General features: G+C 42.1%; 80 protein-coding genes and 3 pseudogenes. 53 read left to right on the forward strand and 30 right to left on the reverse strand.

What is annotated here, in order from left to right; all coding sequences use genetic code 11:
* Positions 1-133: 133 nt before the first annotated feature.
* The 11 genes from OKW21_RS07670 (at position 134) to OKW21_RS07720 (ending at position 9275) form a co-directional block, all read left to right on the forward strand.
* A complete protein-coding gene (locus tag OKW21_RS07670) occupies positions 134-598 on the forward strand; it encodes an SMI1/KNR4 family protein (RefSeq protein WP_277478831.1) in 465 nt (154 codons plus the stop codon).
* A 166-nt stretch (positions 599-764) separates the two neighbouring features.
* Positions 765-1196: a hypothetical protein gene (locus tag OKW21_RS07675; protein ID WP_277478832.1), complete on the forward strand. Its 432-nt coding sequence runs from the start codon at positions 765-767 to the stop codon at positions 1194-1196.
* A 77-nt stretch (positions 1197-1273) separates the two neighbouring features.
* The gene (locus OKW21_RS07680) at positions 1274-1981 is read left to right on the forward strand and encodes a hypothetical protein (RefSeq protein WP_277478833.1); all 708 of its coding nucleotides are present in this window, start codon (positions 1274-1276) and stop codon (positions 1979-1981) included.
* A gap of 508 nt (positions 1982-2489) precedes the next feature.
* Positions 2490-3146, forward strand: a complete 657-nt coding sequence (locus tag OKW21_RS07685; RefSeq protein WP_277478834.1) for a DUF7003 family protein — start codon at positions 2490-2492, stop codon at positions 3144-3146.
* An 85-nt stretch (positions 3147-3231) separates the two neighbouring features.
* Positions 3232-3849: a hypothetical protein gene (locus tag OKW21_RS07690; RefSeq protein WP_277478835.1), complete on the forward strand. Its 618-nt coding sequence runs from the start codon at positions 3232-3234 to the stop codon at positions 3847-3849.
* Positions 3850-3945: 96 nt separating this feature from the next.
* Positions 3946-5085: a hypothetical protein gene (locus OKW21_RS07695; protein ID WP_277478836.1), complete on the forward strand. Its 1140-nt coding sequence runs from the start codon at positions 3946-3948 to the stop codon at positions 5083-5085.
* A 47-nt stretch (positions 5086-5132) separates the two neighbouring features.
* A complete protein-coding gene (locus OKW21_RS07700) occupies positions 5133-5675 on the forward strand; it encodes a hypothetical protein (RefSeq protein WP_277478837.1) in 543 nt (180 codons plus the stop codon).
* Between the two features lie 160 nt (positions 5676-5835).
* A complete protein-coding gene (locus OKW21_RS07705) occupies positions 5836-6336 on the forward strand; it encodes an ankyrin repeat domain-containing protein (RefSeq protein WP_277478838.1) in 501 nt (166 codons plus the stop codon).
* 79 nt (positions 6337-6415) lie between these two features.
* The gene (locus OKW21_RS07710) at positions 6416-7033 is read left to right on the forward strand and encodes a hypothetical protein (protein ID WP_277478835.1); all 618 of its coding nucleotides are present in this window, start codon (positions 6416-6418) and stop codon (positions 7031-7033) included.
* A gap of 320 nt (positions 7034-7353) precedes the next feature.
* Entirely contained in the window at positions 7354-8712 is a 1359-nt protein-coding gene (locus tag OKW21_RS07715; protein ID WP_277478839.1) for an IS110 family RNA-guided transposase, read from the forward strand.
* A gap of 38 nt (positions 8713-8750) precedes the next feature.
* The gene (locus tag OKW21_RS07720; protein WP_277478840.1) at positions 8751-9275 is read left to right on the forward strand and encodes a hypothetical protein; all 525 of its coding nucleotides are present in this window, start codon (positions 8751-8753) and stop codon (positions 9273-9275) included.
* A gap of 14 nt (positions 9276-9289) precedes the next feature.
* On the opposite strand, the gene ltrA is transcribed toward OKW21_RS07720, so the two are convergent.
* Positions 9290-10636 carry a group II intron reverse transcriptase/maturase gene (gene ltrA / locus OKW21_RS07725; RefSeq protein ID WP_420870135.1) on the reverse strand — a complete coding sequence of 449 codons (1347 nt, stop codon included), beginning with the start codon at positions 10634-10636 and terminating at the stop codon, positions 9290-9292.
* 756 nt (positions 10637-11392) lie between these two features.
* Between ltrA and OKW21_RS07730 the strand changes: the two genes are divergently transcribed.
* The 4 genes from OKW21_RS07730 (at position 11393) to OKW21_RS07745 (ending at position 15250) form a co-directional block, all read left to right on the forward strand.
* Positions 11393-12109 (forward strand): hypothetical protein, encoded by a 717-nt coding sequence (locus OKW21_RS07730; RefSeq protein WP_277478842.1) that lies wholly within the window; start codon positions 11393-11395, stop codon positions 12107-12109.
* 130 nt (positions 12110-12239) lie between these two features.
* Positions 12240-12905 (forward strand): DUF4919 domain-containing protein, encoded by a 666-nt coding sequence (locus OKW21_RS07735; protein ID WP_277478843.1) that lies wholly within the window; start codon positions 12240-12242, stop codon positions 12903-12905.
* Positions 12906-13890: 985 nt separating this feature from the next.
* Positions 13891-14622, forward strand: coding sequence for a PH domain-containing protein (locus OKW21_RS07740; protein WP_277478844.1), 732 nt, complete (start codon positions 13891-13893; stop codon positions 14620-14622).
* 121 nt (positions 14623-14743) lie between these two features.
* Complete coding sequence (locus OKW21_RS07745) at positions 14744-15250, forward strand: hypothetical protein (protein WP_277478845.1); 507 nt, start codon at positions 14744-14746, stop codon at positions 15248-15250.
* A gap of 64 nt (positions 15251-15314) precedes the next feature.
* Here the strand turns inward: OKW21_RS07745 and OKW21_RS07750 are convergent, their stop codons facing one another.
* Positions 15315-15572, reverse strand: a complete 258-nt coding sequence (locus OKW21_RS07750) for a WGR domain-containing protein (RefSeq protein ID WP_277478846.1) — start codon at positions 15570-15572, stop codon at positions 15315-15317.
* Entirely contained in the window at positions 15569-16156 is a 588-nt protein-coding gene (locus tag OKW21_RS07755; RefSeq protein WP_277478847.1) for a recombinase family protein, read from the reverse strand. Before OKW21_RS07755 ends, OKW21_RS07750 begins: the two co-directional genes overlap by 4 nt.
* A gap of 346 nt (positions 16157-16502) precedes the next feature.
* Between OKW21_RS07755 and OKW21_RS07760 the strand changes: the two genes are divergently transcribed.
* From OKW21_RS07760 to OKW21_RS07795, 8 genes are all read left to right on the forward strand, one after another.
* A complete protein-coding gene (locus OKW21_RS07760; RefSeq protein ID WP_277478848.1) occupies positions 16503-17111 on the forward strand; it encodes an RNA polymerase sigma factor in 609 nt (202 codons plus the stop codon).
* A gap of 126 nt (positions 17112-17237) precedes the next feature.
* A complete protein-coding gene (locus tag OKW21_RS07765) occupies positions 17238-18221 on the forward strand; it encodes a FecR family protein (protein ID WP_277478849.1) in 984 nt (327 codons plus the stop codon).
* An 84-nt stretch (positions 18222-18305) separates the two neighbouring features.
* Positions 18306-21749 (forward strand): SusC/RagA family TonB-linked outer membrane protein, encoded by a 3444-nt coding sequence (locus tag OKW21_RS07770; RefSeq protein WP_277478850.1) that lies wholly within the window; start codon positions 18306-18308, stop codon positions 21747-21749.
* 19 nt (positions 21750-21768) lie between these two features.
* A complete protein-coding gene (locus tag OKW21_RS07775) occupies positions 21769-23385 on the forward strand; it encodes a RagB/SusD family nutrient uptake outer membrane protein (protein ID WP_277478851.1) in 1617 nt (538 codons plus the stop codon).
* A 50-nt stretch (positions 23386-23435) separates the two neighbouring features.
* A complete protein-coding gene (locus tag OKW21_RS07780) occupies positions 23436-24866 on the forward strand; it encodes a mandelate racemase/muconate lactonizing enzyme family protein (protein WP_277478852.1) in 1431 nt (476 codons plus the stop codon).
* Positions 24867-24897: 31 nt separating this feature from the next.
* Positions 24898-26232, forward strand: coding sequence for a mandelate racemase/muconate lactonizing enzyme family protein (locus OKW21_RS07785; protein WP_277478853.1), 1335 nt, complete (start codon positions 24898-24900; stop codon positions 26230-26232).
* 36 nt (positions 26233-26268) lie between these two features.
* Positions 26269-27198 carry an RraA family protein gene (locus tag OKW21_RS07790; protein WP_277478854.1) on the forward strand — a complete coding sequence of 310 codons (930 nt, stop codon included), beginning with the start codon at positions 26269-26271 and terminating at the stop codon, positions 27196-27198.
* A 717-nt stretch (positions 27199-27915) separates the two neighbouring features.
* The gene (locus tag OKW21_RS07795; protein WP_277478855.1) at positions 27916-29853 is read left to right on the forward strand and encodes a DUF8034 domain-containing protein; all 1938 of its coding nucleotides are present in this window, start codon (positions 27916-27918) and stop codon (positions 29851-29853) included.
* Between the two features lie 68 nt (positions 29854-29921).
* Here OKW21_RS07795 and OKW21_RS07800 read toward each other — a convergent pair whose 3' ends face one another.
* Positions 29922-30866, reverse strand: coding sequence for an amidohydrolase family protein (locus OKW21_RS07800; RefSeq protein ID WP_277478856.1), 945 nt, complete (start codon positions 30864-30866; stop codon positions 29922-29924).
* A gap of 163 nt (positions 30867-31029) precedes the next feature.
* Between OKW21_RS07800 and OKW21_RS07805 the strand changes: the two genes are divergently transcribed.
* Positions 31030-32097, forward strand: a complete 1068-nt coding sequence (locus OKW21_RS07805; RefSeq protein WP_277478857.1) for a PKD domain-containing protein — start codon at positions 31030-31032, stop codon at positions 32095-32097.
* Positions 32098-32104: 7 nt separating this feature from the next.
* Positions 32105-35227 carry a PQQ-dependent sugar dehydrogenase gene (locus tag OKW21_RS07810; RefSeq protein ID WP_277478858.1) on the forward strand — a complete coding sequence of 1041 codons (3123 nt, stop codon included), beginning with the start codon at positions 32105-32107 and terminating at the stop codon, positions 35225-35227.
* A 381-nt stretch (positions 35228-35608) separates the two neighbouring features.
* On the opposite strand, the gene OKW21_RS07815 is transcribed toward OKW21_RS07810, so the two are convergent.
* Both OKW21_RS07815 and OKW21_RS07820 read right to left on the reverse strand, forming a co-directional pair.
* A complete protein-coding gene (locus OKW21_RS07815) occupies positions 35609-37594 on the reverse strand; it encodes a DUF8034 domain-containing protein (protein WP_277478859.1) in 1986 nt (661 codons plus the stop codon).
* Between the two features lie 57 nt (positions 37595-37651).
* On the reverse strand, positions 37652-38704 hold the full coding sequence (locus OKW21_RS07820; RefSeq protein WP_277478860.1) for an FG-GAP repeat domain-containing protein: 1053 nt from the start codon (positions 38702-38704) through the stop codon (positions 37652-37654).
* A gap of 276 nt (positions 38705-38980) precedes the next feature.
* Between OKW21_RS07820 and OKW21_RS07825 the strand changes: the two genes are divergently transcribed.
* From OKW21_RS07825 to OKW21_RS32850, 4 genes are read left to right on the forward strand one after another with little or no spacing between them, the layout of a single operon-like run.
* Positions 38981-39358: a hypothetical protein gene (locus OKW21_RS07825; protein WP_277478861.1), complete on the forward strand. Its 378-nt coding sequence runs from the start codon at positions 38981-38983 to the stop codon at positions 39356-39358.
* Positions 39328-39912 carry a twin-arginine translocation signal domain-containing protein gene (locus OKW21_RS07830; RefSeq protein ID WP_277478862.1) on the forward strand — a complete coding sequence of 195 codons (585 nt, stop codon included), beginning with the start codon at positions 39328-39330 and terminating at the stop codon, positions 39910-39912. The genes OKW21_RS07825 and OKW21_RS07830 overlap by 31 nt, the downstream gene beginning before the upstream one ends.
* Positions 39905-40339 carry an enolase C-terminal domain-like protein gene (locus tag OKW21_RS32845; RefSeq protein ID WP_477099972.1) on the forward strand — a complete coding sequence of 145 codons (435 nt, stop codon included), beginning with the start codon at positions 39905-39907 and terminating at the stop codon, positions 40337-40339. The genes OKW21_RS07830 and OKW21_RS32845 overlap by 8 nt, the downstream gene beginning before the upstream one ends.
* Positions 40327-40620, forward strand: a complete 294-nt coding sequence (locus OKW21_RS32850) for an enolase C-terminal domain-like protein (protein WP_477099973.1) — start codon at positions 40327-40329, stop codon at positions 40618-40620. The genes OKW21_RS32845 and OKW21_RS32850 overlap by 13 nt, the downstream gene beginning before the upstream one ends.
* 2 nt (positions 40621-40622) lie before the next feature.
* Here OKW21_RS32850 and OKW21_RS07840 read toward each other — a convergent pair whose 3' ends face one another.
* From OKW21_RS07840 to OKW21_RS07855, 4 genes are all read right to left on the reverse strand, one after another.
* A complete protein-coding gene (locus tag OKW21_RS07840; protein WP_277478863.1) occupies positions 40623-43976 on the reverse strand; it encodes a VCBS repeat-containing protein in 3354 nt (1117 codons plus the stop codon).
* A gap of 10 nt (positions 43977-43986) precedes the next feature.
* Positions 43987-45459, reverse strand: a complete 1473-nt coding sequence (locus OKW21_RS07845; protein WP_277478864.1) for a RagB/SusD family nutrient uptake outer membrane protein — start codon at positions 45457-45459, stop codon at positions 43987-43989.
* Between the two features lie 18 nt (positions 45460-45477).
* On the reverse strand, positions 45478-48561 hold the full coding sequence (locus OKW21_RS07850) for a SusC/RagA family TonB-linked outer membrane protein (RefSeq protein ID WP_277478865.1): 3084 nt from the start codon (positions 48559-48561) through the stop codon (positions 45478-45480).
* 215 nt (positions 48562-48776) lie between these two features.
* Positions 48777-49772, reverse strand: coding sequence for a mandelate racemase/muconate lactonizing enzyme family protein (locus OKW21_RS07855; protein ID WP_277478866.1), 996 nt, complete (start codon positions 49770-49772; stop codon positions 48777-48779).
* A gap of 24 nt (positions 49773-49796) precedes the next feature.
* Between OKW21_RS07855 and OKW21_RS07860 the strand changes: the two genes are divergently transcribed.
* From OKW21_RS07860 to OKW21_RS07875, 4 genes are all read left to right on the forward strand, one after another.
* The gene (locus OKW21_RS07860; protein WP_277476848.1) at positions 49797-51170 is read left to right on the forward strand and encodes an IS4 family transposase; all 1374 of its coding nucleotides are present in this window, start codon (positions 49797-49799) and stop codon (positions 51168-51170) included.
* A gap of 441 nt (positions 51171-51611) precedes the next feature.
* A complete protein-coding gene (locus OKW21_RS07865) occupies positions 51612-52544 on the forward strand; it encodes an RraA family protein (RefSeq protein WP_277478867.1) in 933 nt (310 codons plus the stop codon).
* 625 nt (positions 52545-53169) lie between these two features.
* Positions 53170-53826, forward strand: coding sequence for an IS110 family transposase (locus tag OKW21_RS07870; RefSeq protein WP_277478868.1), 657 nt, complete (start codon positions 53170-53172; stop codon positions 53824-53826).
* A 3-nt stretch (positions 53827-53829) separates the two neighbouring features.
* On the forward strand, positions 53830-54174 hold the full coding sequence (locus OKW21_RS07875) for an IS110 family transposase (protein WP_277478869.1): 345 nt from the start codon (positions 53830-53832) through the stop codon (positions 54172-54174).
* Here the strand turns inward: OKW21_RS07875 and OKW21_RS07880 are convergent.
* Positions 54171-54683 (reverse strand): IS1 family transposase, encoded by a 513-nt coding sequence (locus OKW21_RS07880; RefSeq protein ID WP_420870136.1) that lies wholly within the window; start codon positions 54681-54683, stop codon positions 54171-54173. The genes OKW21_RS07875 and OKW21_RS07880 overlap by 4 nt on opposite strands.
* Positions 54666-54746, reverse strand: a pseudogene (locus tag OKW21_RS32700) (transposase-like zinc-binding domain-containing protein); the annotation flags it as partial. The gene OKW21_RS07880 and the pseudogene OKW21_RS32700, both read right to left, overlap by 18 nt.
* Positions 54747-55168: 422 nt before the next feature.
* Between OKW21_RS32700 and OKW21_RS07885 the strand changes: the two are divergent.
* The 10 genes from OKW21_RS07885 (at position 55169) to OKW21_RS07930 (ending at position 70858) form a co-directional block, all read left to right on the forward strand.
* Positions 55169-55792 (forward strand): RNA polymerase sigma factor, encoded by a 624-nt coding sequence (locus tag OKW21_RS07885; protein ID WP_277478870.1) that lies wholly within the window; start codon positions 55169-55171, stop codon positions 55790-55792.
* Positions 55793-55902: 110 nt separating this feature from the next.
* A complete protein-coding gene (locus tag OKW21_RS07890; RefSeq protein ID WP_277478871.1) occupies positions 55903-57036 on the forward strand; it encodes a FecR family protein in 1134 nt (377 codons plus the stop codon).
* 201 nt (positions 57037-57237) lie between these two features.
* The gene (locus OKW21_RS07895) at positions 57238-60645 is read left to right on the forward strand and encodes a SusC/RagA family TonB-linked outer membrane protein (protein ID WP_277478872.1); all 3408 of its coding nucleotides are present in this window, start codon (positions 57238-57240) and stop codon (positions 60643-60645) included.
* A 3-nt stretch (positions 60646-60648) separates the two neighbouring features.
* The gene (locus tag OKW21_RS07900) at positions 60649-62424 is read left to right on the forward strand and encodes a RagB/SusD family nutrient uptake outer membrane protein (RefSeq protein WP_277478873.1); all 1776 of its coding nucleotides are present in this window, start codon (positions 60649-60651) and stop codon (positions 62422-62424) included.
* A gap of 157 nt (positions 62425-62581) precedes the next feature.
* A complete protein-coding gene (locus tag OKW21_RS07905) occupies positions 62582-63931 on the forward strand; it encodes an enolase C-terminal domain-like protein (protein ID WP_277478874.1) in 1350 nt (449 codons plus the stop codon).
* Between the two features lie 201 nt (positions 63932-64132).
* On the forward strand, positions 64133-66361 hold the full coding sequence (locus tag OKW21_RS07910) for an outer membrane protein assembly factor BamB family protein (RefSeq protein WP_277478875.1): 2229 nt from the start codon (positions 64133-64135) through the stop codon (positions 66359-66361).
* Positions 66362-66588: 227 nt separating this feature from the next.
* Positions 66589-68463, forward strand: a complete 1875-nt coding sequence (locus OKW21_RS07915; RefSeq protein ID WP_277478876.1) for an SGNH/GDSL hydrolase family protein — start codon at positions 66589-66591, stop codon at positions 68461-68463.
* Positions 68464-68467: 4 nt separating this feature from the next.
* Entirely contained in the window at positions 68468-68887 is a 420-nt protein-coding gene (locus OKW21_RS07920; RefSeq protein WP_277478877.1) for a hypothetical protein, read from the forward strand.
* 12 nt (positions 68888-68899) lie between these two features.
* Positions 68900-69049: a DUF5989 family protein gene (locus OKW21_RS07925; protein ID WP_277478878.1), complete on the forward strand. Its 150-nt coding sequence runs from the start codon at positions 68900-68902 to the stop codon at positions 69047-69049.
* Complete coding sequence (locus OKW21_RS07930; RefSeq protein ID WP_277478879.1) at positions 69050-70858, forward strand: carbamoyltransferase family protein; 1809 nt, start codon at positions 69050-69052, stop codon at positions 70856-70858.
* A gap of 141 nt (positions 70859-70999) precedes the next feature.
* Here OKW21_RS07930 and OKW21_RS07935 read toward each other — a convergent pair whose 3' ends face one another.
* The 7 genes and pseudogenes from OKW21_RS07935 to OKW21_RS07965 all read right to left on the reverse strand — a co-directional run bounded on the left by OKW21_RS07935 (position 71000) and on the right by OKW21_RS07965 (position 79314).
* Positions 71000-72394, reverse strand: a complete 1395-nt coding sequence (locus OKW21_RS07935; protein WP_277478880.1) for a sulfatase-like hydrolase/transferase — start codon at positions 72392-72394, stop codon at positions 71000-71002.
* 83 nt (positions 72395-72477) lie between these two features.
* Positions 72478-73986, reverse strand: coding sequence for a RagB/SusD family nutrient uptake outer membrane protein (locus OKW21_RS07940; protein WP_277478881.1), 1509 nt, complete (start codon positions 73984-73986; stop codon positions 72478-72480).
* A gap of 20 nt (positions 73987-74006) precedes the next feature.
* Positions 74007-77387 (reverse strand): SusC/RagA family TonB-linked outer membrane protein, encoded by a 3381-nt coding sequence (locus OKW21_RS07945; protein ID WP_277478882.1) that lies wholly within the window; start codon positions 77385-77387, stop codon positions 74007-74009.
* A 137-nt stretch (positions 77388-77524) separates the two neighbouring features.
* Positions 77525-77890 carry a FecR family protein gene (locus OKW21_RS07950; RefSeq protein ID WP_338130114.1) on the reverse strand — a complete coding sequence of 122 codons (366 nt, stop codon included), beginning with the start codon at positions 77888-77890 and terminating at the stop codon, positions 77525-77527.
* Positions 77879-77971: pseudogene (locus OKW21_RS07955) on the reverse strand (hypothetical protein); the annotation flags it as partial. The pseudogene OKW21_RS07955 and the gene OKW21_RS07950, both read right to left, overlap by 12 nt.
* Before the next feature lie 28 nt (positions 77972-77999).
* On the reverse strand, positions 78000-78512 hold the full coding sequence (locus OKW21_RS07960; RefSeq protein WP_277478883.1) for a FecR domain-containing protein: 513 nt from the start codon (positions 78510-78512) through the stop codon (positions 78000-78002).
* 163 nt (positions 78513-78675) lie between these two features.
* On the reverse strand, positions 78676-79314 hold the full coding sequence (locus tag OKW21_RS07965; RefSeq protein WP_277478884.1) for an RNA polymerase sigma factor: 639 nt from the start codon (positions 79312-79314) through the stop codon (positions 78676-78678).
* A 221-nt stretch (positions 79315-79535) separates the two neighbouring features.
* On the opposite strand from OKW21_RS07965, the pseudogene OKW21_RS07970 reads away from it, so the two are divergent.
* The 8 genes and pseudogenes from OKW21_RS07970 to OKW21_RS08005 all read left to right on the forward strand — a co-directional run bounded on the left by OKW21_RS07970 (position 79536) and on the right by OKW21_RS08005 (position 90266).
* Positions 79536-80063, forward strand: a pseudogene (locus OKW21_RS07970) (replication initiation protein).
* A 74-nt stretch (positions 80064-80137) separates the two neighbouring features.
* On the forward strand, positions 80138-80530 hold the full coding sequence (locus OKW21_RS07975) for a hypothetical protein (RefSeq protein ID WP_277478885.1): 393 nt from the start codon (positions 80138-80140) through the stop codon (positions 80528-80530).
* Positions 80531-80716: 186 nt separating this feature from the next.
* A complete protein-coding gene (locus OKW21_RS07980; RefSeq protein ID WP_338130034.1) occupies positions 80717-81847 on the forward strand; it encodes an ATP-binding protein in 1131 nt (376 codons plus the stop codon).
* 854 nt (positions 81848-82701) lie between these two features.
* Entirely contained in the window at positions 82702-83418 is a 717-nt protein-coding gene (gene gntA / locus OKW21_RS07985; RefSeq protein WP_277478887.1) for a guanitoxin biosynthesis heme-dependent pre-guanitoxin N-hydroxylase GntA, read from the forward strand.
* A 26-nt stretch (positions 83419-83444) separates the two neighbouring features.
* On the forward strand, positions 83445-84056 hold the full coding sequence (locus OKW21_RS07990) for an FMN-binding negative transcriptional regulator (RefSeq protein ID WP_277478888.1): 612 nt from the start codon (positions 83445-83447) through the stop codon (positions 84054-84056).
* Positions 84049-84636 carry an urea carboxylase-associated family protein gene (locus OKW21_RS07995; RefSeq protein WP_277478889.1) on the forward strand — a complete coding sequence of 196 codons (588 nt, stop codon included), beginning with the start codon at positions 84049-84051 and terminating at the stop codon, positions 84634-84636. The genes OKW21_RS07990 and OKW21_RS07995 overlap by 8 nt, the downstream gene beginning before the upstream one ends.
* A 741-nt stretch (positions 84637-85377) precedes the next feature.
* A complete protein-coding gene (locus OKW21_RS08000) occupies positions 85378-89514 on the forward strand; it encodes a hybrid sensor histidine kinase/response regulator transcription factor (protein WP_277478890.1) in 4137 nt (1378 codons plus the stop codon).
* 236 nt (positions 89515-89750) lie between these two features.
* A complete protein-coding gene (locus tag OKW21_RS08005; protein WP_277478891.1) occupies positions 89751-90266 on the forward strand; it encodes a YybH family protein in 516 nt (171 codons plus the stop codon).
* A 442-nt stretch (positions 90267-90708) separates the two neighbouring features.
* Here OKW21_RS08005 and OKW21_RS08010 read toward each other — a convergent pair whose 3' ends face one another.
* Positions 90709-91332, reverse strand: a complete 624-nt coding sequence (locus tag OKW21_RS08010) for an SMP-30/gluconolactonase/LRE family protein (RefSeq protein WP_277478892.1) — start codon at positions 91330-91332, stop codon at positions 90709-90711.
* Between the two features lie 242 nt (positions 91333-91574).
* Between OKW21_RS08010 and OKW21_RS08015 the strand changes: the two genes are divergently transcribed.
* Positions 91575-93881, forward strand: a complete 2307-nt coding sequence (locus tag OKW21_RS08015) for an acyl-CoA dehydrogenase family protein (RefSeq protein ID WP_277478893.1) — start codon at positions 91575-91577, stop codon at positions 93879-93881.
* A gap of 209 nt (positions 93882-94090) precedes the next feature.
* Here OKW21_RS08015 and OKW21_RS08020 read toward each other — a convergent pair whose 3' ends face one another.
* From OKW21_RS08020 to OKW21_RS08065, 10 genes are all read right to left on the reverse strand, one after another.
* Positions 94091-95353, reverse strand: coding sequence for an amidohydrolase/deacetylase family metallohydrolase (locus tag OKW21_RS08020; RefSeq protein WP_277478894.1), 1263 nt, complete (start codon positions 95351-95353; stop codon positions 94091-94093).
* A 118-nt stretch (positions 95354-95471) separates the two neighbouring features.
* A complete protein-coding gene (locus OKW21_RS08025) occupies positions 95472-96698 on the reverse strand; it encodes a DegT/DnrJ/EryC1/StrS family aminotransferase (RefSeq protein WP_277478895.1) in 1227 nt (408 codons plus the stop codon).
* A gap of 6 nt (positions 96699-96704) precedes the next feature.
* On the reverse strand, positions 96705-98255 hold the full coding sequence (locus tag OKW21_RS08030) for a SusD/RagB family nutrient-binding outer membrane lipoprotein (RefSeq protein ID WP_277478896.1): 1551 nt from the start codon (positions 98253-98255) through the stop codon (positions 96705-96707).
* 19 nt (positions 98256-98274) lie between these two features.
* Entirely contained in the window at positions 98275-101751 is a 3477-nt protein-coding gene (locus OKW21_RS08035; RefSeq protein WP_277478897.1) for a SusC/RagA family TonB-linked outer membrane protein, read from the reverse strand.
* 96 nt (positions 101752-101847) lie between these two features.
* Positions 101848-102939, reverse strand: a complete 1092-nt coding sequence (locus OKW21_RS08040) for a FecR family protein (protein ID WP_277478898.1) — start codon at positions 102937-102939, stop codon at positions 101848-101850.
* A 126-nt stretch (positions 102940-103065) separates the two neighbouring features.
* Positions 103066-103644 (reverse strand): RNA polymerase sigma factor, encoded by a 579-nt coding sequence (locus OKW21_RS08045; protein ID WP_277478899.1) that lies wholly within the window; start codon positions 103642-103644, stop codon positions 103066-103068.
* 514 nt (positions 103645-104158) lie between these two features.
* Positions 104159-107755 carry a VCBS repeat-containing protein gene (locus OKW21_RS08050; RefSeq protein ID WP_277478900.1) on the reverse strand — a complete coding sequence of 1199 codons (3597 nt, stop codon included), beginning with the start codon at positions 107753-107755 and terminating at the stop codon, positions 104159-104161.
* 132 nt (positions 107756-107887) lie between these two features.
* Positions 107888-109465, reverse strand: coding sequence for a RagB/SusD family nutrient uptake outer membrane protein (locus OKW21_RS08055; RefSeq protein WP_277478901.1), 1578 nt, complete (start codon positions 109463-109465; stop codon positions 107888-107890).
* 12 nt (positions 109466-109477) lie between these two features.
* Positions 109478-112480, reverse strand: a complete 3003-nt coding sequence (locus OKW21_RS08060; RefSeq protein WP_277478902.1) for a SusC/RagA family TonB-linked outer membrane protein — start codon at positions 112478-112480, stop codon at positions 109478-109480.
* A gap of 486 nt (positions 112481-112966) precedes the next feature.
* Complete coding sequence (locus tag OKW21_RS08065; RefSeq protein WP_277478903.1) at positions 112967-113854, reverse strand: AraC family transcriptional regulator; 888 nt, start codon at positions 113852-113854, stop codon at positions 112967-112969.
* 70 nt (positions 113855-113924) lie between these two features.
* Here OKW21_RS08065 and OKW21_RS08070 point away from each other — a divergent pair, with 70 nt between their 5' ends.
* Positions 113925-115334, forward strand: coding sequence for a sugar porter family MFS transporter (locus OKW21_RS08070; protein ID WP_277478904.1), 1410 nt, complete (start codon positions 113925-113927; stop codon positions 115332-115334).
* The last annotated feature ends 9 nt before the right edge of the window (positions 115335-115343 follow it).

Raw genomic sequence — 115343 nt, forward strand, 5'->3', positions numbered from 1 at the left:
ATTTGAGCAAAAAACAGGGTGGTAGGTATAGTGGATATAACCGCCATATGGCGTATCCACATTCGTTGGCAGAGATAGAAAATAGAAAAACTTAGTTCTTGAAATGGAGATAGAAAAGCTGATAAAGTCAATCATGAAAGACTCAGATTGCTTTGTGAGGCAACCAAATTTTGGTATTCGAACACCCAATCAGATTCCTGATGATCTTAAGCAATTTTATGATTTGACTGATGGTATTTTGTTATTTGGAAACGAGTTTTACTCAATTGAAATAATTGGAAGAGAAGAATTCATTCCTATAAATGAAGTCTTTTTTTCAGTAGATGAAAGGAGCGATATAGATGATATAAGCAACAACTGGTTCTTAATCGGAAAAGAAGATAATTTAGGTCAATATATAAGCATTGACTTATCAGAAGGAAAAAGGGGCCAATGTTATGATAGTTTTCATGAAACTCATGGATTAGTTGGAAATTCGCCAATAATAGCAAAGAGCTTTTCTGATTTGTTAAGATTGCTTTATCAAAATAAGGGACAGTACTGGTATTGGTTAGAGGAGGGATTTGAAAAACTAGGAGATGCTTATGATGAAAATTAAATTAAGATTGTATACCTCTGCCAACAAATTGCATCAGTCAGCCCTATTTGAAACGCATACGAAAGCTAATCGCTCCAATTATGAAAATTGATAATTGAAAAAACAACGCAAACTACGCCGGGCCGACTGCTGCATTTGGCGTTAGGCTCAATGCAAAGGGAAAAAGATGAAATTGATACTTAGCTTCATAATATTGACACTATCGGCTGAAAGCAATGATCTTGAGCAATGCGAGTGTAACATAAAGAATTTAGTAACTGTAAATCAGCATTTAGAAAAGTTATCAGAGACAGATATCCAACTACTACTTTGTACATTTGATGAAAGCTGTAAGAATAATTCTGAATTTTCTTCATTCAGCAATGAGACGCTATTTGAAGTTTTAAGTAGAAACCCAGAATTGGTAATTAAGGAATTGTCGGTCAATAATGGCAAATACAATCTAAATCTTATCGCTTCAGAACTAGAAAAACCGATACATGATGGATTTGATCTAGAAGTGATAGTTGAAAAAGTAAAAGCACTGCATCAGGCCGATGAAATTAAATCATTAATACTCAGTTCGCTGGAAAATGCGGTTGAAAAAGGAAAGCAATGAGCCTAACAAAGCCATAGCCACTATGCTTCGGCCGATGGCCTCGCCAGCGTCTATGGTAATCGTTATATGCCACCAAAATGAATAAAAAGATATTAACCGGAATATGCATCGGACTATCGATAGCCTGTCAATCAGAAGAACAAATTCCTGTTCAGGTGGGAAAGTTGACTTCAGTTTCTAATAATTCATCATACCTGGAGATAGAAAAAATTTCTACTGTAGGAGACTTCAACTTGATTTATCAAGAAAAATCTCGGGATGACGGTAGCTTTCAGCTTATTTTACCCTATGACTTTGATAAAAAAGAAATTGAAACTCACGATAGAGCAAAAACAGGTATTTCGATCATAGGTATTCCATTCGAATGTTTGATTAATTGTTGTTTATATTCCGATGTATCAATAGAGGTAGCTCCGAACCAAACGCATCAAATAGAGTCTGAACCTTTAAATAAAACATCTTTAAAGAAATGGATAAGCTTACAAATCCTTAACAACGGACAAGATCCTACGCTTTCAGATAGTCCTCAAGATGCCGTTTTTAGATTAGCTTTTGATAAAGAGCAACCTTTGTCTGATGCTAATCTTTTACTTTATCAAATAGTAGAAGCGTATGAGGAATTCCTCGAAGAAAGGGAATCTGTAGAACAATTGGATATCAAGCAACTGAAAGAGAAATATCCTTTAAACTTAAGATTTGCTGTGAAAGACACTCCTGTCCCCATTCTACCAACTGATTGTGGAGAAGAGATTTTTGAGGAAATAATCCTAGATTTAAATGAATGAGAAGGTGGCATATAACACCGTGCAGGCGACAAGCCTAGTACTATTGAGCATGAAATTCAGATGCTCCAAGTGACAAAATGATATACGAGAAAAAAAACGCGAACAAGTCCGGCCTGACGCCTGCACTTGTCCGTTGTGCTCCATGCGAAAGTTGATACCATCATTGAGCACGAGAGAAAGGGGCAAAGAAGAGCGCGAGCTGTGAGGGAAAGATGATCGCTGGAGGAAGGGAACATCAAAGCGCAAGGATGGTGAAGAAAGTTGAATAGCATTGTGAAGAGAAAACCGGACTGGCCAGCACCACAGGATGTCCAGCCGCACGCCGGTGAAGAAGCAAGAGAGCACAACAACGTTCAAGCGCCATCCTGGTTTAAAGTGAACCAGAACATAAGAAGCTCCAAGCACGAAAATTGATACACTGAAGAAAAAAGCAAACAAACCCGGATAGCGCCTGCACGCGCCCCGTTGGCATGCATTGAATAGAATATGACTGATCGTAATGTAGAATATGTATGATACTGCAACAATATTAGCTACAATTGCTGGTGAATTTCCAGTCGGATTTCCCGACTTTACAAATGTCTATTGTGAATATGCAGGTGCCAGACTTCATTGTTTCAGAAGCGAGAAAAAATGGGTAATTACTACCGAAGTGATTTGTGATAATTTTAAGATGGCAGATGCTACCAATGAAGTGTATTATGTAGGAAATGGACTAAAAAATTTCCTTGTTCAAGGTGATTCTTTTCCCATAATTGACAATATTGATGAGACTTTTACATGGATCGGTAACAAAATGTATCTTACTGAGAATATAGAGGAGATAGTAGTCAAAGGAAGAGCTATTAACATTAGCGAATTAGTGAATTCCTCACGTAACGGCGAAAAGCTTCGGCTTATAGATGTCTTACGTTTCTTAGTAGATAACCACAGAGAAATTCTTTTTTTAGATCAAAGAGATGTAAAAAGTAATATACAAGAAGAATTACAACTGATATTGACTTTAGAGGAATGGTACCATCCACAACCAGATGAGGAACTGACTGAACTGGAAAGTATTAGAATGATAGCTAAGGTTTTGCAAAGTGGCAAGGTGGAAGAGTACTTCCCTAGAATAGCCTCGAATACACATTGGAGCAATTGGACAAAATACTTTGATGAATAATTGAATTAAAAACGCATGCCAACAAAATGCAAGCCCGACCTCGCTACGCTGCGGCCAGGGCCTGCATCGGTCGTTGTAAGCAAGCATGGTAAAACAATTTATTTATATCTCATTAGTAGTGATATTGATTTCCTGTAAGCAGGAAGCTCAATATGAGACAGATTTTCATGTACAAAACTCATTGAGAACAGAATTAGGTTTGCAACCAATAAATGACTCATGGGAAATTGATACAATAGAATACTACATAGAATACCATAGTGGGAAACGAAAATATTTGCCACAAAAAGTTGATACTGCTGAAGGTAAATATGTGACCATGAGAAAAACATTAATAAATAATGTAAGTGATAGCTTAATGATTGTAAAAAGTATTATAACCTCTTCTAAAGAGTCAGGTATAATTTCAGAATCGGATTCCTATTACAGAAAAATTCCTTCAAACTTACAATCGTTTTTGATGCTGGAATATAATTTTCAGGGTCAAAATTATTTGGCAGAAATTGACACAATAGCTACTGAGGAGAAGTACTTAACAAATAAGATAAAATTAGATAGTATGCTGCAATATGCTGAGGAAAATGATTTGTACATATGTGGAACAGGAGTAAGTGAAATTTTATCAGAGGGGATACCTTTATCTCCATCAGTAGAAATTTCTAAGAATGAAGCAATTGTATTGATCCGTAATTTGATGGAATAAAAGAAGCCTGCTTACAACAGCGCTCAGCCACCATACTTCGGCTAAAGCCTTCGTCGGCGGCTGCGCAAACGTTAGGGAGCATAAAAAAATCAACTGATGAAACCTAAATATGATAAGGAAAGGATAAAAGAGATCGCTTCTTACATAGACAATGATGAAGAAAAATTCTCAGAATTATTTCTTACTTTTTTGAAGGATCAAGAAGAAATAAGGAATAAATACTATCAAGAAAACCCTATTAATGCTCCAAATCTTGTTTTAAATCATGCTATTGTAGAAGGAATTGCTTTTAATAATGATGAAGTCTTGAGTAAAGGAGATTTTATTCACTTATTAGATATTGGTCATGAAAAATTTTATACATGGACATATGCAGATGATACTGAATCTTTATTAATAGTTGAAGTTTCACCAGAAGTAAAGGAAAATGATTTATGGAAAACTGCAACTTCAATTCTTGAGATAGCTTTCACAATAAGTAGTCAACTTGAACACTCCCATCGATTTGGATATGATTGGATTTACCGTTTTAACAACCAAAAAGACAAAGAAAAACAGCACTATTTAAAAGACAGATTCTATTCAATGAATAGCATGTGTATCCAGAGCATAAACGACTTTAAAGGAATTCTAAATCTAATAGAATTACTTTTTAGTGATGACAAATACTATGTTGCTACGCAAAATATTATTGCAGCAAAAGAGAATCATGAGTTCTGTCAAATATGTGCATTAACTCCTCAGCATTATAGAAAACATCTTGATAACGAACCAGAAATATGGGAACGTGCTGCTATGATTCCCAAAATGGAAGCGGCAATTGTTCAAGCAACACGTTCAGTCGAAGCTATTCTTGGAAAACCAGGTGACAGAAACACTCCAGCTAAAATCAAAAAAGTAAAAGATAGATGGAGAAGTAATATAAATTTGGAACCTGATGAACAATTCAAGATGGTTGGGAAATCCTATTTGGATTATTACTATGACTTATTTGCTCTGCGGGGAACCTCTGCACATAGTTTTGGTAAATTATCATTTAATATGTCGAGAAGTCTTACGATTGAGGCCCAAAGTTTTGCATGGATAGTAATAGTCGAATATTTTAAAAAGAATTGCGTAACCAATGAAAAAGCCTCACAACTACTGAATGTAAATACAGAGTTGATAAATAGAATTCCTGAGAATTACTCGACAAATAAAACGAAAAGACATAACACGCTCCCTAACAATGTGTAAAATGCATTAAAACGCATTTTACACTAAACGTTGTAGTGCATTATGTTATGAAAAAAGAAATCAGAATTTGTGATGAGTGTTACAGTGAATATTATGCAGATACATCGAGAATGGGAAAGCTTTGTCCAAACTGCTCCCATTTTCTTTATGGATATGACAATTGTCAGCATGTTTTCAGAAATGGAAGATGTGAAAAGTGCTACTGGAATGGAGAAACTACGAAGTTCATTGAAAGTCTAAAATGTAAAAAAATGACCTTCTCAGAGACGATTGAGTGGCTGACGGATAAATCAATTGAATACAAAATACTGTTCAATAAGCTAATGTTGTTTAATTTAACCATCATGAATAGAACAATTTTGGACGACAATACAATTACCGACAAAACAAAAATGGATTGTTTAATTCAGTCGAATGAACTAGCCCATAATATATGGAAGCTCATTTTCAAGTTAGAAAAAGGTAAAGATGATCAATCTGCAAAAAGGCTAGTGGGACTCATCAAATTTTATCAAAAAAAGTCAAAAGAACTAGAGGAAAACATAACCACAACTTTTAAGACTACAATCGGAGATTTCATTTTTTACTAAATGAAGTAAAACGCACTACAACAATGCATATAGCTTATGGTGGGTAAAAAGCTTAATTCAAAGGGTGTTGTACAAAACAAATTTTGGTTCCAGCAGGCAGAAGAGTGCATTTAAAACCGCCTCAAGCCATATGCTGAACGTTGTATGCTAGCTAATTAAAATGGGAAAAGGAGGAAGACCATTTAAAGTACATGAAGATCTGGTTCAGATAAGTTCAGCAGTAGAACTTGAAGATCTCAATACAATCAAATCATTGGTTAAAAATCATGGAATAGATGCTTACGATCCAGATAAAAGAACATTGCTGATTTGGGCTGCATTTTATAACAAGCTTGCATTACTGAATTGGCTCATTGAACATAAGGCTCATGTCAATCAACAAGATAAAAGCGGATATACTGGATTGCATTTTGCTACTCAGGAAAAAAATGAAGAAGTAATCAGACTATTGTTGACAAATCATGCTGATCCAAACCTGATAGATTCACATGGGAATTCGCCTCTTTGGACAGCAATTTTCAATGCCAAAGGTGACTTTGAAATAGTAAAATTATTAATGAGCAGTGGAGCTGATCCGCAGCATAAAAACAAATATGATAGAAGCCCAGATGATATGGCGAAAAGCATCTATGGGAAAGAGATCAATGAATTAATAAAATAAAAGCCAGCATACAACAACGCTCAGCGGGCAGCTTCGGCTGAAGCCTTCGCCGTCCGCTGCGCCAACGTTGTAAGCAAGCATGGTAAAACAATTTATTTATATCTCATTAGTAGTGATATTGATTTCCTGTAAGCAGGAAGCTCAATATGAGACAGATTTTCATGTACAAAACTCATTGAGAACAGAATTAGGTTTGCAACCAATAAATGACTCATGGGAAATTGATACAATAGAATACTACATAGAATACCATAGTGGGAAACGAAAATATTTGCCACAAAAAGTTGATACTGCTGAAGGTAAATATGTGACCATGAGAAAAACATTAATAAATAATGTAAGTGATAGCTTAATGATTGTAAAAAGTATTATAACCTCTTCTAAAGAGTCAGGTATAATTTCAGAATCGGATTCCTATTACAGAAAAATTCCTTCAAACTTACAATCGTTTTTGATGCTGGAATATAATTTTCAGGGTCAAAATTATTTGGCAGAAATTGACACAATAGCTACTGAGGAGAAGTACTTAACAAATAAGATAAAATTAGATAGTATGCTGCAATATGCTGAGGAAAATGATTTGTACATATGTGGAACAGGAGTAAGTGAAATTTTATCAGAGGGGATACCTTTATCTCCATCAGTAGAAATTTCTAAGAATGAAGCAATTGTATTGATCCGTAATTTGATGGAATAAAAGAAGCCTGCTTACAACAGCGCTCAGCCACCATACTTCGGCTAAAGCCTTCGTCGGCGGCTGCGCAAACGTTACCTGCTATCCCCCATATATTGAAACATTTACTTCTAAAGCTAACGAGTACGCTATCCAACTTTTTCTTAAATTGGTAAAGCTCTTTGTAAGGCCGATTTTTAAACTGTTGCTCCACTTGAAAGCACGAGCGCAATCCTGGCTGAGATGTTTGCGATTACTTCAGTGGCGGTGCTGGCTACAGCAACCCCGTTCAGAATATTTACTTGCCAAAAGCACATCTCCTTAGAGCTTAAAAATTATGTGTCATGGAACAGGAATCTATCTCTATGGAAGTCGTCAATCCTTATGCAGCAGGGATTGATGTAGGTAGTCGCTCTCACTGGGTGGCTGTTGGTCAATCCGAACAGGATGTTCGTGAATTTGGGGTCTATAATCAGGACCTTTTCGCTATGGCAGAGTGGTTAAAAGGGAATCGCATCAAAACTATTACAATGGAAAGCACGGGCACATATTGGCAAAACTTGTATGCAGTTCTAATTTCAAAGGGATTCCATGTCATCCTCTGTAACGGGAAGTTCACCAAGAATATTAAAGGTAAAAAGAGTGACGTTATGGATTGTCAGTGGATACAGAAGCTACATACCCTTGGTCTACTCACTAGTAGTTTTTTACCCGATAGTCAGACTGAGGAACTCAGAACTTATTGTCGTCATCGTGCCAACTTGCTTCATTCAGCGGCTTCTACCTCTAAGAAGATGCAGAAATACCTAAGGCTGCTTAATCTTAGACTTGATGTAGTGGTGAAGGACATCTGCGGTCTTACAGGTCTGCTGATTATCCGCTCTGTCTGTGCTGGAGAAACAAATCCTAAAAATCTTGCCTCCCTACGCCATGGAAATTGCAGAAAGAGTGAAGAGGAAATTGCCAGGGCTTTGCAGTCCAATGGCAGGAAGGATTATCTTTTTGCCCTTCAGCAGGAACTGGAAATGTATGACCATCTTCAACTCAAGATTGAGGAATGTGATAAAATGATAGCAGCAAAGTTAGATGAGATCATAGGCAGTGATGACCATAAAAGAGAGCATCATATTGAACCCAAACCTCATAAAAGAATAAATAAGAATACCCCGAAAGACATTGACCTGAATCTAAAATCCTACCAGATGTTTGAGGGCACAGATTTACTGGCTATTGAAGGCATGAGTTATTCTACTGTACTGTCACTGATGAGCGAAGTAGGATTGGAAGGGATCAAAAAGTTTCCCACAGCTAAGCATTTCGCCAGTTGGTTGAGGCTAGCCCCGAACAATAAAGTGAGTGGGGGAAAGTTGCTATCCAGCAAAGTTCCTAAAGGAAGTAACAGACTGAAAATAGCCCTGCGGAATGCAGCTAATGCCATAGGAAATCTCAAGGACTCTACACCATTAAGAGACTTTTTTCAGCGCATTAACTTCAGAAAAGGAAGAGTATCAGCTATTAGTGCCACAGCCAGGAAACTGGCGGTAATTATCTGGAATATGGTGGTGAAAGGAGCGCCTTATGTCAATCCGGAAGGATACCTTTACTTGGATCAGAAAAGAAAGCTGGGCTTGGTCAAAAGGATCAGAAAGCAAATTGATAAATTTGGATTAACTAATGAAGAATTAGGAATAGTAACTACTTGATAATCAACACTAAATTTTACGTTAGTCAGAACCACAAGATGAAAAAAGGATTGTATATACTTCTTCTTTGCTTGATCAGCGCATGCAATGATGGTAATGATGATGAAAGAGCTATTTTAGAAAGTGCAATCCTTGAATCTATTAAATACAATCAGGAAGAGATTACCAAAAGCAAAAATATCTTATTGATACAGAAGACGAAGATCAATACAAATTTAGCTGAGGAAATACAGGATTATAATCTTGAGCATGCAGACCAAACTGAGTGGAAAGAACTGATACATGAATTAATTCAGGAAAGCAGTATTAAAGCTGATTCGGTAGTATATCCTGAAATCAAAATTGATAATGTAAATATTAAATTTGAGTATCATCTTCTTGATTCTACAAATATCTTTGGTGGAATTGAATTTTCAAGAATTGCATTCAACGAAGATAAAGATATGGCTGTGATTTTTGTAAATTATGGATGTGGAGTAGAATGTGGGTTTAGAAGTCTATTCCTATTTAAGAAAGAGGATGAGTGGGATTATAAAGGAGAAATTGGTTTTGGTATAAGTTAAAAAATGGTATGCCTCTAATTGAGTAGACGGCTGACAGTCAATTGACTGCCAGTGCGCCTCTCACACCACTCAGCGTACGGGTCTCGTACTGAGCGCTCCACGCCGGACGGTTCGTTAAACTTCTGGGTAATTTTCAGATAGTAATCCAGCATTGGTTCAAAGCCTCTTTTCCTGAGTCTAGCCTTAGTGACTGTGTTTTTCAGGATTGGGCTTAGTGCCACTGCCCAACCACCCATTCTTGTTCTGCTCCAGGCGTATGCCTGACCGTACCGGATACCCAATCGGATAAGATTCTTCCTTTTCCTCTCGGGTTTCTTCCAATCGTGCCAGATACAGTACCTGATTCTGCTTCTTAGCCAGTTGTCCAAGTCTTTGAGTCTGCTATGTATATTGCCTAATCGGAAATAGTTAAGCCAGCCTCTGTGGACCTCTTTAATCTTGACTAAGCGCTCAGTTAGAGAACTAGGTATGGTTTTCTTGGTGATAGTCTTCAGCTCTCTTTTCAAGGACTTCCAACTCTTATCGCTTACCGTAAGCTGATATTGTCCTTTCACTCCCTTCTCGAATACCGGTACATATTTGTAGCCGAGTATCTCAAAGTTCACAGGTCTGCGTATACCGCTTTTCTGTCGGTTGATAGGCAGCTTAAGCTTATTCCTGAGGAACAGGAAAATGCTGTTTCCTACTTGCCGAGCTTCAGACTGACTTTTTGTATAGATACTAAAGTCATCTGCGTAGCGGACATACTTGAGCCCTCTTTTCTCCATTTCCTTGTCCAGTTCATGAAGCATGATGTTGGATAAGATTGGGGAAAGTGGACTACCCTGAGGAACGCCTTTTCTGCGCTTGACTAGCCTTCCATTGATTTGAATGGGAGCCCTTAGCCACTTGCGGATTAGGCGTATAGTGAGCGGGCATTTTACCTTGCGGTAAACAAGCTGTAGGAGTAAACAATGATCCACTTCGTCGAAGAAGCTTTTCAGGTCTATGTCAACGATATGTTGGTGGCCTGCATTGATGTACTTCTGCGATTGCTTTACTGCCTGTAAAGCATTGCGATTAGGTCTGAATCCGTAACTGTGTTCTTTGAACTCAAGCTCGAACTTTGGGCCTATCACCTGGCTGACCGCCTGCTGTAACACACGATCAACGACAGTGAGTACGCCTAATAGACGTTTATTGCCGTTACTTTTGGGGATTTCAACTCCCAGGATGGGTTGAGGAAGATATTTACCGTTACATATGGCTGTAGCGATCTTATCCTGTTGCCCCTTTAGGAACTTAGGCAGATCATCCACGGTCATACCATCCACGCCTGCGGAGCCCTTATTGGCTCTGACTTGGAGATATGCTTTCCGTATGTTCTTTCGGCGGCAGCCGCGCTGTTAATAACCTTTTCAATCATCCTTTACTACTTCTAACTTCCTGTCCCGCCTGTCCCCGGGCTGGCAGACTCTTAATCTGTGAACCTCCCGATTACATTTAGGACGAATTTAACGTTCGGCCCTTCATCACCTTGTGAGACCTCTGCCTTTATCCATTCGGTGACAGCTCGTTTCCAGTAACTACTATGACCTCTGCTGACTTCTCAAGCCTAAGCTTGAGATCTCCCTTGGTAAGGTAAATACCCTTGTGTTTATCGCTGCTACATCTACTATTTTGACACTATCCTCTATTTAAGAGGTTTTGGACTTCGGTATGATGTGCTACCTTATCCGGTCTCATAGCCTCGGTATGTAGTTTCTGTTCGTCAGTACAAACACCGCAGTCTGGCTTACTTCAGTTCCAGAGTCACCTCTAACAACCTTGCCACTTGCTTAGCTTGGGGTAACGACTCCCCCGCCTACGGGACTATTTCCTGGTGAACATTACACCAGAACTTTCACCCTTTGGGACATCCTTTTAAAGAACTATATTTACCATTCAAGGCACACACAAAGTGCACCAGCCAGCCCTGTTTGAAACGTACTTGGAAGTTTAAATCTCCAAGCAGTAAAATTGATAACTGAAAGATAAACGCAAACAAAGCCGGGCCGGCTACTCGCACCGGCCGTTAGGTGCAACCAGAACAAAACATGTCCATATGTAGGATATTTAACATATAAGCTCTAAAAATCATGAATGAGGATAAAAGGACTTTAACATTCGGATTTTACACAGCCATATCATTGGTTATAATAACAATTATTACATGGATATTTGCAATGAAAGCTGTCCCTCCGGCAGGACCATACTGCCCAGGTGATTGTATGAATTATCCATTTAAGGATATTCTCTCATATTATCCAAGGGATTACAATTGGATGTATTTCGCAATTTTTCAAGTATTTGCTTATGTAATATTTATTGTATCTAATCACTTTACGACTCAGAATAGTAATAAATTATTTAGTCTTTTAAGTATTGCTTTTGCTATTATTACCTCCACAGTTTTATTGATTGCGTACTTCGTTCAATTTTCAGTTGTCCCCATGAGTATGATGAAAGGAGAGACAGAAGGAATTGCTTTGCTCACACAATATAATGGACATGGAACATTCATAGCGATGGAAGATTTGGGCTACATCACAATGAGTATATCGTTTTTATTTCTGTCTTTTATTTTTACAAATAAAACTCGAATAGAGAATATTATTCGATTGATTCTTATAGTTGGATTCATATTAATGGTTTTCTCATTTGTCTTTTACTCAATTAAATATGGACTAGATAGAAGTTATAGATTCGAAGTTGCTGCAATCTCTATAAATTGGATAACTACAATTACTATAGGAATTCTAGTAAGCATTCTTATTGGTAAAAGATTGAAAAAACATAATAATGGCAGCACCTAACACGCGGTCATAAAACATTGGGCGGAAGTTATTTGAACGAAACAACATTTAATCAACGGCTTAGAGGACTGATGGTTTGTGTTTCAACGTTTCATACCGTCAACCGTTACCCTCTACCAAGAAATATAGGATGAATAGACTTCTGACTTTATTATTCTCAATATTCTCACTTTCTGCAATTGGCCAAAACTTCGATTATAACAAACACTTTGCCCCCCTTTTAGAAGTCACAAAAGATTCTACTTCAGAGTATTTTTATCAATCACTTCTAGAAAAATTTGAAAAGGCAGACACTTCAATGACAGATGTAGAAGTTTTGATAATGATGATTGGATATACATCTCAGCCAAATTATAAGCCCTACAGCAAACTAGACCTAGAAAGAAATATTTTACAGTTGGTTGCAGATAAGAAATATAACATAGCACTAGATAGTTGTAATATGTTACTCCAAACTAATCCATTGAATTTTACAGCCCTTACAGAAAAAGGGTATTGTACATGGAAATTGAATTTAGAAACTGCTGAATTAGATCGCACCAAGGTTCTTAAGATTATAAGTGCAATAAAATATAGTGGGAAGGGAACAGTTGAAGATCCTTATTTTGTGCTTGGACCCAGCGATGGGCAAGTGTTGATAAAATATTTTTGGGGAGGAAAAATCGGGCAAATGGGATCTGGAGAATGCGAAGGAGCAAACTTTTGCGATATTTTAGAATGCATTTCAGATGATGGAACTTCAACAAGTTTATACTTTAACATTGAACATGCATCTCAGACAATGTTTGATAAGTAGAATGGCAAAGGGTAACAGTATGCAGCGCCCAGCCCTATTAAAAAACAATTGAAAGTCAGATGCACCAAGCACGAAAATTGATATTTGAAAGATAAATGCAAACTAGGCCGGGCCGTGCTCTGCATCGGTCGTTAGTGCGCCACGAAGTGGTGCCATTCCAGTGGGTGAAAATCCCCCAAGGTAATTGACTGTTCACCTTGAAGAAAAACAAACAGTCATGCCCGTGAGGGTATTGCTGAAGCTTTGTTCTTTCAAATAATCAAGCTGTAATGCGCAAGCGTGGGGGCGGCCCCCCGCAACCCATAGTAGCTTCGAGAGGTGTACCCGTAGTTTGGGGAGAGTGTTAACGGTGTCTGCGAGACCCGCTTGAACCCTGCCATACTAAGAGGATTAACAGTCACAAGAATCTTAGTAAACTGCCGGAGTCCTAGGGATAGCGTGATTATAGATGGAATGGGATTAAACGTGGGAGATCTGATTTTCTGTAAGATAGCCACTTACAACTCTCTGCTATAAGTATAACGAAGTGCAGAAGGGGGAAGGTCAGAAGTCGGAGGGGCACATAGTACTGTAGATGACAGAGACAACAAAACTCTGTTGGAGGGAAGGTGCCCTACTTTGAAAGCGCTCATATAATTCATTGATAGTTGATACTGGCTTAGTCCTATACGGTTAACCTTCTTGCTTGTCAAGTCGAATGTGTCAGATGAGATTAAAAGGAGCTATAGTTTGAGCCAAATATGGGGATACAAGTTGAGGGGTGTTATAGCTAAATACCAAAACCGAAACTTGAAGACATGTATGCACGCTTAAACCTGAATTTCATCGGTAAGCCGGGGCGGCCCCGCCGGATGAGGGAAAACTTCAAGTCCGGTTTGGTGAAGGTCGCCATGAAATGGGGTCACTGATAGTCTACAGAATTTGCTATCTTTTAGTAAGTTTAACGGTGGGCTATCAGGGCCTACTCTACGTAGCAATTTAAATTTTGAAGAAATCTTACCAAATATCAAAAGAAGGAATTTATCAATCTCTTAAATACTTGAGAATACACTTTTATGTTCTTCCAGCAACTATGTTAATAGCAATTCCATTTGCTCACTACATCAAAGGGAAGGACTGGGAATTTTCTATCACATTTGGTCCACCGATAATGATTGGAGTGTTTTTGTTGATTGATGTGATACCAACGGCAATTGTGCACTTGTCCCATTTTCTAGCAAATAGGAATTTAAAGGTCACAGTCAATAACGACAATAAGGTTGTCGCTTTTCAATTTCTTAAAAGTCATCAAGAGTTTAATTACCGCTTTGATCAGTTAAGAGTAATTCGATATTTGACACTTTATCAACAAAATAAGAATAGACTTTCAACTGGGTGGTCAAACTATTCTTATCTTCGGTTCATCACTGAGGATAACAAAGAATTTAATATCAGCTCAACGGTTATGACCTCCGACCAAATTTCAATTGAAGCAACTCAAACAAGGTATATTTTTTGGCCATCAATGAATGCTAGCTATAGAGATAATTATCCGGATATAGGAAAACAAGAACAAGATAGACAACTGCAATTAGATAACTGGAAGAAAAAGTTCTCCGATCTAACATATGAGCAAATTAAGTCCCGTCTAGAAGATCCTGATAAATTTGATAAGTTACCCAGAATGGCTCTTGAAGAACTGTTGGAAGAAAAAAATGCTACTAACAGTGTGCAGTAACCAACCCTGTTTGAAAAGTGCTTGAGAGCTCTAGCACCAAGCACGAAAATTGCAATTTGGAAAATAAAAGCAAACAAAGCCGGGCCGTCGGCTCGCAATGGTCGTTAGGCACTAGCAGAAGATGAATGATTGGATAAAATCAGATAGATTGAAATTTAAAATTTGGTCGCTAGAGTGGCTTAATTATTACGGTTTTTCTACCTTCTTGATAGGAATTGGAATTGTAACATGCTTCATTTTGATCATTGATATCAATGGACCAAAGAGCGAAGTATTGGTTATCTTACCAATTTCAGCATTAATGCTTGGAACAGGTATCTACATTCTCCAGTCAAAAGCATTAAAATTTAAATCAATAAGTATATCTGAAGATAAGTGTATCGTGCGAAGCAGAATAAAAGCAATTTTGGCAGAAGATGAATGGGAAATCAATTATGATAATCAAAAGTTTTTGCAAGCAACATGTAAAGGTTTTGGTGCACCAGATATGATTACAATTAGATTTAAGAAATCTGAGATCTGTTGGAATTTGATTCATGATCCTTGGGATAAAAATTCATTTGCATTTTTATTACCCACTGGTGAAAAAGGAAAGCGTTTAATTGAAAAAATAAAGGCCAGTGCCTAACAAAATGTAGCAGCTATCGCTTCGGCTAAAGCCTTCGCCAGCCGCTACATTTATCGTTGGCAGTTTAGCCTCTCAATTTCAGCTGATACCCTTTTCTGCACTTCTGAAGTTTAAGCTTCTCCGCAGCCTGATGGGCCTGATCTTCTTGATCAAACCAATCTTCTTTGCGCTGCCCTCGTTTGCCAAAGCTAGGTTTGTTGCTGCATCTGCCCCATTCTCTAATGAGGGCATAGTCACCAAACAAGGTTGGGCTGTGGGAAAGACGATAGAAGCGGTGCATGTTCTTTTCGTCATTATGTCGTTCCAGGTAAGCGATAATCATGGGGCTTTCTTTTGCGGTGGATTTTCATGGCCGGCATTCCGGCGAACGATCTTGTAAAGGGTAGACTTGGAGATATGGAACATCTCCAGGATCTCAGTAATGCTGTGATCTTTATCATGATAGAGCTTAACCAATAACTTCTGTTTCTTTTTATCCAGGGAAGGAGGGCGGCCACCCATTCTGCCTCTGGCTCTAGCAGACAATAAGCCAGCCTGAGTTCTTTCCCGGATCAGATTACGCTCAAACTCCGCTAAAGCTCCGAACATATGGAAAATCAATTTTCCTCCAGAAGTAGTGGTATCAATAGATTCCTGCAAACTCTTAAAAGAAACACCTTCACTCTCTAACCAGGTGACCCATTCAATCAGATTCCGAAGTGTTCTTCCTAATCTGTCCAGTCTCCAAACCACCAAAGTGTCTCCAGCTCTGAGCTGCTCCCGAAGTTTGTCAAGACCTGGCCGCTCGGCTCTGGCTCCGGAGATGGTATCTTCAAAGATGCGGTCGCACCCCGCTTTTTCTAAAGCATCTTTTTGCAAGTTGAGATTCTGATCAATAGTAGAGACTCTAGCATATCCAATAAGCATAGGGTAATAGTATCTGGTTTAGTTATTCTTTTCACTAGTGATGGCAAGATACAAAGAAGAGATCTGAAAAGTATGAAAAGCCTGTTCTATATCTAGCTTTCCGTACTTTGATTAACAAGCTGAGTTGTTGCACAATGGGCTAAAAAAAAATCTGCGTTTCCAGCATTATTTTGCTGTTTTGAAAAACTGCTTAAAAGGGGAGGAGGGGAGTGCAGAAAAGGGAGGTTTGTAAATGAGTACCTTCAATGAAAATTTAAAATGAAGAGTATATTTCTTTTAAAAGTTAAATATTTTTAAAATAATGATTTATTTTTAATACAATTGTAATAATGAACAAAGCTTGCCTATGTCAATACCCATAAAAAACATTGATCAGCCTCTCATTAAGCAGTTGATAGAAGGGGATGAAAATGCTTTTAAAAAGGTATATGACTTATACTACAACAAACTTTATTTTTATTGTCTTCAATTTGTCAAATCTGAAGATCTTGCCCGAGAGTTATTACAGGATGTTTTTGTGAAATTTTGGACTCGGAGAGAAAATATTAACCCTGAGTTTTCTTTGAGTGCCTATCTCTATACCATCACTAGAAATCATACGCTGGATTTTTTAAAGAAAGCTGCCCGGGATCAACAGCTGAAAGAGGAGATCATGTATTCTGTAGCCACAATTCATAACCAAGTAGAAGATCATATGAGTTATGTCGAGTATATCACTTTAGCTGATCAGGCTATTCAAAAACTTCCGTCACAAAGGAAGCTCATCTTCCAGTTAAGTCGGCACGATGGGAAGAGTTATGAAGAAATTGCCACTTCTTTAAGTATTTCCAAAAATACAGTAAAAGTACAGATGTCACGAGCCTTGAATGCCATTCGCAAATATCTTAAAATACATACTGACCTCACTATTGAGATTGTGATCTGCCTTTCTTACTTATTCCGCACTTTACTCTGATTAAATCGTCTTCGTTTGTTATTCCATCTTTTTCTTGTTCAAAAAAAACAAATTTTTTTTGTGGGCACTGTAATACCACCCTGCTGTATTGCAGTACTATAAGTACAAAAGCAAAAATTAACTAGCGTGGATCCTAAGAAAGCTTTATTTCAGAAATTCATCAAGGGTGAATGCAGTCCTGAAGAAGTAGAACAACTTCTGGTGCAAATACAACACCAAAAAGAGGACAGTTACTATCAGGATATAATGGATGAAGTGTGGGCTAAACTAGAATCCTATCCTTCCATCGGAGAGAAAGAAAAGGACAGGCAGTTTAGTGTGATCCTTGAACGCAGCAGCAAAGCACGAAAGACTAAAGAAAATCATCCTCTTAGCAAATACGGAGTAAAAATAGCTGCTGTTTTTATTGGTTTTCTTATGATTAGCAGTCTGCTTTACCTGTTGTATCAACAGAGCCTGGCAGTAACTTATCAGACTGGATATGGTGAAACGCTGGAAATTACCTTGCCGGATGGTTCTGAAGTACTAATGAATAATAATTCTACTCTAAGCTATGATTCGGATTGGGGAGAGGCGGGAGCCAGGGTAGTAAACCTTAAGGGAGAAGCTTTTTTTTCAGTAGTACATACTCTGGATCACCAGAAATTTACAGTAAATACTTCAGACGAAGTAGATATAGAAGTACTCGGTACCCGCTTCAACGTGAATAATCGCCGCAACACGACCGAGGTAGTGTTGAATGAAGGTAAGGTAAAAGTAAATTTCAAAGCAGAGCAGGAAAAGCAGGAAATATTGATGGAACCTGGAGAATTGGTGGCTTATTCTAGCACTACCCAGCAGTACCAGAAGAAATTGATTGATACCAAAACTCGTACTTCCTGGAAGGATAAGTTGCTCACTTTTGATAGTCAATCATTAAAACAAATAGCACAAATTCTGGAGGACAATTACGGTTATACTATTCAGTTTGCCAACGAAGAGATTAGCACCTATGAATTTACAGGTACCATACCAACGGATAAAGTAGAAGCCCTTTTCACGATGTTAAACAAAGCTTTTAACCTGGAAATAGAAAAAGAAGGAAAACAAATATGGATTAAACCTAAATAAAAAAGATTGCCAGTGGCCTGACTGTTGGAACCGGAAAGGCAAGCTGACAATCTAATACTCTATCAAAATACAAATTTACTATTTATGAGATACTTTGTACGTCATTTTAGAAAAATACTACTGTTGATAGTAGTCACTTGTGTGCAACTGTCAGTATCGGCTCAAGAGATAGTTGCGCTCAAAAGTAGTGTAGATGAAAAGACACCAACCAATTTGTTAGAAAGTCGACAAGACTCAAAATCATTGGCTTCCATGTTAAATGAGTTGGAAATCAAGTATAAAGTCCATTTTAATTATGCCAGTGAGCTGGTGAGTAACAGGTTAGTAAATCCCACAAATAAGGTAAATGAACCCACTAACCTTGATGAACTACTTGATCTTTTGCTCACTCCTTTAGGGCTTCAGTATGAAAAAATAGAAAAGGATTTGTACCTGATCTTTGAAGAAAAAAATGAAGTGCCTTCCAAGTTACAAAACAAGACAGCACGAGATGATGAGCAAAATCTTTCTTTGTTAAAGCTCATGGATAAGCTGGTAAGCTCAAGATATGTTTCACTGTTATCACTGGAACAAACCATTACCGGAAAAGTAACGGATGGAGAAAATGGAGACGCCTTACCTGGTGTAAATGTACTAGCTAAAGGTACAACTAACGGGACCGTAACGGATATAGACGGTAGCTATAGGTTAACGGTGGCGGATGAAGTCAGCACTTTACTTTTTTCCTCCATTGGTTATGTGACTGAGGAGATAGAAATCAATGGACAAAATGTGATTAACCTGGCATTGATGCCGGATGTTCAGTCATTGGAAGAAATTGTGGTAGTAGGTTACGGGGTGGAAAAGGAAGCGAATTTGACTGGAGCTGTGTCAACAGTAAATATTAAAAATTTGAATTCAAGGCCGGCGACCAGTACAGCTTCCTTATTACAGGGACAGATGCCAGGTGTCACGGTTACACAATCATCTGGTCAACCAGGGCGAGAAGGAATGAGCATTTTAATCAGAGGCATAGGGACTATGGGTAATGCCCAGCCTATGGTGATTGTTGACGGAATGGAATCCTCTATGGCTAATATTAACCCTAATGATATTCAAAATATTAGTGTTTTAAAAGATGCTTCCTCAGCTGCGATATATGGAACACGAGCTGCCAATGGGGTAATATTGATTACCACAAAACGTGGTAAGGCAGGTTCACCTGAAATAATATACAATACTTATGTGGGCAGGCAGCAAGCTACCCGTCTTCCCGAATATTTATCCTCTGCGGGTTATGCCAGATTATTAAATGAAGGGCATATTAATGCAGGGCAAAATCCAAGATATACTGAAGAAGAGATTAGGAAATTTGAAACAGGAGAAGACCCTTATAACTATCCAAATACAGATTGGTATGATTTATTATTGCAAGGTTCTGGTTTTACCCAAAACCATAATTTGAGATTTTCCGGAGGCGATTCTACTTCTAGATACAATGTTTCATTTGGATACAATGAGCAGCTAGGTCTTATAGAAAACACAAATAGTGAACGTTATAATGTACGTGTTAACCTAGATAGTAAGATCAATAATTGGTTTGATATCGGTTTAAATGCGGGATTATCGCGTAAAAACATTGTAAGTCCTTTACAAGGCGCTGAAGCCCAGTCTGGAGGAATGACTCGTTTTTTTGATGCAGTCAATAAAATACCCCCTACTTTTCTTAATAAATATGAAGATGGTCAGTGGGCGGGAGAGCATCCCAGTGGGAATCCAAATGCATGGATTGAGGCAGGTAACAAGACTACTGCGAATATTTCTCAGGCAGTAGGAATGGTGTTTATGGAAGCCAAATTACTAAAGGGACTTTCTTTGAGAGGTCAGGCTGGCGTAGATTATATTTTTGATGAAAGTAAAGATCATGTAGCTTCCTTCACCTATGGCAGCGGGAGATATTCAGGGCCCAATTCAGTTTCAGAAAGCCTAATCCGCAATTCAGTGACTGATCTGACCACGCTACTGAGATATGCAAACAGACTTGGGCGCCATGAAATAAGAGGGCTGTTAGGTATTTCTCGCAGATCCGAACTCTTCAGGTCTACTGGTGCGTACCGAAGAGAGTTTCCTTCAAATCAACTCACTGTCATTGATGCAGGATCTCCTGTTGGTATGTCAAATAGTGGAACCGATAGTGAATCAACACTGGGTTCTTATTTTGGAAGAATAAATTATAATTACGACAATAAATATCTTCTTGAAGCAAATTTACGCAGGGATGGTTCTTCCAAGTTTGCCAGTGGCAAGCGGTGGGGATGGTTTCCTTCATTCTCTGCGGGTTGGATCATGACAGAAGAGCCATTTTTGGCTGATATAGGATGGCTGGATTTTCTTAAGTTGAGGGTATCATGGGGTACACTTGGTAACCATAGGATCAATAATTTTATCTATTTACCTCTAATTAACTTAGGCCAGGATTATACCTTTGGCGGTGAAGTAGCCCCCGGCGCAGCACAAACTACCGCTAACAATCCTAACATTTCTTGGGAGACAACTACTGAAACGAATTTTGGCTTAGATCTTGAGCTTTTTTCCAGCCTGATTTCAATTCGGGCTGATTACTATCAACGGTATACTGATGATATTCTTACCGTCGTTCCGGTTTCAGAAACGTTTGGTTTGCCTGCTCCCACCGTAAATGCTGGTGCCATGAGCAATAATGGTGTTGAGCTACAAGTTTCACACTTCAACAGTATCAATGATTTTCAGTACAACATCACCCTCAATAGCTCATTCAATAAAAATAGAGTGGAGCGGCTGGCCAATCCAACCATCGGACAAGCCATTCGTATTGAAGGGGAAGCGTGGGATTCATTTTATGGTTATGAATGGATCGGTTATTTTCAGTCCGATGAAGAGGCCTTAAATAACCCGGTACATCATCCTAACGTAAGGGCGGGGGACTTAAAATTTAAAGACCAAAATGATGATGGAATAATTGATGGTGACGACCGTATTGTACTTGGCAACCCAACTCCCGAAGTCACTTATGGCATAAACCTGGGCTTAGCATACAAAGGCTTTGACTTTTCTACCTTTATTCAAGGTGTAGATGGAATTTATAGAAGGCTAATGCCTCGTATCCTGTGGCCTTTTCAAATAGGAGGTAAGGCTGAAAAGATGCATCTCGATCGAGTGATCGTAGAAAATGGACAGGTGGTACAACAAGGCCACTTTCCAAGAACGCTCATTGGTGGAATGCATAATGAAGCATTCAGTTCATTTGGCGTACATGATGCAGCTTATATAAGGCTGAAGAACATACAGCTAGGATATACTTTTCCATCTTCCTGGACTGACGCAATAGCCATCTCCAGAGCCAGGATATATTTCAGTGGTGAGAATTTATTTACGTTTGCCAGAAACTTTCCCGGAAACTATGATCCAGAAACAAATCCCGGAGATTTCCTGGGGGTCCCAGGCGGTCAGGGAGGGCTCAGCTATCCACAGGTAAAATTCTACATGCTTGGCCTGGATATTAATTTTTAAAAAACAAACACCCACAACCATGCGACACATAATTAATTATAAAAAATACTTCCTTAGTATACTCATAGTAGCATTGGGTCTCACTTCGTGTGGCGAGGACTTCCTGACAGTTACTCCCACTGGCCAACTTTCAGATCCCTCTTTCTGGTCAACAGAAGAAGATGCTGATTTGGCCCTTGCAGGCGCTTACAGAGAATGGGAAAATGATGTTAATATCTTATATAATGATGCCATGAGCGACAATGGATATGAACAATATGTGTGGGGGTATAGAAAAAAAGGAAATGGTGAAGTTGATCCTACAAATGTTACCGAAGGTGGGCGTCCCTATGGAACCGGCAATGAGTGGTTCACCTATGAGCGGGTTCGGAAGTACAATAATTTTCTTGCAAAAATAGATAACATTACCATGGACGCTGCCTTAAAGGAGCAGTACAAAGCAGAAGTTCGCTTCTTAAGAGCTTATGATTATTTCAATAAAGTCATGCTTTTTGGTGGTGTTCCTTTAGTAACAGAATTAGTGGATGCTGATTATACTCCACCAAGAACATCCGCTCTGGAAGTTAAACAGTTTATTTTGGATGAATTAGCTGAGATAAGTGAGGTGCTTCCTGTGCAAAATGTGCTTGAATCCAAAGGCCATATCACAAGTGGAGCTGCCCTGGCATTAAAAGCACGCTTGGAATTGTACATGGAAGATTATACTGAAGCGATGGCATCCTCTAAAGCAGTGATTGATATGGGAGTTTACGAACTATTCCCGGATTACAGAGGATTATTTTTGCGAGAAAATAACGCCATCAATACTGAGTCAATAGCTGAAGTTCAGTATGTCAAGAATAACTATTTCAGCAGGCTTGCAGCCTATAACTCCCTTGGCAGAGATGGTGGTTTTGGAGGAATGAATGCCACACGAAGTATAGTAGAGGCTTATGAGACAAGTAATGGACTTACCATTGAGGAGGATCCGACTTATGATCCTTTAAATCCATTTGAAAATCGTGACCCACGCTTAGAAATGACAATTATTTATCCAGGACAGTGGTGGAATGGGAGATACTATAATCCTTTAGATCCTCAGATTATCAATGAAAATGGAGAATCTGTCCAAAACCCTGATTATCGGGGAGCAGGCAATGGTACAGTGGCAGCACAAAGTGTAAAAAAATACCTGGAACCTGTATCTTCCGATGAATTTTATAATTATGATGCCAATATTATGGTCATCAGATTGGCTGAGATGTATCTGACATTTGCTGAAGCTGCTGTAGAAACCGGACAGAATCTGGAGCAAGGACTTGATTACATTAATCGATTGAGAGCTAGAGCAGGACATGTACCGGCAACAACCCTTACCAGAGAACTGGTACGCCGTGAGCGTAGAGTAGAACTTGCTTTTGAAGGTTTAAGGCTATTTGATGTCGCTCGTTGGGACCTTGGCCCTAAAGTAATGGATGGTCCCTTGTATGGAAGCCGGTTAGGTTCCGTAAATTCTCAAACAGGAGAAGTAAGCTGGGAAACGGAATACGTTTTAATAGAAAACAGAAACTTCTATCCGGAAAGAAATTATTTATTTCCCATTCCACAAAATGAAATGGATACCAATCCGGAAATGACGCAAAACCCTGGTTATTAAGATCAAATCAAAATGAAGCTTTTTAATAGAACTACTAAATTACTTAAAGAATGAAAGATAAGAATAAACTATCACGACGCTCATTTATGGCAAGCAGTGGTACTGCTCTGGCTGCAGGTTTAACGTATGGATTATCAGGGAACGCATTTGCTTCTGGCGACCATAGAAGCCATTCCAAAAAGCTCAATCAGAATAGTAAGTATGGAGTAAAATCTCTTGATCGTTCGCATTTGATAGATAAACGCTCCCATCCTACAGAAGGGCTTGAGCGAGAAAATATCACGATTACAGACATTAAAGTTACGCCTTTATCCTATGTTCATGATGGGGAGTACCTTTGGCGTGTGGGTGGACTTGTTGTCTGGAAATCCGATGCAGCACTTGTTGAAGTTTTTACCAATCAGGGCATCGTGGGTATTGGTGAAGGCAGCCCCTATCGCGGGCCTGACCACCTCAAGAAATATACTGACACCTACATCACACCTTTGCTGAAGGGACAGAATGTCTTCGATGTAGATTTTATCACCAACAATCAGGGACATAACAGTATTGCGGAAGGAGCCTGGGCAGGGGTCAATAATGCCATATGGGATGTCATCGGCAAAGCCAAAGGAAAGCCTGTCTATAAACTTTTATCAGGTGACAGTACGCCCAACAATAAGGTCCATATGTATGCCAGTGGTGGTGTAGAACATGCCTGGTACGACAATGGGGAGGAAAGCCTTATTGCAGAAGCTCTCCGCTATAAGGAGGCTGGATTTGATACTTTTAAATTTCGTCAAGGTACCAGTTGGAAGTTCAGTGGCATGACGATGGATAAATATATCCCGATTTTAGAGAATCTCCGCAAGGCAGTTGGTCCGGATTTCAGGCTTTGCATTGAAAAATTTCCCTGGGATATGGACATAATCCTCAACCAGCTCTGCCCGGTTCTGGAAGAGCTTAAATTCTACTGGTATGAGGAACCTATATCCCCTAATGATCCAAGAGCTGTAGAAAAGCATATTGCCATCAATGAAGCTATGCCTTCAGTAATGATATCCGGTGGGGAAAGCTGGTATAATCGCTATCAGGTATACCCTTTTACAGTATCAGGAGGTATGGATATCATACAAACTGATCCTAATCTGACCGGAATAAGCGAAGGCTGGCAAATAGGTCAGATGTTACATGAACATGGCATGAAGTATTGCCCTCACAATTGGGTCGGCGGCCTTACAACCATCTCAAGTATTCATCTGGTAGCAGGAGTTCCAAGTGGTCATATGTGTGAAACTAATATGACTTATAACCCACTGAAGTGGGAAATTTTCAAGGAGCCCTATCAAATCAAAGACGGATGGCTCACCATTCCAGATAAACCGGGCTACGGAGTAGAGTTAATTGATGATGTTGCGAAAAAATTCCCTTTTGAACCTGGATTTTATGGTAAACCCAATCCAAAAATGAAGGGAAAAGATCTTCCACTCTGGTGGAGCTAATGAGCACTGCTATAAAATCTAATCACAAGCTATGGACAGACGAAAATTTTTAGGATCATTGGTAGCTTCTTCTGCCTCTATAGGCATGCTTTCGGCTTGCCACAATGAATCCCATGGACAAAATGAAGCTTTGTCGGACACGCCTATTTATCCACTACATGCATTAAGCCGTGAAAAAATAAAGATAATAGATATACGACTTACCCCCTTGTCTTATGTTCATCAGGAAGGTCCCCTTTGGGGAGTGAATGAGTACATCGTCTGGAAGGCAGATGCAGGTCTTATTGAAGTGTTTACTGACCAGGGTATTATAGGTATCGGGGAAGGAAGCCCTTACAGTGAACCTGACAAGATCAAAAAATATATAGAAGAGAGAGTAAAACCCTTTCTGATTGGCAAGAATCCCTTTGATGTAGATTTTCTCACTGGTGGAGGCCCAGATAGAGATTATTTATCAAGGGCAGCTTGGGCGGGTGTTAATAATGCGTGCTGGGATATCATTGGCAAGACCAAAGAGATGCCTGTTTATCGACTGTTGGCTACCAATCATGAACCTAAAGCAAGTGTACCTATCTATGCCAGTGGTGGTGTAGAGCACAAATGGTATGAAAATGGCACTGAATATCTGATTGAAGAAGCTCTAAAGTATAAAGAACAGGGTTATACTGCATTTAAATTTAGAAATGGTACCAACTGGGAATATAGTGGTATGACACTGGAAAAGTACTTGCCTGTATTGAGAAAACTACGTGAAGCAGTAGGTCCCGATTTTAAGTTGATGATTGAAAAACACTCTCATGATTTTGAAGATATCGTTAATATTCTTTGTCCTGCACTAGAAGATTTGAAGTTTTACTGGTATGAAGAACCCATAAACCAATGGAAAGAAGATGCAGTAGAAAAGCATCTGCAAATCAAAGAAGCTATGCCTTCAGTGATGGTTTCAGGTGGTGAAAGGTTCACTCATAGCTTACAACTGCATGAATGGATTATTACAGGTGCTTATGATATCATCCAATCTGATTGCAACTTTACCGGTATCAGTGAGGGCTGGCACATTGCTCAAGTAGCGCATCTGTATGGGCGACTACAATGCCCTCATAACTGGCATGGAGGACTAACAACTATGGCTAACCTTCATTTTGTAGCAGGGGTACCTAATGGCCATATGTGTGAGCTAAACCAAACCTACAATCCATTAAAAGAAGAATTATTCAAAAGGCCTCTGATTGTAAAGGATGGTTATATGGAGCTACCAGATAAGCCAGGCTTTGGTGTTGAAATTATTGACGATGTAGCCAAAAAGTTTCCCTATGTGTCCGGATCATACCTTAAACCTAATCCAGTAATACAGAAGAAAATTTAGAAACATTTTTCTGAGAAATAAATACAAAGCTTAGCCATGAAATACAGCAATCTCATTTTTGCCCCTATTCTTTTATTTTCCTTTTTGTCTGTATATGCTCAAAATATTACTATGAGTCAGGAGGAAATGATAGCCCTCACACCCAAATGGGAAGGGGGACGTTTCCCCGATGGACGGCCAAAGGTACCAGACAGCATATTAGAGCGGATGAAAAATATATCCTTAGAACAGGCCTGGTCAGTACTGAGAGGTGAAGGATATACCCACCAGTACGAATATGGCTGGCAGAATATCCATCCTGGTGATGTCCTGGTAGGTCGGGTACTGACAGCCCAATACATGCCTGTACGTCCGGAAGTAAGAGAACAATTGGTGAAAAAAGGTACAGAAGATGGTCGTATCGGAGATATGGTATCTTGGCCAATTGATATGCTTATTCAAGGGGATGTATATGTAGCAGACTCTTACGGAAAAGTAACAGATGGACCTATCATCGGTGATAATCTAGGAACTTCTATTGCTGCCAAGTCCGGTAATGGAGTAGTCGTCAACGGAACGGTGCGAGATATGGAGGGGCTGATGCAAATTCCTGGTTTTACATCTTTCATAAAAGGATCTCATCCCTCATATCAGCAAGAAATGATGCTTACCGGCCTCAATGTTCCTATCCGTATTGGTCCTGTAACTGTGATGCCTGGGGATGTGGTGTTGGGAAAGTTAGAGGGAGTAATTTTTATTCCTCCGCACTTGGCAGAGAAAGTGGTGAAGACTGGAGAACTGGTCATGCTAAGGGATCAATTTGGGCATCAACGACTCCGCGAGGGAAAATACACTCCAGGTCAAATTGATGCTCGTTGGAATGCTAACATTGAAAGAGATTTTTCAGAATGGCTGGAAGCTCATATAGAGGATTTAGCTGTGCCTAAAGAAGAAATCCAAGAGCTATTGAAGACAAGGAACTGGTGATTCCTTGAAACTACTCCACAGATTTAAGATGTAATCACTTCTGTTTTTTTGTTCACCTGCTGTTTTTTTTTAGATTTTTGCTTTTCCCTATAGCCGTTCTTCTTCCAGACTCTTGGAATGGGTCCTGTGAGATTTTCAGCTTAGTGTTCCATTGCTATCGGAACACCAGGTACTGAAAAGCAAGTGCAACTTCAGATTTAGGTGCTTAAATTACCTCATCCTGTCCTGACACTTCAAAGTCTTAAGAGTTGGTTGCAGAGGTATTTTTCACTTGATAATTTCTATTATCAAAATTCTCCCTACATCTTTTCATGGCGTATTCCTCTATCGCTAACCTCGTCTCTACATTTTGTGTAGTGAAAGAATAAAGTCTGTCCCAAGATTCTCCCCGCCTTAGATTCTAAATTACTGAAAAAAAGTGTTTGGCCGCCCAAATGGTTTACATATTTTGAGGTGGTGATCAAATAACCCTTATCAATCTATTCATACGTAAAATTTTACTGTAACAAACATGTGAAAGGCGAGCCTTTCGTCTATACACCTGAAGATGCATTGTAGTGTTTTCTGAAGACGATACTAGATATATTTGCGATAGGTGATTTTATCTTTAGGAAGTAAAATTAATCTTGTATTTTCAGAAATCAATGAAAGTAAAGATCAGCTTGTAAAATATTATAAGCATTAAAAACTAGTACTCCGAAACAACCTGAATAATCCATGAATAGTTACAAGATATTTTTAGCCTTTATGAAGGGTGCCTTGATTTCTTTCCTTATTCTCTTTTACGCCAGTATTATAAAAGCACAAACTAAGCTTGATATACAATCTGAGCAGGGAGAAATACTGATGAAACTAAATAATAGTGGCACACCTCCTGAATGGGCCTTGATGCAGCGGCAACTGATGAATGCTCTCTATCCTGCGGCCATCACATTTGTCGATAAATACACCGATAAAAAGGGGCGTCTGATCTGGCGGGATGAATGGCCCGGTATGGATGGCTCTGACGACGGCTACGAGAGTTTTTATAATTTCCCCCTCTATTACGCTCTGGGAGGACCCAAGGAAATAGACAGTATTTCCCGTAAGCTCTGGGATGAGGTGACGGTGCAGTTTACAGAATACGGTCAGATCCATGATGAATTTGATGCCGGTTATGACTGGATGCATCACGGAGAATCTTACACTTATTTTTACTTTTTCGGGCTGGCTGACCCTACCGATAAGAAAATGCGCGACCGGGCCATCAAATTTGCCGAAATGTACATGGACGACGGCACCGAAAAGTCAAATTATGATGCCGAGCATAAGATTATACGCTCGCCCCTGAATGGCAGCCTGGGCCCTCGTTTTGTCAATACCGCTGAGGATTGGGTGACGCACCGGCCCATCCTGGCACACTATCCGCTGCCTTATGATGATATCCCCAACATAAATGCTTCTGCTGACTGGAATGATGATGAGAAGTTCCAGTACATACTGCAGGCCATTAACGAGCGCATGATGAAAAATGATGTGCCGCTCAACCTAGCCTCTACCAGCATGATGGCCAATGCCTACATGTACACAAAAGACGAACGCTACAAGCAATGGATAAAAGAATACGTAGAAGCCTGGATGCAAAGGGTTGAGGATAACAATGGTATCATTCCAGACAACGTGGGACAAACCGGCATCATTGGCGAGCATACTGGTGGCAAATGGTGGGGCGGCTACTACGGCTGGCGATGGCCACACGGCTTGCCTAACCAGATGGAAGCTACCACCATCGGAGCCAGCAACGCTTATCTAATAACCGGTGACTCTTCTTACTTGGAACTGCCTTATTCAGTGATCAGGGCAGTCTCGAATCAGGCTAAGGAAGAAGATGGTCATACGCTGGTGCCTTATCGCTACGACGACCGGGGCTGGTATGATTACCGTCCCATGCGTCCCAAATACCCCACGCACCTCTGGTACTACTCCCGTTCCGAGGAGGACTGGCAGCGGGTAAAATCCCTGACAGATCCGGAGAAAATAGCCAAACTTAGCTACCATAAAGGTAAAGGAGACTCCGAAAATACAGCTGCCTGGCTCGGTTATCTTGAAGGGCAGAACCCTAATTATCCTACAGATATTCTGAAAGCTACTTACCAGGAGATGCAGCACCGTCTGGAGGATGTGAGAAATGATGAAAGTACACCCGACGATATGGATGTGCACCACTGGCTGGAACGAAACCCTATCGTGCTGGAAGGGCTTGTGCAGACTATGCTCGGTGCGCCTAACCACATATATCACGGCGGCTTGTTGCACAGCAGTGTTCGCTATTTTGATCCGGTAAAAAAAAGGCCTGGTATTCCCGAGGATGTGGCGGCCCTGGTGCGGCAGGTCAATAAAGGAGGGATTACTCTGCAGATGGTCAACCTGCATCCTACTGAAACTAAGTATGTGATCATACAGGGAGGGATGTTTGGCGAACATCAGATCACCCGTATCCGACAAGTGATTGATTACCCCTACCAGTTTGATACGATTGACCAGAAGTATTTTACAGTAGAGCTAGCACCGGGAGCCGTAGGTCAGATAGAGATTGGTCTGGACCGCTTTGTCAATGATCCTACTTACGCTTTTCCCTGGCATGGCGATGAAATCCCGGTTCTGGGTATGAAGTAATCGGTCTAATCTACTCAAGAAGTTTTAGCTACTTAAACGATTTGCGCATCCCAAACCGGTAACCGAATTTACAAACGGTAAGCCCTGGCTGCATTCTGGTAGAAAATATCTCTTAATTCTCGCTTCTTGAAGTCACCCAGTACTTCATCCAGAATCTGCAGCCAATGCTCAAAAGTGCCACCTAAAGTCAGTACCGGCCAGTCGCTGGCAAATACCATCCGGTCTGTACCGAAATAGTCAATGGCTGAGAGTATATAAGGTTTGAGTGTCTGGCTGTTTTTCTGGTTATCCTCGCAGCGGGTGAGCAGCCCAGAAAGCTTGCAGTACACATTGGGGCGCTCGGCTACGGCTTGCATAGCTTTTTGCCAGCTTTCTTTCTCCCCCTGCTTTACATCCGGAAGTCCCAGGTGATTGACGACGAAAGTCATGTCCGGAAACTTATCAATGATGGGTAAAAAAGCCTTTAGCCCGTCTGCTCCATAGTGAATGTCCAGGCTAAGTTGGTGCCGGTTCATCAGATTTAGACTTTCCTGAAAAGCATAGGAAGCAACCAATTCATCAGGGTCTCCCATGCGCCGTATACCTTTGACCAGGGTATTATCAGCAAGTTTTTCCAGGTTGTTCTGCACCTCAGCCCCTTTCTCAATGGGGAAAAAAGCTACAATACCAGCAATCTTACCTTCCTTTTCGGCCAGTTGGCTGATCCAGTCGGATTCCTGCAGGTACTCTTCGGGAACACGTCCGCTTTCTACAAACACAATTCTTTGCAGCTCATAGTTGCTTGTCGCCTTCAAATAATCATCCGGCACAAAATCCCGGCTGATAGGTGAAGGACGCTCTTCCAGCCAGGGATATTCCAGGCGATCCAGCTCCCAAAAATGCACGTGCGTATCGGTGATAGGAATGTCTTTGATGCTGAAAATTCTACTGTGGGAAAAGCTGGGCAAGGTGTTACTCATGAGTCCGGCGGTGAGCCCCAAACCTTGTTTAAGAAATGTTCTTCTTGGCTGCATAGCGCGTTGTTTTAGACTGAAAAAATCTGTATTATTAGCTGAATCTAACAATTTTAAGCGTAGCGACTACCAACGTTCAAGTAATTTCACCTTGTCACAACCTAAACTAATTATCTGCTACCTCAGGGTCTTATTGCTGTGTTTCCTTTGCCCAGTCAGTCTTTTGGCTCAGGAGATTGTCCCCAACTTGCTTCGCCCTGAGCTTGATCTTCATATTTTTCAGTTTCCTCGCGACCAGATACCCAGAATTGATGGTAAAGCAGATGACTGGGAAATTTATCCAGATGAGCTGATTTACGGCACCGACCTGCTCAAAGATACGGAAGATGGTATGGATTATCCGGTTGACCGCACCGACCTGGATGTAAAGGTAAGAGTGGGCTGGGTCAAAGGACTCAACCGCCTGTATTTCCTCTACGAAGCCTACGATGATTTCTGGGACTTTGAACGCTTTAATCCCCAAGGCTACATGAACGATATTTTTGAGGTGGTGGTGGATGGCGACCTGTCAGGTGGTTCGTTTATTTTTAACGAAATGCTGCAAAACTCCAACCGTATGGGGGATGCTCCGGCACATATTGCCACCCACTTGCGTTTTAGCGGGGTACATGCTCAAAATTACCATATTTATACACCCCCCGTCGATGGTGCCTGGACACTGGTATGGGGCAACCAGCCCTGGATCGCGGAATTTCCCCAGTCCAATTACGCTTTTGACTACAACTTCCGGCAGGGAGAAAGCGGTAAACTGATGCTGGAGTTCTGGATCACGCCCTACGACTATGCCCCCCATGAAGGTCCTGAAATGGCTAAGGAAAGTCAGTTACGGGAAAACGAATACATCGGCCTTTCATGGTCTATCCTGGATTTTGACGGAGCCCAGAGAGAGGGGCACGTTAATCTTTCTCATAATGTTGAAATGGTCAAGAATGCTTCCTACCTCTGTGCTTTTCGTTTGCTGCCGTTGGAGGATCGCTTTAAGCCCAAAATTAAGGCAGACTGGACTTTTGAAGTGATAGACGAAGAACGGCGGCTGGTGTATTTTGAGGATGAATCGGTAGGAGATATTCAAAACTGGCATTGGGATTTTGGAGATGGTAAAACCTCGGATGAACCCAGCCCCCTTCATCAGTTTGATAAAGCTGGTGTCTATCATGTAATTACCCTGGAAGTAGAAGGTTCGGAAGGGACCTCCCGAAGAACCAGGTATTGGGAAGTGATGTTGAAATAATTCAGGTATGCAGATTAACAGTAAGATGATTTTAGTACAAACTCAGGTATACGGGCAACTGCTGGTGTTCTTGCTGTTTGCCTGCACGCTGGCATCCTGTGGCTTTGCTCCTGACAGGAAAGGCTTACTGATCATCTCGGGAGAAGAAAAAAAACCAACAATTAATTGGGCAAACTTGAATGTCGGTTTCATGACTGGAGACCTTTCCTGCCTGGCAGAAGACAGCCTGAAAAAATACAGTCAGCTACTGCTCTCTGACCTATCGGCAGACAGCCTTAACGCTGCTCAACAGCGGATTATTGAACGATTTGTTAGCCAAGGCGGACAGTTGTATTTCTGGCAGGTGGATCTGCAGTACCAGCATAAGTGGCCATTGCTGGAAGATCTGATGCAAAAGAAAAAAGAAAGTAGCGAAAAGGCTACTAAACTGCTGGCTACTAGCAAAGAGGATATCCTGACTTATGCCTTTGGCAGCGGCACTATTTATTTTCTGCCCGATGAACTGCCCTGGAACATTCAGGAACTGGCAGACATGTTCACCCAAACTGCTCAGAAAGTGCAGTGGAGCACTGAGTCTTCTATGGCAGCCTATCCTGATTCTAAACGTTTTACCTGCACGACCCTTTTCTCTGGCTTGAATGAACCCATGGAAATTGAGGTGCTGCCCAATCAGGATATACTTTTAATAGAAAGAGGTGGTGCTATCAAATATTTTGATCATCAAGACGAGACTATCAGTACCATCGGAAGGCTAAATGTGAACTATGCGCAGTCCAATGGACTGAACGGATTGGCACTCTACCCTGATTTTCGAAGAAACCCCTGGATTTTTCTTTCTTACTCTCACGCTACAGAACCGTTTCAGTATATCTCCCGCTTTTACCTGGCTGGTGACAGTCTGATAATGAATTCTGAAAAGGTGATTATGAAAGTATCGCATAATCCTGATGATGCCAATCATGCATCTAATGCCCTGGAATTTGATGCTGCCGGAAACCTCTATATTGGCTTCGGCGACTATACCTCGCAGCCCGAAGGCTATGCGCCTATAGACGAGAGGCCGGGAGAAGTACGCCGGGATGCGCAGCGAACTGCGGGAAACTCTAACAATCCCCTGGGGGGGATATTGCGAATCCATCCCGAAGAAGACGGCTCCTACAGCATTCCTGAAGGGAATCTTTTTCCAACAGACGACTCGCTCAGCATGCCGGAAATTTTTGTCAAAGGATGCCGAAACCCCTACCGCTTTTCAATTGACCCTGCCACACAGTACCTATTCTTTGGCGACGTAGGGCCAGATGCCACCATAGATAGTGAAAGAGGCACGCAGGGCTATGAGGAGATCAACCTTGCAAAAGAAGCTGGCTATTTTGGCTGGCCATACTTTGTGGCTCATAACATTGCCTATCCTGATTATGACTATGCCAACCAGCAAGTTCGCCCGCCCTTTGATCCTGCTGTTCCGGTGAATGATTCGCCCAATAATAGCGGGTTGAAAAACTTACCTCCGGCTCATCCGGCTATCCTCTGGTATCCTCGGCAGCCAACCAAGGAGTTTCCGGATATGGGTCAGGGAGGTATGAATATCATGGTAGGGCCGTTATTTAGAAGTGATCTGTATCCCTTTTCAGTTCAGAAGTTACCTGATTATTTTGACGGAAAACTGATCTTTTATGATTGGGTACGAGGGTGGGTGAAAGCGGCCAGTCTGAATGAAAATGAAGAAGTTGAACTGGTAGAGCCATTAATAGACACGCTTCACTTTGCGCATCCTACCGATATGCGACTAGGTCCCGAGGGTGCACTTTACGTTTTGGATTACGGATCGCAGAGCTATGCCAGAAATCTGGATGCCAAAGTGGTCAGGATATCCTATGACCGGGGAAACCGAAAGCCGGTAGCCCAGATCAGCGCAAGCCAGACCGAAGGTGCAGTGCCTTTGCGACTTAGCCTTTCCGCAAAAGAATCATATGATTACGATCAGGACTCACTGGAGTACAGTTGGGAAATTGAAGGCAAAAGTCTGTCGGGTGAAGAGATCCATTATCAGTTTGAAGAGCCCGGAGAGCATCCGGTCAGGCTGCTGGTAACCGATGGACAGGGAGCGGTCGCTGAAAAAACTATTATGATCAAAGCAGGCAATGCACCCCCACAGATATTTTTCAACACCACTGCTAACCGTACTTTTTACTGGGATAGCTTATCCTATTCCATAGAGGTAAAAGATCAGGAAGATGGCAGTTTATCAGAATCTCAGATTGCTGAGGATGATGTTAGGGTTCTTTTTTTCTACCAGCCTACGGGCGGAGGTAAGGGTGGCACAGACAATATGCACGATCTGCAGGATGGTAAACTACTGGTGAAGGAGAACGGCTGCGTGGCCTGTCACAGCTTGGATACTCGTTCATTAGGGCCATCCTACATTGAAGTAGCCCAGCGATACCGAGGGCAGGATAAAAACACTATGCTTACGCAGAAAATCATCCAGGGAGGGCAGGGCAACTGGAACATGGGCAGAGCTATGCCAGCGCATCAGTTTATTGAAGAAGCAGAAGTTCAAAAAATGGTTATCTATATTCTTTCTCTAGCTGATCAGCCAGTTACAGAACAGAAAAAGACCTCTGGCATGTTGCATTTTGATCAGGGTAAGGCAGATGCATCCGGAGTTTACCTCTTGGAGATTAGCTACCAGGATAAAGGGAGTAAGGAAATAGGACCTATCTCCAGAACCGGCAAATATACATTTATCCCGCCGAGACTGAGCGCCTCCTCGGCCGACTACTGGCAGGGAGTAGCATTGCGGGTAAACGGAAATTCATTGGTACAGGAAAACGGTGGCTACCTCGAGTACCACAACATTGACCTCCGACGTATCAGGCAAATCAGTGTAAACCTCAGAGCAATGGTCAGTGGTACTCTGGAAGTCAGGCTCAACAGACCTGAGGGAGAAATAGTAGGTCTACAAACCATAGAAGAAAATACGGAATGGCACGAAATAGAGGTACCCATAAAGAATACCTCTACCCAGCAGGACTTGTTGTTTGTTTTCCGTTCCGATCAGCCCGATCTGCCCGCCAATCTATTTGTGATCGACACATTTCACTTCCTGCGCAATAAGCCCAACATTTAACGCTTCTGCCTACTCTACAGCTGTGCGGTACTCGTCCACATACAAGCCAATCTACCAAGAAGATATCTCCTCAAAATCAGGTAGGCTGTCGTTTACAACTGAATTGGGCTGGGTATTAAAATTTTGATTTTCAGGACTTTTAAATACTTGTGCCTGGTCTTGTCCCAGAATCATGTTTCGTCCTACCTGGCTTTCTCAAGGGTTGATCCTTCGTACTCGGTTTTGGTCATTACCATTGGTTGCTACATAAGACTCATTTTGGTTTTTGCGTACAGAAAGTGTGGAGGAAAATCTGCAAGACAAGCAGGCTGAACACCCTATATCGTTGATTATCATTCATGGAATGAAAGATTTAGGATGTTATGACGAAAAAATGAATAACTACTTATGCTGCCAGGGAAATGCATAGGTCGGCTGATTCACATATCGCTCATGCGCCAGATTTAGCACAATGGACGCTAAGGGAGGTATTTCCAGAAGAAAATACCGACCGTCAATGGTAGTAGTTTGATTGCTACTTTCCTCTACATAATCTGTCATAAAGCTCGCCTTTTCAAAACTATGTTCTCCAAAAGCTCCAGCCTGCACCAGCAGGCTCTTACTTTCGGTCAGACTGAGATTGACCACTTCTACTGTGAGCATATCAGCGGAAATATTGCTAACCAGTGCCGCTACGTTCGGAGGAAGACCTGGACGTTTTGCCTCAGCATCAAAGTATCGCAAGCTAGCTCTCAGGAGTCCACCGAAGTAGATACTTTGCGGAGCGCCCATGGTAGTTTGTACCAACGCTTTAGTCAGTATCGGATTGTTAGGATGCAGTTCATCTCCCTCAATCATGCCTGGGTCTCGTTCATCTTTATGCATGAAATCTACCCTTCGGATGACTTCCTGTAAATCCGCTTTGAGCGCTTCTACCGGCCAGTCAGGATTCTTGCCGGCGTAGTACATCAGCCGGGCGTATTCACTTTTGCCCAAAGAGCGATCACTGATGCTCATTTCCTGAGCAGGGTCAAAAGCTTCTCCTTTTTCCCAGGTTTTGTTATCAAATTCTACCAAAGTATTCTGCCCCCAGATACCTTCATCAGAAAGCGGGCGGTATTTGCTGCCTTCCAGCAGCTTTTCTACCATCTGCCAGTCTTCTTCAGCCAAGGAGGCATGCCAGAGGTGGGCCAGGTCTCGCGCCATCATAGGGCGATAGCTGTACCAGCCTTCTCTTTTCATGCGGAAAGGAACCAGCATCTGTCCCTCTTCAGTATACTGAGCCCGGTTTATCAGCCCCTTAATTTGTGAACGAAGCAGGTCCAGGTACTTTGGATCTCCAGAGAGAAGGTAAGCGCATTCGCTGGCGTTGGACATAGCAGCAAACATCATCATCAGACCATAGCGGGCGTACCAACCATACAATCCGCCCCACCATTGTCCATTACGGTATTCACCGATTTTTCCGCTCAGGCCGATGTTATCCGGCAGCAGACCATCATTTTCTTCAATACGCTGCATCCAGGCATCTACATAATCCAGCACCCATTGCTTGTACTTTTCTTCTCCGGTGTAGAGGTATGCATTGGTGATCAGTCCAGTAATCCCCAGGTTGACTGGTACATCTGTACGGGTAACGACCTGATCGTAAAGAGCCTGAACTTCCTCTGTCCTCTGTGGATTTTCGTTCCATTCGGGCTCCAGGTTAGGCTCCACGGGGTAAAGTGAAGCGTGTCCGTAACGCAGGTTATATTCTGCACTGGAGGAAGCCAGTGGACCTTCGCTGCCGGTAAAAATAGATTTGACCAGGGTATTCTCCGGATCAAAGTTAGGGGCTTCCGGATCTTCGTTGAGATAAAAACCGGCAAACCTCCTGGCGCGGCGGACATTAGCCGGTAGTTGGGGAGCTGTCAGCCCCAGGTTATAGAACAGTGTCATACCCTCGCTGATATGAAAAAAATCATCGTGACGAGGAAATTCTTTGTGCAGGCGGTGATGGTAATTGATGGAGTCCCGGTAAAAAGTTGTATTGGTGCGGGTGATGGCATTGTAGGCCAGCAGGGATTTTTCATAGAGGTACTTATCAGCTCCTATGGTATAAAACTCCGGCCAGTTGTAGAACATCTCATATACATCGTCATATGGTCCCTCACCGTAAATGCTACCATCCTCCCGCATGAAGCGAGCTACAAAGACGGGCGTCGCCTCTTCCATTGTTCGGATAAGCAGCCGCTGAATGATAGCCCATTCCGGTGGTGCTTTCACATGCGTGGCTTTGATGCTAGGTAACTCATTCAGAAAATCTGTGTAACTATCTTTTGTTTGGCCGTGAAGTATGGTTGTAGAAAAGTTGAAGAGTAGCAGCGAAATGATATAAAATTTTCTCATGATAGTTTTCAGCTTGTTGCTTTTGATGTTTGATTCTTCAGTAAGTCCGATGGAACCCTAGGGAATTTTATGAAAGCCTATTTCATCTAAAATTCTAGGGTCAAGAAAGAATTGTTTTTCCTCCACATTTGTATAATCTGGAATCTCCTCCAATACATAATTGTTGGTGTATGTCACCTTGGTAGAATCCACCATTTCTGTAAGGTTAAGCCACTCTTCTCCGTGACCTTCCTCATCGCAGAAAGTACCATCCTGCTGGACGATGTTGATATTAAGCAGATCATTGGAGAGACAATCGTAGGATACATTTATATCAGAAAAAGAATCCTCGTTGAAGTCATGGTAGTTTATACCCAGGCCAATTCCTTCTTTGGTAATTCCTGCATTTACAGAGATGTCCTTAAAAACCGGATGACCATTCTCACCAATACCCCTATTTTCAAATAATTTATTACTGGTCAGGGCTTTTTCGTCGGTGCCGATTTTACGAATCTGGTTGCCATAAAACTCAGTATTTACAGCGTTTAACAAATAGATATCAAGGTCCTGATCCTGGTCAAAGTCAGAAAAAGCAGCATAGGTGGTGTAGCCGTCGTAGTCTAAGCCATAGTCAACCGACATCTTTTTAAACTGAAGAATGCTTCTGGCATTATTTCCCTGATTGACAAATTGCAGATTTCCTCTTTTGGCTTGTTCTAACCCTGAAACCCCCAAATAGAGATCAGTTAAATGGTCGTGGTTGATATCCACTACGGAAATCCTGGTGAGCCAGCGATCGGTACCAGTTCGTGAATGAAGCGTAATATCCTCAGACCTAAAACTCCCTAGGTTTAGATATAATCCGCTGGAAACCATATTACCTCCCATGTAAATGTCCGGCAGACTGTTGCCATTGAAATCCCCAATGCCTACCCCTCCATCACTATCACTATAGAAATAGTTAAAGTTAAAGATATTGATTGAGGCGGTGGGACGCAATTGGTTGATAAATTGAATGCTATGTTCACTCAGAGGTATTTGTCTGAAACCAGGCTCATGGAGATAATGACAAGCACCAAAAATAGGCGCTGTAATTAGTAAGGTGAGTAATTTTGACTGATGAGTAAACACGGAAATTACTTAAGGCTGAGTATTTCAATAAATTAATGGAAAAAGTGGAAAAACGTAATGAGGTTGAGGGCAATTTCTTCTAATTGTCAAAAAAGTGGAGGGAGTTGCAAAAAATTTAGAAAGCAATTTTCAAAAATTGAAAAAGTGCTGTAAATCAGAAAATGCCCGTGATTTTTAAACAGCTAATTTTTGCATTTTTTCACTGCTGAATCTTCAACTAAACTATAGCACTATGAGATTATTTATTCGCAGGAGAGAAAGTCTTTTTACCAACAGGTGACCCATTCGCGGATTGAACACCACAACACGATAGATCTGTATTTTACTTTATTTAAAGACCAGCAAAATTCCGAGTTGCTCAATAACCCGGACTTTCATGCTTCAGTATCTGCATGGTACTCCGGCCAGAGCCTATTATACCCCCTGTTTGTAGGGCTGGGCGAGGCAGATAGCACCATCTCCAGCAATAATGTTCCCCGGGATAATGACTGGAATGCTGAGGAGCACCGAAAAGTGACTAAGCATCTAATAGGGATCATGACGAAAGATAATACTCTGGCCGACTTTGAGACATTCAATAGCTTTTCAAAAACTGAATTTACAGGGCCTAAACTATTTTACCTATGTACACCAACAACCGTAGAGATTTCCTGAAAAAATCTGCACTGGCGGCTGGAGCCGGTATGCTTCCAGCTAGAATTCGGCAATCAAATGTTCCCCAAACAGCAAGATACAGCCCGTGGGAGGGGATTAGCCGTGAAGATGTCAAAATTACGGATGTTAAAGCTACGCTGCTTTCCTTCAAACTCCCCAACGATCAGCAGTGGGTAAGCTCTAAATTCCTGGTACCCAAAACCGATGCCTTCCTGGTAGAAATCTTTACCGATCAGGGGGTAGTGGGCATCGGTGAATCTAGTCCTTACCGGGGTATGGAGCGTATGAAAAAGTATGTTGAAGAGATCATTCGCCCTAACCTGATGGGGAAAAATCCTTTTGACGTAGAATTGCTTACCGCCAGCAGTGAAACAGCCTGGGCTGGCGTAGATGTCGCCCTCTGGGACATCATCGGCAAAGTAAATAATAAGCCGGTATATCAATTGCTGGCCGGAGAAGGTGATACAGATGCCCATATTCACATGTACGCCAGCGGCGGGGGGCAATTTGCCTGGTACGACAATCCTAACCAACTCATAAGCTCTGATGCATAAGGAAAAAGGCTATACCGCCTTCAAGTATCGCCTGGGCTCAGACTGGGAAGCTGAGGGTATCACGGTAGATGATTTTGTACCGCTGATAGCTAAGCTCCGGCAGGAAGTAGGCGATGACTTTGACCTGATGCAGGAACACAACATGCGACTTAACCTGGAGCAAAATCTGGCTATGGCATCGGCACTGGAAGAATATGATAATTTTTGGCTGGAAGAGCCCCTGAGTCAAAACCAACCGGATTCAGGGGATAATCATCTGAAAATTAAGGAAAGACTACCTACCGTGATGATTTCCGGTGGGGAAAATTTCAATACCCGCACGCAGTTTAATGAGTATATAGATCGGGATGCTTTTGACATTGTGCAAAATGATGTGAACCAACCGGGCTTACCGAAGGCTGGTATATCGCCCATATGGCGAATTTAAAGAACAAATACTGCGTCCCTCACCACTGGCACGGCGGCCTTACCACCATGGCCAATGCCCACCTGGTCGCAGCGATTCCCAATCGCCTGATTTTAGAGTTGAACCAGACCTACAATCCTTTTAAGGAAGAAATTTTCAAAGAACTGATGGTGGTCAGGAATGGCTATCTGGACGTGCCTGACCGTCCTGGTTACGGCATGGAACTGATTGATAATTTAGCCCGTAAGTTTCCTTACCTTGAGGGAAACTGGGCAATCACCAATCCCAATTTATCCAGCTGATTTTATTCTACCCAGGCCTGTTTCTCTGCCTTGGCAGGCAGCCTGTATACCTGCAGGCTGTCCTGATTTCTGCCTACCAGCAGCAGAGTGGAATTTCCGGCTGTTTTCAGCAATTCCATATCTCTAACCTCTTCATCGGCCAGAAAGCCACTTTCTGATAGCGAAAGAGGACGAAAACTTCGTTTGCCGGTAGAGAGCAGTATCAGGCCGATCCCCGCATCATTCCTGGAGGTCTCAACCTCCCAGTCGTAGTGATTACCTGCCAGAATCAGATCATCAAATCCATCCTGATTCAAATCAGCAGCACTGATTGCCTGCACTGCCGAAATCTGGGTTTGGATAGGAAGAAGCTGCAAGCTGAATGTTCCGTTTCCTTCGTTGAAAAGAATACATGAGGCTAATTGGTTGACCTCCAAGTGGAGTAAGCTGTCACTGGTTTCATCCTCCAGAATCTGTTCCATGGTCATGCTGGCAAAGCTGTGGTAATCCGGAAATTTGCGCTGCCAGGAAGGAACACGCGTAAGTATTTTATCCCTTCCTTGTACTGGATATGAATTACCATCTTGGTGATAAGCCATCAGAGCATCCAGCGAACCATTATTATCAAAGTCAGTGGCCTTCATCTCCAGGGGATGAGCTCTGGAGGCTTTGTAGGGGCTGTTCAAACCCTCATTGCCAAGCACCAAATCTATTTTTCCGTCCTGATCAACATCCTGAGCCAGTATGCTATTCCACAAGCCTGACATCCTGAGCTTTTGTGCGTGATCAACAAAATCAAGATCACGGGGCGGGTGTAAACTGCCATTCTGGTTTTCCAATAACAATGGAGCCATCCAGTGGCCTACAATTAGCAGGTCTTCATCCTCATCCTGGTCAATATCTGCCCACACTGCATCGGTGATCAGACCTTTGATTCCTAATTTTTGTTTATTAAATACGCCTCCTTCATTGATAAGCAGATAAGCGCTTTCTGCCTGAGGATAAGCTCCCGGAACTGAGGCACCGCCGACAAAAATATCCAGGTCACCATCTTGATCAAAGTCCGCCGATGCGATACAGGAATTGTTTTGAGATAAATCGGGAAGTTTAGCAGAAGAGAAATTACCTTTGCCGTCGTTGAGGTAAAGCCTGTCTTTTAGATGGGGGGAAGACGTTTCAAACTCATTACTGCCGCTGGCAACATAGAGATCCATATCGCCGTCTTGGTCAACATCAAAAAATAGCGCATCAGTATCTTCATTGTTCCGATCAACTTTCCAGACCGCTTGTTCTCTGGAACTAAATGTTTCATCGGAGTTTTGTAAATAAAGCTTGCCCGAAAAGCCCTTACTTCCTCCGAAGTAAAAGTCTTCCAACCGATCATTATTTACATCGGCTATCGCGATTACCGGGCCGTTAGAAGATAACTTATAGGATAGGAGCGGTTCCCTCGCAAAATCATCAAACGCTTCTTCCTGATGTAAGATCTCCACCAGGTTCAACTGCTGTAAGCGTGCTTGATTTACCTGACTCTTATTGTCTTTGTCTGGCATCTTAGCATCTTTCTGATCAATAAGAAGTAACTGATCGGCCGTCACATTCTTTAGAATTTGCTGCTTACCGTTGGGCCAAAAAACTTCTACTTCATCAACCTGCTTAAGACTGTCGGTACCAAAGTGTAAAATTGGCGGAACGGAAGATTGGAATCCACGACTAAGGCTGAGTTCCTGATACTGTTGCTGATCCTGGTACCTAATATTAACCCTGGCTCCTAAGCCAAAATGGTTGTCCTCTCTACCTCTGAATTTAATTTGCAGGAAATGTTGGTCGGTTTGCCGGGCAGCCACGTTCTCATAAACTGAGGCCTGGGCATTAAGATTATTCATCACCAGATCCAGATCACCGTCATTATCCAAATCAGCATAGGCTACACCATTGCTAGCACCCTGATAATCTATACCGAAAGATGAGGACACATCTTCAAAGCTCAGGTCACCGGCATTGTGGTAGGTATAGTTATGCAGAGGAGCTTCTGGAAAAAAACTCAGCATTTCAGAGAAAGCAGGTCGTTTCTGTCGGCTTTCGTTAATCCTGGTCCAGGCGTCTTTGTTCTGAATGTCACGAGCGATACCATTGGAAACGAACAGGTCCTTCCAGCCGTCATTATCCATATCAAAAAATAAAGCAGACCAACTCCAGTCAGTGCTGCTGACTCCAGCCAGTTGTCCTACTTCACTGAAAAGCGGTACCCCTTGTACATCGTATCCCTGATGAAGTTGCAAAGTATTTTGCATGTACTGGTAGTGGTAGTCTTCAGCCAGCATCCGGGAAAATTTATGCCGGTTCATGCCCACCATATTCGCCTGGTAACGATAGTGATCCGCCGCCCGCATGTCGGCGACAAAAATATCAGGCAGACCGTCATTGTTGTAGTCGGCAATATCAGCGCCCATGCTGGAAAAAGAAATATGCCGGGTGCTCTGTTTTAGCACGTCCCGAAAAGTGCCATCCTGCTGATTGATATACAAAAAATCCGGTTCAAAAAAGTCACTGCCTGCGTAGATGTCAGGATAACCATCGTTATTCAGGTCGGCAGCTGTGGCACTGAGGCCAAAGGCAAAATGCTGGATACCGGCTTCCTGGCTTACGTTGGTAAAATGATCCCCTTCATTGCGGTACAACTGATCGGCTTCTTCGGGAAGTGGACTGAATTTATTTTTGAAAATTTCTTCCTGATTAAAATTAAAGCGAATGGAGTGATTGACAAGGTAGAGATCCAAATCTCCATCCAGGTCGTAGTCAAAAAAAGTAGCTTGTGTACTGTAGCCATTGTCGTTGATACCCCAGTTGCGGGCTTCTTCTTTAAATTTCATGTGTCCCTGATTGATATACAGCAGGTTATTCCTAAAACCTCTGTCGCCAGAGCGGCAAACATAAATATCCAGCAACCCGTCATTGTTCACATCTGCCATGGTGACGCCCGTTGTCCAAAGGTTCTGGCTGAGAATGCCTGCCTGCCGGGTGATATCTTTAAACTTTAATGATCCCTGATTGTGGTACAGCCTATCGCCTTCCATATTGCCAGTAAAATAGATATCCGGTAACCCATCATTGTCCAGATCACCCACTGCCACCCCTCCTCCATTATACATGTAGGGATAAGTAAGGAAATTAGTACGTTCGTTTTCATGAATCAGGTTAGCGAAATCAATTCCTGTACTCGCGGGGCTTAAAGCTCTGAAAAGGGTAGGAATAGAAGTTGGAGGATCCTCCTGAGCAGGCTTACAGGATAAGTTAAGAAAAAGAAAAACAGCCAGGAAGAGCTGAAGGCTTTTCCTGGCATCTATACCTACTAATAAAACGTCTGATAGATACATCCGTTTAGTTTTATTCAGGGTACTGAGTTAAATTGGGATTTAGGTCAAGTTCTTCCTGGGGTATGGGGAAATATTCGTGTTGGCCTGCTTGCCAGCCCAGTGGTCCCAATACTTCCTGAGCACGTCCCTGACGCTTGAGGTCAAAGAAACGATGTCCCTCAAATACCAGCTCTATCCTACGCTCATGGTAGATTATTTCACGCAATGCTCCCTGTTCACTGATACTGATAGCTGGCAAACTGGCCCTGGCCCTCACCTCATTAAGTGGCACGAGCGCATCTGATGACTCTCCCAGTTCATTTAGTGCCTCAGCGTAGTTGAGTAGTACTTCAGCATAGCGAATGATGGGGAAATTAATATCAAAATTGTTGACATCATTCAGGGGTTGGCCTTCCGGAAGAAATTTACGGACGTTAGAATCCGTAAAGAACACAGTATTGGAACCTAGCTCAGGTGCCGGAAAAGGGTCCAGCACACCGTCTCCGTTGAGGTCTATAGAATCATTGGCATCCACCAGAAGCAGTGAAGCTTTACGTCTCATATCATTTTCTTCAAAGGATTCAATGAGGTCAACACTCGGCGTAAACCAGTTGGCCCAGCCAATCATTGGACTCCACATTACACTGTAGAGATTTTCAGACTGTCCACTCCAGAAACTTGGTGCTCTGGCTACTGACTGCATTTCAAAAATAGACTCTTCGCTATTTTCGTTGTGGCCATTGAACATGCTGCCGTAGTCATCTATCAGATTATACTGGTTCAGGTTGATCACTTCCACACTGGCATCAACTGTTTCCTGCCACTTTTGCTGGTAGAGGTATACCCTGCTCAGTAGACCTAAAGCCGAGCCCCGGGTAGCTCTGCCCAGTTCTGCCGCATCTACGGGCAGGACATCGGCAGCTTCAATGAGGTCCTGCTCTACCTGCGCATAGACCAGTGCCTGGTCAGATCTTGAAAGATTACTATATTCATCGCGGGTAAGTACTTCAGTTATTAGAGGAACATCACCGTAGGAGATGATCAGCGTAAAGTAGAAAAGCCCCCTCAGAAACTTTGCCTCAGCCGCAAACTGGCGCTTAATGGCATCATCCATGTCAATTTCAGGCAGCTTTTCCAATAAAATGTTGGCCCTAAAGATGCCCCGGTATGAATCGTACCAGCGAGCTGTAAAAAAGGGGTTATCGGGCACCCATCGGTAGTCACTGATGGCTTTATAATGGAAGCCAAAGTCACCATTGTCGCCGGTCTGTTCGTCTATATTGTCAGAGGAAGACTCACCGAGCGGGAATATAGCATCCCGGTAGTAACCTTTCTGCCCTACAATATCATACACTGCAGTAAGTGCCTGTTCAGCGTCCTGGGCATTCTGGAAAAAGTTCTCGTCTACCACACCATTCTGGTATTCTTTGGTCACAAAGTCTTCGCTACAGGCTGCCATGAGGAGTAGTAGCGAAATACAAACTGAATTTTTCAGGTATTGCATAGTTCTTAAATTTTATGCTTAAAAGCTTACGTTTACACCTATTGTATAGGTCCTTGCCTGTGGATACAGGTCCTGGTCCAGGCCATTGGCGGCGGTATTGTTTCCGTCAAAACCAATTTCCGGGTCATTGCCGCTGTAATTAGTGAAGGTCAGCAGATTTTGCCCGGCGATATAGGCTCTGAGCCTGGTAATCCCCAAGCTGGATAGTAACTCAGGTGAGAGATTGTAGCCCAACTGAAGATTTCTTAAGCGAAGAAAAGAGCCATCTTCCACGAGGTGAGTTCCCACTCTTACGTTCTGGTTAGGGTCGGTGACTATTGGTCGGGGGATAGAATTACTGCTTCCCGGGCCATTCCAGGCGTTGACCACGGTACTGCTTTTGTTAAAGGCCCTACCGGAAGACTCCCGAATTGACCTGCCCAGGTTGAGTATTTCATTACCCTGCACACCAAAAAGTTGGAAGTTAAGGTCAAAATTACCGTATTGCAGACTACCGTTGATTCCATAAGAAAAATCAGGCACCGGGCTGCCGATAATCTGACGGTCGTCACCGGTGATACGGCCATCTCCATTCAGATCTCGGTACCTGAAATCACCGGGAGCAGTGTCTGACAGCTGAAATGGTGTGCTTTCGTCTCCATCTACTGCGTTGGCCTGCCGTACTTCTTCTGGTGTCTGGAATAGTCCTTCAGTCACCAGGCCATAGAATACGCCCAAAGGCTGCCCCACCCGGATCAGGGCTACAGCACCCGAACCTGAATAAGTAGAAGCTACGATTTCATTCAAGATGTCAATATCTACGACTTCATTGTAGAAAGTAGTGAAGTTAAGTCCAATGTCATAGGTAAATTTGCCGGTTGCTTTGCGGTAGTTGGTGCTGAATTCAAAACCTCTGTTGAGTAGTTCACCCACATTATCTACGGTCTGCGTGAGTCCTGAAATTCCGGCCAGCGGCAGGGTGAGCAACATATCGGTACGTGTTTTTTCAAAATAATCGGCAGTGAAGGTAAGTCGGTTGTCCAGTAGCCCCACATCCGCACCAATGCTCCACTCAGTAGCGGTTTCCCATTGTATATTTGGGTTACCCAACTCTAGCAATGCAGCTCCTAGGCTGGAAGATCCGGTCTGATTACCAAAAGGATAATTAAACCCGGTATTAAGGGCTGCCAGGTATTTGAAATTTCCGATGGCATCAGAACCTACCTGTCCCCAACCACCTCTGAGCTTGAGATCATTGACAAGCTGTGAGTCAAAAAAGTTTTCTTCAGAGATTCTCCATCCGGCAGAAAAGGAGGGAAAGACACCAAATTTATTATTAGGACCAAATTTTGAAGAACCATCTCGCCGGATGTTAGCGGTCAGGAGGTAGCGCTCGTCAAAATTGTAGGTAAAACGACCAAACACAGAAGCCAGTGATTCTTCGGTAAAGGAGGTAGTGGAATTATTAATCAGCGCACTGTTGGTTACTTCGGTAAATGCATCAGAATCATATTCCGCATTGGCAGATATTGACCTGATATCAAAATTCTGGGCTGAAGTACCCACCATGAGAGAGAAATTGTGTTTGCCCAGTGCCTTCTGATAAGTAGCAAAATTTTCCCAGAGCCAGAAGGTAGAGTTAACAGCTGATCGGTTTACATTGGAGTATAGGTCTTCCAATAGTCCTTCATGGTAGGGCGGTTCAAAGAAATAGGTATTGCGTCCGACAATATCTGTTGAGAAACTGGTGCGAAAAGTTAGGCCTTTGATGGGTTCAAAATTTACGTAGAGATTACCCAGTAGCCGGTTTTCCACATTATCTCTCTCCGGAAGTAATTCACGGGAGGCTGCATTTCTTCTTCTTTCCAGGCGTGTATCGGTGGGTCCGGCAAAAGTACCATCATCATTGTACACCGGCTGAGTGGGTAGCATCTGGTAGATTTCTGTGAAAGAACCATGAATAAAGGTTCGGTTGCCCGAGCCATTGTCATAGCGGGAGGTACGGCTGAATGCCAGGCTATTCCCTACCGACCATTTATCAGTCAGCTGATTATCAGTATTGACCCGGAAAGACATTCGCTTATGAAAGGTTTCTATCATGATCCCCTGGTTGTTGAAGTAGTTGGCTGAGACAAAATAGTTATGCTTCTCGTTACCGCCGGAAAGTGAGAGCTGGTGATCCTGTATGTTACCGTTGCGCATCAGTACATCTTTCCAGTTGGTTCCCTCGCCCAGGGCGGCAGGATTGTCAAAGGGTGCGTCCTGACCTGCTGCGGTGAATGCCTGGTTCATATTTTCTGCAAATTCCTGTGCGTTCAGGGGACGGGGCAGATTGGTGGTGGGTACCTGTAGGCCGTAATAGCCATTGTAGCTGAGGGTAGGCTGGCCACTACTTCCACGCTTGGTAGTGATCAGCACAACACCATTGGCAGCTCTTGCTCCATAGATCGCGGCAGAAGCCGCATCTTTGAGTACCTCAACTGACTCAATATCATTGGGGTTTAATGAGGCCAGCGGATTAGTGGTTTCGCTATTGCCTGCGCCAACAATCACGCCATCAATTACATACAAAGGATTACTGTTGTTGATCGCACCTATCCCACGGATACGTACGCTAATCCCTCCTCCGGGCTGCCCACTGTTAGACGTCACGTAAACGCCAGCCGCCATACCCTGAATGGCCTGGTCAAAACTAGCTACCTGTACTTTCTCCAAGTCTTCTCCCGAGACAGAAGCAATGGCACCGGTAATGTTACTTTTCTTCTGGGTACCGTAACCAACCACCACCACTTCTTCCAGTGAAGCAACGTCTTCAGTAAGTTGTACATTGATCTGGTTCTGGTTGCCTACTTCTATCTCCTGCGACAGGTAACCGATAGAACTCACAATCAGAACAGGGTTGGCAGACTGTACCGAAAGACTGAATTTTCCCTCTATATCTGTAATGGTACCGTTGGTAGTACCTTTTACAAGAATGTTGACTCCGGGAAGTGGTGAACCATTACTTTGATCGGTGATGGTACCGTTGATCGTTCTGACCTGAGACCAGGCCTGTGGTAAGCTGCTGAACATGAGCAATAACCAGCATACCAAAAGTAATTTGGATTGTGAACTTTTGTGCATAGTAAATATATTTGGTTGTTGTTTAAAGCTCGTCGCAGCCGAAAGCAAACCATTCATTCATTTTTCAGACGGATGAAAATCTCATAATTTAAACGTTATATCTGAATGGTTTTTTGATATTATAATAAGGTATGCATTATATCATTATAATAATTCATTATTTTTTGCATATAGTAATACTGTTTTAGCAAAACTACACCAAGCAATTCCCTTACTTAATTTTTTGTTAATCTGGGATTGGGTTTTAGATATTTTCCACTTACGAAAGGAAATTTTTTCTCAACGTCCTCAATGATTTCAACACCAAATCCCGGCTTATCGGGTAGTTTCATATAGCCATTTACGACGACAAGCGGTTTCTTGAAAATTTTGTCTTTTAGCGGATTGAAAGTCTGGTTTAGTTCGCACATATGTCCGTTGGGTACGCCAGCTACGAAGTGCAAATTAGCCATGGTGGTAAGTCCGCCGTGCCAATTGTGGGGACACTGAAGCCGTCCATAAAGATTGGCCATTTGTGCAATATGCCATCCTTCACTGATTCCAGTAAAATTACAGTCAGATTGTATGATATCATAAGCGCCACTATTGATCCACTCCATCAACTGCAGCCGGTTGGTAAAACGCTCTCCGCCAGAAATCATCACAGAGGGCATTGCCTCTTTAATTTGAAGGTGTCGTTCTACCGCTCCTTCTTCCCACTGGTTCATAGGTTCTTCAAACCAGTAAAACTTAAGATCTTCCAAGGCAGGAGCCAGTTGGTGTACTATAGCTTCCAGCGAATGAGGGTGCTTTTCCAGCATCAGCTTAAAATCCGGCCCGACTGCTTCTCTCAGTTTACGTAGTACTTCAATGTGCTTTTCCAATGTCATCCCGCTAAATTCCCAACTGGTGCCGTTTCTTAACTTAAAAGCATCATAGCCTTCTTCCTTATAGCGTAGTGCTTCTTCTATCAACTCCTGTTCGCCGTTGCGATACCATGCATGGTTAACCCCACCGCTGGCATATATTTTCATCTGGTCGGGAGGCTCAAGATCCTGTGCCAATAGCTTATAAACAGGATATCCTTTGACTTTACCAATGATGTCCCAGCAGGCATTGTTGATGCCTGCATAGGCTGCCCTGGCCAGGTAATCCAGATGTGAACCACCAGCGGTAAAGAAGTCCATGTCAAAAGGATTTTTGCCTTTTATGTAAGGCGTAATCCTATTCATGTCTTATAAAAGTTGTAAATTAGGTTGAAAAAAAAGGGAGGTAAACAGATGGAAGAGAGTTGGGGCATGCAAGAGTTTATGGGAAGTGCAGTAGAAGATAAACGCGAGGCAAAGAGTTTGTCACTGATGGCTGATCGTCTTTTAGCTAACCCTGAGCTTTCCTTTAGTAGTGCAGTAGGAGAGAATTTCCGTAAATCAGCCTGGCGGATATTTTCCAAACAGGAAGTAGACGTCAGCTACGGCCACTATAGGCAAACGAGCAAGCGCTGTGCCGACCAGGATGTGGTTTTGGTGAGTCAGGATACAACAGACTTGAATTATGCCAGTCATGTCGCTACTGAAGGTCTGGGCGACTTAGGCGGCAGTCATGTAAATCCAGGGCTTTGCCTGCATACGGCCATGGCTCTGAGTGAGCAGGGAACGGCTTTGGGCCTGGTAGGACAAAAGCTGTGGCCTCCCCAATCCACAGGACGTACAAAGCAGGTGCAGTTTTATCCTTTAGAAGAAAAAGAAAGTTATCGGTGGGTAGAAGCCCTACAGTGGGTGGATCAGCATTTAGCTAAAGCCAAGAAGGTGATCGTAATCTCCGACAGAGAATCTGATTTTTATGAGTACATGGCTGCTCGCCGCTCCAAACATGTAGAATTACTCTTCAGGGCACATCATCTCAACCGAAAGGTGCATTATGAGCAAGAAAAGATGCTTCTTAAAGAAGTGGTTTTTCCCAATACTACTAAAGTAGAAGTTTACCTGCCCAGGACCAGCAAGAGAAAAGAGCGTAATGCTAAGCTGCAGGTAAGCTGGGGTAAGATCACATGCCCTGTCCCTACTTATAAAAAAGGAGAAGATATTGACTTATGGGTGGTAGTAGCTCAAGAAACACATACTCCGGCAGGAGAAGAACCGCGCAGCGAACCGCCTCTGCTATGGTATTTACTCACTACCATCAATATAGAAGATCAAGCTGCTGCTTTGCTGATGATAGATTATTACCGGAAACGATGGGTGATTGAACGCTGGCATATGGTGCTGAAGAGTGGTATGCAGATAGAAAAGCTACAGTTTGATACTTTCACACGACTATCTCATGCCATTGCTATGCTCTGTATTGTAGCCTGGCAATTGATCTGGCTTAAGCATCTGGCAGCAGAAAGTGCCCAATTAGCTGCAGAGAAAATATTTGAACCGCTACAAATAGAAGTCTTAGAAAAGCATAGTGGCAGAAAAGAACTCAGTGTACAGCAGGCATTGATCATCATCGCTGCCCTGGCCGGGTTTACGCCTACTAAAAAGCAGCCCTTCCCTGGAGAAAAAACCATGTGGAGAGGGTGGGCCATCTTCTCTCAACTCTGCCATGGATACCTTCTCGCTTCGCAGATAAATTATGAGACAGGATAAGGGCGTAATCTTGCTGTCAGTGTAGGCTTTTATTTTGTTCGGCTCGCTATAAGGGCTACCTTCCCCAATTCCAACTATTCCCTGATCAGTATATACTTCTACAAGACATGCATCAGTCTTCCAGACCATATAATCTCCCACTTCCCAAAGTGGTCTTTCAGGATGCACATAGGACAGTGGGGTGATTTTAACATCTGTTATTAAGATCTCTTCCCGACTTATTGCTGACAATGGATAAGGAGTGATGCTCTTTGATTTGATAGAAGACGAGGGTTTTTTCTTAGAGAGTGCCAGTGGAGAAATACCCGCCAATGCAGCATTTTTCAAAAATTTTCTTCGCTTCATAGGTATGAATTAGATTGTTGCTCAAGTATATTTATTTTTAATTGATGTTTGATTGTAAAATACAGGTCTACTGAAACTACCAAATTTTTTACTGACATGAAATACAGACCACAAACCTATTTTCTACTTTTCTTCTTTTTCACTTTAGAGTTTGCTTGTGCTCAGCAGCTCACCATGAGTCGTGAGGAAATGATTGCTCTTACACCTAGCTGGGAGGGTGAAAGGTTTCCCGATGGCCGGCCAAAAGTTTCAGATAGTATATTGGAAAGATTGAAAAATATCTCGTTGGAGCAGGCGTGGTCGGTACTGAGAGGAGAAGGTTATACCCACCAGTACGAATATGGCTGGCAGAATATCCATCCTGGTGATGTCCTGGTAGGTCGGGTACTGACAGCTCAGTATATGCCAATAAGACCAGAAGTAAGGGCACAACTGGAAAAAAAAGGCGCAGAAGAAGGGCGTATTGGGGATATGGTCTCCTGGCCTATTGACATGCTGGAACAGGGTGATGTATATGTGGCTGATTCTTATGCTAAAATATTAGATGGGCCCATTATTGGGGATAACCTGGGTACGGCAATTTCCGCCAAATCTGGAAATGGAGTGGTACTTAATGGAACTGTACGCGACTTGGATGGGCTAGCTAAAATTGAGGGCTTCACTTCTTTTATCAGGGGTACCCACCCATCTTATCAGCAGCAGATGATGCTAACCGGTATTAATGTACCCATTCGTATTGGCCCAGTGACAGTAATGCCCGGTGATCTGGTATTAGGCAAACTGGACGGCGTGATCTTCATTCCGCCGCACTTGGCTGAGAAGGTAGTCAAAACGGGAGAACTGGTGATACTGAGAGATCAGTTTGGACATCAGCGACTACGGGAGGGTAAATATACACCCGGCCAGATAGACGCTCGCTGGAGCGATGAGATCGAAAAGGATTTTTCGCAATGGCTGGAAGCTCATATAGATGAGCTTCCTGTTTCCCGAGAGGAAATACAGGAGTTGCTTAAAACCCGTACTTGGTAATATTTAATGCTGCTTAAAAACTAGGTAGTCGTAAAGAGTGTATGATAATGAATAAAAAGTAATGAATGCATTGTTAGATAGTTATGTGCGAAATAACAATCGCGCGGCGAACCGTCCAACTCAAATGCGCTTATTGCTCAAGTGTCAAAGTATTAATAATTTGGGCTGTGGTCTATAATGTATCTTCTTGGTTTCGTTGATTGATGATTTCCTTCATGATTCCAAAATGGTGTAATGCCTTCTTGGAAAAGCGGTAATCCTGCGTACGCACCTCCTGTTCTTGGCCCTCAAAAAGGTGTTGCCCCCTCAATATGCTTCGCGGCCGCCGCCTTTAGATTAGCAGCATGTTAAAATTCTAAGAAAGCAGTTGTTGCTACTATGAGGTTAATATGTGGGTAACTCGCCGGGACGCCGGTCGATAGAGTTATCCATATATTAACCTCTCATACGCCAGCTTAAGTACACTAAGGCCGCCGCCAGGAGAAAGACCTACACCGCGATTTAGACTTGGGCTGGTTTTTAAGATAAGCTTCAAATAGAAATTTAGGTTTAAGACCTAGTAATAAGCGGGGCGCCCCGTGGCGCTTTGATAGTATCTTGATCTTATAACCAAACTACAACGTCTATGAACCATTTGTTTTTCATCGGTATTGATGTTAGCAAAAACACATTGGATTTTGCAGTCCGGAACCAGACACATCAACTCTTCCACATCAAAGTGGATAATTCGCAAGTGGGGATACAGCAATTCAAAGCAGCCTGCTCAGCGAATAACGTTACTCTTGGAAGTAGTTTAATTTGCTGTGAGCACACTGGTATCTACAGCCAAAATATTTTGACCCTGGCCACTCAAGAGCACCTCTCGCTATGGTTAGAATCTTCGTTGCGCATCAAAAGATCACTGGGACTACAACCTGGTAAAAGTGATCGGATAGACGCAATCAGAATCAGCGAATACGCTTTTCGGTACGCAGACAAAGTAGTGAACTGGCAAGCAGAACGGCAGGTAATCATTAAACTTAGACAGTTAGTGGGGCTTAGAAAAAGGTTGCTTAATGCCAAAAGCATCCTAAAGGTACCCTTGTATGAGGTAGCTGATTTTCAAGATAGAAAGCTACAAAAGGAGATGGAAAAACTCAATAAAAAACCTATTGAGGCATTGGAAAAGCAGATTGCAGAAGTTGAAAAAAAGATCAATGAATTAATCAAAGAAGATGATTCTCTTTTCCATCTATTCAGTTTAGTCACTTCGGTAGAAGGGGTAGGACCAGTGGTGTTCTGAGAAATGGTCATTGCCACTAATGAGTTCAAGCTCTTCAGTTGTCCGAGAAAGTTTGCTTGTTATGCTGGGGTAGTTCCGTTTGAACATAGCTCTGGAATAAGCATCCGAGGGGGAACAAGAGTAAGCCATATTGCTAATAAGCGAGTGAAAAAGCTGCTACATATGGCCGCATTAGCGGTAATATCGAAACAGGGTGAGTTAGCAACTTACTACCACCGAAAAGTAGAGGAAGGAAAAAACAAAATGTCCGTTATCAATGCTGTTCGCAATAAGCTTATCCTTCGGGTTTTTGCTTGTGTGAGAGAAAATAGAAAATATGAAAAAAACTATATGCCTGCCCTTGATTAAACCATAGAAATCGTGGTGTTTTCCTTTCCTACCACATGCCTTTCACTTGGGAGCACCTTAGCGAAGCTCGGCCAATCATCCGTGTAGTAGGTACCCACCGAGAGCTTTTTGAGCTTGTGCAGTAAATGCTTGCCGGTCTGTGCGTCGCGGCCTCCCCATTCATGGGCAATGATTTCCCTTTTATCGAGGCTATATGCGTATATGAGCCATTTCTTCCTCCCTTTTTCACCTATAAATGTCCAGAATTCATCCAACTGCACACTCAGATAATAGGCCGAGGGAGGTTGCCATTCTCCTTGTTGGCAAGACAACCGCCCGATGCTGTCCAATACATACTCCTTTGATATCCCAAATATGTGAGCACAGTCTCGTACACCGACATTGCAGACCAAGGCACGCTTTACCAGCGGTTTTATCCAGGGTTCTGCACCCCTATACTGATAATCTGATTGGAACTGCTTCCTACATCCATGCTTGCAGTAGTAATTCTGTTTTCCGTCAGTCTTGATACCATTCTTTATTACGTTAGTGCTATGGCAATGTGGGCATTTTAAAGTTACTATGTGTTTCATATTTTAGTAACCCCATGTTGCCTTTTTAGATATATCGGCTAATTATACATTCTGAACCACAGCCGGTATAGATAATGCGGAAAATGGGTATAGTTGGGTATGTTATACCTTTAATTTATTGTAAGTATATATTGCTCCTTTAGTCAACTTGCTAGCCTGGCATCTTCTTGAGAAAGGCAATAATAAGAACTGCTAATCAAACTGATATACAATTATTTATGTCATAATGTTTGTGCCAAAACATAAACTAAAAAGTGTTTGAATTTGAAATAAGAATAATGTAAAACTTTGGTCAAGTAGTATCACGAGAAACATACTTTATACCCTACACCTTATTAAAAACAAATGCATGAAGTTGTAGAAAAGGTTTATTTTTAATATAATGTTTTGTTTCAGCTACTAATATCCAGCCACAACTACCTATGAATTATAATTTATCGGGTCTATTTGATGAAAATCCCTTGAGCACTGATAAGAGACTGTGGGAAGAATTCAGGCTAGGAGACAGGGCTTCTTATCAAAAGCTGTATAGTCTATACCTGACTGACTTATATAATTATGGCTATAAGATAATTCCGAACCGAGCTGTCGTCACTGACCAGATTCAGGATCTGTTTATTGATCTGTGGAAGTATAAGGAAGGGCTGTCTGAAGTCAAAAGCATCAAAAGTTATTTGTACCGCTCTTTAAGAAACAGGATCATCAAAGAGGTAAGTCAGAATAAATACATTTTCAGTGATATGGAGGCCACTTATGCGAATTCTCAGGTAGTTTTGCCATTTGAGAACAAGATCATAGAAAGTCAGACGCAATCAGAAACCATCAAAAAGCTGGATAAGGCCTTTATTGCATTATCTAAACGCCAGCGTGAAGTGATCAACTTACTTTTTTATGAAAAACTTTCTTACGAGGAGGTAGCGGATATTATGAGCATTAACCTGCGCTCTGTATACACCCTGGCCTGGAAAGCATTGTCCGTATTACGTAAAGAATTGACCTGCCTGATCTTCGCTGTATTCGTATACCTCCTTTTCAACGAATACTAAGGCTGCCTACCGTACTCCTTAACTCCCATTTAAACTATCGTAAAAAAATATTTCAAAAATAAAGGATAACTATTTGGGCTTTCTGACTCTTGCTATAAAAGAGTCAGTTAATGGATTATCAAAATTACAGTGTTGAGGATTTTGTTCTGGATGAAAAGTTCAGGAAATGGGTATTGAACCCGGACAAAGAACTCAATGATTTTTGGATTGAATGGCTGGATTTGTACCCTTACAAGGCGGCCGATGTAAAACAGGCTATTGTACTACTTCGGCAAATATCAGTACGTTATGATGGCCTCAGTGAACAGCAGCGCTCTTCTATGAGTTTTGCTATTGAAGAGGGGATAGATGCATGGGAAAAAAGCAAAATGCAGGAATCTCCTGAGCGGATCAAAACGGTTCCACTCAATGCATATGCAGTTACACATCAAAAATTAAGAGCATCAAAAGTAAACAAAAAGTGGTCAGGAACTTGGGTCCTTAAGATAGCGGCTTCCATAGTATTTATATTCGGAATGTTTTATGGATTTTACCATAACACCCAAGAGGCAGCGCAAGTATCGGAAATAGAATATACTGAAGTAGTTAAAGAAAACCCTTATGGACAAAAGCTTACAGTATTTTTAGCCGATGGTTCAAAAGTGATACTGAATGCTGGCAGTAAGATCAGTTTTACTGAACCCTTCCATCCTGATCACAGAACAGTAAACTTAGTAGGAGAAGCTTTTTTTGAAGTTGCCCAGGACAGTTTAAGGCCTTTTCAGGTAGAAAGTGCGGAGCTCACTACAATAGCCATAGGCACTAGCTTTAATATAGCTGCTTATCCGAATGACAGCTTTATAGAGGTATCACTTAGCAGTGGAAAAGTAAAAGTGAACTACCATGAGCGCATAGGAAGTGATACCGCAGGAGTATACTTTTTGCTCCCCGGAGAACAGCTCGGGTACAATAAAAGAAAGCAGCTTTTAACCAAAAGAACTTTTGATATGGATAAGGTGCTGGCCTGGAAAGAAGGGGTTATTTATCTGGAAAATGAAGATCAGGCTACGGTAGTCAAAACCCTGGAGCGATGGTACGGAACCCAAATAAAGGTAGAGGGGCAGAGTGCTTCTGAATGGAGTGTGACGGCCAAATTTGATAATCAATCGCTCAAAAGTGTGCTCACCTCCTTGAGTTATACCATGGGATTTGAATTTGAAATCAAAGAAAATCATGTACTAATCAAATATCCTACAAATACCTAAACTATGAACATGGAATATACAGACACTTGCTAAGGTAAGCAGCCAAAGCTTTTACAGGCAGGGCTACAAATCGCCTCTTTCTCTTTCTTGGTTATGCTGATGTCTACATTTGCAAGTAGGCAATTTGTCAACCCAGGCAGAGGAGAGAAAGGTACTTAATAAAGACTTTACTACTGATACTAATACAACCAACATAAAGATATGAAAACGATCTTTACCAGGGTACTTGTGTACTCATTCTATGGTATATTCATACAAATTGTACTGTGCAATTTGCTATTGGCGACCCCTCCGGGAGTTGCGCAAGAAGTAAGCACTAAAGAGATTCTTCTTAATCTCAGGCTGGAAAATGCTGATTTACTTACTGTATTCAAAAAAATAGAAGAGCAGACAGATTTCAATTTTGTTTACAATAGTAAGGACATTGACCAACAAACGATATTGAATCAGAATTATCGAAAAACTTCGCTCTACGATATTCTGATTGATATTTCCAAGCATGCTAAACTTGGTTTCAAGCGCGTCAATACCAATATAAATGTAAAAAAATTACCGTCCGGCCAGTTTGCTTCTGTTACAGAAGAAACGGCTACCATTACGGTATCAGGCACCATTACTTCAAAAACAGATGGAGAGGTATTGCCGGGTGTCAATATTATTGAAAAAAACTCTTCTAACGGTACTGTCACTGATATAGACGGTAACTATAGCATTAGCGTAGATGAAAACGCGATACTGATATTTTCGTCTATTGGTTTCCTTACCCAGGAAATAGAAGTAAACGGACGCACTACCATCAATGCTTCTTTGTCTGAAGATGTACAAAGCCTGGAAGAAATCGTAGTGGTTGGGTATGGCGTACAGGAACGTTCTGACCTGACCGGAGCAGTATCATCAGTGAAAGCTGAGGACGTGAAAAGTTTACCAGTCAGAAGTGTTTCTGAAGCCCTGCAGGGACGTGCTGCCGGTGTGCAGGTGACCCGTAATGATGGCTCACCGGGAGGAGACTCTAATATTGTAATCAGAGGAGCTGGTTCAATTGGTGGGATGCCTCCATTGTATATCGTGGATGGCGTGCGGATGGGCACAGGCAATAACTTTAACATGCAGGATGTAGAGTCTATAGAGATTTTGAAAGATGCCAGTGCGGCCGCCATTTATGGAGCGCAGGCCGCAGGAGGGGTAGTCCTGGTCACCACCAAAAGGGGCGCAGGGAAAGGAAAAGTAAATGTGGATTTTAACTCTTACTATGGTATTCGTGAACCGAGAAATTTGTACGATTTATTAAATACGTCTGACTATATTACTGCCAAAGAAGCTTTTGGTGTAAACACTAACGGATGGGATGATCCTAGCCAATTGCCCAATACTGACTGGGTAGATGAATTGTATACCAATGGTATAGAGCAAAGCTATTCACTCTCTCTTTCTGGTTCTACCGAAAAGACCAACTACTACCTGTCCGCCAATTATCAGCGGGAAGATGGCACCAAGATTGATAACTGGTTTGAGCGGTACGGCATCAGGTCCAACACAGATTACAGTATCAACAATCGCTTAAAAGTAGGAGAAACCCTCTACGCCTGGAAAACCGCTACTAACCCGGTACAGACCGCTACCTTTCCGTTCCGTTCGGCACCGGTAGTGGCTGTACATGATGAAACTAATCCATACGGAGGCTGGGCTAAAACAGGTTCGTTTTTTACCGGGCCAAATCTGGTAGGTAATGAGTATATCCACCATCGCAAGAACGAAACCTACGCCCTGGAAGGCAATATTTATTTGGATTGGGAGGTTATAGATGGCCTTAACTTCCGCTCTACCTTTGGTGCTTCTATTTATGCTTCTCGCAATTATCATTTTAGGGAAGCTCATGATTTTGGTGTGATTGTAAATCCCATCGCTTTCCTACAGCGGGATGAAAGCATACAGAAAAATTTTACCGGCAACTATGTGCTGACCTATGACAAAAGCATTGGCCTGCATCAGTTCAAAGTTATGGCAGGTTATGAGTCTTACCAGCAAGACCTGAGCAGTCTTAGTGGTCAGGCCCAGGGATTTCAGATAATTACCTATAACCTGGGCCTCAGTACGGATCCTAGCTCCAACAGAACCAGTGGGGGTGAATATCCACAAACACGCCTGCTCTCCCAGTTTGGCAGGTTAAATTACAGCTATGACGATAAGTATCTGTTTACCGCCAATATACGCAGAGATGGATCAGATCGTTTTGGCCCTACCAATAAATGGGGAGTATTCCCCTCCTTTTCAGTAGGATGGAAACTGACAGAAGAAGCTTTTCTCAGCAATGTTACTTTCCTGTCTAACCTGAAGCTGAGGGCTAGTTATGGAATACTGGGTAGCACAAGCAGTATCCCTCAGTTTACCTATCAGGCATCATACGGTGGTTCCGGTGGTACCAATATACATGGTTTACCGGATGGCAGCAGGGTCAAAGGTTATGCCCTAACCGCGCAACTGGCCAATGAGGATATCAAATGGGAAGAGGTACAACAGACAGATATAGGAGTAGATATTGGCCTGTTTGGAGATCGCCTGAATATTACCGCCGACTGGTACAGCAGGCAAACACAGGACATGATTTATCAGGTACCGGTACCATTAAGCTCTGGCTTTGCGGGTTCCAGTGTATATACCAACATCGGGCAGATGAGTAATAAGGGGGTTGAATTTGCCGTAGATTTTAGAGGAAGAAGAGGCGATTTTACCTACCGTATCGGGGCCAATGCCGCCTTTAACGAAAACCTGGTCAAAACGCTGGATGGCACTAATAATAATCCTATCAATGATGGCGCGGCTGGCGACTATCTGGAAAGCACTGTAGCCCGTACTGAAGCAGGACAGCCTTTAAGCCAGTATTATGGGTATATTGTGGATGGTATATTTCAGACAGATGCCGAAGTAACTGAGCTTAACCAACAGGCCCGGGAAGCCGGAGGATCTTCCTCAGAGTACTATCAGAACCAGGCCACTGGTGCCGGTGACCTCAGGTTCAGAGATATCAATGGTGACGGTCATATTACCATTGAGGATAAAACTTTTATAGGTAATCCATGGCCCAAAATGACGTATGGTATTAATCTAAATCTTGGCTGGAAAGGTTTTGACCTGACGGCTCTTTTTCAGGGGGTGCAGGGGGGGGATACTTATAATGGTAACAAATACTATACGCAGTATTTTGTAGGAGATTACAATACTACAGCGGATATATTCAATACTTCCTTTTTTAATGGAGGAGGCTTAACCGGTTCTCCACGGGTTGGCTTTACAGATGACTCAGGCAACTATGTACGGGACCCTAACGCCAACTACACCAGAATCTCCAGTTATTATGTGGAAGATGGATCTTATTTGAAGCTCCGTAATCTTCAGATTGGTTATACCTTTCCCAATGCCCTGACCAGCCGTATTGGCATCTCCAACCTCAGGCTTTATCTGCAAGGACAGAATCTACTGACGCTAACCTCATATTCAGGATTAGATCCGGAAGTGTTAGGGCGTAATGGTACCACCGGAAGAGGAATTGATACTATCTATTCTTATCCCCGTACCCGATTATTTTCAGTTGGAATTGATTTAAGTTTCTAAGCCATGAGATTGATACAAATAATAATAGAAAAAGCTATGTATACGCATATAAAAGTATTTCTGAAAGCTGTATCCTTCAGTATGTTACTCGCTCTGGCGTCCTGTTCAGATGATTTTGTTGATGTGACAAATCCGGATGCGCTTTCTACTGAGAACTATCCCGGATCTGTCAATGATCTGGAACAGTTGCTTACCGGAGTGTACGGCAGCCAGCATGTAACAGGTTTGTATGGTCATAATATGTTTGGCAAAATACTGTATATGTGGTCGCATACTGCGGACTTAAGCTGGCAGGGTACCCCTACATGGATTGCGCTGGCACAGAACAATTCTCAGCCTAATGATGGGTTTTTGAATGCCACCTGGCAGGACTCCTGGGTAGGTGTGCAGCGGTCTAATACATTATTAGAAAACCTTGCTTCGTATCGTGAAAACCTTGCCAAAGACTCTGAACAGGCTAGCCTGAATCTTATAGAAGGGCAGGCGTACTTTCTGCGCGCCTGGTATTATTATAATCTGATCAATATATGGGGCGAGTCCTTCATCATTGATGGACATGGCGGAGAAGGTAAAGGAGTACCAATCATGACAGAGGTATCTTCCAGTCTGGATGAAACCCAGCTCCCCCGGGCTACAGTGCGTGAGGTGTGGGACTTTATGATCGCTGATCTCAAAGAAGCAGAGCGTCTGTTGGATGGTAACAGCTGGAGTGGTAATGATTTATACAAAGCTGATGTCTGGGCAGTAAAAAGCTTTTTGGGTAAAGCCTATGTGTATACACAGGACTGGAATAATGCTCAAAGTTATCTGAATGATGTCATCACCAACAGTGGCAAGTCACTGGTCCCCTTTGACACCTACAAAGAGATGTTTAATGGAAATAATGAATTTAACTCCGAGTCATTGTATGAGCTGAACCTAAATGTGGATATGACTGCCAGGGGAGGGTCAGCTACTTCTATGGGCTCAAGTGTAGGAATGGTACTGGCCCCAAGTTATGTGGGTGATAATGGCAGCGCAGCGGCCTCAGCATGGTCTAATGTTTTTCCGCATGAAAAAAATATCCAGCGTTTTGGCTTTGATGAAGGGCACTACTTCCCGCCGGGCACGGAGCAGGTTTCACCTGACAATGTAGATCCGGCATATGTAAGCAACTCTATAGAAGCACGGGATAATCAGACGGTTGACCCCCGTCTTTGGGTGTCTTGTCTGCAGCCCTATGTAGACTCAATGATAGTGAGCGGCGGAAAAAGAGCGATATCTCATTACCTGGATATTCATGAACTGGACATGGAAGCCTGGAGCTTTAGAAAGTATATCAACCTGGAAGGTACAGAGACAGAAATCAATATGGCCAACGGCTCTAATTTTTACTGGCTTCGCCTGGCGGATATTTATCTACTCTATGCCGAAGCACTCATCAATAATGGTAATACTTCAGACGCCCTGGAGTATATCAACAAAGTGAAGCGCAGAGCCTATGGATACCCGGTAGATGTCCCTTCGCCGGTAGACTACAGCAGTCTGTCTGACAATACCATGGCCAGTGATCCGGTACTGATGAATGATCCGCTGAAGTATGAGCGTTGGGCAGAATTATTTGGAGAAGGGCACTGGTGGTTTGATGTACGCCGCTGGCAGATAGGAGATCAGGAAGCCAATTATTATGAAAGAGTACGCGGAGGAACCATACAGTGGGAGAATACCGATTATGCCCAGCCTATCCCTATCCTGGAACTGAATGCTAATGTGGAGATGGAGCAGAATCCGGGCTATTAAAACTTAAATAATCATTGGGTAGAAAAGCATTGTCTTCAGGACAGCGCTTTTCTGCCACTTACTAAAGTAAAAACTGAAATCATGCATGGAGTAGGACACAGTGCTTTTAAAGCAGCCGGCAGATTTAATCCAGTGCAAATGTTAACAAAATTCTTATATGGCAAATAGTAAATTTAACCGTCGGGAATCATTAAAAATGTTAGGGCTGAGCTCAGCAGGCTTCTTAGGAATGCTGGGGCAGGGAGCTAATACAAAGGCAGAGGCCAAAGAGAAGGCAACTTCATCTTATGCTAAAGGCATGGCTCCGGTTACCATTAAAAGTGTAAAAGCAATTGGCACCCGCCCCGGCGGATCCAACCTGATCGTCGTAAAAGTAGAAACGAGTGAGCCGGGACTATATGGTCTGGGCTGTGCTACTTTTACCCAAAGGGCATTCGCGGTGCTTCCGGCTATTGAATATCTGAATGAATTCGCAGCGGGCAAAGATGTGGACAATATTGAAGATATGTGGCAGTCTGCTTACGTCAGTTCCTACTGGCGCAACGGCCCTGTCCTCAACAATGCCCTCAGTGGATTAGATCAGGCATTATGGGATATCAAAGGCAAGCGGGCAAATATGCCGGTACATCAGCTACTCGGCGGCAAAGTAAGATTCGCCATCCCCTGCTACGGTCATGCCAATGGAAAAACACCCAAAGAAGTAGCCGAAGATGTGCAGAGCTTTATGGACCGCGGTTATAAGTATATTAGGATACAGCAGGGAGGCTATGGAGGAGCAGGTATCACGGGTGAGCCGGATTTTAAAAAAGCAGGTTTTGCCAAAGAAAGTGATAATTATATGAGCCAGGGGACTTATTTGAAATCAGTGCCCAAAATGTTTGAAGCAGTACGTAAGGCATGTGGGGAAGAAATAGAACTATTGCACGATATCCATGAGCGTGTGGCACCCATAGATGCCATTGGTATGATCAAAAAACTGGAAGATTATCATCCGTTTTTTATAGAAGACCCTTTCTCACCGGAGAATATGGAGTGGTTCAAAGCGTTAAGAGCAAGCACCTCTGTGCCCATTGCGATGGGCGAGTTGTTCAATAATATCAATGAATTTAAAGAGCCTATCGTCAATCATTACTTTGACTTTATCAGAATACATGTGTCCCAGATAGGCGGTATTACACCTGCCATGAAGGTTGCACGCCTGGGTGAGTTTTATGGAATCGCTACAGCCTGGCATGGCCCGGGTGATGTGTCGCCTGTTGGACATGCGGCTCAGGCCCATATGGATTATGCCCTGTGGAATTTTGGTATTCAGGAAGCGGCGCTTTTTTCTGATCAGCTGAGAGAGGTATTTCCGGGAGCCCCTACCATGAACGATGGCTATATGTCCGTCAATGAGGCCCCAGGCTTTGGCGTGGAAATTGACGAAAAGCTGGCTGCTAAATACCCTATGAGTACCAAGTCCAATTGGACGGTACGTAAAGACGATGGTACTATTATCAGACCATAAAGAAATGTGGCAGACTAAAGTTAGGGCGGGCAAATTTTTTGTATATAGTACTCGCATATAAGTCAGCACCTTATATGCTTCATGGCTATGTCCTGTCCGGGCATTAGTCTGCCCAAATTATCATGTATATCTTCTAAAAAACATAGCTGGTAGTAAGCTTCATGAATGCAGAACCTTACTGACTAATAAAGAAAACAACACATGCTGAGAGGCTTTATATTGATCATATCTGGCTTGCTGATGGTAGGGAGTTGTCAGCAGCCTGAGTTAGAGAGCCAAAGTTCCAGAGGACGTATAACCGGTGTGGATTGGCCTACTTATGGAGGAAATAATGCTGGAAATCGATACTCAGTTTTAGATCAGATTAACAAAGAGAATATCCATGAGCTACAATTGGCATGGACATTTGATACGGGAGAGAATAATGATCCTAATGAGCGGGCCATGAACCTGCAATGTCAGCCTATCGTGGTAAACGGAATTTTGTATGGCACTACACCGCAGATGAAAGTTTTTGCCGTACATGCCGGCAGTGGTGAGCAGATTTGGAAATTTGATCCCTTTGCCGATCCTGAAAAGCGGCCTCGTTACCATCCGGTACGGGGAGTCATGTATTGGGCAGATGGGGACGACCAGCGTATTTTATATACCGCGGGAGCCAGCCTGTATGCCATTAATGCCAATACGGGTGAAAAGATATTAAGCTTTGGAGAACAGGGTGAAGTGGATTTACATACTGGTTTGGGGGGAGAAGAAACTTTGGGTTATAATGTGGCGAATTATTCTATTAGAGTCACTACGCCGGGAGTGATATACAAAGATTTACTGATCACAGGCTCCAGCGTATCAGAATCGGGGAGTGCGCTGCCAGGTTATATCCGCGCTTTCAATGTGCGCACTGGTGAGCTGGCCTGGACCTTTCATACCATACCGCTTCCCGGTGAGTTTGGCTATGAGACCTGGGCAAAAGACTCTTACAGAAAGCTGGGAGGCGCTAATTGCTGGGCAGGCATGACGCTGGATGAAGAAAGAGGAATGGTCTATGCCGGCACCGGTTCTCCCTCCGTTGATTTTTATGGAGGGGCAAGGGAAGGGGAAAACCTGTTTGCCAATTGTGTCATTGCCCTGAATGCTGAAACCGGTGAAAGAGTATGGCATTTTCAGACCGTGCATCATGACCTCTGGGACCGGGATATTCCTTGTCCTCCCAACTTGCTGACGGTCAGGCATGACGGGAAGATGATAGATGCGGTAGCCCAGGCTACCAAAGATGGATACATTTTCTTATTTGACAGGGATACAGGCACACCCTTGTTTGAAGTAGAAGAAGTGCCCGTGCCTACCTCTCCAGCCTTACCGGGAGAGAAGCCCTGGCCTACTCAGCCTGTTCCTACCAGGCCTGCTCCTTTCTCTGTACAGGAGCTTACTGAAGATAACCTCACGGATCGTACGCCGGAGGCACATGCCTATGCCTTAGAACGTTTTCGAAATAGCCGGCATGGTAGTAAATATATGCCGCCCAGTTTAGAGGGCAGCCTGTATTTTGCCTTTGGAGGAGGAGCAGAGTGGGGAGGCAATGCGGCCGACCCACAGGGCATTTTGTATCAGAACGCCAACAATATGCTGTGGTGGCTTAAAATGAAAGAGGTAGAGGCACAGGAAGTTTCAGCCAAACTATCCAAAGGAGCTTCACTGTATAATGTCAATTGTGCTACCTGCCATGGTGCGATTGATAAAGGTAATTCTCAAAACTCTCAGGGGCAGGCCTATCCGGCACTGGTTGATGTCGGTAAGCGGATGAGTCGAGCGCAAATCAGTACTATCTTAGAAAGTGGAAGAGGGAGGATGCCCTCTTTTCAACATCTGCCTAAAGAAGATCGGGATGCTATTGTTCGCTATTTGTTTCAGCCCGAAACGGATGCAGAACCGGTGGTAGACATTCATAATACAAAAGCGGAAGCATCTCATCAGGGTGGAGAGGATTTTCCATATATGCCGCCTTATGTCAACAATGGTCATGTGCAGTTTCGTGATCAGGAGAACTATCCTGCCGTTGAGCCTCCCTGGGGCACTTTGAGTGCTATTGATTTAAACTCTGGTGAGTACAAATGGCAGGTGCCGCTGGGTGAGTATCCAGAATTAAGCGAAAAGGGGCTAGCGCCTACCGGCACAGAAAATCATGGTGGACCCATCGTTACCGCCGGGGGGCTGCTTTTTATTGCCGCTACCTACGATGAGCATCTGAGGGCTTTTGATACCTCCACCGGAGAAGTGGTATGGAAATACAAATTGCCTGCTGGTGGCTTTGCTACTCCCATTACCTATATGGTAGATGGAAGACAATACATTGTAATCGCTGCCGGAGGCACACGTTATGATTTAAAACCGGGAGGCTCGTACGTGGCTTTTGCTTTACCTGAAAATAAATGAAAACATTTTATGAGCATGTGACTATAAAGTAGCACGAAAAACTGTGAACAGTTTAGACTAATGACTATATTTCTAATCCCTCACCATATCAGCTCTACGGTGCTGAAACACATATGAGGGGTATTTCCAAAAGTTTATGTCAATTCATTACCGTGTCTGCACAAGGACGTTCAAATTTTAATCCACTATTGTCTGGAACACAAATGGCAGTATTTAAGATAATGGCCATGCTGCTGCCATTATTGCTGCTGGTTTTGTTCGAAATAGGGCTGAGATGGGCTGGATATGGCGTGAATATGGATCTATTCGTAGAAGAGGCCAGGCAACCTGGCTTTTGGGTGATGAACGAGCATGTATCTAAGAAGTATTTTACACAAGAGGAGAATGCCACCATTGGTAATTTTGAGAAGTTCAAAAAGCTTAAAGATGAGCATACATTTAGAATATTCGTGCTGGGTGAGTCCACCACCATAGGCTACCCCTACATGCACAATGGCTCTTTTCATCGCTGGCTGCAATACCGGCTCATGCACACCTATCCTGATACTAATTTTGAAGTGATCAACCTTTCTTTAACGGCTGTCAACTCCTATACAGTACAGGACTTTGCCAAACAATTACATGCTCAGGATCCCGATCTGGTTTTAATTTACTGTGGTCATAATGAATATTATGGTGCATTGGGTGTAGGCTCTACCAGCTATTTTGGGAGTCATCCTTCTCTGATCAGGACGATCATAGACCTGAGAGAATTTCGTCTGGTACAGTTACTGACCAACTTTGTGTCTAAGGTGAGAAGTAGTAGCTTAAAGTCTACAGTGCAGCCGGATCTACAGGAAAACCTGATGAAAAGAATGGCATTAGAACAGCAGATTTCCTATGACTCTGATACTTATTCAAAAGGAATAGAACAGTTTGAAAGTAATCTGATAGAAACATTGAATGCATTAGAGGAATACGATATTCCTGTTCTGATCAGTAATCTGGTGAGTAATGAGAAAGACTTAGCGCCCTTTATCAGTGACACCACTGACAGCCATTTTTCTGCCAATGAACAATACATTCAGGCACAAGAAGCTTACCAGCAGGAAGATTTCGCGAAAGCCAAAGCGCTTTTTATCCGGGCTAAAGCGCTGGATATGTTGCGTTTCAGGGCTCCTGAAGAGATGAATGAAATTATCCGGAAGCAGGCAGACTCTTTTCCCCATGTAAGCCTGGTAGATTCCAAAGCCGTATTTGAAGCCCGTTCCCCTCACGGCATCCTGGGACAGGAAACTTTGCTGGAGCATGTGCATCCCAATTTGATGGGCTACGCCCTGCTCTCTGAAGCTTTTTACCAAAGTATGGTGCAGCAAAAACTTTTACCGGCTGAATCAGCAAATGAGATGACATTTGAAACATTAAGGAAGCAAATGCCCGTGACGATTGTAGACTCTTTAAAAGGAGCATATGAAATTATGATGTTGAAGGAAGGCTGGCCCTTTCATGAGCCTATCACCGAAGAGATCAATGTAAAGCGGTCTTTTGAGACGCAACTGGCCGGAGGGCTGTCAGTAAAGCAGATTGGCTGGGAGGAAGCCATGCAGCAGTTGTATCAGTACTATCTTAAGGCAGAGCGGGTAGAAGATGCCCTGAAAGTGTCGGAAGCTCTGCTATTGGAAAGACCTTACCAGACAGATTTGTATAAGCAGGCAGCCCACTTATGTATGATGGTAAAAGATCAAAACAGAAGTGTTTTTTACCTCAGGAAAGCTTTTGAACAAAAAGCGGAGTTTGCTACTGCACAAAGCCTGTTTATCACTTTACTCAAGCTTGACCAACCCAAAGAGGCCTTAAGCTATCTGAATTTCGCAGTCTCTGAACAACCTTCTAATCTGAGTTTGTCAGACCTGCAAATGTGGGTGAAGCAGGTGATTCAGTTGAAAGACAAATACCAGCAGCAGCCTGCGGATGTGAGGCTGGCGAATCAAATTGCTGCCACCTATTTAAAGTTTGCCAATACTTCTGCTGCGGCAATTTATGTGGAAAAATCCCTTAAATTAGCACAGAACAACCCGACCGCAACGGCTCTTCAGGAACAGATTCAGGCGATAAATAATTGAGCATATGCGATTGTATACTAACATCAAAACATACTTTTTAGACCTCGTGACAGAAGTTGGACCCAAGAAGCAGAAAGAGAGCGGAATGATTATCATATTGGCTTGTCTGATCATGGGCTTTTTCTATACACCCGATGTATGGATACGGATCGCTTTGTCGGTTACCCTGATCACCTTGCTCTGGCCCGGATTTTTTTATCCATTCACCTGGCTCTGGTTTTTACTGGCAAAAATCTTGTCAAAATTAACTTCTACAGTAATTCTAACAATCCTTTTTGTATGTCTGTTGCTACCCGTTGGACTGATCAGAAAGTGGCTGAAGAAAGATAGTTTACAACTGCGTGATTTTAAAAAAAGTAAACAGTCAGTATTTGTACACCGTGGGCATCAATTTGAGACATCTGACCTAAAACATCCTTTTTAACTGATATTGACTATGGAAATAATAAGAGAATTCTGGATGTTCCTGAAGATCCGAAAAAAATTCTGGCTACTTCCCCTGATCCTTTCACTCCTGATCTTGGGAGCACTAAGCGTGGTGAGCAGTGGCTCGGCCCTGGCTCCTTTTATTTACTCTATTTTTTAGATGAGCAAGATTATCCTGGGTATTTCTGCATTTTACCACGATAGCGCTGCGGCGCTCTTAGTGGATGGGGAGATTATTGCGGCAGCTCAGGAAGAAAGATTTAGCCGGAAGAAGCATGATGCGAGTTTTCCTATCCATGCGATCCGTTATGTATTGGAAGAAGCTGGTGTGCGCCTGGATGAAGTTTCTAAGGTAGTATTTTATGATAAACCCTGGCTGAAATTTGAACGCCTGCTGGAAACTTACCATGCTTTTGCTCCTTCTGGCTTGCTCAGTTTTCTAAAAGCCATGCCAGTATGGATCAAAGATAAGCTCTTTATGAAGCAGCATATCAGGAAGCAACTTAACAAAATCGCTCCTTGCGTTCCTCCCATATTATTTTCAGAGCATCATCTATCCCATGCTGCCAGTGCTTTTTATCCATCTCCTTTTCAGGAAGCAGCGATACTGACCATTGATGGAGTAGGTGAGTGGGCTACTACGACCATCGGGCATGGTCAGGGAGATTCTATCAAAATTATCAAAGAATTACACTTCCCTCACTCCCTGGGGCTTCTGTATGCTGCCTTTACCTACTTTTTGGGTTTTGAGGTAAATGGAGGAGAGTATAAATTAATGGGGCTGGCTTCTTATGGGAATCCTGAAGCTCCTCAGACCCAAGAGTTTGTTGACAAAATACTTACCCATCTGGTAGATATAAGAGAAGATGGCTCGCTGCTTTTGAACATGGCTTACTTTGCATATGCCACCGGACTTCGTATGATTCATACCCCAGAATGGAAGCGGCTTTTCGGCATTGCCCCGCGACAGGCTGATGAGGAGATATTGCAGGTCCATATGAATCTGAGTAAGGCTATTCAAATTGTTACTGAGCGCGTGATCATACAACTGGCCAAAACTACCCGTAAAATTACCCAATGTGATCATCTGGTGATGGCAGGTGGGGTAGCGCTTAATTGCGTGGCCAATGCTAAGCTACTGAATGCGGGAATATTTGAAAAAATATGGATTCAGCCTGCCGCTGGGGATGCCGGAGGAGCCTTAGGAGCAGCCTATGCTGCCTGGCATATTTTTGAAAATGAGCCCAGAAAAGTCAGTGCTACTGGAGATGCGATGCAGGGAGCATATCTGGGCCCTGAATTTTCATATCGTAAAATTTACACAAGTCTCCGTAAGCATCAGCTCACTTATCAATACTTTGAGAACTTTGATGAGCTCGTAAAAATATGTGCGCAAAAAATAGCCAATGGAAAAGTAATAGGATGGTTTCAGGGTAGAATGGAGTTTGGTCCCCGGGCTCTTGGCAATAGAAGTATTCTGGGCGATGCCCGAAATCCGGATATGCAGAGAAGGGTGAATGTGAAGATTAAATTTCGTGAGAGTTTCAGACCTTTTGCTCCGGCAGTTTTGAAAGAAGATGTGTTTGAATATTTTGATTTTACAGGTGACTCGCCCTATATGCTAATTACGGCACCCCTTTTATATAACAGAAGAATGCCAGAACCGGATAATTACCCTGCACTAAACCTGTATGAGCGACTTTATCACTGTCGCTCAGAACTGCCGGCAATAACACATATCGACTATTCTGCACGGCTACAAACTGTTTGTCAGCAGTCAAATAAAAAGCTTTATTCGCTTCTTCAGGCATTTAAAGAGATTAGTGGGTATGGGCTAGTTGTTAATACCTCTTTCAATATTAAAGATGAGCCTATTGTATGCAGCCCTGAGGATGCCGTGCGCTGCTATCAGCGCACGGACATGGATTGCCTGGTGATGGAGAATTTTCTGCTTGAGAAGAAAACTTAGATAATCAACTGACCTCAAAATTTTATTTATCTGATTTAGGAAAACGCATTATGCTAAGATTAGCTTGTCCTTAATAAGATAGGGAAATACGGGTTCATATTTAAGCTAGAGGGAAAGTATGGTTAAAACGAAAATCTATATTTATAATGCTTTTCCCACTTCTTCAGCCAATTGCTGCATCTTACTTCTTATCTCACTCACCATTTCAGGCATTTCATCAGCCCTATTGTACTTTTCTCCCGAATCAACTTCTACATTGAAAAGCTCAGTAGTACCATTCATTTCTCTTAGTTTCCAGGAGCCAACACGCATGGCCTGAAGGTTATTGATAAAATAGGCAAATTCTTTTCTTGGAGATTCATCCGTCTCTCCCAACAGATAGGGGGTGATGTCATGACCATCTACTTTATGTTCAGGAGGAGTGCCTCCGCCCAGGCTTAAAAAAGTGCGGTACATGTCCAGGTTAGCCACCAACTGATCCGATACCTGAGCAGGCTGAATTGTGCCCGGCCAGCAGATGATGGCAGGGACCCGGGTGCCGCCTTCATAGGTAGTATGTTTATAGCCCCTGAGCGGGCCTACCGTTCCCACATGCCAGGGTTTATTACCGGCTCCTCGCTTTTCCCAGTTACTACCTTCCGGAGTAGTAGGAATTTCAAACATACGATCGGGAGCATTTTGCCAGGGGCCATTGTCGGAGGCAAAGAAAATGATTGTGTTTTCGGACAAGCCTTTCTCTTCCAGCGTTTTACGAATCTGGCCCACACTCCAGTCTATGGTTTGGATGACATCACCATAAAGCCCTGCTTTTGACTGCCCAAAGAATTCACGGGTGGTATGGATAGGCAAGTGAGGCATGTTATAAGCCAGATAAAAGAAAAATGGCTTTGCTTCAGTATGCTGCTCATTGATAAAGCGAATGGCTTCAGCCGTATATTTAACGGTAAGAGAATCCTGATTGACCGGATATTCTGCCACAGTAGTGTCTCTGTACATTACCAGGGGTTCATCCGTCTGCACATAGGGTTTGATATAATCATTGGAGTAGGGAAGTCCCAGCCAGCTGTCAAAGCCATGATTGGTAGGGAGAAACTTTTTTTCTTTATAGCCCAGATGCCACTTACCCGCCATTCCTGTATTGTAACCAGCGGCTTTCAACCCTTCTGCCAGCGTAAGTTCTTCATCGGGTAAACCTCCGGTTCCATCTGCACCAGTTCCTCCATTGAGGTTAACGCGAGCCATATAGCGACCTGTAAGAAGTTCAACACGAGAGGGGACACACCAGGGAGCGGCTTCGTAGGAGGTAAAGCGAATTCCTTCAGATGCCATGGCATCCAGGTGGGGAGTATGAATGACCGGATTGCCGTAACTGCTCAGATCCCCATAGCCTAAATCATCGGCAAGAAGTATGATAATGTTAGGGGAGAGCTGAGAGGTGCCCGGTTGCTGTACAGACTGATTATCAGTTTCTCTTTGTGACTCGCCGCATTGGCTGAAAAGAAAGAGTATACTTAATAAATAAAAATAGCTTTTCATATGAATAGTAGTATGTGTAGAAAGAAGAATGGAATACTTTAAGGCATTCCATTCAATTTGTATTGAACTGAATTTAATTGCTATTACCAGTTAGGGTTTTGTTCAAGGTTTGGATTCAAATCAATTTGATTTGATGGTATCGCCCAAAGGTAATCACGAGCAGGATTAAAGGTTCTGGTGGTATATACATTACCTTGATAATCATGAACATCAACATTCATTAATTCTTCAGCAGTTCCCCACCGTTTGATATCAGCATAATATTTACCTTCAAAAGCAAGTTCAATTCTTCTCTCATGCCGAATCTCTTCTCGCATTTCATCTTTTGAAAGTCCGGGTTCAAGTGCTGGCATATTGACACTTGGACGGCTTCGTATACGATTGATAGCTTCGTAAACCGACTCGTCCGGACCAACCGCTTCATTCTGAGCTTCGGCATAGGTTAACAAAACTTCTGCAAACCTGATTACAATCGGATTTATCTCGCTTCTTCCTCCTGAAACCTCAGTAATTGTCGTACTGTCACTATAAGTAGTAAATTTCTTTACGCCAAACCCCGTCTGATCCAGATCACTATCAGTATTTATTTTGCCATTATACATGGCTCCAACCAATCTGATAGTCTGATAAAGTCGAGGGTCTCTGTTTTCATAAGGATTTTCAGGGTCATATGAAGAAGATTCCGCAATTGACAGACCATCAATCATATAGTAAGCATCTACTAATTCTTTGGTTGGGGCCACATTACTATGTAAAGTGACAGCATTGTCATAACCATGACCAAAGCGGGGCATAAAATACTGTATATCCCAGATGACTTCTTCATTCCCTTCATTTTCAAGCATGAACAATTCTCTGTAATCCGGAAATAGTGAGTAAACATCCAGATCCATAACCGCTTGTGCAGCATCAGCGGCTTCTTCCCATCTCTGCTCATATAATAAAACACGTGCCTTGAGCGAAAGCGCGGCTCCCTTGGTAGCCCTACCGGGTTCATCCGTCAGAGGCAAAACATCAGCGGCCTCATCCAGGTCATTAAGTATTTGCGTTACTACATCGGCTTTAGAATTACGCGGGAGTTCTCCCTGCTCAACTAAATCGGGAGCACTTGTGATCAAAGGAACTGCACCAAATTTATTAACTAAATCCGCATAATAGAAAGCTCTCAGGAATTTTGCTTCAGCGATTATTTTATTAATTACGTCGGGTTCAGCTTCAATCTTTTCTATGTTATCCAATAATGTATTTGCCCTGCCTACTCCTCTATAATTACTCGTCCATGCACTTTCAAATAGGGGGTTGGTCGTTTGGGCAAGGCCTCTGGCCAGATCCCTCCAGCCGCCGGGATTATCAAACCTTACTGCGTTAGGAGTAATTTGAGCACTGTAGAATATTTGATTCGCAGGATATCCTCTAAGCACTTCATAAATTCCAGTTAAAGCAGCTTGAGCTTGTTCCTCTGATTCCCAAAAATTATCTGAGGTATATTGATCAGATGGCACTGTTGAGAGGAAATCCTCACAAGCACTGAATACAATACTGAGCGATAAAATAATCGTGAATCTGTATATATATATATTTGAAGTCTTCATGATAGTAATGGTTTGTTGTTTTAAAATCCAATTTGAACTCCAGCAGTATATGTTTTCACACTTGGATAGTCATAACTTGCATTATCAGTTCCCATGTCTCTTTCGGGGTCAAAGGTATCCATGGGAGTAATTGTCCATATGTTCTGTCCATTGACAAAAACTTTGGCACTTTGGAGTTTTATCCTTTCAAGAAAGTTTGTGGGTAGGGCATAGCTTAGTTGAATATTCTTTAACCTCATAAATGAGGCATTTTGAAGTAAAAAATCAGAATCCCTGAAATTAGTATTCAACGCATCTTCAAAAGTAGTGAGGATTGGTAATTCGGCATCCATGTTTTCAGGAGTCCAGGAATTATTTACCCATTCTTCAGTGACGCCGGTACCATACCAAAAAGGAACATCCCCGGTTCTTGCCCTGAAGGTATATACATCACTTACTCCGGTAAAGAAAGCGGATAAAGAGAAGTTTTTATAGTCTAAACCTACATTAAAAGAGTAAGTATAAGTGGGAATGCGGTTTTGATCGCTGATGATCCTGTCATCCTGGTTAATTACGCCATCGCCATTGGCATCCTCAAACTTAAGATATCCCGGTCTGGTATCCTGAGTTTGAAAGGCGTGACTATCAATTTCTTCCTGGGTATCAAAAATTCCTGTAGCATGAAGCAGATAATATGAGTTTATTGGATAGCCTTCTTTAATGATGGTCCCTCCTCTGTTACGTGATCCATAGTTATAAATTGTAGTACCATTGAGATCTACTACTTCATTCTTGACCCGGGTGAGATTCCCTGAAACCATATAAGAAAAAGGTCCTACAGAATTCTGGTAAGTTAAACTGGCTTCAAAACCCTGGTTATCTACTGTACCGATATTCCTTAATGGGCCTCCAAGTCCGCCAACCTGTGCGGGAATCGTGGTAGCGTATAGAATATCAGTAGTGCGTTTTTTGAAGAGCTCAAAGCTAACATTCAGGCTATTTGAAAGCATAGCTGCATCAACTCCTATATTTGAGGTAGTGGTTGTTTCCCAGGTTATATTAGGGTCACTGTACTGAGTAACAGCTGCGCCCGCATTTATAGTATTACCAAAGCTATAGTCATTACCAACATTAATCAGGTTAACGAAACGAAAGTTAGGAACTCTTTCATTTCCTAATTTCCCCCAGGAAGCCCTGAATTTAAATTCATCCAGCCAGCTGACATCTTCCATGAATTCTTCTCTGCCCATACGCCATCCTACCGAGAAGGAAGGAAATAATCCCCACTTGTTCCCTTCAGCAAATTTGGATGAACCGTCGTATCTGAAATTACCTTCAAACAAATATCTTTCATCATAATTGTAGTTTAACCTTCCAAATAATGACATAAGTGAGTTAACACTGTTGGTCCCACTCACATCAGGATTGACAGAACCGGCATTCAGTGTTGTCAATCCATTACCTAGATAACCCTCTCTATATGCCGAGAAAGTGTTGTCAACAAACTTTTGCGTACTGAATCCTAAAAGTGCGGCAAAATGATGCATATTGTTAAGCGTGTTATTCCATTTTAGGGTTTGCTGTAAGTTTAGCTGATAGTTATAAGTATCAATTTTTTTGGCATGTCTGGTAGGAGAACCAGTTATTCTATTTCTGATTTTTTCCAGCGTTTTAACATTATACTGATACACTTCAGGTTCAAAAATGGCATTTAAGTAATCCTGTTTGGTATAAGCCCCCTTTATGTTATAAGTAATGTTGAATGGTAAGCTATATTCTCCTCCAAGGATCATCCTGTAATTCTGCTGCTTATGGTTATTCATTCCTTCTCCGGTCAGAGCAAGAGGGTTTCTAAAAACATAATGTCCGGGAGTTCTTATAAAAGTATCTGCGTAACGTCCATCTTCCAGATAAGTGGGTTCAAACCCAACGCCTGCGTTTTTAAATGTCATCTCCATCACATAGGGCGTTCCAGCAACAGCTTCGTCAAATTCGGTAAACTGCCCGTTGATAATGGCACTAACCGTTAGTCTTTCAGAAATATTTGCTTTTGTGTTAAGGTCTATGGAATATTTATTAGAGCTGGTACCTCTTAGTACTCCTTCCTGATCCAGGTAACCTAAAGAAAGAGAGTATGTATAGTCCTGGTTACCACCTGAAAATCTTAAATTATGGTTTTGAATAAATCCAGGATCAAAAATAAGATCAAACCAGTCATTGTGAGGATATACATAAGGGTCGGTTTTCATCCCTTGTCTATATTCTTCAATCAGATTTTCTCCGAAGTCCACTGTACTTCGTCCGGCATTTCTCTGAGCCTGGTCTCTTAATTCCATAAATCTCACCGGATCATTAATTAAATCGGGCAGACCAATGACCTTTTCAAACCCAAGGTAATTGTTATAATTTATCTGAAAGCCTTCAATTCCCTGTCCACTTTTAGTAGTTACCAGGACGACTCCATTGGCTGCTCTTGCCCCATAAATCGAAGCTGCAGCAGCATCTTTTAGTACGGAGATGCTTTCAATATTATTTGGATCTATGTTTTCTAATGGATACTCAATACCATCTACCAGCACTAAGGGATTATTATTATTTAAAGTACCCTGTCCACGAATTCTGATCGTAGCCTGACTACGCCCTGGCTGGGCGCCTGTCTGGTTTACATATACTCCCTTGGCACCCTGAAGTGCCTGTGTTGAGTTAGTAATGGGTCTGTTTTCTATTTCCTTACCACTGATAGTAGAGATAGCACCGATTACGTTTTCCTTTTTCTGCGTACCATATCCTACCACAACTATTTCATCTAATGAAGTAACATCTTCTGATAAGGCAACATTAACCTCAGACCGTCCTCCCACTGCGATTTCTTGCGACACATACCCGATAGAAGAAAAGACTAAGGTATCATTTGCATCAGGTACATTGATGCTATAATTACCATTAAGGCCCGTTACGGTACCCGTGATTGTGCCTTTGACTAATACATTTACCCCGGGAAGAGGAGTACCACTCTGGTGATCAGTCACTGTTCCTGTAACTACCTGAATCAATTGATTATTGATTGATTTCTTTGATGGGCTTACTTTGTTAAATGAAATTTTGTTTAACGTACTTTCAGTGTTTTTAAGAGGTTGCTTTCCCAACTTCTCAGGAAAATAATCCGGGCTTCTACGAGGCGTAATCAGATAAAATTGCTCATCAATTTTTTGATACCTGAGCTGCAAAGGTGTGAGGATTTTCTTAAGACTGTTTTCAAGCTGTGACCTCTCAATATCGTCCAGGGAAACGTATTTATTTTCTATTGTACGGTCGGTATAACCAAAGTTAACAGAAAATTTTTTCTCAAGTTTTTTCAAAGCATCTGTAAGACTAATACGTTCTTGAGAAGGAAACTTGTCCGAAGGATCTGTTTTACCCATAGAAGAACTTACAAAACTTTGGGCGGACAAACATGAAAAATAAAAGAAGCATAAGCAGAATAAAATACTTCCTTTCTTACGATAGTAAAAAAGCTGATTCATAACTTTAAGTTGTTGTGTATATAAATAGTAAAATATTATCTTTCAATAATGTGAATCACACCATCATTCTGAACTACTTTTACATAATAAGCTCCTTCTATCGCTGTTAATAGCAGATTCAAGTTTTCTTCTGGAAATGTAGCAGAAAAAGTAATATCCTTAAGTTTATCAGGAATGATCACTTTTTTTGCGTAACGGTCTTCAATCCATTGGGCAATATCAGAAAGTGGCGTTTTATCAAAATATATTTTCTGTTGTATCCAGGAGGTATATAAGTCTATATTCACTTTCTTCTTTTTGACAATAGGTATACTGGCATTCACTTCTGCAAATTCACCTGGCTTCAGATAGGTTTCCTGAACATTGGGTGATGTTAATTTTATTTTACCCTGGGTAAGCACTACCTGAGTTTTATTATTATCCTGATAAAGGTTAAATGCTGTTCCCAATACTTCAATATCGGCATTACCGGTATGTACTGTGAAAGTTGAAGGGCTAGCGCTCCATTTTTTATACTGTTTTTTTTACTTCAAAATAAGCCTCACCTTTTAGCCAAACTTCTCTGCTCCCTTCATTATTATTGACGCTATATCTAATCTCTGAGTTTTTATTCAAAGTAATCGTACTACTGTCTGGTAGTATATATGTTGTGGTAGTATTACCTGCACTTAAAGAGTATACGTTGCTTTTAGTGCCCCACCAGTAAATTAAAATGCCACTAATTAGAAGTAAAGAAAAACCAGCTGCTCTAATCCATAAGCCCCTCTTATTCGTTTTTTCTCTTAGGGTCTGACTTTCAATCTTTTTCCAGCTCTCGATAAATGAAGTATTGATTACGACATCTTTATCAAGCTCTAAGGTTTCTATAATATCAATAGCTTTCTTTATCTCTACCGCTTTATTTGGATGTTCATGTAGCCATTTTGACCAGTATGCATGCGCTTCCTGATCCTTGTTCAGGATCCATTTCTGAAAAGATGAATCCTGTACAAAGTCAGTTGCAGTATAGTGCTCGTGCTTCATTTTATATGTTTTCTATATATAAAAGCAACTTAGGCCAAGAATCTCATCAGTTAAATGGAAAAAAATTAAAATTTTATGAATTGAAATATAAAATCAATTTTATAATGCGAACAAATCAATATTTTTTCTCATTTATTGCATTATATATAATTGTCAGTAAGCGTTAATTGAATATATATTTAATCAGACAAGTAGCTAAAATGAGATTGGAGATTTGTTTTCTGAGTATTGTCATTGCCTTAAAAACAAGGTTATAAGCAGATTCAACCTTTATAGATAAACGCTTTGCTATCTCTTCATTATTGGCATTGTAAAAATATTTAAGTTTTATACTCTCTCTTTGTCTTTTTGTGAGCATATGCATTGCATCACTAATTTTTTGCTTGAGCTCATCATTGATTTCGCTTTTAATAATTCTTTCTTCTTGATAGGTATCAGTAATATGCATGTGAGAGAGTGAATTATTATCAATGAGAGAATTCTTTTTCTGGACTTTAATGATTTTTCTTTTGAGAGAAGCAAATAAATAAAAGGCAATAGAGTCTGTTTCCTTGAGATTATTTCTCCTTTGCCATATCTCTACAAAGAGATCTTGAATACAATCTTCAACGACACTTTTCTCATTACTTATTTTTATGCCATAGTGATATAATGGTGAAAAAAACTTTTGATAAATTACAGTATAGGCCAATTGATCGCCAGCTAACATATCTGACCAGAGTTTTGATTCTGGATTTTTTGGTTTTGTTACTTCCCAGTCTTCGGTTGTTAGGTGTTTAGGTTGTCGTATTTTTCTATGCATACGATAAATTTATCAATTTATGGTAATGTTTCATATTCTTATGCGAATAGATAACCTATAGCATAGGTCTTGCATATGATTACTTAACATAATGAAAGGTACAACTGGTGCAACTATACCCATTTTCCGCATCATGTATGTCCAAAATCCTCGATACTTTTCCACACTGGTAGCTTTTATTTAGGCCGTTTGACTTATTTGCTGTTAACCAAAACTCAGCTATGCGCGACAAGATAGCCAAGCAACATAATGCCATTACCCAGGCCAAGTATCAGATGTCAGGCCTGGAGCTTAATCTGTTTGTCTGGCTTATTGCTATGACCGACTTGGAGACCGAAGATAGACAAAAGGTCATGATTCGTATTAGTGATATAGAAAATCTAGCAGGCAAGAGATAAAGATTGAAGGGTTATGATCAGGCATGTGCTATGCTTCATACAAGAACAGCGGTTATTGATTACAATGGTAAGAGAAGAAGATTCAACTTGGTGATAACTTCTGAGCTAGACGACGAACGCATACAGATCTTATTAGAGATGCATCCTGATATTAGACGATGGTTTATCAATCTTGATAAATACTACAATTACTACCAGCTTTCCATGACTCTAAAGCTCCCTAGCAAATATAGCGAGAGGATATATCAGATAGTCTGTCAGTACCGAAGTACGGGGGTAATGAAGATTGGGCTAATAGAATTGAAAGAAAGGCTAGGCGTGCTCTCTCAAGACCAAAAAACAGGTAAATGAGAAGATCTATACTTCGTAACCGGAAAGTTCCAACAGCGTGTCTTAGATAAAGCCTGTGAGGACCTACCACCGATATGCAGGTAAGCTACAAGCCTCTGAAGACAGGTAAAAAGACTACAGCTTATCAATTTAACATCAAACACCGTCCGAACCAACAAGCTATTCCTTTTGAAGGAAGAGAAAATATTGCTACTTCAATTCCCATGGGTAATAATAAATTACCTTATCCTGCTGGCTCACCTGCAGAAGTGCGTTTGCCAGCATATCGTTTGGTTCCATGGCAAGTAAAACGCATTTTAGAAAGCTTTGATAAAAAAGAGATAGGTAAAATACTATACTCGGTGGACCTTGCTTTAGCCGATAAAAAAGTAAGTAATTTAGGGGCTTACACAGCTGCACAGTTTGAAAAGCATAAACCAATTGGCATTTTTAATCAGAGCAAAGCAAAAGCCGAGGTGGTCAATTGAACTCTTATACCTTGAGAAGTAGCATTATACGAACTATTACAAATTCTATTAACAACTAAGCTTAGGTTGAATGAGTACTACTTCAAGAACTCTCCTTTCCTGATAATCCCCAAAATCTAAATAAATTATAATATTTTACGACTTAATTCCCAAAATATTATGTTTATTTGGGAATAAATGGATAGAATGATTATACAAAGAACATTGCTTACCAATATTGAGCAAGTATTATTTAAGAGGAAAGCCATCTTGCTCATGGGACCAAGACAAGTAGGTAAGACCACTTTGATGGATACTATGTTAGCTCAACGCTCCGAAAAGGTCATGGTGCTCAATGGGGATGAAGCTGATGTGAGGCAATTACTGAGTCAAACTACTTCTACGCGCCTACGCTCCATTATTGGCAATAGTGAAATTGTGGTCATTGATGAGGCGCAACGAATCACCGATATTGGTATTACCCTCAAGCTATTTACCGATCAGATTAAAGGAGTACAAGTCATTGCCACAGGCTCCTCAGCTTTAGAACTGGCAGCCAGCATCAAGGAGCCTCTCACAGGCCGTAAGTTTGAGTTTATGCTCTTTCCCTTATCCTTTGCAGAAATGGTGAGCCATCATGGATTGTTAGAGGAAAGAAGGCTTTTAGAACATCGTTTGATCTATGGTTACTATCCGGATATAGTCACCAATCCAGGACAAGAAAAAAAACTGTTGAAGCTCTTGGCCGATAGTTACCTCTATAAAGATCTGCTGGCATTGGGTCAACTCAATAAACCAGCTTTGTTGGAAAAGATTGTGAGTGCCCTGGCCTTGCAGATAGGTAGTGAGGTATCTTATCATGAATTAGGGCAATTGGTAGGGGCTGATAATAAGACAGTAGAACGCTACATAGATTTATTAGAAAAAGCGTATGTAGTATTTCGTCTACCTGCCTACAGTCGGAATGTGCGTAACGAGATTAAAAAAGGGAAGAAAATCTACTTTCATGACAATGGGATACGCAATGCGGTAATAGGCAATTTCGCTCCATTATCAGGTCGTACCGATAAAGGGGCGTTATGGGAGAATTATCTGGTAAGCGAACGCTTAAAACGCTTACATTATCAAGAGCTAGAGGCGAAGCGCTACTTTTGGCGTACTACTCAACAGCAGGAAATAGATTACATAGAAGAAAGAGAAGGTAAACTCTATGCCTATGAATTCAAATGGAATCCAAAAGTCAAAGTACAGTTTCCCAAGACTTTCCTGAATGCTTATCCCGAGCATGAGACGTACAGTATTCATCAGGAAAATGTAGATGAGTTTCTTATTCAATAGAAAGTTTAGCTTGGAAATATTAACTGGCTCAAACAAAGCTCATAAGAAAAGCATGAAAAAAGCCTGGCACTTTGCCAGGCTTTTTTCATTTCCATCAAGTAAACAGCCCAATTGTTTTTCCAGGGGCCGCCGAAGCGATAATTGTAGTTTGAAAAATCAATATGCTCAAGTTCAAAAAATCTGGAATCACAATCTTACCTGAATAGTTTCCAATACCGTGCCTATTGGTAAAAGTGCCAGAAATGGTCTTTTCTCTAAAATTCCAAAGAGATAATTCCCCATGGCTGTAGAAAATCCCCATCAATTCCCCAATAAGAATACCCTGAAATAGGGGAGAGGGAACATGATAGATAGCAAGTTTTTCAGAAAGCTGTACTTATAGAAAAAAAAGTGTATTTTATAATCTTTTTCCTCTAAGTGACAGGTTTTGCTCTTAAAGCCTCACTTACTTCTTACTAAAGAATTCAAAAATCATGATAATATCTACGTTTTAGCACTAAGAAACCTGTACTGGGTTTTAGTACCAGGTTGCTAAAAAAATGCCAAACTAACTGCTAAAGGTAAAGGGGGTAGAGTAGGAGAGGTGAGAGATAAAAATATTGAGTAAAAAATGATCCTGGTGGTTCACCTCCCATATTACATCTCACTCTTCTATTATACTGAATCAGGCTCAGCAAAAAAAACAAAAACTCTTCTGCTTTTGTATTGTTAATTTACGTGATAGATAAAGAGTTTAATAGTAGTAACTTACTTTTGTTCTTTTACTAAATTGACATAAATTAAAAGATAAACCGTGCTTTTTATCTGGTATACTAACATTATTTTTTACAAATACACATACTATTTTTTAAACGATGAATCCTCAAATAACCAAGTTACAAACTTATTTCACCCCTAATCATCTTGAAAAAGAGATGAGTGAAAGAGTGAAAGCAATACATAAAAATTTCAATGAAAAAATTACTGATAGTGAATTTCCGTGTGTAGGGGCAAAAGCAGCCATCAACTCTAATCAGTACCGCCTGGGTATATATGGAGAGATGGGGGCAGAAGATACTACCCAGGCATTAGCAGAAGACTTAAAAATCTATATAGCAGAAACACTAGCGGCTGAAAGTGAATATATGTCTATGATTGCTGTGTTTACTGATGAAGTAGATTCTGAACTTGATTTTGAAAACAGAATCTGGATGCAATTACAGAAACTGAATGATAGTGAAATGAATAAACAAAACTGGGACCCAGCAGTAAGTAGTAATCCTGAAGAAAGCAACTTCAGTTTTAGTTTTAATGGCACAGCATTTTTTGTTGTTGGTCTGCATCCTAAGGCCAGTAGAAGAGCCAGAAGATTCGGTTATACCGCAATGGCCTTCAATCTTCACCGCCAGTTTGAACAGTTGCGTGAGAAGGGCGTTTACGAAAATATGAAGAAGGTGATTAGGGAGCGGGAAGTAAGCTATGATGGTTCGGTCAATCCAATGCTCAAAGATCATGGTGAAGGCTTAGAAGCTCCTCAGTATAGTGGCAGAAAAGTAGATAAGAATTGGAAGTGTCCTTTTCATGCCAATTGACAAGCACTTGTTCAGACTATTGACATATGTATAAACCATCCCAATACAAAAAGGAAGATCCGGATTATATTCTTCAATTTATTAGGGCGCATCCTTTTGCCACTTTTGTTTTGCAAGGGGAGCGCCTATTGGCTACACATATTCCTATCCTGACGAAGGGGGCGGCTGATGATTTTTTTCTTTTTGGTCACGTGGCTGTACATAACCCACAACGGGAATGTCTGCAGGATGAGATGGAAGTTTTACTTATTTTCCAGGGGCCGGATGCTTATATTTCATCCTCCTGGTATAGTAAGCCTGACATCAGTACATGGGATTACTCCGCAGTTCACATCAACGCACGCTTAAAAATACAGCGAGAAGAAGAGTTGGTGGAATCGCTTAAGGAGTTGGTCGCTCATTTTGAGTCCAGGCAAGCTGAGCCTATATATTATGATGATATACCCAAAGAAATACTAGAGTCTCATCTCCCGAAAATCACTGGCTTTTGGCTTTATCCTACGCGAATAGATGCCATTGCAAAATTGAGCCAGAACAAAAAAAGTACTGATGTTGCTTCAATAATTGCTCACTTGAAGCAACAAGACTGTCCTGCACAATTCGAACTGATTCATCAAATAAAAAAAGAAAATGATTAAAACTATAGAAAAGCAAACGGGTACAGCTTTTAGAATGAATAAAGGTGAAAAATTAAAAGTGATTGATCCTGAAGGTGAGCAGGTAAGCGATATGGTATTGTTTAATGCAGACGATAAGCGGGAAAAAATCTCTTCCGGAAAAACGCTTGACTTTGAAAACACAATTCTTATTAGCAAAGGACATCATTTATGGAGTAACCGCAGCCACAAAATGATGGAGATTGTAGAGGATACCAATGGACGAAATGATTTCTTGCTAGCTCCATGCAGCCCGGAAACTTTCCAGATCATCTATAATAATCATGAATACCATCCCAGCTGTTTTGAGAATTTGTATACCAATCTTGCAGAATTTGGTATTGAGCCCGATGATATACCTACAGCTTTTAATATATTCATGAATGTGCAATTTGCTCAGGATGGGACTCTTTCTGTAGACCCACCTCAGAGTAAATCTGGTGACTATGTGCTCTTTGAGGCGAAAATGGATTTGATTGTGGGGCTCACCGCTTGTTCTGCAGAACAGTCAAACAATTACTCCTTTAAACCGATCCAATATGAGGTATTTACTAACAAGTAATTGTCATAAACGATAAATCAAAGTTCAAAGGTGATAGCTGGTGACATCGCCTTTGAACAGGTTTTGAGGGGATCTATGCCTATATTAACAACGTTGAAATTCTTTTTTAGATAGCTGTTTACAGGCAATATAAGAAAGAGCCATAAAGTCCGTATAAATGTTCAGATAGCGTAAAAGAGGTATGATTCTAGCATATGCGATTGAAATCTATAAAGCTACTTGCACACCGAGAAGAGCAGAAGCGAAGGGAGTGCGAAAAAGGGACCTTTTTTAAGAGGCTAAGGCTAACTGTGTCGTCCTAAATTTTATTGATCACTTCGTGGCGGACATTCCATGATGGCCATCTTTAGCCCTACTATAAATTCACTATTTTCTTATTAATCCTAAAATACATCACCTGAAGTTGTTGTGCTTATATGTTAAACAAACCCTACCCTGTAAACCTTAACGTTTATTAAATTTTATGACTTAAAGAGCTATTGAGTAAACTCAATGGTAACAAATCACTTTTCATTTGTCCAATGAAGCATAGACTAATGTGAAAAAATATCTACCTTAAAGAAAGTATGCAAGCAGAAATATTTCAAGTACTCCTTCTTGCCTGCCTGTCTTCATATTTGTCTAGGTATATCTTGATAACATGCACCAGATCAACCATTGAAAAATCTTAGTTTGCAGCTAGATTTGATGACAGGGTACTATCGTTGAGAAGGTGAAAAGTCTAAATAGGGGGAAGCCATCATGAATTTCATTTTCTTCTCATATAAAATATTAATACTGCTTTCATCTCTGTTAAGTTGCTGGCTGATACTCATCTTTCCAGGCTTTTTACAAGCCCAGCCCAAACCATTAATTTTTGAACGATTTACTACTGAAAATGGACTGCCCAGTAATACTATCCTGGACATTGCACAAGACCACCAGGGATATATTTGGTTAGCTACAGAGGATGGCTTAGTGCAATATGATGGGTATAAGATGCTGACTTATAGTAATATCCCGGGAGATTCCACTTCATTATCTCAAAACCGAGTTGAAAAGCTATTTATAGACTTCAATGGGGATTTATGGATAGGTTCTAAATCAGGTCTTGACCGATACAATCCGGCCTGCAATTGCTTTTTCAGATACTCCTCTAATATGTTGGCTCTCAATAATCAACAGATAGGACAAATTAATGCCTTTGCAGAAGATCAGGACAAAAATCTTTGGGTTGGTACCCAGCAAGGCGGTTTATTTCGCTATGAACGTGAAAACGATCAATTCATTAGAGTATTAAATGATCCCAATCATCCAAATAATCTGCTAGAAGATGAGATACGGGTGCTTTTAGTAGACAAGAATAACCATCTTTGGATTGGTACCGGTGAGCCTTTTGATGCTACAATTTCTGGTGGCGGGCTTATCCGCTACGATCTAAGTACTGGCAATATTGAACGTTTTTTGCATGATCCTACAAATCTTAATAGCCTGATTGATAATAGGATCAGCGCGCTTATGGAAGATCAGGACGGAAAGCTATGGGTAGGGTCATGCCAAAGTGGCCTCCACTACTTTGAACCTACAAGGCAAGAGTTTATCCGGATGATGCCTAACGCTGCCAATACTAATCAGTTATACGCACCCCAAGGGGAAATGGGCTTATGGTCTTCATGCCCCCATGTCAGATTTATTCATCAGGATCAGAATGGAGAATTTTGGGTGGGGACTTACAATGGTGGAATAAATCATTTTGATCCTGTTACTAAAAAGCTAAGCCATTATGAACATAATCCTGCTGATCCCGGTAGCTTAGGTTCTAACCAGGTTTGGTCTTTTTTGCAAGACCATCAAGGCCGTCTGTGGGTAGGAAATGTTCCGGGAGGGCTCCATAAGGTGGATCCTTCTTTGCACAAGTTTAAAGTCTATACACATGATCCGCAGGATACAGCCAGTTTATCCCTTAGTCATGTCATGGGAGTGTATGCAGCTCCTGCTGAGCCAGAGACAATCTGGTTGGGAACACGGGGAGGTGGACTTAACCGGCTGGATATTAAGACGGGGAGATTTCAACACTTTCGTCACAATCCAGATGAGGCACATAGTATTATTAGTGATATCGTATGGACAATGTATGAAGATAGGAATGGGACATTTTGGGTAGGAACAGAGGCGGGGCTGGATACTTTAAATCGCCAGACTGGCCAATTTGACACTTACAAAATTTTGGAAAACAACATTTACAGCACCGTTACAGACCCGGTTATTCAAATACAGGAAGACAGGGAAGGCAGATTGTGGTTGGGAACCTGGAGTGGAGGGATTATCCGCCTGAGCAGAGATAAAAAAACAGTCAATAGGTACAGTTTTTCCAATAGCAGTCAGCAGTCATTTTATAACAGTGTATTTGCTATTCACGAAGATAACAATGGGGCAATTTGGGTAGGCGTTTTTCAGGGAGGATTATTCCGGTACGATGCTCGCAGTGACAGCTTTTCACCTCATCTCCAGGCGTATGGAGCTACAAGTATTCTTGAGGATAGCACAGGGTTATTCTGGATAGGTACCTCAAGTAGTGGGCTGCTACACTACAATTCTATGACCGGCAGCCTTAAGCAGTATACTATGGAAGATGGTTTATCTAGTAATACTATATATGGCATTCTTGCGCAGGATGGCGATATTTACTGGCTTTCTACTGGAAATGGTATTGTCCGGTTTGAAACAGCGAGTATGCGCTTTACCAATTACGATGCTTCAGATGGTCTTACTTTTACCAGTTTCAATCATACCAGTGCATTTAAAAGTATAGATGGACAGCTGTTTTTTGGGGGAGATGGCGGTTTGGTCACCTTCTATCCAGATGAAGTAAAGGGCAATCCTTATCCACCGGATGTAGTACTGAGTGGATTGCAGATAGCTGGAAAACCTTTCAATCTACAACCGGAAAAAAATTCCCAATCTTCTACTGTTTCATTATCACATAAACAAAATGACTTAACCCTTGACTATGTAGGGCTGCATTTTACTGACCCTACAAAGAATGCCTACAAATATCGGATGAAGCCCTACGATTCCGACTGGATAGAGGTTGGTACCCAGCGAACCGCCCGATATACTAACCTTGATCCGGGAGAATATACTTTTCAGGTGATAGCCCGCAGTAGCGATGGGATTTGGAATGAAGAAGGTGCCTCCCTTCATTTTTATATTATGCCGCCCTGGTGGACCAGATGGTGGGCTTATTCTTTTTTCATAGCTTTACTACTCGGAATTAGCTACTGGTTTTATCAATTTCAGCTCACTCGTAAACTTGCAGTAGCTGAAAGCAAACGTCTAACAGAAATAGACCACTTTAAAAGTAGCCTTTATACCAATATCACCCACGAATTTCGTACCCCTCTGACAGTTATTCTCGGTATGACTGATACCCTCCGAACCAAAGCCGAAAACCAACACTGGAAAGATGCAGCAGAACCGCTGGAAATGATTCAACGCAATGGGAAAGGCCTCTTGCAACTGGTCAATGAAATGCTGGATCTTGCCAAACTGGAAAGCGGTCATTTGGAACTGGAAATGCTACAGGCAGATGTTATTCCTTATGTCAAGTATCTCAGCGAAAGTTTTCATTCTCTGGCGCAGGAAAAACAAATCAATTTTACCGTATATGCAGAAACAGAGCAGTTGATCATGGATTTTGACGCTGCCAAACTAGCGTCAATTGTTTCCAACCTCCTGTCTAATGCTATTAAATTTACGCCCGAAAGAGGAAAAATCATCGTTCACCTCAACCATGTCTTCATAGCAGGTCAGAAACAATTTTCATTAAAAATAAAAGATAACGGCAAAGGACTTTCTGAAGAAGAGATCTCTCATGTCTTTGAGCGCTTTTACCAGGCGGATCATTCTTCCACCCGGCAAACTGAAGGTACAGGCATTGGACTTGCCCTGACCAAAGAATTGGTAGAATTGATGCAGGGAACGATGGCCCTAAAGAGTAAGCTGGGAATGGGCAGTGAATTTACGGTAAACATTCCAGTCACTACTGTTGCGCCGAAAGCATTAGCAGTTCAGGAACCCTTGGCAATCGTTCATCCTGTCATTCCTTTTGTAGGAACTGCAATACCGGAAAAAATTCATACGCTTGATTTGCCGCTGGTGCTGATCATTGAAGATAATTGTGACGTAGCCAGCTACTTAAAAATTACTTTGGAGAATACATACCAATGCATGCATGCGCCAAATGGCGAAATAGGACTGCAAATGGCCTATGAAGAAATCCCGGATGTCATTATTTGTGATGTCATGATGCCTGGCATGGATGGGTTTGAAGTTTGCGCCACGCTCAAAACCGATGAAAGGTGCAATCATATACCAATTATCATGTTGACCGCACGTGCAGAACTTGAAGATCGCCTGATAGGTCTATCTAAGGGAGCAGATGCTTATCTGGCAAAACCTTTTGAAAAAGCAGAGTTGATGATCCGCCTGCATCAATTGCTTGAAATACGTCATAAGCTTCAACAAAAATACAGCAGCGGCTTATTTGGCATTGAACCTTGCGACCGGGAGCTCGACAATCCGATAGACAGCTTCTTGCTTAAAGCTGAAGAGGCAGTGCTTGAACATCTGGAAGAAGAAGATTTTTCTGTAGATCATCTGTCCGATGCTGTTTGCCTGAGCCGCTCGCAGGTACATCGTAAAATAAAAGCTCTCACCGGACATTCCACATCCATTTACATCCGCCTGATTCGCCTTCAAAAAGCCAAAGAGTTACTGGATTCTAATGATCTCACCATAGCAGAAGTAGCCTATCGGGTAGGGTTTAAATCTCCTGTTTATTTTTCTCAAATATTTAAGAAAACCTTTGGCAAAAGCCCCAGCGAAAGCCGTAAATAGCTGATTTTATACTGATTACAACAATATAGCAAGAGATAGCAACAATAGCGAAAGCGTTGATATGATGGAATGCTTAGTTTTAGGGTATGCTGATGTCTTCTGATAGAGCGCCTTATTATAAAACTTTATAAGGCTGACAAATACACCTGCTAAGTCTCATCGATAGTAAGCCAGCAGCTTATCATATACCCACAAATGTTGTAGCACATTAAAATTAACTTATTAAATCTAAAATCATGAAAACACAACTGACATTTACCCTGATGATCATCTTTAGTATTTTACTTGCAGGCTGCGAGGAGGAAAAAGAAAATTCTAAAGTTGGAGAAACGAAAACCGATATTATTGGCAATGAATTTCCTGAGTCAAAGGAGGCTATTCATAAAATTATGGATAGTATTGCCCAAAGTATAAAAGATGGAGATATTGACAAACTGATCTCATTCCATGCTTACAGCCCGAAGTTCACAGAGTTTAAAAACGGGGAACCAAGAAATGGTGGAGATGAAAATGAAGAATTTGAAAGAAATGTATTTGGCTCAGTTACTGAAATTTTAAAATTTGATATGAGCGATATGAAAGTCGCTGTATATGGTGACGTAGCCAATGTAACGCTCCACTCAGATTTTCACTTAAAATTTGGAGAAGACCTTGCAGTAGTCAATGACCAGATTTCCTTGTTGTTTGTTAATACTACAAATGGCTGGAAAATAGTCCACGAACATCATTCTCCTTTGAAAAAGGAAAATTAATAACATACACTACAACGTGAGTCATCTCATATTTTAGTGATAGGGTGACATAAAGAAAAAACCTCCTGTTTAGAGAAAAGGAACAGATTTAAACAAGGAGGTTTTTATGTAAATAGATCTACAGAAAGGAGTGTTTATTTTATAATAATTTGTTTATCTAACTGACTTACACTTCCAGGAGGGGTGGAGCATTTTATATCAAAGTCAATGGAGGTAAACTTATGACCACCAGGACCATTTAGCACTATGAATTTTGGACTGAGTTTGTGTACTTGACAGGTTGTTTTTTTCGAAAAACATTTCAAAAAGTAGAGTAGGAGAGGAGTATTTGAGATAATACAAAGCAGACAAGAGTTAACAAGTCACGGTAAAATATTGCGGTATGTGAACATAAAACTCAAATTTTACTCAAGGTTGGTTTTATAGACAATACCGCTTTTCATTATTTCTCCTGGTGATCCTGTGACCTATAAAGTTTATCGTTCTCCCCACTGAATGCAATATTAGTACGGTTTTGATGACCAGCAGAAATACTTCTTATCAAATCACCTCGGGGATTTAATTCAAATACTTTTCCTACTCCAAACTGAGTAACATATATCTTACCCTCAATATTTACTGCAATCCAGTCCGGACCCAACCATTCGCCTTCTTGTGCTTCAGACAGCTTTGCAAATAGCTTTGATACCCCGACTTTTCCTGGAGCTGTAATAGAATAGGATGATATTTCATTTTTAAAGTTGACATCCACATATAGCGTAATATTGTCATTAGAAATCACAATACCATTAGGTATTCCCTCACAATCAGCCACAAAATGGGAGCTACCTTCTGTATCTACATAACCAATTCTTCCTTTATCATTGAGTAATTGGTTCTTATCTTCCTCTCCAGAATCAGTAAAATAAACGCCACCATTTCTTTCCAAAGTTAAATCGTTGGGTAATCTTAAAGGGAATTCTCCACAAGTAGAAGTAAGTTGCTTCAATATTTTGCCGTTATTATCAAGCTTTAGTATAGCATTTAAGCTCACTTCACAAACAATATGGGTTCCATCTGGCAACATATTATGCCCGTTTGAACATACCAGCTTTGCCCAAAATGGAGCGATTTAAGTTTTAACAAAACTATTAAGTTAATGATTGTGATTTTTAGTGCATTAGACAGAAGGCTTAGTCCGAATTACTGAAGGACTTTTGCCCTTCTCAGGACCTAAACATGCTGAAAATAAAGGGGGGTTCGTAAAATAGATTCAAAACTTTTTGTAAACCCTTCGGGGTTCACAGCGGTTGAGTAAAAAAGACAACTATGCACCCCACTGATCCTGCTCCTGAAAACCCTAATCTCATTGCTTTTATCCCTTTTTTGTACCTTGCCTGGGCGGATGCCGACCTGACAGACCAGGAAATCAATGATCTCAGAGAAGCCATTACGGCTTTTAGCTGGCTTACCGATTCTGAGCGTAACTACCTGTATGCTCACCTTAATCCGGAACAAACCCCTTCACCCAATACTCTAAAGGGATGGCAGCGGATCATCAGGCAACATACCAACGAACTTTCCAGTGAGTTGAAGAGTACCCTGGTCACTACCGGCCTGAAGCTGGCCAACGTACACAGCCCACGCACCTCACCATCTGCAGCGATTAAAGAAGCATTGGAACGGGTTGAATCTCAGCTGGGGGTACTGGGGCGTGAGTCGCCCTATCATATACAGCGCCAGGCCCACCCCACCCAAACCAATGAACGGAACACTACCAAAAGTTTTGACCCTCAAATCATCAAGGCCGTTTTAGAGGGAGATGAGCGAGCCACCATTGAGCGCGTCAAAGCACTACTGGTTCAGGAAGAATTTGATTTTGTTTCTCCCTACATCACTGTTCGGCAGTACCGCGAGCAGGTTTTTAAGTGGTGTAAGCTGCTGGCGGATCAGGGGCTGGGTAATACGGCCTATCCCACTGAATACGGCGGAGAAGATGACATTAAAAAGTACTTCGCCATTATGGAAACCCTTTCTTATCACGACCTGAGTATGGTGATCAAGTTTGGGGTGCAGTTTGGCTTATGGGGTATGAGTATATTGTACCTGGGAACGAAAAAACACCACGACCTATACTTACGGCCCATTGGTAGGCTGGAGTTGCCCGGCTGCTTTGCCATGACCGAAACCGGACATGGTTCTAATGTGAAAGGATTGGAAACCACGGCTACCTACGATCAGCAGGAAGGCATGATCACCATCCATACCCCTCATGAGTCGGCTGGCAAGGAATACATAGGCAATGCCGCCGCCCACGGGCAGATGGCTACCGTATTTGCCAAGCTGGTGATAGAGGAGGTAGATTATGGCGTCAATGCCTTTATTGTTCCCCTGCGTGATCAGCAGGGCGAGCTACTACCTGGTGTCCGGATTGAGGACAATGGTCATAAAATGGGGCTGAACGGAGTGGATAACGGACGTATTTGGTTTGATCAGGTCAAAGTAGCCCGGGATGCTATGCTGGACCGCTACGCATCCATAGACGATGATGGGAAATTTAACAGCCTAATCAGTAGCGACAATCGTCGGTTCTTTACTATGCTGGGCACTTTGGTAGGAGGCAGGGTTGGGATTGCCCGCTCTGCCTTGAGTGCGGCCAAGTCGGGCCTGACCATTGCCATTAGGTATGCTGAACAGCGGCATCAGTTTGGTCCTGAAAATGGACAGGAGGTGCCTATACTCAACTACCGCACCCATCAGCGCCGACTCCTTCCCTTACTGGCCAACGCCTATGCCGGCCACTTTGCCCTGCGCTTTCTCACCCGGCGTTTCCTGTCCCGGACCAAGGAAGACATGAAGGAAGTGGAGGCACTTGCTGCCGGGCTAAAAGCCTGGTCAAGCTGGAACACGACCCGCACGCTACAGGAATGCCGGGAAGCACTGGGGGGCAAAGGTTATCTCTCAGAGAATAGGATTGCTCGCTTAAAAAACGATACGGACATCTACACCACTTTTGAGGGAGATAATACCGTGCTGATGCAGTTAGTGGCCAAAAGCCGCCTGGCGGAGTTCAAAAAAGAATTCGCTGACATTAATTTTTTTGGTATGGTCAACTACATCGCTGACAAAGCGCGGATCAATATAGCAGAGAAAAACCCGATCGCCGTTCGCGAAACAAGTCGTGAGCATTTATTGGATTTTAACTTTCATATTAAGGCTTTTCGCTACCGCGAGATGAGGATACTGAAAAGTGCTGCTACGCGCTTCAAACATCATATTGATGAGGGCATGGACTCCTTTGACGCCTTTAACCAAACCCAGTACCATATGTTCAAGGTAGGCTTTGCCTATATTGAGCGAGTGGTTCTGGAGCAGTTCGTAGAAGAAATACAGCAGATTGAGGATGAGGCCAGCCAAGAAGTGCTGACCCAGGTCTGTCAGCTCTTTGCATTATCTCAGATAGAGCAACATAAAGGCTGGTATTTAGAAAACGGATACATGGATGGTGTTAAAACGAAAGCTATTCGTAGAGAGATCAACGAGCTATGTTGGGAGCTTAGAAAGGAAGCCTCCGGGCTCGTGAAAGCCTTTGGCATTCCGGAAAAATTATTACCTGCGCTCATAAAAGATGACTAATCAACTGCTAAGGCTATATATACACTCTTAAATGCTATGGCTGATCCAAACTCTTTAACATATAATACAAGGGTGTTATTGAAGAACACCAGCCAAATACTTAGTTTTATCGGGCTCTTCTACACTACCAGAATTTATCAGTGTACGGCAATTAAACTTGAATAGGGATTCACGATTTTTCAAAATGCCAAAGTGGGGCTAAGTTCATTTTACTCCTCGGCTTTGTTAGGATTTTCCACAATCCAGTAGGGACGGGAAATTCCATTGAGGTCATAAACTACATCACCTGCACGGATGGTGAGTTCGCATTGTAGCTTTTGTGTGCCATCCATTCTGTACCCTCCCGAGTCAATAAAGCCAAACTCTCCTTCCTGCAGGCTGAATACTGCGATATCGGCTATCGCTCCTTCACTCAGGTGGCCCAGCTCTTCGCGGTGGATCACCTGAGCGGGTTTCCAGGTAGAAGCTGTTATTACTTCTGCCAGCGACATCTCCATGTTCAGAAACTTGGACATGATATTGAGTTGATCTTTCATCCCCGCATTCATACTGCCGGTATGCAGGTCGGTGCTGATTGTGTTAGGACGAAAGCCCTCTTTCATGGCGGGAATTGCCTGACGGAAAAGGAAGCTTCCTCCACCATGCCCTACATCAAAAATGATTCCTCGTTCCTGGGCCTCATATACGTAGGGTCTTACATGCCCTCTTTCATCTACTACAGGTATTCTGCCCGGCACATGTGCGAAAGTGTGCGTAAAGATATCACCGGGGCGTAGCTTCTCCATAAATAGGGTCTCAAGCGAAAGGGGCGGGATATGCCCGCCAAAGTCAATCATCACCGGTACGTTGGCCATCTCACCGGCGATTACTGCCTGCTCTACCGGCTTCCATTCCGGACCTGCGTAATGGGCTACTTTTACCCCTACAATCTCAGGGTAGCGCTGCGCCATCATGCCGGTCATCTTACCATCCATATCGTTTAGATTCTGCTCATAAGGCCCTCCTTTCATGCCGGAGCCTACAATATTGAGGAAAGAAAGCACCCTTGTTTTGGACTGGTCTATGGTTTGTTCCTTAAAAGTATTGAAGTTTTTCCAGCCAGCTCCCCCCACATCTACAATGGTAGTTATGCCTACCCGGAAGGTAAAACCATCAGGAGGAAGTGCAGTAAAGCTATTGCTGAGGTAAGCATCCGGCTCAGTACCGTGAAAATTATGGGAGTGGATGTCAATGAGGCCGGGGGTAACATATAAGCCACTGGCGTCAACTACTTTTTCTGCCTCAGCCTCGGAAATATTTTTCGCTACCCGGGCAATACTGTCTCCGCTGACAGCAATGTCCATTACTTCGTCAATATTATTTTTAGGGTCTATTACATGCCCTCCTTTGAGGAGAAGGCTATAGTTTTGTGCCTGGATATGGGTGGCCAGCAGGCAGAAGAACAAAAGAAATATAGGTAATTTGATTCGCATGGTGTAGAGTATATAGAAAAGGTTAATAAAAGGGAAAACAGGCGACAAAGACCAGAAGCGGATGCCAGGTAGCGGACATATACGCTAGCCAGGCTCCTGCCTCCGGTCTACGAAAAGACTAAGTACTTGCCCCGGAGAGTGCCTGCTGAAGACGAGTGGCTACAATCCTTTCCTGCCCGGGACGCATCATCCAGGTGGTTATGCTGATAGAACCCTTACCACCACCGGCGACTTCTATTGAAGGATGACCGCTGCGCAACACTTCTTTGAGCTCATCGCCGGAGATCTTTACTTTTTTAGTATTCCAGGAGACCCCTAGGGTAGGTACATGATTAGCAATCGGAGGCACATGTATATCAGTGGTGACCCCTTTCACAGACTTTGCGGCATCAGCGATATGGGCCACCTGATCTTCCCATAGCTTCCACTCTTGGTCCCGGTCACTATTAAGAAAAGCTTCCAGTGCGGCCCACATGCCCAGTATCTCTTCTTTGTTGATCTTCATCCCTCTACCAACAGTGTCCCCCCTGGGAGGAGCACTAAGTCTGGCAGCGGCAATCAGGTCTTTTTTACCAAGGAGTAAGCCTGCACTCTGTGGCCCTCGCAAGCCTTTACCCCCAGAGAAACAAACCAGGTCGTAGCCCATTTGGGTATATTTCCATAGGTTTTCTACAGGGGGTACATCAGCGGCGCAGTCGTTCATAGCAGGAATATCATGTTTCTTGGCTACTTCCAGCCATTCTTCTACACTGATCTCTCCATTGGGCTCAAAGGTGTTGATGTAGAGCATCATGGCAGTGTTTTTATTGATGGCTTTTTCCAGCTCTTCTTTGGTTTCTACTTCTACGACTTTCACCCCACAGTTACGCACAGCATGGGCATAGCCAATGTTATGTGCTTTCTGAATGATAACTTCTGTCTTCATGCCGGTGCCTTCCAGGTGAGGAATTTGTGCTGCTTTCTTAGGATCCATGCCAGTGAGCACACCTGCCATGCCAAAGGTCATGGCAGAAAAAGCCCCGGAAGTGACCGTAGCAGCTTCACATTTTAGCATTTGTGCGATTCTTTCGCCCACTTTATCCTGTAGCTCATCCAGCATTACATAGTGCTGGGAAGCATAGTTATAGGCATCCTTCATCTCTTCGCGTAGCAGCGAGCCGGTCATGGCCGTATAAGTGCCTGCTGCGTTGATGAAAGTGCGTACTCCCAGTTCGGCAAAATAGTCGCGGTAGAGAGGAGCGGCTGTTGATGCCATCACGGAAGTGAAAGGGGCACTTCCTCCTATAATGCCTCCCACCAAGGGTAGGGCAGAGAGGCGTTTGATCAATTGTCTTCGGTCTAGCATATTGATTTACTTATCCCACCAAACTTTACTGGTCAATAAATTACCTTCTCCCTGTCGATCTACAGCTTCCAGAAAATTAGGTCCATTGATTGTGCCTTCTGAATCAGGAATTACAAAACGTGTGGGAATTCTACCTCCTGTCAGGTTTCCGGGATAATTGGTTGGAACCAGATCAGGATATCCTGTACGTCTCCATTCTGCAAAGATTTCATATTCATCCAGAAACAGACTCACCCATTTTTGAGTATGGATGGCTTCCATCTTTTCCTCAAAAGTTCCGGCAGCAGGAAAAGGATTATTCTCTACGTAAGCATCAATTCTACTGACAGCAATATCTCCTGCACTACCAAAACGGCTCCACTGCCTCATTCCAGCCCTGACCGCTACTTCATAAGTTTCGCCTGCATCTCCACTGTACCAGCCGCGAATAGCAGCTTCTGTCAACAAAAGTTGGGTTTCAGCATTGGTGAATACCAGCAAAGGAGCATCATATTTAAGAATGGTATTAGGATTAGGTTCAGAGAAAGTGGCGAATTCAGCAGGCTTGCTATTAAATACCGCATTGGGCATGCCTTGCTGCAAGCTAGTAGATGTATCTGCTACATACTCACCTGTAGGCGACTGCACCCAAAGCACAGAAATTACATTCAGACGAGGATCACCTGTATTTTTAAGATGGTCAATGAACGTCTTAGCAAGTTTTCCACCTTCCACATTGTCTTCGTTTTGCGGGTCCAGATAGTCGCCTCTCATCAAAGCCCAAGCGATAGGATTGCGGCTGTCAATCTGTGAGCCATCTACATAATCAATGGCCGCCACATCGCTGTCTTCCAAAATCACTCCACCGGCAATGGCTTTTTGCACCCAGCTTTGTGCCGCTGCCTCATCTACTTCGGTTAAACGCATTCCCAGGCGCAGCATGAGTGAATAAGCGAATTTTTTCCACTGATCCACGTTGCCGCTATACATCAGGTCGGCGTTACCGAAAGTTTCTTTGGTTGCATCCATAGCTTTCGCAGCTTCCTCCAGTTCGTTTAGCATATCCTCATAGATAAACGATTGTTCATCATATTTAGGCGTATAGATTTTTTCAATAGAACCTTTGCCAGCTTCCGTATAAGGTATATCTCCATAAAGGTCGGTTAAATGATGGAAGATATATACCCGCCATATACGTGCTACTGAACGTTTATTGACATCCTCAGCATCTTCAGATACTGACAAGAGTACTTCCTCAATTTCGTTGACTGCAGTGGGATAAGCTACTGAGAAATAGGACTTTGAATATCCATCGTTAAAATATTTATCTCCTGCGGCAGGTACTTCTTTGTAAGTAGCAAACTGCTGCATGGATCCTCCGATGGTCAGGGCTGCGGTACCAAAATAGCTGATGTCAACGGCATCCAGTTGGGCTTTGGTGAACAGAAATTCAGGTACGATGTCAGAATAAGCATCGGGATTTTCATTCAGTTCAGCCAGGCCATCATCGCAGGCAGGCAATAAGATAGCCAACAGGGATGCGAAGAAAAATATATTTTTTAAGAAAAGATTATTCATCACTGTAAGATTTAAATGATTAAAATTTCACCATCAGGTTTACACCAAAACTGCGGGTTCTGGGAACACCAAAAGCTTCCAGACCCTGTGCGTTTCCATTGGTGTAACTGGACTCCGGGTCAAACAAGTCGGTATGTTTATGCAGTATGGCAAGATTACGACCTACCAATGAGATGGAGGCAGATTGAAGCTTAATAAAATCCAGCTTTTCTACCGGAAGGTTGTAGCTGAAAATTACCTGACGAAGTTTGATGAAGCTTCCATTGTACACAAAAATATCCGTATAGTTTTTATGGTTATCATAATAGGTGTCAAGTTCTTCTATAGGTACTACCCTCTCATAAGGATTTCCTTCTTCATCTACACCGGAGAGTTGTAAGCCATTTTCTCTGCCAGGTAGTGTTGCCTTTGTCAGACCGAAACGGTGAGAATATTGCGCCAGATTGGAGTAAATTGAGTTGCCAAATTTACCATCCAGCAATACATTCAGGGAGAAGTTTTTGTAACGAAAATCATTGGTCATTCCCATGGTTAGAGGAGGCACACCCAGGCCCAGTTCTTCAATGTCACTACGCACCTCATACCCACTATTGGTATTAAAAACTACCTGTCCATTTTCATTGGTTTTCATTCTGTAGCCTTTGATGATACCGTAAGGTCTGCCCACTTCATTCTGAATAGAACCACCTCCGATTCCGCTGCCTACCTGCACTGTGTTCAACCCTTCCGCCAGACTGATGATCTCACTTTTATTGTAGGCCATGTTGTAGCTTACATTCCAGTTGAAATTGCTGCTGCTCACTGGTCTGCCGGTTAACAACAATTCAATCCCTTTATTATTCAGCTCGCCCACATTGAGCAATGCCCTTCTATAACCGGATGCTTCTGAAACATTCGTCTGGACAATATCATCTGTAGTGGTACGGTTATACAGGGTTAAATCTATGCCTAAACGGCTTTCCATCAGTTGTACATCAATACCTGCTTCGTAGGTAGTAGAGGTAAGGGGGCGGAGGTCAGGATTGGTTACCAGATCGGTAGAAATTTGCTGCACAGGTCTTCCGTTATGCCCGCCCTGCACCATGTCGAAAGTCTGATTGATCAAGTAAGGATCAGGTGTGGCACCACCTACCTGTGCCCAGGAGCCTCTCAGCTTGACAAAGCTTATGGCATTGGGCAGATCAACTGCTTCCGATAAAATGAAGCTACCGCCAATGGAAGGATAAAAGATGCTGTTGTTTTCAGGACTCAGCGTAGAAAACCAATCCTGACGTCCGGTTAATGATAGATATAACAGCCCTTTGTAGTCCAGATCCGCAGAACCAAACAGGGAATTGGTAGCCGTTACCCGATTATCAGGTGTCACAGTCAGGGTGGCCAGGTTGGTATAGCTGTAGAAGTAAGGAATGGTAAACTGACTTCCATCAATGGAGGTGGCATTATTCACTCCTTTTTGTCTGTTTCCGCCCACCATGGCTGTGAGGTTGAAGTTGTTTAGGAAAGAAGTATTGTAATTCAATGTCAGCATTGCATTGGTTTCAGATACGTCTGATTTGAGCGACTCATATCTTCCCTGAGGTTCAAAGGCGGTATTGTAAGGGGTAATGCCCACATAATCAAAATTGTAAAAGTCACGGCTTACACTCCCTCTGATGTACAGGTTATCCAAGATGTCGTACTGAAGATTGGCCTGACCGATGAAACGGTTTTTCTCATCATTGTTCTGGTAGCGATTGACCACCCAATAGGCATTGTTGGCCACAGGAACGGGATTCCATTCAATCTCTCTACCGTTTTCATCATAACCGGGCGCCAGACTTCTGATATCCACTGTATTGGCTACCAGATGCGTTGCCCAACCGGCATTGTAATCGGCATAGCCGGTACCCGGCCTGTTATTGGCTTCTTCCAGGTTATACTGCACAACAGTTTCAAAGCTGAGTCTTTTACCCAGATAGGCATTCAGATTAAGATTTGTAGTTTTTCGATTGAAGCTGGAATTGGGAACCACACTTTCTACGTCCATATCGGACAATGACAATCTAAAGTTCACATTATCGCTGCCACCACTCAGGGCTACGGTATTGACAAAAGTAACGCCTGTCCTGTAAAAGTTTTTGATGTTATCTTTTACATTAACTGGTGAATAAGGACGCTCTACGCCGTCAAACTGAATGGAAGGTTCACCGTCCATAGGTGCGCCGAAAGACAGACGACCGGAACTCAGGGCTTCAGCTTGGGTAAGGGGTTTTCTTCCATCAAAGCCCTGCCCATATTCATATTGATAATCAGGAAACATGGACGGCGTATCAAAGGTAAGGTTACCGTTGTATTCTACGCCTATCCCTTTCTGCCCTTTACCTCTTTTGGTGGTAATCAAAATGACGCCATTGGCCGCTCTTGAACCGTACAATGCTGCCGCTGCTCCCCCTTTCAGTACGCTGATAGTTTCAATATCATCAGGGTTGATACCGGCGATACCATCTCCCCTGTCTACATTGATACCTTGTCCACTGGTGGTAGAACCTCCACCGGGAATGGAATTATCAATGGGCATACCGTTTACCACATAGAGTGGCTGGTTATCGCCTACCAATGATCCGTTTCCCCTAATGATAACGCGGCTGGAACCACCGGGACCTGTGGCTAGGCCTGTGGCATTGACACCAGCTATTTTCCCAGTCAAAGCATTGGCCACATTGGTTTCCCTGGCCTGAGTAAACTCTTCCCCCTTCACTTCAGAAACGGAATACGCCAGTGCCTCTCGCTTACGCTCTATACCCAAAGCAGTTACCACCACTTCAGTTAAAGATTGTATGTCCTGTGAAAGGACCACATCTATGACGCTTCTTCCTTCAATATTTACCTCTTCGGTGGTATATCCGATGGAAGAGAAGACCAAGGCAGTAACTTCATCTCCTACGCTCAGCTTGTAATTGCCGCTGATATCGGTCACTGTACCTGAATTGGTTCCTTTGGCCAGAATATTCACTCCGGGAAGTCCTTCTCCGGATTCTATGTCTGTCACTTTACCGCTGATGGTTTGCTCCAGCGTTTTTTGAAAATTTTTCAAACCGGAGCTCAGATATACCTGGGGCCGAGCCAGCAACTGCTGATTTACCTGTGATAAGTCATGATTGCTGACTGTTTTATTCTCCACTTTTTTAATCTGCTGAGAAGCATTTTCCTCCAGAATGACAAAGACATTGCTCTTAATTTTTTCGTACTTCAAACCCAGTGGCTTAAGTACATGGTAGAGCGCATTTTCTAGTTCTTTGTAGTCAATATGACTTTCGTCCACTGTTTTGTCTTTCACGTCCTGATCCTGAAAAACAATACTCACCTTGTGCTGTGTTTCAAACTTTAGCAACACTGATTTCAGGGATTGCTGGTTGTCCTGGTCATCGGGATGAATGCGTTCATGAAACGCCAACTGGGCTGCTGCTGCGGTAAAGAGGAAGCATACGATTAAAAAAGACATAAAAAGTCTCTTCATTACGCGTAGATTGTGCGACATAATGTTTAAATTTAAAATTGATTTACTTAATACATGACCTGCTTAACTCAATTTCCCCCTGAGTGGGCAGGTTTTTTATTTACTGATCAAAAGCTTATTTCCTTTCAATTCAAAATGCACATTGATGAGTCTGGAAATTACCAGTTCAAATGTTTCCATATTATCCAAGGGTATCGTACCTGACACTTCAATTTGGCTTAATTGCCGATCCTGAAAAACCACCTCATAGCCAAAACGATCTTCAATGGTTTGGGCTATTTCACGCAATGTTGTCGCATCACACAACAGATGATTTTCTTTCCAGGAAGAATAAGTCTCCGGTTTGACTATCCTTTGCGCTACTTCACTTCCTTTTTTGCTCACCTCTATGAGTTCACCGGGCTGCATCAGCATTTCCTTTTCTTGCCATTTCAACCGCACTTTACCGCTATTGAGCACTACCTGCACCTTTTCTCTGCGGGTATTTACGTTAAATTCTGTACCCAATACTTCTATAGCAACCCCATCTGTATGCACCACAAATTTGTAAGGCATCTGTGATTTCAAATTGTCATTTTGACTGATTTTTTTGACTTCAAAGAATGCCTCACCTTCCAGCCATACTTCTCTCGCTTCCCTATCGTTCCAGGCTGAGGGGAAACGCAGGCTGGAGTTTGCATTCAAGGTCGCTAGTGATCCATCTGGCAATGAGATGGGCTTGGTTTCACCATAGGCCGTAGCATATACTTCCTCGTTTGTATGTATACTCAACCAGAGGATCAGAGCCGTAAACATGAACAGCAAACTGATGCTGGCAGCGATACTTAAAGTTCTTCTCCTACCCAACAATGTTCTATTGTTTGTCTGAGCTGTAGAATAAGCAGGATGCATTGGTAATACATTATCGTCTGCTGCAGGGCGAACTACTGCTTTATCTTTTCCCTTATGAATGCCAGCCAATAAGTCACTTACCTCATCTGCACTTAAAGAGTGTTTTTTGAACTTCATTTTTTGCAATATCTCTTTTGCACTCATCAGCTCTTCTGCTTTTTCAGGATGATTGCTTAAGAAGTCATTCCAAAAAACATCCAGATCCTCATGAGGGTGCTCCACCCAATCCCTGAATTTTTTGTCCAGCAAAAAATCTTCTATGGCGTAACTTTGGTAGTTCATATGATGGTTCTTCATGTATAGGATGGGAAAAACTGTAAAACCTATCCTTCCTTTTCAATTTTTTTTTCACTTTCCATAAAAAATCCTCAGATGGTAGTAAATAGGGGGGATTTTATTGGCGTATCAAAAGAAAAAATAAACCTACTTTAATTGCTTCTTTAAATTTTTGATGGCTTTGGAAGTTAGCGTATAGACGGACGCCAGATTGATACACATCATTTGTGCTATTTCCTTTTGGGAAAACTTCTTGAAAAATAGCAGGTAGATAATTTCTTTTTGTCGGGAAGGCAGCTTTTCAATAGCAGTCATCAGGTCCTGTTCCTGGCGTACAAAAACTTCATTGGCGATCATGCGGCTTTCTTGCGATACATCCACTTCTTCTACAGAATATCTTATCTTTTCAAGCATAGGGACATGCCATTTTTTATGCGCTTCTAGATGGGTAATAACACACCTTCTGAAGCTGACCATTAGGTAGTTGCGGATATTTTTCACATCACCCAAAGAATTTCTGCGCTGCCAGATATGAATAAATAACTCCTGTATAGCATCTTTAATCAGATCTGAATCAGCATGAAGATGCATACCATAGTCAAATAAATTTTGCACATTTTTCTGATAGACATATTCAAAAGCCTTTTGACTTCCGGATTTGAGTTCAGCCCAAAGTCGGTCATCATCAAGATGATTAAAAGCATATTTGTATGGCTCTGGAATCATGATCTTCTTAAAAAAATGCTTAGGAGTGATGAATTTACCTTTTTTATTAATTAATACAAGGCAGCACAGATTTTTTTAACTTTCAAAAAATAATCTGTGCTATGAAGTAATACAATCAAAATATTCAATCTTTAAATACACTTTCAAGGTAAACTGCCTACTTACCCAAAAGTGGGCATTTAAAAGTATAGTCATTAAGCCCGATAGGGCGCGGTAGCTAACTATTTTATACTTTTAATAAACTCACACTCATGAAAAAACACGATTCACTGATACGCAAATTATCACTGCTATCAACCAGCAGGAGGCGGGCACGAGCAAAGCGACCGCCCCGCGAAAGCAATCAATGGTGAAAACCAACTTGCCAGGAATAGCCAGTCCGACCAAAATGAAGAAAGGCGACTTTGGTCCCTTTTCCCCAAAAAGTTTTGAGAAAGAATGCCTAAAAAAACTCAACCAGACAATCCCGACTGTCAGAGCAAGTCTAAACTATTACAAATATTAATAATACTACTTAAGGTTGTCTCACTTCTTTCTCGCCTTTAAAATCATAAAGATTTATTATAGCCTCATTTCCATATAACGGCAACTTCCTACCAGACTGAGAAAGATATGAATTCCCATAATAGAACTCCTGATTTCTCTGAGTGCTATCATTGAGAATTATTTTCGCTTTGAAAATATGGTTTGAGACCTTCAGCGTTTCTACATTCTGTTGCTGGTAATTATCATATTTGTAAGCCTGTAATGGACCATTATTATTGGTGAATAAGTAAACCTGCTCACCTTTTACCTGTATACTGGCAGCACCTTTAATGTCTTTATCAAGTAACAAACCGGTGTTCATCGGAAGGGTAGGGGTAAAGCCTCCTTTACCATTTCCTTTGAGAAAAATTCCAATAGAAGCATCATACCTGCCACTGACTACTTCTGTCCCAAAATCATTACCCGCCAATAGTAAATCAAAATTTCCATCTCCATCAAAGTCTTCTACGAGTATGCCATAAATCGGAGCGAACTGTGCTTGTTTTGGTAACTCAACCAATTCAAAACGACCCTCACCTGTATTTTTCAGATAAGAAGAAGCGTGTTGAAAGGATTTGGCGGTATAGGCTCTACTTTTGTCAGTTTGGGTTAAAATATCTGAGATACCCGCATTGGCATAACTTTCATAGTCTGGAAACTTCTTTTTTAAAGCAGGTACCTGGCGTATGATATCATCTCTGGAATGAGTGGGATATTCCTTATGATTGATGTAATAACTGATGATAGGATCAATGAAACTATTTTGGTCCAGATCGGTAGCATAAATTGTCATGGGCTCATCAGGAGAAACTTCTTCTCTTGTATTTAGCCCTAGATTACCTAATATATAATCAGTATCTCCATCCGAATCAAAATCACCAGCGTTGATACTGTTCCATAAGCCGGCAGTATAATTCAGGCCCATTCGGTTCGACACATTCTCCAGCTTGCCCTCTGTATTTTCAAAAAACTGGATAGGCATAAACTCACCGACAACAATCAGGTCAGCATCCATATCATTGTCAAAATCTGTCCAGAGGGCATCGGTAACCATTCCCAGCTTCCTCAATGCAGGAGCAAGAGCATTTGATCTATCAACGAATTTTCCTCCTTCATTAACGAGCAGGTAGCTATCCGGAGGAAGTGGGTATTTTAGTGGAATAAGCCGTCCTCCGACAAACAGGTCCAGATCTCCATCCTGATCATAATCTGCCGCTTTGACACAGGAGCTACTTACTGTAAATGAAGGTAGTACTCCTTCAGTGCGTGTAAAATTTCCCTTGCCATCATTCTCATACAAGCGATCCTGGTAGTACTTGGAGTCCACATAGTGTTCATTACTGCCGCTGGCAATATAGAGATCTAGATCATTATCATTGTCGTAATCAAACAAGAGTACACCCAGGTCTTCAGCAGCCATCTCATCTTCAGATTGGGTTAAGGTTGCTTTGGTAAATTTTCCGTTTTTTTGCTGAAAGAAAAGATAGCCAGAATGATCATAAGCACCTCCGACGAAGAAATCCTCTAAGCCATCAGCATTCATGTCTCCTACAGCTATTCCAGGGCCCTGATCGGATAATTTATGGGGTAAAAGGTATTGCTGGCTAAAATCGTTGTATTCTGGGTCTATATGTTGTTGATCCAGTCCAAGTTCTTGAGTAATGTCTGTAAACCAGGGTGTGGTAGTTTTTTTAAAAGGAGGGGCTATCAGTTTTTTTGCTTCTGAATGCGCTAAGGTGATATTTTGGTTGGCATTCACTCCTTCAATTTTAGATATCTTGCCATCAGGCCATTCTACAATGATGCTGTCAACAACACGAATAGTATCTATTCCAAAATGCAGTTCCGGAGCTACTGAAGATTGGTAACCTCTTACTAATGATTGTTCTGCCAGTTGATACATTTCAGGAGCATATAAAAAGACTTTTGCGCCTATTCCTACCGGGTTTAGAGGATTGCCTTTAAGCCGTATACTTATGAAGTTTCCACCACTTCGTGAAGTAGTCAGATTTTCATAGATAAAAGCAGCTTCATTGATGTTATTCACTACAAGATCCAGGTCGCCGTCTCTATCCAGGTCCCCATAGGCCGCACCATTGGAAAGAGAAGGGCGGTTTATGCCCCATTTACTGGTAGCATCAGTAAAACTTAATTCTCCCTGGTTCTCAAAGATGAAGTTTGATAATTTTATGGAAGGCATTTGTTTCGCCTTATCTTTTAAAATCTGATCCAGACTGTCTGCCGTAATATTGCCACTTAAGCCTACTGTGTAGTTGATAAAATCAAGATCAGTGATGTCTCGGAGATATCCGTTAGAAATGAATACATCTTTCCAGCCATTATTATTGAAATCAGCCATTAGCGGCGCCCAGCTCCAGTCTGTCGCATGTAAATCCAATAGCTGTCCGATTTCAGCAAACCTGGTATGTTGCCCATTAACTTCACCCAGGTTGAGTTGTACAGTGTTTCTCATGTACTGCGGCATGTAGCCTTCTTCCAGTGTATACTGAAACAGATTGTAGTTCATTGGGCCGGACATCTTCTTGCGGTGGTAATTATCCTGAGGAAGCATATCTAGCGTAAGAAGGTCACTGAGCCCATCGTTGTTAAAATCAGCAATATCATGGCCCATGCTAAAATGACTTTGATGTCCGAAATAAGACTGGGACATTTCTGAAAAAGTAACTTTCCCGTCCGGCCCCTCCTGATTGTTGATATAGAGATAATTGTTGGCAATGAAATCATTGGTCACATAGATGTCTTGCCATCCATCATCATTGATATCGCTGACGCCTACGCCCAGACCCAAACCATCATAAAGAATTCCGGCTTCCAGTGTGACATCTGTGAAGGTAGGATTCTGGTTGGGAGCGGCACCATCATTCCGGTATAATTTATCATTGGCGGGTCCACTTCCATCAGTGATGAGGGGCCGTACCTGATTAGGATTACGAATGGCATTGGTATGATTAAGCAGGTACATGTCAAGGTCGCCGTCACGATCGTAATCAAAGAAAGCTGCCTGGGTAGAATAACTGGTATCTGCAAGCCCATATGCTTCGGCGGATTCGGTGAAAGTTGGTATTCCGCTTCGCGTATCTATGCCATTATTGATATATAATTTGTTTTTCCGCTTTTCAGCCTTATAATTTCCGGAACGGCAAACATAAATATCAAGTAATCCATCATTGTTGATATCTACCATGGTCACGCCTGTAGACCATCCGGAAGATAAAATATTAGCAGTTTCGCTGATGTCTTCAAAACTCAGATTCTTACCACTTCCTTTTCCCTTATTAAGATACAGTCGATCATTGACCATATTTCCGGTGAAGAAAATATCAGGAAGTGAATCATTATTGATGTCTCCAATGGCTACGCCCCCACCATTATATACATAAAAGAAATCAACCATGTTAAAGGTGTCATTTTCTTCTATAGCGTTATTGAATGTTACGCCTGTCTGTTCCGGAGATAGTAGGGTGAAAAGGCTCTGACCTTCATTTTCTGATACAGATCCTTGCTGAGAGCACCCCAAAGAGGTTACAAAAATGAGCAATAGGAAAAGATGGATAAGACGTTGCATGCCCTGATTTTTACTTGACAAAATACAAATTGTATATGGCGTATAGTATAATCATTTAATAGCTTATAAAGCATAAAACCTGCAAATAAAGCAGGTTCTATCGCATTATGATGATTAGTAAACTACTCAGTTTTAATACACTGAATGCTGTTGTACATTTGGATTACCCAAAGTTTCATTCAATGGTATGGGAAGAACATAATCTTGAGGAGAAAGCTCACGATCAACATTGTAGGTATCTATAAAATCCTGTATATAATCTCCTAAATAGTCAGGATCACCTCCATACGTACTTTTGCGTTTCAACTCTGGATATGTTTCTTGCTCAAAGGCGAATTCCAGCACTCTTTCTTCTACAATAGCATCTCTGAGTTCGGACTGACTTAAGCCTGACAGGGGTTCCAGGCCTGCTCGCCGTCGGACTTCGTTAATCCCCATATAAGGATCACCGGTTCCACTTTCATTGGCTGCTTCGGAATAGCCCAGTAGTACATCGGCATAACGAAGGTAGACGATATTCCTTTCGGTTAGGTTGGCATTGGTACCTATTTCTACCCATTTTGCTACCCAACCGTTGGAGAAGATAAGTTCTTCAGGATTGTTAGGGTCAGCATCAGCGGATACCATGCCTCCGAAGCGACTCAAATTATAAGAAGCTTCCTCACTCCATCTTACGACAGGGTATTCTTCTTCATCTGTTAGGCCAACCCGATTACTAGGATACTCTGTAATGAAAGTTCCGGGTATCCTTTTATCCTCCGGATCATATTTCATTCGGAAAGCTTTGGTGCCATTGAGCCAGTGCCAGCCCACACCACCCAGTTCATTGGGAAGGTCGGCGGGTACAAAGTGTGAGTGGTGGTTATTATATTCATTAGCATTAGCTGAAGCAGATACCTGTGCTTCAAAAATGCGCTCTCCTGAGTTTTCGTGTTCCACATCAAAGTTATAGGCAAAATCCTCAAAAAGCGCAAAGTCTCCCTGGTTGATAATAGTTTCAGCCGTAGTACGTGCTTCATTCCAATTTTCGTCCAGGAGGTAAGCTTTCATGAGCAGGGTAAGGGCTGCCCATTTGGTAGCTCGGCCTACATCCTCCCCGGAATAAGACTCCGGTAATACATCAGCTACCATGCTAAGGTCGCCTTCAATCAGGTCAAGCGCAATCCGCTTTCCGTTTTCATTAGATGGCAGGTCCTGATCGCTCACTGTTTTTTTGGTAGTAACAGGTACATCATCAAAATAGCGAACCAGATTATAGTAATAGAATGCTCTCAGGAAAATAGCTTCTGCTTTTACTCTGTCCAGCAATGCAGTGTTAGAAATACCATTTTCTTTCAGTTCATCAGCCTTTTCTATTACGGCATTGGCTCTGTTGATATTTTCATAAGAAATTCTCCAGTACGTTCCGATGTAGTCGTCTCCAGGGTTTACATTACCATTCTGAAAATCAAGTGGTCCTTTTTCCCAACCTACCTGATAGCCTACTCGGCACTCAAACACATAACGGTTATAAAAGTGATTAGACCAATCACGACCGTATCCAATGCCATCATAAATGGCATTTACCCCAAGTTCTAACTGTTCAGCAGTATTGAAAAAGTTATCCTGCGTAATAAAATCAGGGTTCTCATCCAGTTCTTCGCAAGCAAAGGGGATCAGCATAGCGAAGGCCAGAATTAATTTCGGGATTTTTATCATTATAGTTTTCATATTTCTCATGAGTTATAGCCCTAAATTAATACCAACAGTAAATGTCCTTGAACGGGGGTAAGCATCGTAGTCATCGCCCCGGTTCAGGTTATTTTGCCCTCTGTTGTTTACTTCAGGGTCAAAGCCAGAGTAGTTGGTAAATAGTAATGGATTTTGTGCACTTACGTAGAACCTGGCATTGCGAATAAAATTGGAAACGGGCAGGGTATACCCTAAAGAGATATTTTGTACTCTTAAAAAGCTTCCGTCTTCTATAAAATAATCGGAGTCCCTGAATGAATTGGCAAAATCACGGTTACCATCAATGACCGGACGCGAAGCATCAGGATTGTCCGGAGTCCAGGAGTCTGTCAATATGCTGGCAATCTGGTTGATTTTCTGCACACCATCACCAATTTCAGATTGCTGCAGGTTTCTCACATCACTACCCTCAACTCCTCTGAGAAATAAGCTAAAGTCAAAGTTTTTGAAGTTGAGCGTAGTGGTAAGTCCCCAGGTAAAGTCAGGGTTAGGATCTCCCATAATGATGTAATCATCAGGTGTAATCGCCCCATCCTCATTGGTATCCTGATAGCGGGGATATCCGGGTTGGTCACCGGAGCGGGAAGGATTGTTATCAATTTCTTCCTGCGTCTGGAAAAGTCCTATGTAGCGATATCCTCTCCACACACCGATAGGGTTACCGGCTTCTACCCAGCTTCCATCAATACCAAGGTGACCACTGGTAGAGCTGGAGAAAAATGGTGTGCTGCTTCCCAAATCAGTGATCTTGTTACGTAAGAAGGAAATATTACCGGAAATGTCCCATCTTAAATCCTGGCGGTCAATGGCGATGTAGTTAAGCCCGAGCTCAAAACCTTTGTTTTCCAATGAGCCTGAGTTTTTAAGAATTGAACTGAAGCCCAGGCTGCTGGGTACCGTCACATATAGGAGTAGGTCTTCAGTGGTATTATAGAAATAGTCTGCTGTCAGGTTTAACTTATTTTGTAAAAATGATAAATCCAGCCCTATGTTAAACATCTGGGTAGACTCCCACCTGAGATCAGGGTTGGATAAACGGGCATCAGCAAGACCTAACACCAGATTACCTCCAAACACATAGTTGTACTCATTCAGATTAGCCTGTGAGTTATATACCGGAATCTCTGAGTTACCGGTAATACCCCAGCTTGTTCTTAGCTTCAGGTCACTGAAGGCGGTAGACAGCCCGGAGTTCTGGAAGAACTCCTCTTCAATCACTCTCCAGCCAAAAGCAACAGAAGGGAAATTTGCCCACTTGTTAGCTGCACCAAACCTTGAGGAACCATCACGGCGGAAAGAGAAAGTAAATAAATACCTTTCCATCAGATTGTAATTTACCCTGCCCAGAAATGATTTCAGTAACCATTCTCTTCGGCTTGAAAAAGGTATCTGGATATCCGTCCCTCCTCCCAGCGTAGCCTGATCAACACTACTGGCTGATAGGCCTCGGTTGGTGGCACTCATACCTTCATTCACTTCTTTTTGGAAGGTATAACCTGCTACCACATTAATGCTATGATCCTCATTGAACTGCCTGTTATAAGAGAGAATATTTTCATTCAGGATATTGATAGAATTACGGTTGGCTTTGGTCAGCTCACCGGCTCTGTCTCTACCCAAACGAGAGTTTTCCACCGGATAGAAGGTCGTTCTGCTGGCGTTAAGTATATCAGCGCCTATACTGGTCTTGAAACTTAAGCCCTCAATGATTTTAAAAGTAAATCCGGTGTTTCCCAAAACGCGATTGTTTATATCACTATCCGTAACATATTCCAGTTCCTGCAGTGGGTTGGTTAAGAACCGGCCATCGTATGATGCCAAAGCATAAGTACCATCATCATTTCTGACTGGAATACTGGGATCAAGACCTAAAGCGGTAATAATAATACCCCCAGGGCCACCCTGATCGGTAGGTGCGTTATTGGAATTGGTGCGGTTAAATGACCAGCTGTTACTGATCGTTAAACGATCATTCAGTGCGCTATTGTCCAGATTAAGCCTGATTCCGTATCTGGAAAAATTAGTATTCTCAATGATACCCTCGTTATCAAAATAGTTTCCGATGACTGCATAACGCATTTTTTCGCTACCGCCGGTAAAACTCAGCTGATGGCTTTGAATGCTTCCTGGCCGGGTTACTTCATCCAGCCAATTAGTACCTTCTCCAATAGCGTCAATTTCAGCCTGACTGTAAATTGGTGCTCCGCCCTGGCTTTGTTCCAGGGTATTGAGGTAAGTAGCAAACTCACCTCCATTCAGTACATCTATTTTATTGGCAATGGTTTGAACTGAGTATGAGCCGTCGTAATCAATTTTACTTTCGCCAGCTTTTCCCCTCTTGGTGGTGATCAGCACTACCCCGTTAGAGCCCCTTGAACCGTATATAGATGTGGCAGAGGCATCTTTCAGTATCTCAATAGATGCAATATCATTAGGATTAATGGTTGACATGATATTGGACGGCTGACGGCTACCTCCCACGCCATAAGCGCTGTTATCAGGATAAATGGGGAAACCATCAATCACGTACAAAGGCTCACTGCCACTGTTAATAGAGTTAGAACCTCTGATTCTAACAGAAACCCCACCGCCGGGAGCAGCAGAAGCCTGGGTTACCTGCACGCCTGGCGCTCTGGCCTGAATGCCCTGATCAATAGAAGATACAGGAAACTCTTTTATTGATTCGCCCTGAATGGAAGCCACTGAGCCTGTTAGGTCACTTTTCTTAACAGTACCATAACCTACCACCACAACTTCTGAAAGTGACTGTAGGTCTGGTGCCAAGTCAATGTTAATGGTGTTTCTCCCATTAATTTCAACTTCAGCAGTTTCATAACCCACTGATGAAAAAACCAATGTATTAGAACCTGCGGGTACTGTAAGTGTATAGTTCCCATCAACATCGGTTACGGTACCAGTAGTACTACCTTTTACTAATACATTTACTCCTGGTAAAGCTGAATTCTCTTCCAAATCGGTAACAGTGCCATTCACAGTTGTTTGCGCATATGATATAGTTGAAAAGCTACAGATCAGTAAAAGGCACAACCAGACAGATTTTTTGTCTGGTTTCAATTTAAATAGTAGAGGTTGTGGTATTTTCATAAAATGTAAAATTTGGTGATTAAAACGTTAGGGAGTCAATTCATAAAGAATATATATTATGATGTAGACAAGGGATAGAGTAGTATGCATGAAGCTGATTTACTTCATCTTTGAAAGGTATTAGCTATTCTTGCTTAAATAAATGATTCATCTTATGAAAGAATGGATTATCTTATCCATTAATAATAAGATCATATTATTTACTCAAATAATTTCGCTGTGTTTAGTATATTCTCAATCTTTGGAGAGTATTTTAGGTAATATACTATATGATAATGCTATACCATTTGGTGCTCATAAGAGTAAGCCAGGTGCAGCAATATTTAAAGGGCATTCCTGTTTGAGGTGAAAAAGTAAATTAAATGATTAGCGCAGTTATTGCCTATCTCTTTTTTTATATTCCAGAGGAGACATCTGCATTACCTTTTTAAATATTCTGGAAAAATAGTAAGGGTCCTGATATCCCACTTTATGGGCTACCTCCTTTATATAAAGCTGAGATATATCTAGCAGTTTACAGGCATGCTGAATTTTTAATTGTATAAAATGATCAATGGGTGAGAAACCCGTTTTCTGAGTGAACAATTTAGAATAATGAGCGATTGACAAGCCTGCCTGATCAGCCAAATCTTTGAGAGAAAGTGCCTTTTCAACATTCTCTTTCATATAAGTGATGTTCTTAGAAATGACATCAGCACCTAGCACATTCAGATGCTGCATAAATTGGTCAGGATATAGAAATGAAGCCAATAACTGCTGAAAGCTCAGGTTAACATATTCTAGATGAGATTTTACATATCCCATAGATAAGGTGTGGATGAGCTCCATAAACATATTAACTCTGAAGTTATCGTTGGGTGTATGATGTGCCTGAAGGGAAATTCTTTTCCCAAAGCTGTTTTTTAGAAACTCTGCCTTGGTTCCGTCAAAATGTACCCAGTAAATAGTCCATGCATCCTTTTCTTTTGTGCTATACTGATGGGCTATATTTTTGGGAATGATAATATAATCGTTCTTTGAAAGGTAAAAACTCTCATCTTTAATACGTACTTCGCCACTTCCGTTGGTTACATATATGAGAATGTTTTCTCTTGATCCATGATTCCTTTTGCGAAAATGAAAACGAGCGTGAGGATAAAAGCCAATATCAGTAATAAATAAATCACTTATAAGGGGGTTAGATTTTATTTGGTTACGTACCGAGCTTGGTAGTGTAATACTTTGCTCTCCTTGAAACCCATCTCTCTTGCTGGTTGTGATCATAATAATATAGTCCAGTGATTCCTAAGATAACGCATTTCTTGATGTTTCTCAATTGCCTTACTTTACCATTATGCTGGTCAAAGAAAAATTTAACTTTCAATACATACTCGCCATCTCTCTGGTATCTGCCATGGGAGGTTTGCTCTTTGGTTACGATTGGGTAGTGATAGGAGGGGCCAAACCTTTTTATGAAAGGTTTTTTGATATTACCAACCAATCCTCTCTACAGGGTTGGGCTGTTAGCTGTGCTTTAATAGGTTGTATCGTAGGGGCAGTCAGTTCCGGTAAAGTCACAGATACATTTGGGCGCAAGCTACCCCTTATCTTTTCTGCTTTACTATTCACTGTATCTGCCATTGGTACCGGTATAGCTGATAGTCTGAATAGTTTTATTTTTTACCGTATGCTTGGTGGGGTAGGAATTGGTTTGGCTTCAACAATCTCCCCCATTTACATTGCCGAGTTAGCGCCTACTCATTATCGTGGGCGGCTAGTATCGCTCAACCAGCTCACCATCGTGATTGGGATACTAGCAGCACAAATCATCAATTTCTTAATTGCGGAAGATATACCTGAGGGAAGCACCAACGCAGATATCGCCGCTTCCTGGAATGGACAATATGGTTGGAGGTGGATGTTTTGGGCTGAAGGTATTCCTGCACTCACTTTTTTCATACTGGCCTTTTTCATTCCTGAAAGCCCCCGCTGGCTGGGAAAAAAAATGCGATGGGCAGAAGTCAATAAAATACTATCAAAGGTTGGTGAAAAAGACTACGCGGAAATAGAAGAGAGGGAAATTCGCTTGTCTTTGGAACATAAAGAACGCCAGACTCAAAATGTAAACATTTTCAGTCCTAACTACCGTCCAATACTGTTGATAGGGATTGTCCTGGCTGCTTTTCAGCAATGGTGTGGTATCAATGTGGTTTTCAATTACGCTGATGAAATCTTCTCGGCTGCTGGGTATTCAATTAATGATGCCCTCTTCAATATTGTCATTACGGGAGTTGTTAATCTGGTATTTACTTTTGTGGCTATACGAACGGTAGACCAGTGGGGGCGTAGGAAACTACTACTTTTTGGCTCACTAGGATTGGCTATTACCTATGCCTTACTCAGCTTATGTTATCTGATGGATATCAGAGGAATATTTGCCTTATCCCTGGTATTGATAGGTATTGCTATTTATGCCATGTCACTGGCACCTGTGGTATGGGTGGTGCTTTCTGAGATATTCCCCAACCGCATCCGGGGCATTGCGATGGCTATTGCTACCACTTCACTTTGGGTAGCTTCTTTTATACTGACCTATACATTTCCTATACTCAATAGTAGTTTGGGGACATATGGGACTTTTTTACTCTATAGCGCAATCTGTCTGGCAGGATTTGTCTTCGTATTAAGAACACTACCCGAAACCAAGAATAAAACACTGGAAGAAATAGAATCGGATCGTCAAAATAAGAAACTGAGTATATAGAGCTTGGTA

It is taken from the genome of Catalinimonas alkaloidigena (genome assembly GCF_029504655.1).
Lineage (GTDB): Bacteria > Bacteroidota > Bacteroidia > Cytophagales > Cyclobacteriaceae > Catalinimonas > Catalinimonas alkaloidigena.

Bases quoted from the DNA above. Each gene is read 5' to 3' on its own strand.
- OKW21_RS07830 (WP_277478862.1), top strand. From the start codon at position 39,328: ATGTACACCAACAACCGTAGAGATTTCCTGAAAAAATCTGCACTGGCG.
- OKW21_RS07785 (WP_277478853.1), top strand. From the start codon at position 24,898: ATGGACAGACGAAAATTTTTAGGATCATTGGTAGCTTCTTCTGCCTCT.
- OKW21_RS07980 (WP_338130034.1), top strand. From the start codon at position 80,717: ATGATTATACAAAGAACATTGCTTACCAATATTGAGCAAGTATTATTT.
- OKW21_RS07930 (WP_277478879.1), top strand. From the start codon at position 69,050: ATGAGCAAGATTATCCTGGGTATTTCTGCATTTTACCACGATAGCGCT.
- OKW21_RS07735 (WP_277478843.1), top strand. From the start codon at position 12,240: ATGAATAGACTTCTGACTTTATTATTCTCAATATTCTCACTTTCTGCA.
- OKW21_RS07705 (WP_277478838.1), top strand. From the start codon at position 5,836: ATGGGAAAAGGAGGAAGACCATTTAAAGTACATGAAGATCTGGTTCAG.
- OKW21_RS07915 (WP_277478876.1), top strand. From the start codon at position 66,589: ATGCTGCTGCCATTATTGCTGCTGGTTTTGTTCGAAATAGGGCTGAGA.
- OKW21_RS07760 (WP_277478848.1), top strand. From the start codon at position 16,503: ATGTCAATACCCATAAAAAACATTGATCAGCCTCTCATTAAGCAGTTG.
- OKW21_RS07940 (WP_277478881.1), bottom strand. From the start codon at position 73,986: ATGAAGACTTCAAATATATATATATACAGATTCACGATTATTTTATCG.
- OKW21_RS07815 (WP_277478859.1), bottom strand. From the start codon at position 37,594: ATGAGAAAATTTTATATCATTTCGCTGCTACTCTTCAACTTTTCTACA.
- OKW21_RS07845 (WP_277478864.1), bottom strand. From the start codon at position 45,459: ATGCAATACCTGAAAAATTCAGTTTGTATTTCGCTACTACTCCTCATG.
- OKW21_RS07770 (WP_277478850.1), top strand. From the start codon at position 18,306: ATGAGATACTTTGTACGTCATTTTAGAAAAATACTACTGTTGATAGTA.
- OKW21_RS07960 (WP_277478883.1), bottom strand. From the start codon at position 78,512: ATGAAGCACGAGCACTATACTGCAACTGACTTTGTACAGGATTCATCT.
- OKW21_RS08015 (WP_277478893.1), top strand. From the start codon at position 91,575: ATGCACCCCACTGATCCTGCTCCTGAAAACCCTAATCTCATTGCTTTT.
- OKW21_RS07730 (WP_277478842.1), top strand. From the start codon at position 11,393: ATGAATGAGGATAAAAGGACTTTAACATTCGGATTTTACACAGCCATA.
- OKW21_RS07850 (WP_277478865.1), bottom strand. From the start codon at position 48,561: ATGCACAAAAGTTCACAATCCAAATTACTTTTGGTATGCTGGTTATTG.
- OKW21_RS07795 (WP_277478855.1), top strand. From the start codon at position 27,916: ATGAATAGTTACAAGATATTTTTAGCCTTTATGAAGGGTGCCTTGATT.
- OKW21_RS08035 (WP_277478897.1), bottom strand. From the start codon at position 101,751: ATGAAGAGACTTTTTATGTCTTTTTTAATCGTATGCTTCCTCTTTACC.
- OKW21_RS07990 (WP_277478888.1), top strand. From the start codon at position 83,445: ATGTATAAACCATCCCAATACAAAAAGGAAGATCCGGATTATATTCTT.
- OKW21_RS07910 (WP_277478875.1), top strand. From the start codon at position 64,133: ATGCTGAGAGGCTTTATATTGATCATATCTGGCTTGCTGATGGTAGGG.
- OKW21_RS08065 (WP_277478903.1), bottom strand. From the start codon at position 113,854: ATGATCACAACCAGCAAGAGAGATGGGTTTCAAGGAGAGCAAAGTATT.
- OKW21_RS07715 (WP_277478839.1), top strand. From the start codon at position 7,354: ATGGAACAGGAATCTATCTCTATGGAAGTCGTCAATCCTTATGCAGCA.
- OKW21_RS07920 (WP_277478877.1), top strand. From the start codon at position 68,468: ATGCGATTGTATACTAACATCAAAACATACTTTTTAGACCTCGTGACA.
- OKW21_RS07720 (WP_277478840.1), top strand. From the start codon at position 8,751: ATGAAAAAAGGATTGTATATACTTCTTCTTTGCTTGATCAGCGCATGC.
- OKW21_RS07670 (WP_277478831.1), top strand. From the start codon at position 134: ATGAAAGACTCAGATTGCTTTGTGAGGCAACCAAATTTTGGTATTCGA.
- OKW21_RS32850 (WP_477099973.1), top strand. From the start codon at position 40,327: ATGGCGAATTTAAAGAACAAATACTGCGTCCCTCACCACTGGCACGGC.
- OKW21_RS07710 (WP_277478835.1), top strand. From the start codon at position 6,416: ATGGTAAAACAATTTATTTATATCTCATTAGTAGTGATATTGATTTCC.
- OKW21_RS08055 (WP_277478901.1), bottom strand. From the start codon at position 109,465: ATGAAAACTATAATGATAAAAATCCCGAAATTAATTCTGGCCTTCGCT.
- OKW21_RS07840 (WP_277478863.1), bottom strand. From the start codon at position 43,976: ATGTATCTATCAGACGTTTTATTAGTAGGTATAGATGCCAGGAAAAGC.
- OKW21_RS07965 (WP_277478884.1), bottom strand. From the start codon at position 79,314: ATGCATAGAAAAATACGACAACCTAAACACCTAACAACCGAAGACTGG.
- OKW21_RS07800 (WP_277478856.1), bottom strand. From the start codon at position 30,866: ATGCAGCCAAGAAGAACATTTCTTAAACAAGGTTTGGGGCTCACCGCC.
- OKW21_RS07675 (WP_277478832.1), top strand. From the start codon at position 765: ATGAAATTGATACTTAGCTTCATAATATTGACACTATCGGCTGAAAGC.
- OKW21_RS08020 (WP_277478894.1), bottom strand. From the start codon at position 95,353: ATGCGAATCAAATTACCTATATTTCTTTTGTTCTTCTGCCTGCTGGCC.
- OKW21_RS08040 (WP_277478898.1), bottom strand. From the start codon at position 102,939: ATGAAGAACCATCATATGAACTACCAAAGTTACGCCATAGAAGATTTT.
- OKW21_RS07685 (WP_277478834.1), top strand. From the start codon at position 2,490: ATGTATGATACTGCAACAATATTAGCTACAATTGCTGGTGAATTTCCA.
- OKW21_RS08070 (WP_277478904.1), top strand. From the start codon at position 113,925: ATGCTGGTCAAAGAAAAATTTAACTTTCAATACATACTCGCCATCTCT.
- OKW21_RS07935 (WP_277478880.1), bottom strand. From the start codon at position 72,394: ATGAAAAGCTATTTTTATTTATTAAGTATACTCTTTCTTTTCAGCCAA.
- OKW21_RS07870 (WP_277478868.1), top strand. From the start codon at position 53,170: ATGAACCATTTGTTTTTCATCGGTATTGATGTTAGCAAAAACACATTG.
- OKW21_RS08010 (WP_277478892.1), bottom strand. From the start codon at position 91,332: ATGTTGCCAGATGGAACCCATATTGTTTGTGAAGTGAGCTTAAATGCT.
- OKW21_RS07780 (WP_277478852.1), top strand. From the start codon at position 23,436: ATGAAAGATAAGAATAAACTATCACGACGCTCATTTATGGCAAGCAGT.
- OKW21_RS07875 (WP_277478869.1), top strand. From the start codon at position 53,830: ATGGTCATTGCCACTAATGAGTTCAAGCTCTTCAGTTGTCCGAGAAAG.
- OKW21_RS07750 (WP_277478846.1), bottom strand. From the start codon at position 15,572: ATGATTATCGCTTACCTGGAACGACATAATGACGAAAAGAACATGCAC.
- OKW21_RS08045 (WP_277478899.1), bottom strand. From the start codon at position 103,644: ATGATTCCAGAGCCATACAAATATGCTTTTAATCATCTTGATGATGAC.
- OKW21_RS07680 (WP_277478833.1), top strand. From the start codon at position 1,274: ATGAATAAAAAGATATTAACCGGAATATGCATCGGACTATCGATAGCC.
- OKW21_RS07945 (WP_277478882.1), bottom strand. From the start codon at position 77,387: ATGGGTAAAACAGATCCTTCGGACAAGTTTCCTTCTCAAGAACGTATT.
- OKW21_RS07900 (WP_277478873.1), top strand. From the start codon at position 60,649: ATGAGATTGATACAAATAATAATAGAAAAAGCTATGTATACGCATATA.
- OKW21_RS08030 (WP_277478896.1), bottom strand. From the start codon at position 98,255: ATGAATAATCTTTTCTTAAAAAATATATTTTTCTTCGCATCCCTGTTG.
- OKW21_RS07690 (WP_277478835.1), top strand. From the start codon at position 3,232: ATGGTAAAACAATTTATTTATATCTCATTAGTAGTGATATTGATTTCC.
- OKW21_RS32845 (WP_477099972.1), top strand. From the start codon at position 39,905: ATGCATAAGGAAAAAGGCTATACCGCCTTCAAGTATCGCCTGGGCTCA.
- OKW21_RS07775 (WP_277478851.1), top strand. From the start codon at position 21,769: ATGCGACACATAATTAATTATAAAAAATACTTCCTTAGTATACTCATA.
- OKW21_RS08005 (WP_277478891.1), top strand. From the start codon at position 89,751: ATGAAAACACAACTGACATTTACCCTGATGATCATCTTTAGTATTTTA.
- OKW21_RS07855 (WP_277478866.1), bottom strand. From the start codon at position 49,772: ATGAATAGGATTACGCCTTACATAAAAGGCAAAAATCCTTTTGACATG.
- OKW21_RS07885 (WP_277478870.1), top strand. From the start codon at position 55,169: ATGAATTATAATTTATCGGGTCTATTTGATGAAAATCCCTTGAGCACT.
- OKW21_RS07925 (WP_277478878.1), top strand. From the start codon at position 68,900: ATGGAAATAATAAGAGAATTCTGGATGTTCCTGAAGATCCGAAAAAAA.
- OKW21_RS07790 (WP_277478854.1), top strand. From the start codon at position 26,269: ATGAAATACAGCAATCTCATTTTTGCCCCTATTCTTTTATTTTCCTTT.
- OKW21_RS07695 (WP_277478836.1), top strand. From the start codon at position 3,946: ATGAAACCTAAATATGATAAGGAAAGGATAAAAGAGATCGCTTCTTAC.
- gntA (WP_277478887.1), top strand. From the start codon at position 82,702: ATGAATCCTCAAATAACCAAGTTACAAACTTATTTCACCCCTAATCAT.
- OKW21_RS07755 (WP_277478847.1), bottom strand. From the start codon at position 16,156: ATGCTTATTGGATATGCTAGAGTCTCTACTATTGATCAGAATCTCAAC.
- OKW21_RS07745 (WP_277478845.1), top strand. From the start codon at position 14,744: ATGAATGATTGGATAAAATCAGATAGATTGAAATTTAAAATTTGGTCG.
- OKW21_RS07905 (WP_277478874.1), top strand. From the start codon at position 62,582: ATGGCAAATAGTAAATTTAACCGTCGGGAATCATTAAAAATGTTAGGG.
- OKW21_RS07810 (WP_277478858.1), top strand. From the start codon at position 32,105: ATGCAGATTAACAGTAAGATGATTTTAGTACAAACTCAGGTATACGGG.
- OKW21_RS07995 (WP_277478889.1), top strand. From the start codon at position 84,049: ATGATTAAAACTATAGAAAAGCAAACGGGTACAGCTTTTAGAATGAAT.
- OKW21_RS07975 (WP_277478885.1), top strand. From the start codon at position 80,138: ATGCAGGTAAGCTACAAGCCTCTGAAGACAGGTAAAAAGACTACAGCT.
- OKW21_RS08025 (WP_277478895.1), bottom strand. From the start codon at position 96,698: ATGCTAGACCGAAGACAATTGATCAAACGCCTCTCTGCCCTACCCTTG.
- OKW21_RS07700 (WP_277478837.1), top strand. From the start codon at position 5,133: ATGAAAAAAGAAATCAGAATTTGTGATGAGTGTTACAGTGAATATTAT.
- OKW21_RS07890 (WP_277478871.1), top strand. From the start codon at position 55,903: ATGGATTATCAAAATTACAGTGTTGAGGATTTTGTTCTGGATGAAAAG.
- OKW21_RS07895 (WP_277478872.1), top strand. From the start codon at position 57,238: ATGAAAACGATCTTTACCAGGGTACTTGTGTACTCATTCTATGGTATA.
- OKW21_RS08000 (WP_277478890.1), top strand. From the start codon at position 85,378: ATGAATTTCATTTTCTTCTCATATAAAATATTAATACTGCTTTCATCT.
- OKW21_RS07865 (WP_277478867.1), top strand. From the start codon at position 51,612: ATGAAATACAGACCACAAACCTATTTTCTACTTTTCTTCTTTTTCACT.
- OKW21_RS08050 (WP_277478900.1), bottom strand. From the start codon at position 107,755: ATGCAACGTCTTATCCATCTTTTCCTATTGCTCATTTTTGTAACCTCT.